Source organism: Sphingobium phenoxybenzoativorans (genome assembly GCF_001757355.1).
Lineage (GTDB): Bacteria > Pseudomonadota > Alphaproteobacteria > Sphingomonadales > Sphingomonadaceae > Sphingobium > Sphingobium phenoxybenzoativorans.
In genome coordinates, this window is record NZ_MINO01000007.1 from 1 (window position 1) to 113,340 (window position 113,340).

Annotated in this window: 111 protein-coding genes and 1 tRNA gene (1 of these 112 only partly in view); 41 read left to right on the forward strand and 71 right to left on the reverse strand. The window is 61.8% G+C overall.

Annotated features, from left to right (window positions below):
- The 4 genes from BHQ40_RS05470 to BHQ40_RS05485 all read right to left on the reverse strand — a co-directional run.
- The coding region (locus BHQ40_RS05470) for an aldolase/citrate lyase family protein (protein WP_253183271.1) at positions 1-182 on the reverse strand (182 nt) is incomplete at its 3' end.
- Positions 179-1,021, reverse strand: coding sequence for an HTD2 family dehydratase (locus BHQ40_RS05475; RefSeq protein WP_070153602.1), 843 nt, complete (start codon positions 1,019-1,021; stop codon positions 179-181). The genes BHQ40_RS05475 and BHQ40_RS05470, both read right to left, overlap by 4 nt.
- Positions 1,021-2,136: a CaiB/BaiF CoA transferase family protein gene (locus tag BHQ40_RS05480; RefSeq protein WP_070153605.1), complete on the reverse strand. Its 1,116-nt coding sequence runs from the start codon at positions 2,134-2,136 to the stop codon at positions 1,021-1,023. The genes BHQ40_RS05475 and BHQ40_RS05480 overlap by 1 nt, the downstream gene beginning before the upstream one ends.
- Positions 2,136-3,299, reverse strand: coding sequence for an acyl-CoA dehydrogenase family protein (locus BHQ40_RS05485; RefSeq protein ID WP_070153608.1), 1,164 nt, complete (start codon positions 3,297-3,299; stop codon positions 2,136-2,138). Before BHQ40_RS05485 ends, BHQ40_RS05480 begins: the two co-directional genes overlap by 1 nt.
- A gap of 102 nt (positions 3,300-3,401) precedes the next feature.
- Here BHQ40_RS05485 and BHQ40_RS05490 point away from each other — a divergent pair, with 102 nt between their 5' ends.
- Positions 3,402-4,352 (forward strand): LysR family transcriptional regulator, encoded by a 951-nt coding sequence (locus BHQ40_RS05490; RefSeq protein WP_083276716.1) that lies wholly within the window; start codon positions 3,402-3,404, stop codon positions 4,350-4,352.
- Between the two features lie 11 nt (positions 4,353-4,363).
- On the opposite strand, the gene BHQ40_RS05495 is transcribed toward BHQ40_RS05490, so the two are convergent.
- Complete coding sequence (locus BHQ40_RS05495) at positions 4,364-4,825, reverse strand: MarR family winged helix-turn-helix transcriptional regulator (protein WP_070153611.1); 462 nt, start codon at positions 4,823-4,825, stop codon at positions 4,364-4,366.
- 139 nt (positions 4,826-4,964) lie between these two features.
- Here BHQ40_RS05495 and BHQ40_RS05500 point away from each other — a divergent pair, with 139 nt between their 5' ends.
- Positions 4,965-5,528, forward strand: coding sequence for a nuclear transport factor 2 family protein (locus tag BHQ40_RS05500; protein ID WP_070153615.1), 564 nt, complete (start codon positions 4,965-4,967; stop codon positions 5,526-5,528).
- A 5-nt stretch (positions 5,529-5,533) separates the two neighbouring features.
- Positions 5,534-6,340, forward strand: a complete 807-nt coding sequence (locus BHQ40_RS05505; protein WP_070153618.1) for an SDR family oxidoreductase — start codon at positions 5,534-5,536, stop codon at positions 6,338-6,340.
- A 6-nt stretch (positions 6,341-6,346) separates the two neighbouring features.
- On the opposite strand, the gene paaG is transcribed toward BHQ40_RS05505, so the two are convergent.
- Genes paaG through BHQ40_RS05520 form a run of 3 tightly spaced genes read right to left on the reverse strand, consistent with a single transcriptional unit; the run spans position 6,347 to position 9,588 of the window.
- Complete coding sequence (gene paaG / locus BHQ40_RS05510; RefSeq protein WP_070153621.1) at positions 6,347-7,138, reverse strand: 2-(1,2-epoxy-1,2-dihydrophenyl)acetyl-CoA isomerase PaaG; 792 nt, start codon at positions 7,136-7,138, stop codon at positions 6,347-6,349.
- A complete protein-coding gene (locus BHQ40_RS05515) occupies positions 7,135-8,706 on the reverse strand; it encodes an acyl-CoA synthetase (RefSeq protein ID WP_253183278.1) in 1,572 nt (523 codons plus the stop codon). Before BHQ40_RS05515 ends, paaG begins: the two co-directional genes overlap by 4 nt.
- 57 nt (positions 8,707-8,763) lie before the next feature.
- Positions 8,764-9,588, reverse strand: a complete 825-nt coding sequence (locus BHQ40_RS05520) for an SDR family NAD(P)-dependent oxidoreductase (RefSeq protein ID WP_216094853.1) — start codon at positions 9,586-9,588, stop codon at positions 8,764-8,766.
- Positions 9,589-9,670: 82 nt separating this feature from the next.
- Here BHQ40_RS05520 and BHQ40_RS05525 point away from each other — a divergent pair, with 82 nt between their 5' ends.
- The 3 genes from BHQ40_RS05525 to BHQ40_RS05535 are packed head-to-tail and all read left to right on the forward strand — an operon-like array spanning position 9,671 to position 12,142.
- Positions 9,671-10,564, forward strand: a complete 894-nt coding sequence (locus BHQ40_RS05525) for an alpha/beta fold hydrolase (RefSeq protein WP_070153624.1) — start codon at positions 9,671-9,673, stop codon at positions 10,562-10,564.
- Entirely contained in the window at positions 10,551-10,964 is a 414-nt protein-coding gene (locus BHQ40_RS26475) for a Zn-ribbon domain-containing OB-fold protein (protein WP_070153627.1), read from the forward strand. Before BHQ40_RS05525 ends, BHQ40_RS26475 begins: the two co-directional genes overlap by 14 nt.
- A complete protein-coding gene (locus BHQ40_RS05535) occupies positions 10,961-12,142 on the forward strand; it encodes a thiolase family protein (protein WP_070153630.1) in 1,182 nt (393 codons plus the stop codon). Before BHQ40_RS26475 ends, BHQ40_RS05535 begins: the two co-directional genes overlap by 4 nt.
- A gap of 52 nt (positions 12,143-12,194) precedes the next feature.
- Here BHQ40_RS05535 and BHQ40_RS05540 read toward each other — a convergent pair whose 3' ends face one another.
- Together BHQ40_RS05540 and BHQ40_RS05545 are read right to left on the reverse strand one after the other, a co-directional pair.
- Positions 12,195-13,367, reverse strand: a complete 1,173-nt coding sequence (locus BHQ40_RS05540) for an acetyl-CoA C-acetyltransferase (RefSeq protein ID WP_070153634.1) — start codon at positions 13,365-13,367, stop codon at positions 12,195-12,197.
- A 38-nt stretch (positions 13,368-13,405) separates the two neighbouring features.
- Positions 13,406-14,185 carry an SDR family NAD(P)-dependent oxidoreductase gene (locus BHQ40_RS05545; RefSeq protein ID WP_070153638.1) on the reverse strand — a complete coding sequence of 260 codons (780 nt, stop codon included), beginning with the start codon at positions 14,183-14,185 and terminating at the stop codon, positions 13,406-13,408.
- A 242-nt stretch (positions 14,186-14,427) separates the two neighbouring features.
- Between BHQ40_RS05545 and BHQ40_RS05550 the strand changes: the two genes are divergently transcribed.
- On the forward strand, positions 14,428-15,165 hold the full coding sequence (locus tag BHQ40_RS05550; RefSeq protein WP_070153640.1) for an SDR family NAD(P)-dependent oxidoreductase: 738 nt from the start codon (positions 14,428-14,430) through the stop codon (positions 15,163-15,165).
- Positions 15,166-15,194: 29 nt separating this feature from the next.
- Here the strand turns inward: BHQ40_RS05550 and BHQ40_RS05555 are convergent, their stop codons facing one another.
- Positions 15,195-16,052 (reverse strand): SDR family oxidoreductase, encoded by an 858-nt coding sequence (locus BHQ40_RS05555; protein ID WP_070153644.1) that lies wholly within the window; start codon positions 16,050-16,052, stop codon positions 15,195-15,197.
- A gap of 115 nt (positions 16,053-16,167) precedes the next feature.
- On the opposite strand from BHQ40_RS05555, the gene BHQ40_RS05560 reads away from it, so the two are divergent.
- Positions 16,168-17,736 (forward strand): AMP-binding protein, encoded by a 1,569-nt coding sequence (locus BHQ40_RS05560; RefSeq protein ID WP_070153647.1) that lies wholly within the window; start codon positions 16,168-16,170, stop codon positions 17,734-17,736.
- A 6-nt stretch (positions 17,737-17,742) separates the two neighbouring features.
- Here BHQ40_RS05560 and BHQ40_RS05565 read toward each other — a convergent pair whose 3' ends face one another.
- Together BHQ40_RS05565 and BHQ40_RS05570 are read right to left on the reverse strand one after the other, a co-directional pair.
- Positions 17,743-18,411, reverse strand: coding sequence for an SDR family NAD(P)-dependent oxidoreductase (locus tag BHQ40_RS05565; RefSeq protein WP_139139195.1), 669 nt, complete (start codon positions 18,409-18,411; stop codon positions 17,743-17,745).
- Positions 18,412-18,419: 8 nt separating this feature from the next.
- Positions 18,420-19,637, reverse strand: a complete 1,218-nt coding sequence (locus BHQ40_RS05570; protein WP_070153653.1) for a cytochrome P450 — start codon at positions 19,635-19,637, stop codon at positions 18,420-18,422.
- Positions 19,638-19,782: 145 nt separating this feature from the next.
- Between BHQ40_RS05570 and BHQ40_RS05575 the strand changes: the two genes are divergently transcribed.
- Positions 19,783-20,433, forward strand: coding sequence for a cysteine hydrolase family protein (locus BHQ40_RS05575; protein WP_070153656.1), 651 nt, complete (start codon positions 19,783-19,785; stop codon positions 20,431-20,433).
- A 38-nt stretch (positions 20,434-20,471) separates the two neighbouring features.
- Here BHQ40_RS05575 and BHQ40_RS05580 read toward each other — a convergent pair whose 3' ends face one another.
- The 4 genes from BHQ40_RS05580 to BHQ40_RS05595 are packed head-to-tail and all read right to left on the reverse strand — an operon-like array spanning position 20,472 to position 24,193.
- Positions 20,472-21,392 carry an SDR family NAD(P)-dependent oxidoreductase gene (locus BHQ40_RS05580; RefSeq protein ID WP_070153659.1) on the reverse strand — a complete coding sequence of 307 codons (921 nt, stop codon included), beginning with the start codon at positions 21,390-21,392 and terminating at the stop codon, positions 20,472-20,474.
- A 20-nt stretch (positions 21,393-21,412) separates the two neighbouring features.
- A complete protein-coding gene (locus BHQ40_RS05585) occupies positions 21,413-21,733 on the reverse strand; it encodes a 2Fe-2S iron-sulfur cluster-binding protein (RefSeq protein WP_070153662.1) in 321 nt (106 codons plus the stop codon).
- Between the two features lie 28 nt (positions 21,734-21,761).
- Positions 21,762-22,997 carry an acetyl-CoA hydrolase/transferase family protein gene (locus tag BHQ40_RS05590; RefSeq protein ID WP_070153665.1) on the reverse strand — a complete coding sequence of 412 codons (1,236 nt, stop codon included), beginning with the start codon at positions 22,995-22,997 and terminating at the stop codon, positions 21,762-21,764.
- Positions 22,997-24,193: an acetyl-CoA C-acetyltransferase gene (locus BHQ40_RS05595; RefSeq protein ID WP_070153668.1), complete on the reverse strand. Its 1,197-nt coding sequence runs from the start codon at positions 24,191-24,193 to the stop codon at positions 22,997-22,999. The genes BHQ40_RS05590 and BHQ40_RS05595 overlap by 1 nt, the downstream gene beginning before the upstream one ends.
- A gap of 114 nt (positions 24,194-24,307) precedes the next feature.
- Here BHQ40_RS05595 and BHQ40_RS05600 point away from each other — a divergent pair, with 114 nt between their 5' ends.
- The 4 genes from BHQ40_RS05600 to BHQ40_RS05615 are packed head-to-tail and all read left to right on the forward strand — an operon-like array spanning position 24,308 to position 26,653.
- The gene (locus BHQ40_RS05600; protein WP_070153671.1) at positions 24,308-24,811 is read left to right on the forward strand and encodes a nuclear transport factor 2 family protein; all 504 of its coding nucleotides are present in this window, start codon (positions 24,308-24,310) and stop codon (positions 24,809-24,811) included.
- Positions 24,812-24,837: 26 nt separating this feature from the next.
- Complete coding sequence (locus tag BHQ40_RS05605) at positions 24,838-25,596, forward strand: glucose 1-dehydrogenase (RefSeq protein WP_070153675.1); 759 nt, start codon at positions 24,838-24,840, stop codon at positions 25,594-25,596.
- 14 nt (positions 25,597-25,610) lie between these two features.
- Complete coding sequence (locus BHQ40_RS05610) at positions 25,611-26,138, forward strand: nuclear transport factor 2 family protein (protein ID WP_070153681.1); 528 nt, start codon at positions 25,611-25,613, stop codon at positions 26,136-26,138.
- On the forward strand, positions 26,135-26,653 hold the full coding sequence (locus BHQ40_RS05615) for a nuclear transport factor 2 family protein (RefSeq protein WP_070153684.1): 519 nt from the start codon (positions 26,135-26,137) through the stop codon (positions 26,651-26,653). Before BHQ40_RS05610 ends, BHQ40_RS05615 begins: the two co-directional genes overlap by 4 nt.
- 41 nt (positions 26,654-26,694) lie before the next feature.
- Here BHQ40_RS05615 and BHQ40_RS05620 read toward each other — a convergent pair whose 3' ends face one another.
- On the reverse strand, positions 26,695-27,543 hold the full coding sequence (locus BHQ40_RS05620; protein WP_216094854.1) for a MaoC/PaaZ C-terminal domain-containing protein: 849 nt from the start codon (positions 27,541-27,543) through the stop codon (positions 26,695-26,697).
- A gap of 51 nt (positions 27,544-27,594) precedes the next feature.
- Complete coding sequence (locus BHQ40_RS05625) at positions 27,595-28,311, reverse strand: GntR family transcriptional regulator (RefSeq protein WP_070153690.1); 717 nt, start codon at positions 28,309-28,311, stop codon at positions 27,595-27,597.
- Between the two features lie 171 nt (positions 28,312-28,482).
- On the opposite strand from BHQ40_RS05625, the gene BHQ40_RS05630 reads away from it, so the two are divergent.
- From BHQ40_RS05630 to BHQ40_RS05645, 4 genes are all read left to right on the forward strand, one after another.
- Complete coding sequence (locus tag BHQ40_RS05630) at positions 28,483-29,958, forward strand: FAD-dependent oxidoreductase (RefSeq protein ID WP_070153693.1); 1,476 nt, start codon at positions 28,483-28,485, stop codon at positions 29,956-29,958.
- A gap of 68 nt (positions 29,959-30,026) precedes the next feature.
- Positions 30,027-30,761, forward strand: coding sequence for an SDR family NAD(P)-dependent oxidoreductase (locus tag BHQ40_RS05635; RefSeq protein ID WP_070153696.1), 735 nt, complete (start codon positions 30,027-30,029; stop codon positions 30,759-30,761).
- A gap of 10 nt (positions 30,762-30,771) precedes the next feature.
- Positions 30,772-32,082 carry an MFS transporter gene (locus BHQ40_RS05640; protein WP_070153699.1) on the forward strand — a complete coding sequence of 437 codons (1,311 nt, stop codon included), beginning with the start codon at positions 30,772-30,774 and terminating at the stop codon, positions 32,080-32,082.
- A 10-nt stretch (positions 32,083-32,092) separates the two neighbouring features.
- Entirely contained in the window at positions 32,093-34,198 is a 2,106-nt protein-coding gene (locus BHQ40_RS05645) for a PQQ-dependent dehydrogenase, methanol/ethanol family (RefSeq protein WP_070154029.1), read from the forward strand.
- Positions 34,199-34,257: 59 nt separating this feature from the next.
- On the opposite strand, the gene BHQ40_RS05650 is transcribed toward BHQ40_RS05645, so the two are convergent.
- The 3 genes from BHQ40_RS05650 to BHQ40_RS05660 are packed head-to-tail and all read right to left on the reverse strand — an operon-like array spanning position 34,258 to position 37,056.
- On the reverse strand, positions 34,258-35,064 hold the full coding sequence (locus BHQ40_RS05650) for an SDR family NAD(P)-dependent oxidoreductase (protein ID WP_070153702.1): 807 nt from the start codon (positions 35,062-35,064) through the stop codon (positions 34,258-34,260).
- Positions 35,061-35,522: a nuclear transport factor 2 family protein gene (locus BHQ40_RS05655; RefSeq protein ID WP_070153705.1), complete on the reverse strand. Its 462-nt coding sequence runs from the start codon at positions 35,520-35,522 to the stop codon at positions 35,061-35,063. The genes BHQ40_RS05650 and BHQ40_RS05655 overlap by 4 nt, the downstream gene beginning before the upstream one ends.
- Positions 35,523-35,565: 43 nt before the next feature.
- Positions 35,566-37,056, reverse strand: a complete 1,491-nt coding sequence (locus tag BHQ40_RS05660; RefSeq protein ID WP_253183272.1) for an aldehyde dehydrogenase family protein — start codon at positions 37,054-37,056, stop codon at positions 35,566-35,568.
- A gap of 176 nt (positions 37,057-37,232) precedes the next feature.
- Between BHQ40_RS05660 and BHQ40_RS05665 the strand changes: the two genes are divergently transcribed.
- On the forward strand, positions 37,233-37,628 hold the full coding sequence (locus tag BHQ40_RS05665) for a nuclear transport factor 2 family protein (protein ID WP_070153711.1): 396 nt from the start codon (positions 37,233-37,235) through the stop codon (positions 37,626-37,628).
- A gap of 400 nt (positions 37,629-38,028) precedes the next feature.
- Here BHQ40_RS05665 and BHQ40_RS05670 read toward each other — a convergent pair whose 3' ends face one another.
- The 12 genes from BHQ40_RS05670 to BHQ40_RS05725 all read right to left on the reverse strand — a co-directional run bounded on the left by BHQ40_RS05670 (position 38,029) and on the right by BHQ40_RS05725 (position 52,426).
- Entirely contained in the window at positions 38,029-39,216 is a 1,188-nt protein-coding gene (locus BHQ40_RS05670) for a cytochrome P450 (protein ID WP_070153714.1), read from the reverse strand.
- 70 nt (positions 39,217-39,286) lie between these two features.
- Positions 39,287-41,665, reverse strand: a complete 2,379-nt coding sequence (locus BHQ40_RS05675) for a TonB-dependent receptor (RefSeq protein ID WP_070153717.1) — start codon at positions 41,663-41,665, stop codon at positions 39,287-39,289.
- Between the two features lie 157 nt (positions 41,666-41,822).
- Positions 41,823-44,234 carry a TonB-dependent receptor gene (locus tag BHQ40_RS05680; protein WP_070153720.1) on the reverse strand — a complete coding sequence of 804 codons (2,412 nt, stop codon included), beginning with the start codon at positions 44,232-44,234 and terminating at the stop codon, positions 41,823-41,825.
- Positions 44,235-44,408: 174 nt separating this feature from the next.
- Positions 44,409-45,179, reverse strand: coding sequence for an SDR family NAD(P)-dependent oxidoreductase (locus BHQ40_RS05685; RefSeq protein WP_070153723.1), 771 nt, complete (start codon positions 45,177-45,179; stop codon positions 44,409-44,411).
- Positions 45,180-45,211: 32 nt separating this feature from the next.
- Entirely contained in the window at positions 45,212-45,982 is a 771-nt protein-coding gene (locus BHQ40_RS05690) for an SDR family NAD(P)-dependent oxidoreductase (protein ID WP_070153726.1), read from the reverse strand.
- A gap of 42 nt (positions 45,983-46,024) precedes the next feature.
- A complete protein-coding gene (locus BHQ40_RS05695) occupies positions 46,025-46,513 on the reverse strand; it encodes a PaaI family thioesterase (RefSeq protein ID WP_083276722.1) in 489 nt (162 codons plus the stop codon).
- Positions 46,510-47,403 (reverse strand): isocitrate lyase/PEP mutase family protein, encoded by an 894-nt coding sequence (locus BHQ40_RS05700; protein ID WP_216094855.1) that lies wholly within the window; start codon positions 47,401-47,403, stop codon positions 46,510-46,512. Before BHQ40_RS05700 ends, BHQ40_RS05695 begins: the two co-directional genes overlap by 4 nt.
- 18 nt (positions 47,404-47,421) lie before the next feature.
- Positions 47,422-47,877, reverse strand: a complete 456-nt coding sequence (locus tag BHQ40_RS05705; RefSeq protein ID WP_070153728.1) for a nuclear transport factor 2 family protein — start codon at positions 47,875-47,877, stop codon at positions 47,422-47,424.
- Position 47,878: 1 nt separating this feature from the next.
- The gene (locus BHQ40_RS05710; RefSeq protein ID WP_139139198.1) at positions 47,879-49,504 is read right to left on the reverse strand and encodes an AMP-binding protein; all 1,626 of its coding nucleotides are present in this window, start codon (positions 49,502-49,504) and stop codon (positions 47,879-47,881) included.
- Between the two features lie 62 nt (positions 49,505-49,566).
- The gene (locus BHQ40_RS05715) at positions 49,567-50,352 is read right to left on the reverse strand and encodes an enoyl-CoA hydratase/isomerase family protein (RefSeq protein WP_070153731.1); all 786 of its coding nucleotides are present in this window, start codon (positions 50,350-50,352) and stop codon (positions 49,567-49,569) included.
- Positions 50,349-51,005, reverse strand: a complete 657-nt coding sequence (gene leuD, locus BHQ40_RS05720) for a 3-isopropylmalate dehydratase small subunit (protein WP_070153734.1) — start codon at positions 51,003-51,005, stop codon at positions 50,349-50,351. Before leuD ends, BHQ40_RS05715 begins: the two co-directional genes overlap by 4 nt.
- Complete coding sequence (locus BHQ40_RS05725; RefSeq protein WP_070153737.1) at positions 51,005-52,426, reverse strand: 3-isopropylmalate dehydratase large subunit; 1,422 nt, start codon at positions 52,424-52,426, stop codon at positions 51,005-51,007. The genes leuD and BHQ40_RS05725 overlap by 1 nt, the downstream gene beginning before the upstream one ends.
- 385 nt (positions 52,427-52,811) lie before the next feature.
- Here BHQ40_RS05725 and BHQ40_RS05730 point away from each other — a divergent pair, with 385 nt between their 5' ends.
- Genes BHQ40_RS05730 through BHQ40_RS05750 form a run of 5 tightly spaced genes read left to right on the forward strand, consistent with a single transcriptional unit; the run spans position 52,812 to position 57,325 of the window.
- Positions 52,812-54,146 carry a sugar MFS transporter gene (locus tag BHQ40_RS05730; RefSeq protein ID WP_070153740.1) on the forward strand — a complete coding sequence of 445 codons (1,335 nt, stop codon included), beginning with the start codon at positions 52,812-52,814 and terminating at the stop codon, positions 54,144-54,146.
- A complete protein-coding gene (locus tag BHQ40_RS05735; RefSeq protein WP_070153742.1) occupies positions 54,143-54,889 on the forward strand; it encodes an SDR family NAD(P)-dependent oxidoreductase in 747 nt (248 codons plus the stop codon). The genes BHQ40_RS05730 and BHQ40_RS05735 overlap by 4 nt, the downstream gene beginning before the upstream one ends.
- An 11-nt stretch (positions 54,890-54,900) precedes the next feature.
- Positions 54,901-55,653: an SDR family oxidoreductase gene (locus tag BHQ40_RS05740; RefSeq protein ID WP_070153745.1), complete on the forward strand. Its 753-nt coding sequence runs from the start codon at positions 54,901-54,903 to the stop codon at positions 55,651-55,653.
- Between the two features lie 17 nt (positions 55,654-55,670).
- Entirely contained in the window at positions 55,671-56,066 is a 396-nt protein-coding gene (locus tag BHQ40_RS05745; RefSeq protein WP_070153748.1) for a nuclear transport factor 2 family protein, read from the forward strand.
- Between the two features lie 26 nt (positions 56,067-56,092).
- On the forward strand, positions 56,093-57,325 hold the full coding sequence (locus BHQ40_RS05750; RefSeq protein WP_083276723.1) for a cytochrome P450: 1,233 nt from the start codon (positions 56,093-56,095) through the stop codon (positions 57,323-57,325).
- 43 nt (positions 57,326-57,368) lie between these two features.
- On the opposite strand, the gene BHQ40_RS05755 is transcribed toward BHQ40_RS05750, so the two are convergent.
- The 6 genes from BHQ40_RS05755 to BHQ40_RS05780 all read right to left on the reverse strand — a co-directional run bounded on the left by BHQ40_RS05755 (position 57,369) and on the right by BHQ40_RS05780 (position 64,206).
- Positions 57,369-57,839, reverse strand: coding sequence for a nuclear transport factor 2 family protein (locus BHQ40_RS05755; RefSeq protein ID WP_070153751.1), 471 nt, complete (start codon positions 57,837-57,839; stop codon positions 57,369-57,371).
- A gap of 22 nt (positions 57,840-57,861) precedes the next feature.
- A complete protein-coding gene (locus BHQ40_RS05760) occupies positions 57,862-58,635 on the reverse strand; it encodes an SDR family NAD(P)-dependent oxidoreductase (RefSeq protein ID WP_070153754.1) in 774 nt (257 codons plus the stop codon).
- 26 nt (positions 58,636-58,661) lie between these two features.
- Positions 58,662-59,741 (reverse strand): phosphotransferase family protein, encoded by a 1,080-nt coding sequence (locus BHQ40_RS05765; RefSeq protein WP_070153757.1) that lies wholly within the window; start codon positions 59,739-59,741, stop codon positions 58,662-58,664.
- Positions 59,731-61,089 carry an acyl-CoA dehydrogenase family protein gene (locus BHQ40_RS05770; RefSeq protein ID WP_070153759.1) on the reverse strand — a complete coding sequence of 453 codons (1,359 nt, stop codon included), beginning with the start codon at positions 61,087-61,089 and terminating at the stop codon, positions 59,731-59,733. The genes BHQ40_RS05765 and BHQ40_RS05770 overlap by 11 nt, the downstream gene beginning before the upstream one ends.
- Positions 61,090-61,156: 67 nt before the next feature.
- Positions 61,157-63,322 (reverse strand): CoA transferase, encoded by a 2,166-nt coding sequence (locus BHQ40_RS05775; RefSeq protein WP_070153762.1) that lies wholly within the window; start codon positions 63,320-63,322, stop codon positions 61,157-61,159.
- A 131-nt stretch (positions 63,323-63,453) separates the two neighbouring features.
- Entirely contained in the window at positions 63,454-64,206 is a 753-nt protein-coding gene (locus BHQ40_RS05780; protein ID WP_070153766.1) for an SDR family oxidoreductase, read from the reverse strand.
- A 146-nt stretch (positions 64,207-64,352) separates the two neighbouring features.
- Between BHQ40_RS05780 and BHQ40_RS05785 the strand changes: the two genes are divergently transcribed.
- Both BHQ40_RS05785 and BHQ40_RS05790 read left to right on the forward strand, forming a co-directional pair.
- Positions 64,353-64,550 carry a ferredoxin gene (locus BHQ40_RS05785; RefSeq protein WP_246524880.1) on the forward strand — a complete coding sequence of 66 codons (198 nt, stop codon included), beginning with the start codon at positions 64,353-64,355 and terminating at the stop codon, positions 64,548-64,550.
- Positions 64,547-64,972 (forward strand): nuclear transport factor 2 family protein, encoded by a 426-nt coding sequence (locus BHQ40_RS05790; RefSeq protein ID WP_070153769.1) that lies wholly within the window; start codon positions 64,547-64,549, stop codon positions 64,970-64,972. The genes BHQ40_RS05785 and BHQ40_RS05790 overlap by 4 nt, the downstream gene beginning before the upstream one ends.
- A 53-nt stretch (positions 64,973-65,025) precedes the next feature.
- Here the strand turns inward: BHQ40_RS05790 and BHQ40_RS05795 are convergent, their stop codons facing one another.
- From BHQ40_RS05795 to BHQ40_RS05805, 3 genes are all read right to left on the reverse strand, one after another.
- A complete protein-coding gene (locus tag BHQ40_RS05795) occupies positions 65,026-65,805 on the reverse strand; it encodes an enoyl-CoA hydratase-related protein (RefSeq protein WP_070153772.1) in 780 nt (259 codons plus the stop codon).
- A gap of 29 nt (positions 65,806-65,834) precedes the next feature.
- Positions 65,835-66,584, reverse strand: a complete 750-nt coding sequence (locus BHQ40_RS05800) for an SDR family oxidoreductase (RefSeq protein WP_070153775.1) — start codon at positions 66,582-66,584, stop codon at positions 65,835-65,837.
- Positions 66,585-66,702: 118 nt separating this feature from the next.
- Positions 66,703-67,182 (reverse strand): MarR family winged helix-turn-helix transcriptional regulator, encoded by a 480-nt coding sequence (locus BHQ40_RS05805; protein ID WP_171905774.1) that lies wholly within the window; start codon positions 67,180-67,182, stop codon positions 66,703-66,705.
- A gap of 204 nt (positions 67,183-67,386) precedes the next feature.
- Between BHQ40_RS05805 and BHQ40_RS05810 the strand changes: the two genes are divergently transcribed.
- Both BHQ40_RS05810 and BHQ40_RS05815 read left to right on the forward strand, forming a co-directional pair.
- A complete protein-coding gene (locus BHQ40_RS05810) occupies positions 67,387-68,619 on the forward strand; it encodes a cytochrome P450 (protein WP_070153781.1) in 1,233 nt (410 codons plus the stop codon).
- Positions 68,620-68,673: 54 nt separating this feature from the next.
- The gene (locus tag BHQ40_RS05815; RefSeq protein WP_070153786.1) at positions 68,674-69,144 is read left to right on the forward strand and encodes a VOC family protein; all 471 of its coding nucleotides are present in this window, start codon (positions 68,674-68,676) and stop codon (positions 69,142-69,144) included.
- 24 nt (positions 69,145-69,168) lie between these two features.
- Here the strand turns inward: BHQ40_RS05815 and BHQ40_RS05820 are convergent, their stop codons facing one another.
- From BHQ40_RS05820 to BHQ40_RS05870, 11 genes are all read right to left on the reverse strand, one after another.
- The gene (locus BHQ40_RS05820) at positions 69,169-70,218 is read right to left on the reverse strand and encodes an NADPH:quinone oxidoreductase family protein (RefSeq protein WP_083276726.1); all 1,050 of its coding nucleotides are present in this window, start codon (positions 70,216-70,218) and stop codon (positions 69,169-69,171) included.
- The gene (locus BHQ40_RS05825) at positions 70,190-71,509 is read right to left on the reverse strand and encodes an amidohydrolase family protein (protein WP_070153791.1); all 1,320 of its coding nucleotides are present in this window, start codon (positions 71,507-71,509) and stop codon (positions 70,190-70,192) included. The genes BHQ40_RS05820 and BHQ40_RS05825 overlap by 29 nt, the downstream gene beginning before the upstream one ends.
- Positions 71,510-71,733: 224 nt before the next feature.
- Positions 71,734-72,999: a spinster family MFS transporter gene (locus tag BHQ40_RS05830; RefSeq protein ID WP_171905775.1), complete on the reverse strand. Its 1,266-nt coding sequence runs from the start codon at positions 72,997-72,999 to the stop codon at positions 71,734-71,736.
- A 44-nt stretch (positions 73,000-73,043) separates the two neighbouring features.
- Positions 73,044-75,425, reverse strand: a complete 2,382-nt coding sequence (locus tag BHQ40_RS05835) for a TonB-dependent receptor (protein ID WP_070153797.1) — start codon at positions 75,423-75,425, stop codon at positions 73,044-73,046.
- 96 nt (positions 75,426-75,521) lie between these two features.
- On the reverse strand, positions 75,522-76,523 hold the full coding sequence (locus BHQ40_RS05840; protein ID WP_070153800.1) for an acyl-CoA dehydrogenase family protein: 1,002 nt from the start codon (positions 76,521-76,523) through the stop codon (positions 75,522-75,524).
- Positions 76,524-76,530: 7 nt separating this feature from the next.
- The gene (locus BHQ40_RS05845; RefSeq protein ID WP_070153803.1) at positions 76,531-77,685 is read right to left on the reverse strand and encodes an acyl-CoA dehydrogenase family protein; all 1,155 of its coding nucleotides are present in this window, start codon (positions 77,683-77,685) and stop codon (positions 76,531-76,533) included.
- Positions 77,686-77,694: 9 nt separating this feature from the next.
- Positions 77,695-78,918 carry an acyl-CoA dehydrogenase family protein gene (locus BHQ40_RS05850; protein WP_070153805.1) on the reverse strand — a complete coding sequence of 408 codons (1,224 nt, stop codon included), beginning with the start codon at positions 78,916-78,918 and terminating at the stop codon, positions 77,695-77,697.
- A complete protein-coding gene (locus tag BHQ40_RS05855; protein WP_070153807.1) occupies positions 78,918-79,991 on the reverse strand; it encodes an acyl-CoA dehydrogenase family protein in 1,074 nt (357 codons plus the stop codon). Before BHQ40_RS05855 ends, BHQ40_RS05850 begins: the two co-directional genes overlap by 1 nt.
- A gap of 10 nt (positions 79,992-80,001) precedes the next feature.
- Positions 80,002-80,760 (reverse strand): SDR family NAD(P)-dependent oxidoreductase, encoded by a 759-nt coding sequence (locus tag BHQ40_RS05860; protein WP_070153814.1) that lies wholly within the window; start codon positions 80,758-80,760, stop codon positions 80,002-80,004.
- Positions 80,761-80,773: 13 nt separating this feature from the next.
- Entirely contained in the window at positions 80,774-81,352 is a 579-nt protein-coding gene (locus tag BHQ40_RS05865; RefSeq protein ID WP_070153818.1) for a hydrolase, read from the reverse strand.
- Between the two features lie 27 nt (positions 81,353-81,379).
- Positions 81,380-82,534, reverse strand: a complete 1,155-nt coding sequence (locus BHQ40_RS05870) for an oxidoreductase (RefSeq protein ID WP_070154045.1) — start codon at positions 82,532-82,534, stop codon at positions 81,380-81,382.
- Between the two features lie 268 nt (positions 82,535-82,802).
- Between BHQ40_RS05870 and BHQ40_RS05875 the strand changes: the two genes are divergently transcribed.
- On the forward strand, positions 82,803-83,585 hold the full coding sequence (locus BHQ40_RS05875) for an SDR family NAD(P)-dependent oxidoreductase (protein ID WP_253183273.1): 783 nt from the start codon (positions 82,803-82,805) through the stop codon (positions 83,583-83,585).
- A 92-nt stretch (positions 83,586-83,677) separates the two neighbouring features.
- On the opposite strand, the gene BHQ40_RS05880 is transcribed toward BHQ40_RS05875, so the two are convergent.
- Both BHQ40_RS05880 and BHQ40_RS05885 read right to left on the reverse strand, forming a co-directional pair.
- Positions 83,678-84,448, reverse strand: coding sequence for an SDR family NAD(P)-dependent oxidoreductase (locus BHQ40_RS05880; RefSeq protein ID WP_070153821.1), 771 nt, complete (start codon positions 84,446-84,448; stop codon positions 83,678-83,680).
- Positions 84,449-84,520: 72 nt separating this feature from the next.
- A complete protein-coding gene (locus tag BHQ40_RS05885) occupies positions 84,521-86,743 on the reverse strand; it encodes a TonB-dependent receptor (RefSeq protein ID WP_171905776.1) in 2,223 nt (740 codons plus the stop codon).
- 314 nt (positions 86,744-87,057) lie between these two features.
- On the opposite strand from BHQ40_RS05885, the gene BHQ40_RS05890 reads away from it, so the two are divergent.
- A complete protein-coding gene (locus BHQ40_RS05890; protein WP_070154049.1) occupies positions 87,058-87,876 on the forward strand; it encodes a phytanoyl-CoA dioxygenase family protein in 819 nt (272 codons plus the stop codon).
- 18 nt (positions 87,877-87,894) lie between these two features.
- On the opposite strand, the gene pldA is transcribed toward BHQ40_RS05890, so the two are convergent.
- From pldA to BHQ40_RS05905, 3 genes are read right to left on the reverse strand one after another with little or no spacing between them, the layout of a single operon-like run.
- Complete coding sequence (pldA, locus tag BHQ40_RS05895; protein ID WP_070154051.1) at positions 87,895-88,680, reverse strand: 4-pyridoxolactonase; 786 nt, start codon at positions 88,678-88,680, stop codon at positions 87,895-87,897.
- Positions 88,673-89,914, reverse strand: coding sequence for a cytochrome P450 (locus BHQ40_RS05900; RefSeq protein WP_070153833.1), 1,242 nt, complete (start codon positions 89,912-89,914; stop codon positions 88,673-88,675). Before BHQ40_RS05900 ends, pldA begins: the two co-directional genes overlap by 8 nt.
- An 18-nt stretch (positions 89,915-89,932) precedes the next feature.
- Positions 89,933-91,213 (reverse strand): MFS transporter, encoded by a 1,281-nt coding sequence (locus BHQ40_RS05905; protein ID WP_070153836.1) that lies wholly within the window; start codon positions 91,211-91,213, stop codon positions 89,933-89,935.
- A 286-nt stretch (positions 91,214-91,499) separates the two neighbouring features.
- Between BHQ40_RS05905 and BHQ40_RS24935 the strand changes: the two genes are divergently transcribed.
- From BHQ40_RS24935 to BHQ40_RS26095, 3 genes are read left to right on the forward strand one after another with little or no spacing between them, the layout of a single operon-like run.
- Positions 91,500-91,796 carry a DUF3649 domain-containing protein gene (locus BHQ40_RS24935; RefSeq protein WP_083276730.1) on the forward strand — a complete coding sequence of 99 codons (297 nt, stop codon included), beginning with the start codon at positions 91,500-91,502 and terminating at the stop codon, positions 91,794-91,796.
- 14 nt (positions 91,797-91,810) lie between these two features.
- A complete protein-coding gene (locus BHQ40_RS05915) occupies positions 91,811-93,322 on the forward strand; it encodes a PepSY-associated TM helix domain-containing protein (protein ID WP_070153842.1) in 1,512 nt (503 codons plus the stop codon).
- Entirely contained in the window at positions 93,319-93,654 is a 336-nt protein-coding gene (locus BHQ40_RS26095) for a DUF3325 domain-containing protein (protein ID WP_070153845.1), read from the forward strand. The genes BHQ40_RS05915 and BHQ40_RS26095 overlap by 4 nt, the downstream gene beginning before the upstream one ends.
- Positions 93,655-93,669: 15 nt before the next feature.
- Here BHQ40_RS26095 and BHQ40_RS05925 read toward each other — a convergent pair whose 3' ends face one another.
- Positions 93,670-94,428 (reverse strand): energy transducer TonB, encoded by a 759-nt coding sequence (locus BHQ40_RS05925; protein WP_070153847.1) that lies wholly within the window; start codon positions 94,426-94,428, stop codon positions 93,670-93,672.
- Positions 94,429-94,577: 149 nt separating this feature from the next.
- On the opposite strand from BHQ40_RS05925, the gene BHQ40_RS05930 reads away from it, so the two are divergent.
- On the forward strand, positions 94,578-94,961 hold the full coding sequence (locus BHQ40_RS05930; protein WP_070153850.1) for a glycine zipper 2TM domain-containing protein: 384 nt from the start codon (positions 94,578-94,580) through the stop codon (positions 94,959-94,961).
- A gap of 86 nt (positions 94,962-95,047) precedes the next feature.
- Here the strand turns inward: BHQ40_RS05930 and BHQ40_RS05935 are convergent, their stop codons facing one another.
- Together BHQ40_RS05935 and BHQ40_RS05940 are read right to left on the reverse strand one after the other, a co-directional pair.
- Positions 95,048-95,314 carry a DUF2312 domain-containing protein gene (locus BHQ40_RS05935; protein ID WP_070153852.1) on the reverse strand — a complete coding sequence of 89 codons (267 nt, stop codon included), beginning with the start codon at positions 95,312-95,314 and terminating at the stop codon, positions 95,048-95,050.
- Positions 95,315-95,422: 108 nt separating this feature from the next.
- Positions 95,423-95,722 (reverse strand): DUF1244 domain-containing protein, encoded by a 300-nt coding sequence (locus tag BHQ40_RS05940; RefSeq protein WP_070153855.1) that lies wholly within the window; start codon positions 95,720-95,722, stop codon positions 95,423-95,425.
- A 100-nt stretch (positions 95,723-95,822) separates the two neighbouring features.
- Here BHQ40_RS05940 and pyk point away from each other — a divergent pair, with 100 nt between their 5' ends.
- Together pyk and BHQ40_RS25595 are read left to right on the forward strand one after the other, a co-directional pair.
- Positions 95,823-97,277, forward strand: coding sequence for a pyruvate kinase (gene pyk, locus BHQ40_RS05945; RefSeq protein WP_083276731.1), 1,455 nt, complete (start codon positions 95,823-95,825; stop codon positions 97,275-97,277).
- Between the two features lie 795 nt (positions 97,278-98,072).
- A complete protein-coding gene (locus BHQ40_RS25595) occupies positions 98,073-98,675 on the forward strand; it encodes a hypothetical protein (RefSeq protein ID WP_139139201.1) in 603 nt (200 codons plus the stop codon).
- A gap of 362 nt (positions 98,676-99,037) precedes the next feature.
- Here BHQ40_RS25595 and ykgO read toward each other — a convergent pair whose 3' ends face one another.
- Positions 99,038-99,163 carry a type B 50S ribosomal protein L36 gene (gene ykgO / locus BHQ40_RS05950; RefSeq protein WP_003046794.1) on the reverse strand — a complete coding sequence of 42 codons (126 nt, stop codon included), beginning with the start codon at positions 99,161-99,163 and terminating at the stop codon, positions 99,038-99,040.
- A 190-nt stretch (positions 99,164-99,353) separates the two neighbouring features.
- On the opposite strand from ykgO, the gene BHQ40_RS05955 reads away from it, so the two are divergent.
- Positions 99,354-99,944 carry a DUF4136 domain-containing protein gene (locus tag BHQ40_RS05955; RefSeq protein ID WP_070154055.1) on the forward strand — a complete coding sequence of 197 codons (591 nt, stop codon included), beginning with the start codon at positions 99,354-99,356 and terminating at the stop codon, positions 99,942-99,944.
- On the forward strand, positions 99,941-101,059 hold the full coding sequence (locus BHQ40_RS05960) for a M14 family metallopeptidase (RefSeq protein ID WP_070153857.1): 1,119 nt from the start codon (positions 99,941-99,943) through the stop codon (positions 101,057-101,059). The genes BHQ40_RS05955 and BHQ40_RS05960 overlap by 4 nt, the downstream gene beginning before the upstream one ends.
- Positions 101,060-101,147: 88 nt before the next feature.
- On the opposite strand, the gene BHQ40_RS05965 is transcribed toward BHQ40_RS05960, so the two are convergent.
- Positions 101,148-101,834, reverse strand: coding sequence for an SDR family oxidoreductase (locus tag BHQ40_RS05965; protein ID WP_070153859.1), 687 nt, complete (start codon positions 101,832-101,834; stop codon positions 101,148-101,150).
- Between the two features lie 223 nt (positions 101,835-102,057).
- Between BHQ40_RS05965 and BHQ40_RS05970 the strand changes: the two genes are divergently transcribed.
- A complete protein-coding gene (locus BHQ40_RS05970; RefSeq protein ID WP_070153864.1) occupies positions 102,058-104,337 on the forward strand; it encodes a TonB-dependent receptor in 2,280 nt (759 codons plus the stop codon).
- A 196-nt stretch (positions 104,338-104,533) separates the two neighbouring features.
- On the opposite strand, the gene BHQ40_RS05975 is transcribed toward BHQ40_RS05970, so the two are convergent.
- The 3 genes from BHQ40_RS05975 to BHQ40_RS05985 form a co-directional block, all read right to left on the reverse strand.
- On the reverse strand, positions 104,534-104,839 hold the full coding sequence (locus BHQ40_RS05975; RefSeq protein ID WP_070153866.1) for a type II toxin-antitoxin system RelE/ParE family toxin: 306 nt from the start codon (positions 104,837-104,839) through the stop codon (positions 104,534-104,536).
- 15 nt (positions 104,840-104,854) lie between these two features.
- Positions 104,855-105,115 (reverse strand): type II toxin-antitoxin system ParD family antitoxin, encoded by a 261-nt coding sequence (locus BHQ40_RS05980; RefSeq protein ID WP_070153868.1) that lies wholly within the window; start codon positions 105,113-105,115, stop codon positions 104,855-104,857.
- A gap of 107 nt (positions 105,116-105,222) precedes the next feature.
- A tRNA-Ala gene (locus BHQ40_RS05985) sits at positions 105,223-105,298 on the reverse strand.
- A 231-nt stretch (positions 105,299-105,529) separates the two neighbouring features.
- Here BHQ40_RS05985 and BHQ40_RS05990 point away from each other — a divergent pair.
- Positions 105,530-106,384, forward strand: coding sequence for a DUF2171 domain-containing protein (locus BHQ40_RS05990; protein ID WP_070153870.1), 855 nt, complete (start codon positions 105,530-105,532; stop codon positions 106,382-106,384).
- A gap of 52 nt (positions 106,385-106,436) precedes the next feature.
- Here BHQ40_RS05990 and BHQ40_RS05995 read toward each other — a convergent pair whose 3' ends face one another.
- The 4 genes from BHQ40_RS05995 to BHQ40_RS06005 form a co-directional block, all read right to left on the reverse strand.
- Positions 106,437-107,819 carry a DEAD/DEAH box helicase gene (locus BHQ40_RS05995; RefSeq protein WP_070153872.1) on the reverse strand — a complete coding sequence of 461 codons (1,383 nt, stop codon included), beginning with the start codon at positions 107,817-107,819 and terminating at the stop codon, positions 106,437-106,439.
- A gap of 110 nt (positions 107,820-107,929) precedes the next feature.
- Positions 107,930-108,094, reverse strand: a complete 165-nt coding sequence (locus BHQ40_RS26100) for a glycine zipper domain-containing protein (protein ID WP_171905777.1) — start codon at positions 108,092-108,094, stop codon at positions 107,930-107,932.
- A gap of 55 nt (positions 108,095-108,149) precedes the next feature.
- Positions 108,150-109,238: a branched-chain amino acid aminotransferase gene (locus BHQ40_RS06000; protein WP_070153874.1), complete on the reverse strand. Its 1,089-nt coding sequence runs from the start codon at positions 109,236-109,238 to the stop codon at positions 108,150-108,152.
- Between the two features lie 116 nt (positions 109,239-109,354).
- Positions 109,355-110,824 (reverse strand): exopolysaccharide biosynthesis polyprenyl glycosylphosphotransferase, encoded by a 1,470-nt coding sequence (locus BHQ40_RS06005; RefSeq protein ID WP_171905778.1) that lies wholly within the window; start codon positions 110,822-110,824, stop codon positions 109,355-109,357.
- Positions 110,825-111,042: 218 nt separating this feature from the next.
- Here BHQ40_RS06005 and BHQ40_RS06010 point away from each other — a divergent pair, with 218 nt between their 5' ends.
- Together BHQ40_RS06010 and lnt are read left to right on the forward strand one after the other, a co-directional pair.
- Positions 111,043-111,678 (forward strand): YqaA family protein, encoded by a 636-nt coding sequence (locus tag BHQ40_RS06010; RefSeq protein ID WP_070153878.1) that lies wholly within the window; start codon positions 111,043-111,045, stop codon positions 111,676-111,678.
- A gap of 236 nt (positions 111,679-111,914) precedes the next feature.
- Positions 111,915-113,340: the 5' portion of an apolipoprotein N-acyltransferase gene (lnt, locus tag BHQ40_RS06015; protein ID WP_253183274.1), read on the forward strand. It continues 137 nt past the right edge of the window; only the first 1,426 of its 1,563 coding nucleotides appear in the window; its start codon is at positions 111,915-111,917; the stop codon falls past the right edge of the window.

The following is a 113,340-nucleotide window of genomic DNA, read 5'->3' on the forward strand; positions in this document are numbered from 1 at the left end:
CCCGCCTGCGCGATCATGGAGGTTGCCCCGATGACGGAGCGCCGCGCCGCCGCCTTGCGGTCGATGGCCACTGCATCCTCCAGATCGATGATCACAGCGTCGGCTCCGCGCGTCGCGACCTTGACCAGCCGCTGTTCGTCATCCGCTGGCACGAACAGCAGCGATCGCCAGAGCGGCCTCATGCGGCGAAGTCCGCCTGCGCCGTCATCGCCACACCAACCGGCCCGATCGCCCGCAATCTGGCCTGCCCGCTCTCACAGGCAAGGCCAAGGCGCATCTCCTCTCCGTCGAACATCGGCGACATGGCGCGAAAACTGTAGCGGGCAATTTTCCGCCCCGCCTTCTGCCGCAAAAGATGATCCATCAGCAGCGTCGCGATCAACGGCCCCTGCACCACGAGGCCGGGATAGCCCTCCTCATCACGCGCATAGTCGCGATCATAATGGATGCGGTGGCTGTTGAATGTCAGAGCGGAATAGCGAAACAGCATGACCGGATCGGGCGCAACGATCCGCACAACCTCATCGTCGCCCTCAACCGCTACCGCCGGCCGCGCCAGCGGCGCTCCGGGCGCGGCGGCCTCCCGGTATACGATGTCCTGCTCCTCGACGATGGCCGCTTCTCCATCACGCTCGCCAATCTCATGCCTCACTGTGACGAACAGCATTTCGCCGGACCGCCCGCTCTTGGGCGTAGCGGCAACAAGCGTCGAGATCCGGCGGATCGCTGCGCCCTTCACTATCTCGCGCCGGAACTCCACGCGGCTTCCCGCCCACATCCGGCGGGGAAGGTCGACATTTGGCAACAGACCGGTGTCCGACCGCATCGGGTGCCCATCCGGTCCGACATTCGAATGCCGCGCATCGGGCTGAAAGCAGAGCCAGTGGCCAAGCGGCGGCACCATGCCCTCAAGCCAGGGCGGCTGATCATGATCCAGAGTCGCCGCCAGCCGGACGAAGCGTGCTGGGTCGGCAATATCCTCATCGACCTGACTGCGCCCGATGAAAGATTGCGGGTCCATCACGCGAATTCCTTCCTGATATCTTGGCCATGGCTATCGAGAGCAGGCATGGCCATGGCCTCCCGCCCTTCATCCCGGATGACCGGACTGGACGGCAGGCTGACCGGCCCGGCCGACCCTGATGCCAGTGTCCGCCGTAGTGCGGGATGGCGCGAAAGGCCGGCAATCTCGTTGACATCGGCCCAACCGACGCCCGCCGCCTCCAGACGATTGACGGCTTCTTCCCGGGCAATCCCGGAAAGGACAGCGCCAACCTTATCCTCCAGCGCCGTACGATTTTCCACGCGCTTCGCATTGGTGGTGAAGCGGGCATCGTCAGCCAGTTCCGGCTGCTCCATCACGGTGGCGCAGAACCGGCTCCATTCCCGCTCATTCTGCACAGCGACAACAATCTGATGCCCATCCGAGCAAGCGAAGGCGCCATAGGGCGCGATGGAAGGATGATGAAGTCCCGTGCGGCGGGGCGCTTTTCCGCCATGTTCAAAATGCAGCAATGGCACAGTCATCCATTCCGCCAGCGCATCGAACAACGCGACGCTGATGCCCCGCCCCTTGCCCGTCCGCGTCCTTTCGAACAAGGCTTCCATGATTGCGGACGCCGCGTTCAGTCCCGCTGCAATATCGGCCACCGAGACGCCAGTGCGCGCCATGCTTTCTGCCGTACCCGTGGTCGCGGCCAGCCCGGCCTCGCATTGAATCAAAAGGTCATAGGCTTTCTTGTCCCGCCACGGGCTATCCGCGTCATACCCCATGATGTCGCAGGTAATGAGAGTGGGATGGCGCTCACGCATTTGCGCCGAGCCAAAACCCGCCCGCTCGGCCGCCCCCGGTGCCAGATTCTGCACGAATATGTCGGCCCGCGCCAACATCGCCTGCAACAGGGCCGCATCCGCCGGCTGCCGGAAATCCAGCACGATCGACTCCTTGCCCCGGTTCAACCAGAGGAAATAGGCGCTGTCGCCGTCCACAATATGGTCATAGGACCGGGCGAAATCTCCTTCCGCCCGCTCGATCTTTATCACGCGCGCCCCGGCGTCCCGCAACCGCTGCGTACATAATGGGGCAGCCACCGCCTGTTCGATGGCGACGACCAATATGCCGTCGAGCGCGCCCATCAGAAGGACTTGGGCAGACCCAGCGCATGGGTTGCGACGTGACTCAATATCAGGTTCGTGCTGATCGGCGCGACCTGATACAGCCGGGTCTCGCGGAATTTGCGTTCCACATCATATTCCTCGGCAAATCCGAAACCGCCATGCGTCTGAACGCACATGTCGGCCGCATACCAGCTTGCCTCAGACGCCAGCATCTTTGCCATATTGGCCTCCGTGCCGCACGGGATTCCCGCTTCGAACATGGCGGCCGCCTTGTTGACCATCTCGGCGGCGGCGGTCAGTTGCACATAGGCGCGGGCGATAGGAAACTGGATACCCTGATTTTGGCCGATCGGCCGGCCGAACACCGATCTCTCCGTCGCATAGGCCGACGCGCGATCTATGAAGAAGCGGCCATCCCCGATACATTCGCTGGCGATCAGGATGCGCTCGGCATTCATTCCGTCCAGAATATATTTGAACCCTTTGCCCTCCTCGCCGATCAGATTGGCGGCGGGAACGCGAAGATCATCAAAGAACAATTCCGTTGTCGCATGATTGAGCATTGTGCGGATCGGCCTGATCGTCAGGCCATTGCCCAAGGCTTGCTGCATATCGACGAGCAGCACCGAAATGCCATCGGATGGTTTGGCGACTTCCTCACGTGGCGTTGTACGAACGAGCAGGACCATAAGGTCGCTATGTTCCGCCCGGCTGATCCATATCTTCTGTCCATTCACGACATAATCGTCGCCGTCACGCCGCGCGAAGGTGCGGATGCGGGTCGTGTCCGTTCCGCTGGTCGGTTCGGTCACGCCGAACGCCTGAAGGCGCAACTCCCCGGTCGCAATCTTGGGAAGATAGGCAGCCTTCTGTTCTGCCGATCCATGTTTCAGCACCGTACCCATGGTATACATTTGCGCATGGCACGCGCCCCCGTTGCAGCCCGAACGATGGATTTCCTCAAGAATGGCGGTGGCCGCACCAAGCCCCAAGCCCGAACCGCCAAACTCCTCCGGGATAAGGACCGACAAAAAACCCTCGCGGGTCAGGGTATCTACAAAGGCCGTCGGATAGGTCCGGTCCCTATCCAGCTCTTGCCAGTAGGTTCCGGGGAAATCGGCGCACAGCCTGCGGACGGACTCCCGGATTTCCGGAAAGCTCTGCTGTTCGTGCGCACTCATCTCTGTCTCCTTTGTGCGCTGCATCCGCATATTGGCCACACCTGTCCAACACCCCCTCGCGCTTTCAGCTATGCCGTTCAGGCATGTCTGGCGTTACGAGCCATGCATTGCTACATTTCGGCCATGGATCTTCGTCAGCTTCGCCACTTCCGTCAGATCGCCCTCTCCGGCAGCATCTCCGCCGCCAGCGGCACATTGCGGATCGCTCAACCGGCGCTTAGCCGCCAGATGCAAATGCTTGAGCAGGAATTGGGCGTCACGCTGTTTCACCGTACAGGTCGCGGCGTGCTACTTACTGCGGCGGGCGAAGCGTTGCTGACCGACTCCCTGACCCTGATCGACGAAGCCGAGGAACTGGGACGGCGCATTCGCGCTTTTGGCGGCATTCCTGCAGGGGAAGCGACGATCGGCCTGTCCCCCACGATTGGACGCCTGCTTACGCTTCCGCTGGCAACGCGCGTGCAGCGCGATTTTCCCAACCTGAAATTGCGGATTGCCGAAGGGTTCAGCGGGACATTGCTGGAATGGTTGCAAACCGGCCGCCTCGACGCGGCCATACTCTATCATTCACCGGCCAATTCGGCCTTGCGTTGCGAGAAGGTGGGACAGGAGCCGCTATCTGTCATTGGCAGCGTAGTGCGCCCCGCTTTCCCGCCGGGCGATCATGTGCCGATCTCTGCTTTGAAAGGGCATCCCCTGGTGCTGTCTACCCCGGCGCATGGCTTACGTCAGATGGTGGAGCGCCATGCCGCCACAGCGGACGTCAAGCTTGACCTGCTCTTCGAGTTTGACTCCCTCGATGCGACGATCGCTCTGGTCAAGCAGGGCATGGCCCTCACGATCCTTCCAGAGTCAGCCGTGCGGGCTGAACTTGATGCAGGAACTCTGCTTGCATGGCCGGTCGGATCGCCCAGCCTGGTGCGTCCGTTGATCATAGCGACAGCGCCGCAACGCCCCGGCGCCATCAGCGCGCGCGAACTAAGCGCGTTACTGCGTGAAGCGATCATGTCCGCCGCGCCACCGGAGAATGGTAAATCTACGTCTGCTGGCTGAAGGCGAAGATTTCAGCGCGCGCCCAGTTTGCGCGAATGCAATTCCAACCTTTCACGAAACTCCGCCAGAACACGCGCGGCGCCATATAGCGTCTCTGGCGATATGCCCGCGCTCAGCGACGCCGCCCAATCCCGCGCCTCACGCGCCGCAAGTTCAAACAGGCGATGCCCCTGCTCTGTCGCAACCAGCAGCTTCGCACGCCGATCCTGCGGATTATCCACTAATGAAGCCAACCCCTGTTCGACCAGTTCGTTCGCCACACGCTGAACGCCCTGGCGGCTATGTCCCAGCCCTCTGGCTATATGCGCCACGGTAACATGGGTCTTGGCCCGGCAGATGGACGTAAGAATCAGCCAGTCAGCGGGCCTGAGGCCAGCGCTTTTTGTTGTCATCTTGCGGGCAATAGCAAGCCGGCCTGAGAGCCGGACGACCTGATCCACCAGCGCGATAAGCGCTATGTCCGATCGGCTCATGCCCCCTTCAACACCGACATCGCGGGGAGAAATAGACAACATAGTGCGTATTTTGCATGCAATTACGAGCCTGTCAACGCAATCGGCCTTTCAATCGCGGGGGAATATGCCAATCTCCTCGCAGGAGAGGAGCACTATAATGAGCATGCATCCCGGCACTACCAGCGCGCAGAGCAGCTTCGTCGAAGACCGGCTGGCAATCGTCAATCTATTCGCCGCCTATGCGCATTTCGCCAATGTGGGTGATATCGATGGCTGGGCCAATTGTTTCACTTCCGACGCGACTTACGCCGTTTCCGCGCCCAGAGCGCCGGGAATCCCGCTGCCAATAGCGCAAGTCGTAGCCGCTGAAACACCGCAATTCGCCGCGTATCGCCGGATGCTGGATGACCCCGATTCCGGGGAGCGGAAAATCTACTGTATCGTTAATCCTTATGTGGTCACGCAGGACGCTTCATCAGCCTCGATTGTATGCGAACTGGTGCAATTACGCGCGCAGCCCACAGGACCGGCGCCACGCATCCAACTGACCGGCACCTATAGCGGCGATCTCGTCAAACGGGATGGAGAGTGGCGTATCTTCCGCTGGGCCATTTCGACAACACGGCAACCGGAGTCCGTTTCGGAAGTGCCGGCCTTATGGTGGCTGAATGTCGCCGCCAGCAAGGATGGTGACTGGCGCGCGCCAGCCGAACAGGCTTAAGGCCGATGGATCTGGGATTGCGATCCCGCACTGCGCTAGTCTGTGGCGGGTCGAGAGGTATTGGCCTGGCAATCGTAGAGGAACTGACGAACGCGGGCTGCCGTGTCGCAATACTCGCGCGCGATCAGGCAAGACTCGATGAGCTGGTCATTGATTTGCGGCATCGCGGCCACGAGGCGGTCGGCATTGCCGGCGATCTGGCCGATCTGGAATTCTACAGGCACGCATCTGACATGGCGACAGCGACGCTCGGTCCGCCCACCATCGCCATATTCAACGGTTTGTCACCCCGATCCGGCGATTTCGATGCGATGACCATTGCTGATTTCGCTGAAGCCCATCATCAAGTGGTTGGTTGCTTCGCCGCTATGGTGAAGGCGGTTCTGCCCGGAATGAAGGCGGAGGGATGGGGACGGATCGTCACCATCGGCTCGAACGTCGCAAAACAACCTTTCCGGGGAGATAGGGATGCCGCCTATGTGCTGGCAAATACGGAACGGGTCGCCGCCGTCGGCTTGAGCAAAACCCTGTCGGCGGAATTGGCCCCCTTCGGCATTACGGTCAACACTATCCTTACCGGCGCAATCGATACCGGCAGCGCACGGGCATGGTGTGCGCAGCAAGCGGCCGAAGCGGGCATAAGCACAACCCAATTTGTGGACCGCTTCGTCAATGATCGTATCCCGATGCGGCGTATGGGGACCCCGGATGAGATGGCGGCGCTATGCGCTTTTCTGTGTTCGGCACGCGCGGGCTACACCACGGGTGAGACAATACTTTGCGACGGTGGCGTATCGATGGCGATGATCTGACGGCCTTTACCGGCCTTTGAAGGCGGGAGGGCGCTTCTCCTTGAAAGCGCTCACGCCCTCTCGATAGTCACTGGTCAATCCCAGCCGCCGCTGGGCATCGCGTTCATGATCGAGTTGATCGTCAAAAGTCGACGTCCACGACCGCCGGATAGCGCGTTTGGTCTCCATCAACCCGGCGGTCGGCGCCGCCGCAAGCGTCACCAGCAGCTTTTCAACTTCCATGTCGAAAGCCTCATCATCAACGGCTTTCCAGATCATGCCCCAATCCGCGGCCTGACTGGCATCGACAGGCTCCCCGGTCAAAGCCATCGCCATAGCGCGCGGATTGCCAACAAGATGCGGGAGAGTCCAGGTCCCGCCGCTATCGGGCAGCAAGCCGATCTTGGCGAATGCCTGGATGAAGCGCGCACTGCGTTTTGCGATCACAATGTCAGCAAGCAGGGCAATATTTGCTCCTGCCCCCGCCGCCACGCCGTTTACGGCGCAGATCACGGGAAAGGGCAAAGCGACGATCCGGCGGACCAGAGGATTATAGTAGGTTTCGATATTATGGCCCAGGTCAAGCGGCGCATCACTCTCGACATTACGCTCTGCCAAATCCTGACCGGCGCTGAATGCGCGCCCCGCGCCCGTGAGCAATATCACCCGGACCGAACCGTCCGCTTCCAGAGCATCCAGCGCCCGCATCAGCGCCTCATGCATACCCACTGTAAATGCATTAAGCCGGTCCGGCCGGTTGAGCGTTACCCGCCCCACACCCCCGTCGATAGACAGTAGAACTGGCGGATCCTCGTTCATGCCTGCACCTCGGAACGCGCTTCCCTGGCAAGCAAGTCAGCGCGCAGTTCGTTCTTCAATATCTTGTTTGCGCCACTAAGCGGCAGAGGGGTAAATCGCACTTCGACTGATCGCGGACATTTGAACCCGGCGATCATTGACTTGCAATGGTCGATCACCTGCTGCGGCTCGATTGACACACCGGACACGGGTACGACGACCGCGTGAACGGCTTCGCCCCAGCGCGCATCCGGCCGGCCGAATACTGCACATTGTTGTATGGATGGGTGCGCGGCGATGGCGTTTTCAACCTCCTGCGAATAGACATTCTCACCGCCGGAAATGATCACATCCTTCAGACGGTCGACGACATAGAGATAGCCGTCACCGTCCAGATAACCGATGTCGCCCGTATGCATCCATCCGCCGCGCAACGCCTCTGCCGTAGCATCAGCCTGCCGCCAATATCCCAGCATGACCATAGGCCCGCGTACGACAATCTCTCCCCGCTCCCCGGCCGGAACTGGAACACCAGATGGATCGACCACCGCAATGTCCGCAAGCAGCGCCGGACGGCCCGCGGATCGCAACAATCCCTTCGCCGCCATCTCCGGCATATGTTCACGCCAGCCCAGCATCGTTGCGATTGGCGACGTCTCCGTCATCCCATAGGATTGGACGAACCGGACATCCGGCAATCGCGTCATCACTTGCCGCAGCAACGCCTCCGGCATGGCCGCCGCGCCATAGGTGATGTAGCGCAGCGAGGACAGATCAGCGCTTGCTATCTCCGGCTCATCCAGCAAAGCGCGCAGCATCGTCGGCACAAAAGTCGCCAGCGTCACGCGATGCCGGGCGATCACGGACAGAACTTCGCCCGCGACGAAGCGCGGCAGAACGACATGCGTGCCCGCAGCCTGCGTCACCGAAAACAGCCTGACGCCCGCCGCAACATGGAATAGCGGGCCGCAATGGAGGTGAACCGTGCGCTCATCCATACCGATGTGCGATATAAAATTCGCCGAATTGGCGAGGATATTGGCATGGCTGAGCATCACGCCCTTGGGCGCTCCGGTCGTGCCTCCGGTGTAAAACAGACAGGCAAGGTCATCGCCTCCCCGCCCCGCGTCCGGTACGGCCTGCGCGACCGCCAACGCCGCCTCATAAGCGGTCATGCCATCTGGCGCCGGGCCATCCGCACAATGGATGATGGCGGACACCGTTCCACCCGATGCATGCTTCAGTTCGCCAGCAAATTGCGCAAAGTCGGGACCAAGAACGATAATCTTCGGCCCAGCATCAGCAATCTGCGCTGCAATCTCCTGCACAGATAGCCGGTGATTGAGCGGCGTTATCACGCCTCCCGCATGCAGCGCAGCGAAATAGCATTCCAGCGACCGGTGGCTGTTCAATGCAAGCAAGGCGACGCGATCCCCCGTCTCCAAACCGAGCGATTTGAACATGCCCGCAAGCCGCGCGGTCCGGTCCGCAAACTGCGCCCAACTGAACTGCGCGTCACCGTCGAGGATCGCCACGCCCTGCGGACGCATCAAAAGCGCGCGCCGCATTCCCTGCGTCAGTCCAATCATCACGCGCAACTCCGCTCAAAGCAGTTTTGGACGATCCGCTTCGTCACTATCTGCCTCTCAGACCTCAAGAGGAAAGCCTCCCGACACCCGCAAAGTTTCCCCGGTGATGAAACTCGCCTTGTCCGAACAAAGGAACATCGCCGCGTCTACGATATCGCCGGGCAGGCCCTGACGCTTGAGCAGTTGCAGATCATTGATGAAATGGCTGATCATATCGGATGGAAGGTCGGCCATGACCGACTCTGTCGCCATCAGCCCCGGCGCCACGGCATTGACCCGGATATTGTCACGAGCAAACTCACGGGCAAGACTGACGGTCAGCCCGCGCACGGCGAGCTTCGACAAGCCATAGGGCCCAGGTATCGTATATCCTGCAATCGACGCCAGGTTGAGAATGACGCCACCCCCGCGCCGGGCCATTGCAGACCTGACCGCCACCGAGCAATTGATGACGCCCATGACATTCACTTCCAACACAGCACGGACATCCGCTCTCGATATGATGGAAAAGTCTGTGCTGTACCGGTTGGCCAGAAGCCCCGCATTGTTGATCAGGATGTTCACACCACCCAGCGTTTCGACAATATGGGCGACCGCCGAGTCGACCGCTTGTTCGTCGCTGACGTCACAGGAAACGGCACTGCACGATGCGCCATCGGCGGAAAGGGAGTTGGCTGCGCGTCGCGCCTCATCTCCGTCCCTATCCAGAATCACAACCGTTGCGCCAGCGGCGCATAATGCCTGTGCAAAGCCAAAACCGAATCCGCGCGCGCCTCCGGTGACGATAGCTATCTTATCTTTATGCTCCATCACCTCGACATATTGCATGCAAAATTGCTTGTCCATATTTTCCGAAAGCGGCTTGCCTGAGAGAACGGTCATTAAATTAACTGAATACGCTTTTAATCAGGCTTTTCAGAAATGAGTTGCATGCAAAAGACAGTAGAAGCTAGGCAGGAACCCTATGATTGAGAAAACCCGTGTGAACGACTTTGACCAACGGCGCATCACATTTGCGGGCGCACATGGCCTGACCATCGCTGGGACAGCGGTCGGCCCTACCGATGGACTGCCGGTCATTCTTTCGCATGGCGGTGGACAAACCCGATATGCCTGGGGCCGTACGGCGCATTCTTTGGCGGAGTTGGGCTTCCTTGCAATCTCGCTGGATTTGCGTGGCCATGGGGAAAGCGGCTGGATGTCGTCCGGCCTTTACGTGATCGAAGATTATGCCGAGGATTTGCGGCTATTCTCTGCGACTCTGGCCCGCCCGCCTATACTGGTGGGCGCATCACTGGGTGGCATAGCGTCGCTTCTGGCCGCCGGTGAGCCGGCCTATGCTCCGATTTCAGGCCTATGCCTGGTCGATGTCTCACCCCATCTCAAATCCGACGGCGTGGCCGGCATATTGGGCTTTATGAGAGAGACCAGCAAAGGCTTCGACACGCCTGAACAGGCGGCGGACGCCATTGCCGCCTATGTCCCCCATCGCCCACGCCCCACAGACATTGAGGGCCTGAGAAAGAATTTGCGGGAGGGAGAAGACGGCCGATTTTACTGGCACTGGGACCCGCAGACAATTGCCAGGCCGCTTGAACCGGAACGCACAAGCAAGCGGCTGGAGCAGGCGGCGGCGCATATAGATGCGCCAGCGCTGCTGCTACGCGGCGAGTTGAGCGAACTGGTGACCGCAGATGTCGCCAAAAACTTCATGGCGCTGTTCAACAGGGGTGCGACCGTCGACATCCCCGGCGCGCGACACATGGTTGCGGGGGACAGAAACGATTTGTTCGGCAGGGAACTGATCGCCTTCGCAGAAAATATACGAAACGAGAGGACAGGGGATGTTGGCCAATAATGCGCCGTTACCGGTTCTGACGCCGGAGACGGAGGCTTTCTGGACTGGAGGCTGCGAAGGGAAGCTGATGATTATGCGGTGCGCGCAATGCATGCGCCGACATCATCCGCCCAGCCCGGTATGCCCCCATTGCTACAGCGAACGGGTAGCGCCTGAAGCCGTATCGGGCCGCGCGAAGATCGCCAGCTTCACCGTAAATCACCAGAAATGGCTACCCGACATGAAGGTGCCGTTCGTGATCGCCATCGTTGAATTGGATGAACAGCCGGACATCCGGATAACCACAAATATCGTCAACGCGCCGCCGGAGACGATACATATTGGCCAGTCCGTCCAAGTGTTATTCGAACAGCATGAGGATGTGTGGCTGCCCCTTTTCCAGCCGGAGAAAGGCGCATGACATTTGGCGAGAAACAGGTCGCCATCACCGGCATAGGCCAGTCGGAGATCGCCCGCCCCTCCTCCCGGTCGGCGCTCCTGCTGACCATCGATGCCATTCTGGCGGCCATTGAGGACGCCGGTCTTACGCCCGCCGATATAGACGGGCTGACGACTTGGCCTGGCCGGATGGATAGCGACCCAGGTTTTGGCCCGGTCGGCACTACGGACATCAAGGAAGCGTTGGGCCTGAAGCTCAATTATTTTGCCGGCGGAAAGGAAGCGCCCGCTCAATTCGGTGCAGCGATCAATGCGATCGGCGCGATAGCGGCGGGATTGGCCCGCCATGTGGTCGTGTTCCGCACAGTTTACGAAGCCACCACCCGCAAGCAGACGGGCGCTGGCACTGCATTTGGCACCGCGCGCGTTCCGGACGCCCGTTTTCAGTGGCAATTGCCGATGGGCGCGATGTCCGCATCAAACTGGACCGCTCTCTACGCCCAGCGGCATTTTCATGATTACGGCACCACGCGCGAACAGATGGCGCAGATTCCGCTCAACTGCAGGCGGAACGCGGCCCTTAATCCCAAGGCGATATATCGCACGCCGCTGACTCTCGACGATTATATGGGCGCGCGGATGATTTCGACGCCGCTCTGCCTTTATGACTGCGACGTGCCGGTGGATGGGGCGACCGCGATTATCTTCTCACGCGCTGATGCCGCCGGCGACCTTCGCCATGCACCGATCAGGCTGGAAGCCGTTGGATCGGCGCTGCACGGCCGCGACAGTTGGGACCAGCGGGCGGACCTGACCAGCATGGCGGCGTTCGACGCCGCGAAGATGATGTGGTCCCGCACCGATATGAAGCCGTCGGATATCGACACCGCGCAACTCTATGACGGTTTCACGATCCTGACGATGCTCTGGCTGGAAGCGCTGGGCTTTTGCGGAAAGGGCGAGAGCGGCGCCTTCATTGAAGAAGGCACCCGCATCGCGCTGGCAGGCGAATTGCCCCTGAATACATCCGGCGGACAATTGTCCGAGGGCCGCGTGCACGGCTACGGCTATCTCCACGAAGCATGCCTGCAACTGCGCGGCACCGCTGGAGCGCGGCAGATTGCGAAGCCTGTAAATACTGCGGTTGTGGGAACAGGAGGCGGCCCATTGGCCTCCTGCATGCTGCTACGAAACGATTAGGTTCTTCGTGCGAGGCGGCGCGGGCGACTGTAACAGCCGCCCGCCCGCGTAATCATAATGCTTCGAAGATCGTCACATTGGCCAAACCGCCGCCTTCGCACATGGTCTGAAGGCCGTAACGCCCTTTGCGCTGGCGCAGCGCATGAATGAGCGTGGTCGCGAGTTTCGCGCCCGACGCGCCCATGGGATGCCCAAGCGCCATTGCACCGCCATGCACATTCAACCGCTCCAGATCAGCGCCGATAGCTTTCGCCCAAGCAAGCGGCACTGGGGCGAAAGCCTCATTCACTTCATAGAGGTCAATGTCCTGAATTGACATTCCGGCGGCCTTGAGCGCGCGCTCGGTTGCAGGAATAGGCGTTTCGAGCATGATCACCGGGTCGCCGCCCAGTACGGTCATCTGGTGGATGCGCGCCAGTGGAGCGACATTCAACGATTTCAGCATTGCCTCGCTGACAATCAGGACGCCGGCCGAACCATCGCAAATCTGGCTGGAACTGGCGGCGGTGACCAGCCCATCGGGTAGCACCGTCTTCACCGCCCCAATCGATTCCGGCGTAGCGTCGAACCTTATGCCTTCATCGACATCGTGCGGAACTGCATTGCCTTCAGCATCGACACCCGAAACGGACAGGATTTCCTTCGCGAACAACCCGCTTTCGGTCGCGGCGATGGCGCGCTTGTGGCTGGACAAAGCCAACGCATCGCAATCGGCGCGGGAAAAGCCATATTTGGCCGCCATCATTTCCGCGCCCTTGAACTGATTGTACGCAAAGCCGGGGCGGCGCTCCAGCATCACGGGGCTCATCGGTCCGCCCCAGCCCTTTTCGTGGGCCAGCGTGTAAGCCGAACTCATTGGAACGCGCGTCATGCTCTCGACACCGGCGGCGATGACAGCCTGGGCGCTCCCGGCGATCACCGCCTGCGCAGCGAAATGGATCGCCTGCTGGGACGATCCGCATTGACGGTCGACCGTCACGCCGGGCACTGTTTCGGGCAGGTTCGACGACAATATGGCCTGACGGGCGACGTTGAACGCCTGCTCGCCGACCTGGGTGACGCATCCCATGACAACATCATCTACCTGGGCGGGGTCGATTCCGGATTGTTCGACCAGCGCGTCGATCACGCGGCCGGACAAATCAGCCGGATGCCAGTTCCTCAGACGCCCACCCCGGCGGCCTCCGGCTGTGCGGGTAGCGGCGACAATATATGCTTCAGCCATGACGATCCTCGAAAAACAGGGAAAATATTTGCCCGCGATCAGCGCGGCGGCATGCGGATTGCACCGTCAAGGCGGATGACCTCACCGTTGACATAACCGTTGCGGCAAAGCTCCAGCACCATCGACGCATACTCCTCCGGCGCGCCGAGACGGCTTGGGAATGGCACGGATTCGGCGAGACTCTTGCGCATCTCCTCCGGCGCAGCGAGCATCGGGGGAGTAGCGAAGATGCCCGGCATGATCGTGTTCACGCGGATGAATTCCGATGCAAGGTCGCGCGCGATAGGCAGAGTCATGCCCACGATCCCCGCCTTTGCCGCGGCATAGGCGACTTGTCCGATCTGGCCATCCTTGGCTGCGGCCGAGGCGGTATTGACGATGACCCCGCGTTCGCTGTCGATGGGATCCAGGGACGCCATGCCCGCGGCGGAAACGGCGGCGCACTGAAATGCGCTCATCAGATTGAGGTGGACGATCTTGGTGAAGCGATCCAATGCCATAGGCTCTATCGCGCCTGTCTCGCGATTGCGGCGGATGATCTTCGCGGACGTGCCGCCACCCGCACAACTCACCAGGATGCGCTCCTGCCCATGCGCTGCGCGCGCAGCAGTGAAGCCCGCCGCCACCGATTCCGCGGACGTCACATCGACTGAACAGAATGCGCCGCCTAGCTCCTTTGCGACCGCCTCGCCCCGCTCCGCATTGAGATCGAAGATCGCGACTTTTACGCCTTGTGCCGCGAGCGCCCGCGCCGTCGCCTCGCCCAGGCCCGAAGCCCCGCCCGTGACCACAGCCGAAATCGATCCATCCAGACGCACCCCGATTCTCCTATATCACCAATTCATTCGCATATTGCATGCACGATACCGCCGAACGGCGCAACCCGTAAGGCAGAATGAGCATCACACCGCCGTTGGAATTTGCCGAATTTCTGGCAATTTCTCTCATTGAAGGGAAATTTGCGGCTTTTTCGCCTCTCCTTTACCCATACACAAATTTGCGTGACATTCGCAGTGTCACAACTTATTTGCATGCAATATAGAATGGCGGGAGACGATTGATGTTTGAAGGCAAAACGGCCCTGATTACCGGCGCTGGCAGCGGCATGGGCGCCGCCGTTGCGCGTCACCTGGCATCCAAAGGCGCAAACGTGGCGCTTGTGGGAATTGATTCCGCGCCCGTGGAAAAAATTAGCGCAGAAATAGCTGCGGCCGGAGGTTCGGCCATCGGCATCGCAGCCAATGTGGCGAAGCCCGACGAGATGGAGCGCGCCGTTTCGAAGACGGTCGAAAGATACGGCGCACTGCATTTCGGCGTCAACTGCGCGGGTGTATCACAGACCCCCAAACCCATCGGCGAGCTTGCTCCATCCGAATGGAGCGAAACCATCTCCGTCAATCTGGACGGCATCTTCCACGCCATGCGCTACGAGATCCCCGCCATCCTCGCAGCAGGCGGCGGCGCGATCGTCAACATTTCGTCCGTGTTCGCGCATAAGGGATTTGCCGATCGTTCAGCCTATTCGGCTTCGAAGCATGCCGTAATTGGCCTCACGCGCAGCGCCACGCTGGACTATGCCTCGAAAGGGCTTCGCGTGAACACCCTCTCCCCCGGCGTCATCGATACGCCAATGTTGGACGTTGATCGCGAATCCAGCAATCAGTTTGCGCAATATATCCCAGCGCGCAGGATTGGCCGCCCGGAAGAAATCGCAACCGCCGTCGCATTCCTGCTTTCGGATGATGCATCCTATGTCAACGGCGCGGAATTGATCGTCGACGGCGGCTTTCTTGCCTAACTGCATAAGCGGCTAGGAAGCACTGGTCGTTAGGAGGCACTGGGGCGCAGCAGGTCAATCATGCCCAAATCTGCATACCAGTCCTCCATCAGGGGCGCCAAATCTTTGGACCGGGCGAGAGGGATCAACAGTTCCGCGTCACGGCCGACAATCCACTGATAAGGCGGGTTGGCCGTTGTCGCCGCCTCCAGAACAACCCTTGCGACGTCATCAGCCGTCTGACCTGCCATCATGTCTTGGATGAACGGCCCCATGCCGTTGCGGAGGCGCATTTCGAATGGCCAGTATGGCGACTGCTCGTCAAAGCCGTCGGGATATACATAGTTGGCGGCAAAGCGCGTGGGGAACGCTCCAGGCGCAACGGAAATTACATCTATTCCAAATGGTCGCAACTCGATCCACAGAGATTTGGTCAGCCCCTCCAGCGCATGTTTCGATGCGCAGTAAGCGCCCCTGTGCGCAACCGACATATGCGCTACGACCGAGGAAATGTTGATGATCCGGCCTTGTCGACGCGCGCGCATGCTCGGCAATATGCTGCGGATCAGGCGAAGAACGCCAAAGACGTTGGTATCGAACTGCGACAGCATTTGCGCGTCGCTCAAATGCTCGACGGGCGCGACAACCTCGTAGCCAGCGTTGTTGACAAGAATGTCGATCGGGTGGCGGGCGGAAGCATCCGCCAATGCCGCGTCCACATCCGCAGCACTCGTGACGTCGAGCTTTCCGATGACGATAGGCAGACCGCCATCCCGCAATTCCTCAAGCGGCCCAGCGCTCGACAGATTTCGCACGGTTGCATACACGTCATGCCCCGCGCGCGCCGCCAGTTCCGCAGTCGCAAGACCGAAGCCGCTGCTACACCCTGTGATGAAAAACCTCGCCATTCCTGCAGCTCTCCATTTTTGTCAGCTTTACTTGTTGAACATAAGGCTGGATTCAGCAAGCGTGCCGACTTCATAAAGTCTCATATTTGCATGCAATGTTGTCAAAGGGCGGGGAATGATTGAGCATTGGACCGAAGCTGGAAATGACAGCGTTCTGCTCCGCCTGCTTCAACAGCGCGCGAAGGAAATACCGCAACGGATTTATGCGGAGTTCGAGGATGGTGAGAGCTGGACATATGCGCGCTGCTGGTCGCTTGCGCAGGAGACCGCGGCGATGCTGGCGTCATATGGCCTTGGCCGTGGCGAGGTGCTTCTACTATGGGTGCCCAACGGCCCCGATTTTCTCAGGCTGTGGATGGGAGCGAATCTGCTCGGCGCAATCGTGGCGGCCCCAAATCTGGCGTATCGGGGCAATATTCTGGAACATGTCATTAATCTGACAGGAGCCAGAATAGCTGCGATCGATCCCACTTTGATGAGCCGATTGGAGGACATCGATTCAAGGATCGTGGAAACCATCATCGTCACGGGAGACGGCCGACATATCTCGTCAGATTGCCGTGCAATCGCCTTGCCCGACCCTGATCATAAGCGTTTTCCGGCAGTCGCATTGCCGATTGTGGAGCCATGGGATCCGCAATTCATCATGTTCACTTCCGGCACCACGGGTCCATCCAAGGGCGTTACAGTGCCTTACGCCCAAATGCATGCGATTGCGTCCACGCACTATGGGTCGCGCTTTGGCCCCGACGACCGTTATCTTCTCAATCTTCCGCTATTCCATGTTGGTGGACTGCTTCCGGCGGTCGGCGCGATGATCACCGGCGGAGCGGTGGTCGTTATGCCCGGCTTCAAGACCGATCGTTTTTGGGCAACCGTGCGGGATCGGAACATCACCGGCTGCACAATGATTGGGGCAGCGGCATCCTTCCTCGAAAATCTGCCGCCGACCGCCCAGGACAGCGACAATCCTCTGCGCTGGGTGTCCATGTTTCCTCTTGTCAGGGATACGCCCGCATTCGCGCGGCGCTTTGGCATAGGCATATTCACAGGTTATGGCATGTCGGAACTGTCGATCCCGATAACTTCTGATGACCACGCCCTGCCGGCGGGCAGTTGCGGTTATCTCCGGGACGATTACGAGGCCCTGCTGGTCGACGAACATGACATGCCGGTTGCCGAGGGGGACGTAGGCGAACTTATCCTGCGCCCCCAAAAGCCGTGGATCATATTCAGCGGATATTGGCGCAACCCGGAGGCTACGGCGGAAGCCTGGCGCAACGGCTGGTTCCATACGGGCGACACTTTTCGCCGCTTGGCCGACGGGGCCTATATCTTTGTCGACAGAACGAAGGACGCATTGCGTCGAAGGGGAGAAAATATCTCCTCCTATGAGGTGGAGGTAGAAATATTGGCCCATCCGTCAGTCGTCGAGGCCGCTGTCATTGGCGTCCCGTCCTTACATGGCGAACAGGATGTGATGGCGGTTGTTGTGCGCGGCGGAAGCGATGACATCACTCCCGCTGCGTTGATCGAATTTCTGAAACCCCGCCTGCCGGGCTTCATGCTACCGCGCTATATCCGCTTCACGGACACACTGCCGCGCACGCCCAGCCTTAGGGTTCAGAAACATGTGCTGCGCGAAGATGGTGTGACGCCCGATAGCTGGGACCGGCTGGGATAGACCGCCTCAACCCGGCAGCGAAAGCACGATGGACGCGCCAGTAATGCATGCGGCATCGGCGGAAATAAGCAAGGCAATGGCGCGCGCAGCGCCACTTGGCGTCACCCAGCCCGACCTGTCCGCATCGGGCATATCCCGCCGATTGGCTGGCGTATCGATGATGGTCGGCAATATCGCATTCACACGGACACCACGACCCCGCAATTCGTCCGCCAGGCTTTCGGTAAGCGCTTTGACTCCAGCCTTGGAAGCCGCATAGGGCGCCATCCCCATGCCGGCGGCGTTGGCGGCAGCCGCTCCGACATTTACGATGGACCCACCGCCGTTTGCCAGCAGATGCGGTATCGCCGCACGCGCTGATACCGCTGCGGTGCGTAGATTCATGCGATACATACGGTCCCAGCTATCGATGCTTCCGCCGTCGACCGGTTCCCATATGAAACCACCGGCAACATTGACGACCGCATCCAGTCCACCGAGATTTGCGGTGACCTCAGAATATGCCTTTGTGACCGAAGCCTCGTCGGCTAGGTCCACGCCCCCCTGGACGACAGATGCCGCTCCGGCCTCCGCGGGCGCCATATCGACAATCGCAACCTGCATGCCCCGCGCAGCGAGTTCCGCCGCAACGGCTTTTCCCAACGCGCCCAGACCGCCAGCGACCAATATTCTCATAGCGCGGCCTAATTCCTGCGCCAGCTCAGCGGGAGATACAGCATGGCGTTATTCTTCCCCGATTCAGCGATGACCTTCTCCCCCGCCTTGATCTGAAATTCGGGAATGCGGGCGAACCAATGCTCCAGGAATGTCCGAAGCTCCAGACGCGCGAGGTGCGAACCCAGGCAACGATGTGGCCCGCTTCCGAAAATCATGTGCGCCTTGTTCTCGCGATGAAAATCAATCGTCATGGGATCGGGGAACTGCCTGTCGTCAAGTCCGAACAAGGTCGTCGAAAGCAGGACTGGGTCACCCGCGCGCATCTCGATGCCCTTAAACTGCATATCGTTGCGGACCATCCTCGCAAGATTGGTGACACCGTGATAGCGCAGCAATTCTTCCACAGCTTCCGGGATCAGCGATGGGTCATCAGCCAGTTGCCGCTGATGCTCAGGATGGGTCGCCAGAAAGCGCATTGAGAAGCCGAGTTCGGCAACGACCGTATCAAGCCCGGCGAACATCAGATTAATGCACATGCTGAAAACTTCCTGCTCGGTGGCAGGACGTCCCTGTATCGTGCTGTCGATTACCTTCGTCGCCAGATCGTCCCGCGGCGTGCGGCGGCGGTCGTCCAACTTTTCACTCAGATAGGCGATCATCGCATCCATTGAGGATTGAACCTGCGCAGGATCAGGACTGCGTGTCTGGTCCTCGACCAGGGGCAGCAGCATCGCTGCATCCTCCATCGGGAAACCCATCATACCAAGGAACACGGCGATTGGGAGCCGTTGGGCCACGGCCTCCTGAAATTCGCATTCGCCGTCCGCAATGAAGCCTTCAATCAGATTGGCGGACAGATCACTGACGATCTGCTCGTAATTTCTGAGAGCCTTTGGAGAGAAGGCCGGCGCCAGGGCATTGCGATAGTCGCTAAGCTCGGGTGGATCATATTCCGCAGGCGCAAACCTGAAGCCGGTATTGACATAGGGTATGGAGACGATCTGACTGGAGAAAAGATCGTAGTTCCGATACGCTTCCTGAATATCCTCGGCACGGGTGAACACCCAATGGCCGCCATTGCGCGGCGTGTAGAAAATATCGGGGCCATCATGAAACTGGTGCCACGTCTTGTGGATATCTCCGTCGATCGCATTCATATCGAATACGTCGAAATCACGCACCAGCCCGGCGGCAACATGGGGCGGCGGTGAGCTTGGCACGGTTAGCTTCGCGTGCGTGGTCATTCCGGCCTCCTCATCTCATATCGCATTTCAGCTTATGTTGACGATATGCTATCAGCAAGATTACATGCAATCAATCAAGAACAGTGCAAAATCCGGCCATAACTAGCCATTAACCCCCTATATTGCGTACATTTATGGAGAGGGCATGAATTTAACCGAGCCGAAACGTCTCCGGGGTCTGGATCGTGGAGAGCGCTGCGCATTATTGATATCGGAATGCCAGACAGCGGTGATCGATCCAGAAGTCGCCATGTTCAAGGATTTGGCGAATGCAGCGCAAGCCCGCGCGCTCCCCACAAAGATATCCGCGTTTGCGCATCAATGCCGCAACGCGGACATTCCGGTGGTGCATTGCATCGTCCGGCTTTTGCCAGGCGGGAAAACAGCGACTGCCAACTCGCCAATCCATTCCATCATGCGCAAAAGCCCGTTCCTCCATCGCGATCATCCAGCGTCGAACATCCACCCCGGCATAGCAGTCGGTCCCAGCGACATTATTTCCGACCGCGCGCACGGCATCACCGCTTTCCATGACAGCGGCCTTGAAACCGCGCTCCGTGCGTTAAATGTGGAGACGCTGATCCTCACCGGCGTTTCCACCAACATCGCCCTGATCGGCGCAAGCATAGAGGCCGTTAATCGCGGCTTTTCGGTGGTTATCGCTGAGGATTGCACGGCCGGAGCGACACCCGAAACCCACGCACATTCCATTGAGCAGACCTTGCCTATCCTGGGCACGGTCTGCAGCACGGAAGCCATTATACCCTATCTAAGAAATCGAACCGGCGTCAGTTGAACGCTGATCAGTTCTCAGTCCAAAATAGATGCAGCCGCCTAAACGGGGTCCCATGTAAAGACGTCGCTGGACACCTGTAGCGGAAACAGGCTGGGCCGCATGGCGGGCATGAACTCCTCTGCAATAGTTGCCGGCGTCCAGCCCTGCTCACGGTGAAGCGAACGAACGGGTCGCGGAGGACTGAACAGGAAAATCTCATGCTTGCGCACGCAGAAAATCTGCCCTGAGACATCGGCCGCTGCATCCGAACAGAGATAGGCGACAAGCGGAGCAACCTTGTCCGGCGTCATCGTCTTCAATCGTTCTACCCGCTGCTTTTGCGCCTCTGTCTCCGCAGGAATGCTCTCCGTCATGCGGCTCCAGGCGAAAGGCGCAACACAATTTGAGCGCACGCCAAATCGGCGCATATCGAGTGCGATAGAATTGGACAGGCCGACAATCCCCATCTTGGCTGCGGAATAGTTGGACTGGCCAACATTGCCGATCAGGCCAGAAGTCGACGTCATATGGACGAATGCGCCGCCGCCCTGATCCTTGAAATAGGGCGCAGCCGCGCGCGACAAATGAAAGCTGCCGCCAAGATGAACATCGACGACCGATTGCCAGTCCGTCGCGCTCATCTTGTGGAACATGCCGTCCCTGGAAATCCCGGCGTTGTTGACGATGGCGTCCACGCGCCCAAATGCCTTCACGGCATCGTTCACTATGGAGGCAGCGCCTTCCGGATCCGAGACGCTCGCCAGGTTGGCGACGGCCTTTCCACCTGCCGCGATAATTTCGGCCACGACTTCGGCGGCGGGGCCGCTGTCCGCTCCGTCACCGCTAAGCGATCCGCCAAAGTCATTGACGACGATCGAGGCGCCCTCTGCTGCGCATGCCAGGGCGAGCGCACGGCCAATCCCTCGGCCAGCCCCCGTAACCGCGACAACCTTGCCCGTGAGCAATTCCGTTCCAGACATCTGCCTACCGCCTCATTCAATCACAATTGCGACGCGGGCAGATTGACCACCAGCCCATCGATATCGGCCGACAGCTTTATCTGACAGGACAGCCGGCTATTCTCATCAGGATCCACCGCCATTTCCAGCATCATTTCTTCTTCGGAATCGGGCGTACCGACCCTGTCCATCCAGTCCGGCGCGATGTGCACATGGCATGTCGCGCAGGCCAAACCACCGCCACAGTCCGCCAATATGCCGGGGACGCCATTGTTAAGCGCGACCTGCATCACGCTCTCACCCTCATTCCCGTTCACGGTGCGGCTTTCGCCGCGATGCGAAACGAATGTCACCTCAACCATCACCCAACTCCAGTCATGTCTTGTTCCGTCACAATGTCGCGCTGAGTCTTTGCCAGTCGGAGCGCAACTCCTCTCTAAACCTTTCGTCGGCGATAGCGATGAGCGCTTCCGCGCGTTCCGCCATCGAGCACCCCCGTAACCTGGCAACGCCATGCTCCGTCACCACGACATCCGCGTCGGCGCGGCCAAGGGAAATTGTCGGGCCGTCAAGCCGGGGCACGATGCGAGATATGGTTCCCCCCCGCGCTGTGCTCGGCATCAATATCATTGCCTGTCCGCCGGGAGAGGCAAGGGCCGCCCGCACAAAGTCAGGCGCACCGCCAACGCCGCTGAACATCCGTCCGCCCTGCCACTCAAGATTGACCTGACCAAAAAGATCAATCTCCAGCGCGGAATTAATCGCCGTGAAGCTTGGCAATCCCGCAAGCCTGGCCCCGTCATGCGTGGTCAGCGTATCGGCAAATTCGATCAGGTCCGTTTCGGCTAGATAGTTGTAAAGCGCGGTTGTTCCGGCGGCGATGCCCGCGCAATGATCCCGCCCGTCCGCAAGCGCCCCCTTTTCCGCAAGCAATCGGACCCCCTCGGCCGCCATGCCGGAACGCAGCCGCAAATTGCGGTGGTTCGTCAGGGCGGACCACAAGGCGCCTGGCGCACCTCCAATGCCGATCTGCACCGCCGCCCCATCCGGGACAAGCGGAGCCGCCAGTTGCGCGATCTTCTGAAGCTCGCCTGATGGCGGCGCTGACCCAACCTCGACCAAGGGGCTTTCGCAATCGACGATCAGATCGGCTTCGCCCATTTGGATGCGCGGCCCCCGCCGGATAGACGGCATGCGCGAGTTGACGATAGCTACCCGGCGACGCGCCCGCATCCAGGCGATCGGCGAGAAATCTGCCGCAATGCCAAAGGATGCGAAGCCTTGCGCATCCGGTGTCGAGACATGGGCCACGGCCAGGTCCAGAGGCGCTGCATCCCGCAAATAGCGCGCAATCCCGCTATATGATAACGGCATTATCGAGATACGACCGGCTTCATAAGATGCGCGCAAAAGCGGTTGCATCAGAAATGTCGTGACCCTGGCGTCGGAAGCCATCGCCGAATAATCGAAACGGTTCATGCCGGGCAGCAGGCAACTCAACAGGTGAACGCCGCGCAAGCGTTCGGGGTCAGCCGACAATGCTTCGGCCAACGCAACCACCTCTCCCGTTGCTCCCGGAAGATAGATGGTTTCACCCGGCCGGAACATGTCGAGCAAAGCGCGCATCAGGGCCTTTCGAACAGGGCCGCGATGCCTTGGCCGCCGCCGATGCACATGGTTTCCAGACCATAGCGCCCGCCCCTGCGATCCAGCTCATGCAGGAGCGTTGTCATTATGCGGACACCGGTTGCACCGATGGGATGCCCAAGAGAGATGCCGGAACCATTGACGTTGATCCGGGAATGATCGTCAAAATCCCACCCCTTCATGACGGCCAGGACCTGCGTCGCAAACGCCTCGTTTATTTCGATCAGGTCGATATCGTCCCAACTCTTGCCAGTGCGCGCGAACAGGCGCTCCACCGCAGGAACCGGCCCAATCCCCATCCGTGCGGGATCGCAACCGGCGGCCGCCCATCCGGCCAGATAGGCCATCGGCTCCAGCCCCAGCTCGGCAAGCTTGTCCTCCGCGACTATCAGGCATGCGGCAGCGGCGTCATTTTGCTGGCTGCTATTGCCCGCCGTTACCGTGCCGCCCTTGATGAGCGGGCGCAGCGCCGCCAGCGTCTCTGCGGTTGTCTCCGCCCTCACGCCTTCATCGCGAGCGAACAGCGCCGGATCGCCCTTTTTTTGCGGAACGGGAACAGGCACGACCTCTGCGTCAAAATATCCGCTGGCCGCCGCCGCCGCCGCCCTGCGCTGGCTCTCCGCGGCAAACGCATCGGCCGCCTCCCGGCTGATCGCATAATCGGTCGCCAGATTTTCGGCGGTCTCGATCATTCCCGATATGACACCAAAGCGCTCAACGGGCTGCGAACGCTCCCGCCCACGATCCAGCCTGTCATATAGTTGAACCGTGCCAGCCCGCGCCCCGCCGCGCATGGATGTGGTATAATATTCGATATTGCTCATGCTTTCGACGCCGCCCGCAAGCACCACATCGGCTGCGCCCGTCTGCACCATCATCGCAGCATTCACGATCGCCTGGAGGCCACCGCCACACCGGCGATCCACCTGGGAGCCAGGCACGGTGATCGGCAGGTCCGCCGCAAGCGCTGCCCAACGGCCAATACAGGGCGCCTCGCTATTGGCGTAGCTCTGCGCGAAAACGACGTCATCGATCCGCTCTGGATCGACCCCCGTGCGGGCGACCGTCGAACGAATGATGTGCGCAGCCAGCCGCTCAGCCGGAAGCGGAGACAGGGTACCCAGAAATTTCCCGACCGGCGTTCGAACCGCCCCAACGATAGCCGCCCGTCTCATATCACTCCCGCGCATCATTGCATGTAATCAACGCCAGGATGGCATTGAGCTCTGGACTGCACTATAGACTCATGCCAATATTGCATGCAATAAAAGTTTGGCACGGAGAGAGATATGGCGACCGATGCGTTGACGCTTTTCATGGACCATAAGGAAATCGAGGACAAGGTGGGGCTTTGGTGCCGCATCGTCGATACGCACGCCATGAACCGCATGGGCGAGGTGTTCGCGGACGACATATTCTGGGATTATGGCAAGGGCACCACTGAGCAGGGCCTGAAGAACATAACCCACCGGATCGAGGCGCATCTGGTGGACACGCCGAACTGCAGCGCGACGCAGCACCGCTTGGCCAATATGCGCATCGACGTAAATGGCGATGAAGCCGAAAGCGAAGCCTATTTCGTGGGCGTACATGCGGGCGCCGGCGAATATGAGGGCAAGACCCTCCTGCAATGGGGCAATTACAACGATTTCTGGAAACGGACGCCGGATGGATGGCGGATCAGCCGGCGCATCTATCGCATCGATATCTCCGACGGCCCGATGGGCATCGTCTATGGCGGCGCAACGGCCGACATGTGGCAGGCCGGCGACGATCGCCGCGTGGGCCGCTGAACAGAATATAGGAAAAGGGACAGGATATGGATTTTTCGGGCAAGGTGGCGCTGGTCACCGGTGGCAGTTCAGGCATCGGCGAGGCGACCGCCATACGCTTTGCGCAGGCGGGCGCGCGGGTCGTGATCACCGGGACGCGCGCCGATGTTGGCGAAGCGAAAGCCGCGGCTTTGCGCGACGCAGGACATGAAGTGCAATTCGTCGCAGGAGATGTGTCGCAAGAAGCCGACGTCAAAGGCTGGGTTGACGCAACGCTCGACCATTATGGGCGGCTCGATTTCGCGGTGAACAGCGCGGGCGTATACCAATATGAAGCCGGTACGATCGTCGACATTGCGTCTGACTATTGGGACCGCCTGATCGCGATCAACCTGCGCGGCATCTATCTTTCAATGAAATATGAAATTTCGGCGATGCTCCGTTCCGGCGGTGGGTCCGTGGTCAATGTGGCGTCGGGCGCGGGACTCAGGGCAGTGCCGATGGCATCGGCCTATGTGGCGGCCAAGCATGGCGTGATCGGGCTCACAAAAACGGCGGCTGTCGATTTCGGATCGCAGAATGTGCGCGTTAACGTGATTTGCCCCGGCCTAGTCAAAACAGGGATGACCACATTCCTCGACCAGATAGAGCCAGAAGTCGCCTCCCAATATTACAAGGCAAACGCCATGGAGCGCATCGGCCTGCCGGAAGAAATCGCGGACGCAGCGGCGTGGCTCTGCTCGCCGGGCGCTTCCTTCACCACCGGCCTCATCATGCCAGTCGATGGTGGCTACAGCGTCAAATAAGCAAGGATCGCACCATGGGCACTATCGATACGCAGACACTGATCGACCGCGCGATGATCTCCGATCAGGTCTATCGTTACATGAAGGGTCTGGACACGCGCGACTTTGACCTCGTCATGTCCGTACTCTCGCGGCCTTTTCACATGCAGGCCAATCAGCTCGGCATAGATCGTGAGATGATGCCGGAGGAATATGTCACCAAGCTGGGACCGAAGAAGTTCCTGCCCGGTTTCGACGTCACCGTTCACATCAGCACCAACCATCTGATCACAGTCGATGGCGATACGGCGCATGTGGAGACCAAGCTCTACGCCTGTCATTATATCCAGGAGGAGGATAGCGGCGACCGCAGGAATATCGGCGGAAACCGCACGCCTGGCGTCAATATCCACTGCAACAAGCAGATGCCATGGGAAGGGTGGCTCACGCGCCAGCCCGATGGCGGGTGGCTGTTCCACAAGGTCCGCATGGGTACCTTCGCCAGCGAGGGCGACACGACGGCCTTTGACATTTCGCTCCAGCGCTCAGGCCATCTGGTATGAATGCCCATCCGGCAGAAGTGCCATCATCGGCGCAACTGCCGGACCGGCTCGCCATCCTCAATCTGCTGGGCATTTACTCCGCCTATGCCAATGACGGCGATCTGGAAGGATGGGGAAGCCTGTTCGCGGATGACGCGATCTTCGAAATCCATTTGCCGGACGGAACCTACCCGGTCGATAAAGCCACGCTGCTGGCTGGGGAAAAGCATATTTTCCAGCTCTACCGGGACCGCAAGGCCAACCCTGCCAGCGGGGAACGGCGGCTTTTCCTCTTTTCAAACCCCTATGTCGCCCGCCAAAGTATCGGCGATGCCGATGTCGGCGTGACGATGACGCTTGTCCGCACCAGCCCGGATGGTCCCCATCCGCATATCGAAGCAACGGGAACCTATACGGGCACATTGGTAAAGCGCGAAAATATATGGCTTATCCATCGCTGGCGCGTCCAAACGGACCGGACGCCCGAACCGATGCAGGATGGCCCGGCCCATCCCGACGCAGCATGGGAGAATTGACGCGGCCGCACAATCTATCGGCCTGACCACCCCCAACCGTTTTAGCGAACCTCCGCGCATCCATTCTGGATGACCGTTGCATTCCGCGCTTTGACCCGCGCCTGGAACGACACGAGGTCGCCGTCACGCCACAGATCGACGGTCACAACATCCCCCGGATAGACAGGTGCGGAGAAACGCAGCTTGTGGCTCACCATCCGTTCCGGCTCGAATGCCGCATAATGCTGCAGGACAGCTCTGCAGCAGATGCCGAAGGTGCAAAGCCCGTGTAATATGGGCCGGTCGAACCCCGCCCGGCGCGCAGCCTCTGGATCGGCATGCAGGGGATTACGATCCCCCGCCAGACGATAGAGCAGCGCCTGATCGGCGCGCGTCACATAGTCCACGGATTTGTCGGGTGGCCGGTCCGGCACGATGTGAGGCGCAGCGCCTCCCGTTGCCGGGCCTCCAAAATGCCCGTCAGCGCGCGCGAACCATCCAACAGAAAGCGTGACATAAGGCGCGCCAGTCTCGGCATCCCGCAACGTGGTTTCGGCCATCAGTATGGCGCCCTTGTCGCCCTTATCGATGGCGGCGACGATGCCTCCATCCGCCTTCACGCGCGCAGACGCAGGTAGCGGCCTGTGCAGCCGGATTGCCTGCTCCGCATGGACGACCCGGCTGTAATCGACACCGGTCTCCGCCAGTGGCGGGTTGGAGCCCCAGGCCGCAACCGTCGCAAAGGACGGAACGACCTTCAGATCCTTCTCATAGACAAAGGCCAATTCGTCCGTGTCCAACGGATCGCCCCCCATGCCTATGCCAAGGGCGTAGAGCATCGCGTCACGATCGCTCCAGACAAATTCGCGATCGGGGGATCGGACTTTCAACAGCGCTTCATAGGGAATCACGGGCATCTCCTGACGCCCCGTTTATGCCCTCATTGCATGCAATTCAATGCGTCAGGCCGCCTGATCTTCTTCTTCCGTCTGATTGGATACAGCCTCGAAAGCACCGCGGAGCAATTCGCGGTTGGCGTATACATGCTCGCGCATCAGGGCCTCCGCCCTCGCCCCCTCGCCGCGCATCATCGCTTCCACGATATGCACATGGTCGTGGTGCGACCGGAGGCGCTGTTCGCGGGTGTGCACCTTCTGGAAGAAATCCGAATCCGGGTTCAGGCGGCTGTCGAAAATGCGGGGAAAAAAGCGGATCTGCCGCATGATCGGATCCAGATGCCTGTTATGCGACGCCTCCAGCAAAGCATAGTGAAACTGGGAGTTCAGTGCCCGCCACGCGGCCTGCTGCGCAGGACCCCATTCAGGTGAGCGGAAGATTTCCTCACCCTGCTCGATAATCTCCAAAAACGCCGCTTTACCGGCATCATCCATGCCTCGTTCGGCAATGACGCGGCAAGCCAGCCCTTCCAAAGTGCCGCGCACATCATAAGCGTCCAGCACATCGCTAAGCTCGACGCTCCGCACGATATAGCCGCGATTGGGGTAGTAAACGAGCAGGTCCTCATTCGCGAGAACGCGCAGCGCATCGCGAATCGGTGTCCTCGATACGCCAAGATCGGAAGCCAGGGTCGCCTCGTGCAGGTGCGCGCCGGGACCATATTTCCCATCCAGAATCCGCTCGCGAATCTCTGAGATCACCTGCTCGGTAACCGTTACCATTCCTGTCGTCCCCATTTCTTACAAAGCATCACGAAATTTTCTCAAAACCAAGTTTGCATGCAACCTTGGTTTTCGGTATCAACCTTAGCAGTGGTCGCCGGCAATTGCATCCAAAGAAGAATGCGCCGCGATAAGGCCGCAGTTACGGCGAGTATCAGGAGTGAAGTCGAAATGGCTTGGGACGTAGTTGTAATCGGTTGCGGAGTCGCAGGTTTGTCTGCCGCAGTGACGGCGGCGGAAGGCGGAGCGAAGGTCGCGCTGCTGGAGCGTGCGCCCTATGACGAGCGGGGCGGCAATTCGCGCTACACCGAAGCCTGGATGCGCATGAAGACCGAGGACGAGGTTGCGGACGATTTGATCGACCTGTTCCTGGAACGCGGGCATGGCGCGATCGGGCCGGAATTTCTGAAGGAAGTTTCGAACGATTATGAGAATTGGCCGCAGAATGTGCGCGCCTATCCATTCAACGATCCCGAAATCGTCGGTTCGCTCGCCGAAAATGCGCCGGGTACGATGGCGTGGCTGAAGGAACATGGCGTCAAATTCACGTTCCACAGCCCGATGCTGCTGCAGAAAGGCCCGGAACGCATGGGGCCGAGCGGCGGCGGCCTGGCCATTGTGGAAGCGCTGGCGACGTCCGCTGAAAAGCTGGGTGTCGAAATCATGTATCAGACGACCGGGCGGTCGCTGTTGCTGGATGACGCCGGGAATATCCGGGGCGTGCGCTGCTGGTCGAAAGAAAAGGGCAATTTCGCGATCGAAACGCCCAATGTTGTGATCGCGTCCGGCGGCTATCAGGGCAATCTGGAAATGATGACCCGTTATGTCGGGCATAATGCGCATCTGACCCGCCCTGTCTCCCCTGGCGGCGTGTTCAACAAGGGCGAAGGCATTGAGATGATGCTGGCCGTCGGCGCCGCTCCAGCCGGACAATATGACATGTTCCACGGTGAGCCGGTCGATCCGCGGTCGCCCAAGCATGAGGCGCTGATCGCGGTCGTGAACTATGGCATCCTCGTCAATGTGCATGGCAAGCGGTTCATGGACGAAGGGTCGAACCGCTATGAATTGATCTATGACGATGTGTCGTGGACGATCATGCGGCAGAAGCTGGGCATCGCGCATCTGCTGTTCGACTCCCGCATGTTCGACATCCCCAATATCCGCACCCGCATCAAGACGGATCAGGAACCGATCCGCGCCTCCTCCATCGCGGAGATGGCCAGCAAGATCGGCGTGCCGGAGCGCGTCCTTATCGAAACCGTGCGCAGCTATAATGCGGCTACGGTTGAAGGTGATTATGACACGACGCGGCTGGACGATCTCCATACGCAGGGTCTGGCCCTGCCGAAATCGAACTGGGCGCGCCCGATCGACGAGAGCGATCTCTACGCCTACCCCATCATGTGCGCGAACACCTTCACGTGCGGCGGCGTAAAGATCACCAAGGATGCGCAGGTCGTGAACCGCGATGGTGAACCCATCCCCGGCCTGTACGCGTCGGGAGAGACGGTCGGCCTCTATTATAATCTGTATGTCGGGGCGACGTCCGTGCTGCGCGGGCTGGTGTTCGGGCGTCAGGCGGGCCGCAAGATATGCGAAACGCTTGGAGCGAAGGGCAAGACTACACCGTCGATTGCGGCCTGACGCCGGCGGCGGACGCGTTCGGTGAGATGAAATAACAGGCATCCGCGCAACGGCGGAGGGAGAGACATATGCCGGTTCTGGAAGGGAAAGTCGCGATCATCACAGGTGCGGCGCGGGGTCAGGGCGCTGCGGAGGCGCGGTTGTTCCATGCCGAGGGCGCAAAGGTGGTGTTGACCGATGTGACGGAGGACGGCCGCGCGCTTGCGGACGAACTTGGCGACCGCGCGCTGTTCCTGCCCCTCGACGTCGCTGATGAGGCAGCATGGCAAAATGTTGCGCAGCAAAGCGCCGGGCATTTCGGCGGAATCGACATCCTGATCAACAATGCGGGCATCACCGGTTATGAACCGGTCGATGCGATCAGCACGGCGCAGTTGCAGCGTTACATGAACATCCATGTGTTCGGGGCGCTCTACGGAATACAGGCCGTAACGCCCTTCATGGAAAAGGCCGGAAGCGGCGCTATCGTCAATGTGGCGTCGACGGCGGCGCTGCGCGGATATCCCACCTATCTGGGCTATGGCGTCAGCAAATGGGCTTTGCGCGGCCTGACTCGTTATGCATCGCACGATCTGGTTGGACGGAAGATCAGGATCAACACGATCCTTCCTGGCGGCGTGGAAACGCCCATGCTCATGCGCGACGACGCAGGCACGCTCATCGATGCGGCGCGCGCCGCGGTTCCCATGAAGCGCTTTGCGACGGCAGAGGAAATCGCCAAGGTCGCACTGTTCCTCGCCAGCGACGCCTCAAGCTATATGACGGGCGCCGACATGGTTGTGGACGGCGGGCTGAACGCGTGAAACAGCCGCGATGACGGCCGAGGCTATCCTGCAGAGCGCCCATGCGCCTTTGTCGTCACGCCGCCGGCTCAAGGCTATTATTGGCGGGGCGGCGGGCAATTTCGTCGAATGGTTCGACTGGTTCATCTTCGTTTCCTTCGCGATTTATTACGCGCCGATATTCTTTCCGAAGGGCGACCTGACTGTTCAGCTCCTGCAGTCCGCAGCGGTGCTTGCCTTGGGCTTCGTAGTGCGGCCGCTCGGCGCATGGCTGTTCGGCCTCTATGCTGACAGGCGTGGGCGGCGGGCCGCGCTCAGCCTGTCGGTGGGATTGATGTGCACCGGATCCTGCCTGATCGCGCTGACGCCGGGGTATGCCATTATCGGCGCCTTCGCCCCCGCCATCCTGCTTACCGCACGTCTGTTGCAGGGCCTGAGCGTGGGCGGAGAATATGGCGCAAGCGCTACCTATATCAGTGAGATGGCGGGTAGCGGCAGGCGCGGCTTCTGGTCGAGCTTCCAATGCGTGACTTTGGTGCTTGGGCAATTGTCCGCGCTGTGCCTGCTGATGCTGCTCCAGTCGCTGCTCAGCCCGGAAGCGCTGGCCAGTTGGGGGTGGCGGCTTGCCTTCCTGCTGGGAGCCGCGCTGGCTGTCGTCGTATTCTGGATCCGGCGGGGCCTGGACGAAAGCCATTCATTCCGCGCGGCAGAGTCGGACAAGGTGCAAAATCGCGCCGCGCGGCACCTGCTGACCGAACATCGCAGGGCCACCATCCTGGTATTCGCGTTGACGGCCGCAGGCAGCACCGGCTTCTATGTCTTTATCGGCTATATGCAGAAATTCCTGGTGAACACGTCCGGGTTCACTGCGCCGCAGGCGACCGCCATCATGGCCGTCGCGTTGGTGATATTCCTGCTTGCACAACCGCTGTTCGGCCTGCTGTCCGACATCATAGGCAGGCGGCGTTCGCTCATCATGTCGTTCGGCGCGACGGCCCTGTGCACTGTCCCCGTGATGCAGGCGCTGAGCACGGCGCGCCATCCGGCGGAAGCATTCGCGCTCATCCTTGTGCCGCTCCTGCTTTTCTCCGGCTACACCGCGATCGGCGCGGTCGTGAAAGCCGAACTCTATCCAGCCCATATCCGTGCGCTGGGCGTTGGCCTTCCCTACGCGCTGGCCAATGCCGTGTTCGGCGGAACGGGCGAGTTTCTCGCTTTGTGGTTCAAGCGCGTCGGGCGTGAGGACATGTTCTTTTACTATCTGGCCGCCGTGATGCTGGCGGGTCTCATCGTGGCGCTGCTCCTGCCGGAGACGCGCGACCACGGCCTTATCGAGGATTGAGGATATGCTGATGAAAGCAGATCGGTTGGGGCGGTTCCTGCCCGGCGTGGCGGCGATGGCGATGGCCATTGCGGCTCTGGGCGGATGCAGCGGCAGCCCCGCAATCAATCCTGCCGATGATGGCGGCATTGGCCTTTCGCCGAATGACTGGCCTTCCTATGGCCGGACGGCAGGCGAACAGCATTACAGCCCACTGGAACAGATCAACACAGGCACCGTGGACAAACTCGGTCTGGCCTGGTCATTCGACCTGCCCGCCGCGCACAGCCTGTCTCAGCCCATAGAGGCTGACGGCATTGTCTACACCGCGACCGGCCACAGCTATCTCCGCGCCTTTGAGGCCACGACCGGCAAGCTGCTGTGGGAATATGACAGCAAGGCCGCAGAGAAGTCGGGCACGAAATTGCGCCAGGGTTATGGCAGCCGCGGGATCGCCTATTGGGGCGGCATGGTCTATCTGCCGACCCATGACGGCCGCCTGATAGCGCTCAATGGCAAGACCGGCGCGGTCATGTGGACGGCGATGACGACCGAACCCACCGACAACCGTTTCATCACGGGCGCGCCGCGCGTATTCGACGGCCGCGTCATCATCGGCCATGGGGGCGCGGATGGCGGCGGCGCGCGCGGTTATGTCACCTGCTACGACGCCAAGACGGGCAAACAGCTTTGGCGGTTCTTCCTGGTGCCCGGCAATCCGGCGGTGGATCACGACGAAACCACCCAGATCGCGGCCCGCACCTGGAAGGGCGAATGGTGGAAGGAAGGCGGCGGCGGCACCGCATGGAATTCCATGATCTATGACCCGGAACTCAAGCGCTTCTATATCGGATCGGGCAACGGTTATCCCTATAATCATGCGCTGCGCAGTCCCGGTGGCGGCGACAATCTTTTCCTTGCCTCAATCGTCGCGGTGGACGCGGCGACCGGCAAATATATCTGGCACTATCAGATCAATCCCGGCGAACAGTGGGATTACAAGACCACGCAGGACATCACGATGGCCACGCTGTCCATCGACGGAAAACCGCGCAAGGTGCTGATGCAGGCGCCGACCAACGGCTTCTTCTATGTTCTGGACCGGACCACCGGGAAACTGATCTCCGCCGAACCCTATACCAAGGTCACCTGGGCGTCGCGCATCGACCTGAAATCAGGTCGTCCGGTGGAGAATCCCGGCGCACGCTATCATGAATATGGCAAGCTGTTCGAAATGTGGCCAAGCATCACCGGCGGCCATAGCTGGCTGCCCCAAAGCTACAGCCCCAAGACTGGCCTTGTCTATCTGCCCGTCCTGGAACGCGGGATGATCATCGGCGACCAGGGCGTCGATCTGACGAAAGAGAAGCGCTCTACCCAGCCGGAAAATATCAGCGCGGGCATGGGCATCACGGGCGATTTTCAGCCCAAGCTGAAGGAGGGCAAGAAAGCCTTCCTGAAAGCCTGGGACCCGGTAACGCAGAAAGCGCGCTGGACGGTGGCATTGCCCGGCGACTGGCCCGGCGGCACAATGGCGACGGCTGGCGATCTGGTGTTCCAGGGGCGGATCGACAATCGTTTCGCGGCTTATGATGCTGCGAAGGGTACGCTGCTGTGGGCGTTCAATACCGAAAGTCCGGTTGTCGCTCCGCCCATCACCTATTCCGTCAATGGCAAACAATATGTCACGGTCATCACGGGGAGCGGCGGCGCGGGCGGCGGGTATTTCGGCGAGGGCACAAAGCCGTTCAACATCGATTACCGTACGACGCCACGGCGGGTCCTTACCTTTGCCATCGGGGGCAAGGAGAAGCTGCCCGCCACGCCGCCGCCAACGCCGCCCATCGCGCCGAGCGACCCGGATTTCGTGCCGAATGCCGCCGTCGCGCTGCGCGGAAACATCATGTATCACGCCGCCTGCGGCATCTGCCACGGCGGCCGGGGCCTGGCTTCCGGCACGGCCCCGGACCTGCGCGCATCGTCGGTTCCCGCCCAGAAGGAAGCGTTTGACGCGATCCTGCGTGACGGGGCGCTGGTGCCGCAGGGCATGCCGCGTTTCGAGGATATGTCCGATGCGGATCGTGAGGCGGTGCGGCAATATCTCCGCACGATCGGTCAGGAATTGCCGAAGAAATAAGGCTTTAGCGAACGGACCAGCCGGCAGGATGTGCTGGCTGGTCCGCCGCGAAGGCTAAATCAGGGAAGGACATCCGGCCGGTCGTCCAGCCAGTCCGGTTCGCCCACGATGGTTGCGCCGCCGTCGACGGGCATGGATATGCCTGTAATCAGGGACGCAGCGTCAGACGCCAGGAAAGCCACGGCTTCGGCCGTTTCATCCGGCTGTCCGACACGCAATATCGGCATGCGCCGGGCGCAGATATCGACATAGGATTGCGGAACCTGCGCAAAGGCGGCAGTGATCGTCGGGCCGGGCAGCACCGCGTTCACCCGGATATTCTCCCGCCCATAATCCATCGCCATCTGCCGGGTCAGGGCGCATACGCCGCCCTTTGCGGCCTGATAGGCGGCGAAACCCCGGAAGCCCGTTATCGCATGCATGGATGCGGTGTTGACGATCGCGCCGCCGCCCGACGCGCGGATATGCGGGATCGCATATTTGGAACCGAGATAAACGGATTTGAGCGTGACATTCTGCGTCCTGTCCCAATCTTCCTCGGCCAGTTGCTCGACCGAACCAAGCACCTGAAAGAAGGCGTTGTTGAACAGGATGTGCAGGCCGCCAAAATGATCGGCGGCCTTGTCCATCAGGGCCTGCAATTCGCTGGACTTGCCCACATCGACGGACAGGGCCAGGGCGCTGCCGCCATTGTCCCTAATCCGTTTCTCCACGGCCTGGGCCGCGGGAAGGTTGATGTCGGCGACAATGACATCGGCCCCGCGCGCCGCCATCAACACGGCGGATTCAGCACCGATGCCGTTGCCGCCGCCTGTAATGACGGCGACCTTACCGGTCAGCGAGAGGCGGTCAAAGCCGCCTGTCACTGCGCCTCGGCCAGCGCGTTGAACTGGTCGCTGATGGTCATCTTGCGGAACACCTCATTGGTGTCGAGGTCCAGCTCCACCCGGCGGCGATGATAGCGCCAGCCCTCATCGGTGCGGCGCAGTTCGTCGATGTACCAGCCGGTCGCGACGAAATCATTCTTCGCCTTGTCAGGCGCGCGGTAGCAGGAGATGAAACGCACTTTCTGAAATGCGCTATCACCCTGAATATCGAGTTCCGTCTCGGTCGTCACATGCACCGTGACACTTGTCGCGGCGGCCGCAGACGCGATCTCCGCCCGCCCCCGATAAATGCGGTTGCCGACAATATTGAATTCGGCGTCCACGGTGTAGAGGCTGGAATAAGCCTGACCATCGCCAATGTCCGCATAGCGGTTATACAGGGCGTTGAGCTGCCGGATATCGACATAGTCCGACAGATACTGGATGTCATGCGCCACAATTTCTCTCCATATCGCTGTTCTTGATCGGCAGGGCGATTGATCAGCCCGCGCGGAACACGATCGATTTCAGATCGGTATAGGCGTCCAGTCCCTCGGTTCCGCTCTCGCGGCCATAGCCGGACCGCTTGAAGCCGCCGAACGGCGCCGCCGGATGCTTGGCGCCAGGGCCTTCATTATTGACGATGAAGCCCGCATCGAGCTGCAGCGCCATTTCAAAGGCCCGGCCGCGATCCGAGGAGATGACGCCGCCGCCAAGGCCAAATTCGGAGTCATTGGCGATCGCCAGCGCCTCCTCATCGGTATCGAAGCCCATGACGATACCGACCGGGCCAAATATCTCCTTCCGCGCGATCATTGCGCTATTGTCGACATTGGTCAGAAGGGTCGGTTCGTAGAAGAAGCCCTTGTCCAGATGCGCCGGACGCTTGCCGCCGAATACGACCTTCGCGCCATCGGCAACGGCCGCATCGACCATGCCCGCGACACGATCGCGCTCCTTGGCGCGGATCAGTGGACCGACGGTGACGGCGGGATCGCTGGGATCGCCGACATTTGCGGTCGAGGCCATCGCCGTCATCTTCTCAATGAAGGCGTCCTTGATCTTGTTATGGACGATATGCCGCGTGAACAGGCAGCAGCCCTGCCCCGTTTCACAGGTGATGTTCCAGAAGGCGGAACCCGCCGCAACATCGAGATCCGCGTCCTCCCGCACGATCAGCGCCGACTTGCCGCCCAGTTCGAGCAGCAGCCGCTTCAGCGTGGGGGCGGCCTGCGCCATGATGGCGGAGCCAACGGCATCCGACCCGGTGAAGCTCACCATGTCGACGCGGGGATCGGTCGTCAGCAACTGCGCAACATCGACCCCGCCCGTCACCACGTTGAACACGCCCGGCGGGAAATCCAGCTCGCGGATGGTTTCGGCCAATATCCACGCCTGGAAGGGCGTGTAGGGGGACGGCTTCAGCACAACGCTGTTGCCAGTGATGAGCGCGGCGGAGCTTTTCACGACATTCAGGAAGAAGCCCGCATTGAAGGGCGTGATGGCGGCGACGACGCCGACAGGGACGCGCTGCTTGACGCCCGCGCCAAGCACCTTGTCCCCTCCCCAGCCCGGATTGACCATATAGGGCAAGGGCAGCACTTCCTCACGGCGATACGCCTCCTCTATGTCGGCGGCGAGTTGCTGCAGCGGAATGGCGAACAGCAGGCCGGCGGCCTCTGCGCGGGCGCATCCCGCCTCCGCGATGATCATGTCGATGATCTCATCGCTGCGCGCCATCAGCGCCGTGTGGAGCTGCTCCATCTTGCGCGCGCGATCGCGGAAGGACATGCGCCGCCAGGGACCGGTGTCGAACGCCTTGCGCGCCGCCGCGATCGCCTTGTCGCAATCCTTGACGCTGCCGACCATGGCGACGCCGTAGACGGCCTCTGTCGCCGGGTTGATGATGTCCTCAAACTGCCCGTCAACGGGTTCGGCCCAGTCATTGCCGATGAACGAGCCGGTCATCCGGCGCAGCGTTGGCATATCCATAATCATCCTATCCCAGATTGCGGGGCAGACAGCGGCCTGCCTTCTCGAAGCTCTTTCGAATCCACCATATTACATGCAATAATATGCGTCTAGAGCGAGTTACTCTTGAGGAACCGGATAAAGCAAGCTAGTTTTGCATGCAAAATAGGATCGAAACGCCAGAGAGAGGAAATATCATGAGCCATCCCAGCCCCCGTGACGTCGCAACGGGCTTTTTCGAGGATGTCAGCGCGGGCCGCGTCGCCGAGGCATGGGACCGGCTGGCGCCCGATGTCATATATGATGTCATCGCTCCCGCTCCGGTCGGCCGCCGGGTGGACCGCGACGGTCTGGGCGCCATGTATGCCGACGGCGTGATGGCGGCGCTCGCCGAACCGCTGCGGCTGGAGATCAAAGGCGTCACCGCCGAGGGCGAACGGGTCGCAGTGGAAGTGGAATCCCATTCCGTCAACAAGCGCGGCATGATCTACAATAACCGCTATCATTTCCTGTTCGTGATCCGCGAGGGCAAGATCGTCGAGGGCCGCGAATATCTCGATTCAGCGCATCTGATCGACATTCTGGACGTATAGTCCAACGGGCCAGCGCAGGCTGGCCCTCCTCCAAAACCCCACCGAAAATCCAACGAAGTTGCGGAAGTTGCGGGTTGCCATTGCATCCCGCAACTTTGCGTTTGAGAGGGTTTGCGGCCGTTGAATCCGGGCGTCCGACATCAGCCGTCATGGCGTGACGGGGATATGCGATTTTGTTGAACTGCAGCATTGTCGATGTCCCCGCGCATCTGTGTATCGAGCGGAGACTAGCGGCCGCGCAGGGGTGTAGGACAGGCCGCGCCAGAATCTCGTCACCCCGGCCCTGAGCCGGGGTCCCGCTGCCTTTTTTACTGTCTAGCCGGAAGGGGAAAGCGGGACCCCGGATCAAGTCCGGGGTGACGAAAATCAGAAGTCCGTTTCCCCCCAATACCGGCCGCCCCTACCAGGCTAGCGGCAGATGCGTGACAGCGTTGGCGCGGCCGGACTGGACTATCGTGTCCTTGCCCGGCGCAATGCCGAAATCAGGGATGCGCGCGAGCCATTCCTGCAGCAGCACCTTGATCTGCACCCGCGCGAAATTCGATCCCAGGCAGCGGTGAATACCCGCCGCGAAGGTCAGGTGGTTCTTGTCCGGCCGACGGAAATCGACGGACAGGGAATCCGGGAAACGGCGCTCGTCCAGATTGTAGAGCGCGGTCGGGATCATCACCAGGTCGCGCTCCCGGAACACCACATCGCCGAACGCCATCTCTTTCTTCACCAGCCGGGCGGTGTTGAAGATGCCGTGGCGGCGGAGCAATTCCTCCATCGCCTCGTCGATCAGTTCAGGATCGTCGACCAGTTGCTGCCGGTGGCCGGGATTGCGGGCGAGGAAGTTCATGAAGAAGCCCATCGACGCCGTGACCGTATCGAGACCGCCCAACAGCACATTGAGGGAGCAGACGCGCGCCTCATGCGGGGTGATTTTCCGGTCGCCAATATCGGCGTCGACCAGACGGCCCAGGAAATCGTCGACCGGCGTCTGCCGCCGCTCCTCCAGCCGCGCATCGAGATAAGCCTGGACAGCGCCCAGCGCCTTCGAGAAGGCTTCGAAGTCGCCGCTACGCCCGATGATCTCCACGTCCGGCAGCAGGACTTCGCTGTCCTCCTTCGGCAGGCCGAGGAAAACCAGAAAATTATAGATCGGCATGCGGTGGCCGATGGTGCTTTGAAATTCGCATTCCCGGCCGTCGACCAGACCGTCGATCAGTTCGCGGGTCAATTCCCGCGCCTGTTCTTCGAACGCCCGGATGCGGCGCGGTGAAAGCTCCGGGTTCAGATGCTTGCGGAAATCGCTATGCATCGGGGGATCAAGCTCTCCCGGGATGAAGCGCGCCTCGCCCGGCTCACGGAACAGCGCGATGCCGCTGTTCGAGAAATTCTCATAGTCGCGGAATATCTCGTAGATATGGTCCGCGCGCGTGACGACCCAATGCCCGCCGTTGCGCGGCGTGTAGAATATCTCCGGCCCGTCGAAATAGCGTTTCCACCCGGCGTGCAGGTCGCCATCAACCGGTTTCACATCGAAGAAATCGAAATCCACGATCCGGTCGGCCGATACATCCGGTAACGGCCATGCTTCTGTCATTGTGTGCGTTCCCTTCCCCGCCGCAAATTGGGTGGCCGCGCCGGAGATGATCCGGCGCGGCCACGATATTTTACATCTTGTAGGTCAGACGCAGGCCACCGTAACGGCGATAGTCGCGTCCGAAGTTACCAAACTGCTGGCCGATGAAGAAATCGGCCGTGTTGAGGTTCGAATAGTAGAATTTATCGGTCAGGTTCTTGCCGAACAGGGTGAGCGACCAACGGTCGTTCAGATCGCCTACGCCGATCGACGCATCCAATATGCCATAGGACGGATGACGGGTCAGCGGGTCCTGCTGCAACTGATACTGGATGCTGCTGCGCCAGTTATAGGCGACGCGCAGCGACACCTTCAGGCTTTCGTTGACCGGTACGTCATAGGCCGCGGACGACACGACTTTCCACTTGGGCGACCCGATGGCCTGCTTGCCATTAAGGTTCTGAACACCCGCAGCGCCATTCGGACATTCCGCCGTTATCGTCGGTCCACAGGTGAAGAAGATGTTGTCGCCGCTATAATAGGCGTCGTTGTAGACGATGCCGGCGTTCAGGCTCAGCCCGTCGACCGGACGCAGGGTCAGGTTACTCTCGAAGCCCTTGATCTTCAGCGCACCCGCATTGATCAGGTCAACCGTCACGCCGCCCGTGATCGAGCTTTGCTGGATATTCTTGATCTTCTGCTTGTAGAGCGCGATGTCGAAGGTCAGCAGGCCATCGAAAAGACGCTGTTTCGCGCCGATTTCGAACGCATCGGCGATTTCCGGATCAAGCAGGGCCGTCGCCGCATTATTGGCGGCGCGACCCTGATTGGCGGCTGGCCCCTTATAGCCGCGGTTATAGGATGCATAATAGTTGAGGCCCGGCGCCGGCTTCCACTGGACGCCGATGCGGCCCGACAGATTATTGTCGGTGCGCTTTGACCGGAAGGTGATGTTGCTGATCGGCGGCGCGCTGTTCGTCACCGTGATCGGATCGAAGAAGCCGGCCGCCGGATTGAAGAATGCGTCGTGATAATAGTCGAGCTGCAACTTTTCATTGGTGTAACGCAAGCCGCCAAAGACATTGATTGTCGGCGTGATCGCATAGGTCACGTCGCCAAAAACGGCGATGGTGTCATCCGACAGCGCCGAATGCAGCGTGTCGCTGACATAGAAAGGCACCCCGGCCAATGTGGGGTCCTGAAGAACGAACGCCCCGTCGAAGATGAAAGGCAGCAGCAACTGCCGCGTTTCATTGTAATTCTGGTAATAGGCGCCCGCGACAATATCCAGGCCGTTGCCGCTATATGCCAGGCGGACTTCCTGCGAGAAATATTTGTAGATCTCGACCTGATGCTCATCCTCGGTGGCTACATATTGAATGGGGTAGCCCAATGGATTGGGTGAGAAGCCGCGTCCGGGATTGATGCCGACCGGACCAGTATCGACGTCGATTTCGACGCGGTTGTTGGAATTGCGATAACCGGTGATCGACACAAGATGCAGCTCATCGGTCAGATCGGCATTGAGTTCGCCAACCAAGCTATAGAGCTTGTTCTTGGAATAGGACACCGTGTCCTGGTTCGCCACGTCCACGCCCCAGCCGATCGGCCCGAAAACAGCACGCTGGAAGTCAGAGAGCGGCGGGGAGTTCGGGGTAATGACGAAGTTGTTGCCGAAGGTGCTGTAGCTCTTGTTGTAGCTTCCCGACAGCAGCAGGTTGACCGTGTCGGAAAAGTCCAGAAGCAGCTTCGCCTGACCGCCATAGGACCGCTGCCCATGCAGGTCGGGACCGGCGAGATTCTGCACCATCGGGTCCAGATAATGATAATATCCGGTAACGCGCAGGGCGGCCATGTCGGAGACAGGCGCGTTGATCGTGCCTTTCGCGATCACTTCCTCGTCGGACGTGCCGGTCAACTCAACATTCACGCCAAATTCGTGCTTGGGCCGCGCGGAGATGATGTTGACGACGCCCGCCGTCGAGTTCTTGCCGAACAAGGTGCCTTGCGGACCGGACAGGACCTCGATGCGATCAATGTCGGCCAAGTCAGCGATGAATTCGCCCTGGCGCGCCACCGGCACACCGTCAATGACCACGCCGACGCTCGGCTGAATACCGCCCTCATTGGCGAGCGAGGCCGCACCGCGGATGACGAGCGATGTCGTCGTCGGGGAATAGCCGGCGGTGAAGTTCAGCGCAGGGGACACCTGCTCCAGGGCGCGGGAGTCCGTGATGCCCGCCTTGGTCAGCGCTTCTCCGGTCTGCGCCTGCACGGAAAGCGGCACGTCGCCCAGGCGCTGTTCGCGACGCTGGGCCGTAACAATGATGTCGCCGGACGTTACGTCATCCGCAGCAGCCTGCTGCGGCGCTGCGTCCTGCGCGAAAGCCGCGCCCCCCAGGGCCGTCGATGTCATGAGAGCGGCAAAGATGATATTGCCGCATTTCCACAGATTGCGATTGCTTTGCATTCAATCCTCCCCTTTAAATTCTTATTTCCGGGTATGTCTCTATATCGCGGCTAATTTTTGCATGCAATATGAATTGCGTGCAAAATGCATCTGTTTTCGCCCTAATAGGCGAATGCTGCGCCATCGCGTGTGACGATGGCGCAGCATTTCAACCGGATTACATCTTGTAGGTCAGGCGCAGGCCGCCATAGCGCTTATAGTCGCGCGTCAGGCCGCCAAACTGCCGGCCGATGAAGAAATCGGCCGTGTTCAGATAGGCATAATAGAATTTGTTGGTCAGATTCTTGCCGAAAATCGTGAGCGACCAACGGTCATCATCGTCGCCCAGCCCGATCGACGCATCCAGGATGCCATAGGCCGGCTCTTTGGTGAGCGGATCCTGATAAAGCTGGAACTGGTTCGAACTGCGCCAATTATACGCTGCATAAGTGCGAATCTTCAGCGGCCCTTCCAGGTCGATGTCATAGGTCGCGGACGTCACTACCTTGACCCGCGGCGAGGAGATGGCGCGGCGGCCGTTCAGGTTGATCAGGCCATTTGCGCCGCACTGGCCGACACCCGGCGTCGCCGAAGGTCCGCACGGGAAGAAATTGTCGCCCGAATATTGCGAGTCGTTATAGACCAGCGCCGCATTCAGAGTCAGGCCGTCTACAGGCCGCAAAGAGCTGTTCAGCTCGAAACCCTTGATCTTCAGATCACCTGCATTGACGAGTTGCGTCGTGACCGTCCCCGGAAGCACAGCCGTCTGCTGGATATTCTTGATCTTCTGGGAATAGAGCGCGATGTCGATCGACAGCGCGCCGTCGAAGAAGCGCTGCTTCGCGCCGATTTCGAACGCCTCTGCGATTTCCGGCGCGATCAGCGCGTCGGCGGCATTGCTGAGGCCAGTACCCTGATAGGCGGCCGCCCCCTTATAACTGCGATTGAAGGACGCATAATAGTTCAGGTTGCGCTGCGGCTGCCACTGGATGCCGACGCGGCCCGAAATATTATTGTCGCTGCGGGTCGCATTGTCGACGTTGAAGGTGCCGACCGGCGGCGCGCTGTTGATCTGCGTCACCGGATCGAAGAACCCGGCGACGGGGTTGAAATAGGTCTGCTTCGCATAGTCGAAATTCAGCTTTTCGTGCGTGTAACGGATACCCGCAAACACCTTCACGGTCGGCACGATTTCATAGGTGACATCCGCGAAGGCGGCGATCGTCTTATCCTTCAGCCGCGACTGGGTGCGCGTGTCGTTATAGAAAAGAACCCCGGCCAGCGACGGATCGGCAAGCGCGAACGCCCCGTCGAAAACGAACGGCAGGATCAGGTTCCGCTTTTCCTCGAAATCCTGGAAATAGCCGCCGACAACGGCGTCGATGCCATTGCCCGTGTAGTTCAAGCGGACTTCCTGCGAGAAATATTTATACTGTTCCGGCAGATGGTCGTCATCAAAGGCCACGTAGGAAATGGGGTAGCCCAGCGGATTGGGCGAGAAACCGCGACCCGGATTGACGCCGGTCGGCCCGTTATCGACCTCAATCTCCGTCCTGCTGGAGAAATTGCGATAGCCGGAGATGGCGACAAGCGACAGGGAGTCGCTCAGTTCCGAATTCAGCTCCCCGATAAAGGCATAGCTACGCGACTTGTTATAAGTTTGCGTATCCTGATTAACGACATCGACGCCGCGACCGACCAGGCCCAGCAAGGTCTGGGTCTGCAAGGTGCCGATCGGTTCGGAAATCGGCGTGATGACGAACTGGACGCCGGCCGAGCTGCGCGACTTGTTGTAATTGGCGGTCAGCAGCAGGTTGGTGGTGTCGCTGATGTCGAACAGCAGCTTGCCCTGCATGCCATAGGACCGCTGGCCCCAGAGGTCGCCGCCGGTGCCGAGATTCTCGATCAGCGGGCTGAGATAATGGTAATAGCCGTTGACGCGGGCCGAGACGCGCTCACCCACCGGCACGTTCAGCATGCCCTTGGCGATCACTTCCTCATCAGTCGTCCCGGTCGCTTCGAACGATGCGCCAAAGTCCCTCTTGGGACGGTTGGTGATGATGTTGACGACGCCGGCGGTGGAGTTCTTGCCGAACAAGGTTCCCTGCGGACCGGACAACACTTCGACCCGGTCGATGTCCGCCAGATCGACGATAAATTCCGCCTGACGGCCGACCGGCACGTTATCGATGACGACGCCGACGCTGGGCTGGATGCCGCCTTCCTGGGCGAGCGACGCCGCGCCGCGAATGACTACGGAGGTTGCGGTCGGCGTGTATCCGGCGTTGAAGTTCACGGCCGGTGAAATCTGTTCAAGGGCGCGGGAATCCGTGACGCCCGCCTGCGTCAGGGTTTCGCCGGTCTTGGCCTGCACGGAGAGAGGCACATCGTTCAAACGCTGTTCGCGACGCTGCGCGGTGACGATGATGTCTCCGGCGGCGGAACCCTGCGCGTCATCGGCCTGAGGCGCCTGCTGCGTGGCGGCCGGGCTTTCATCCTGCGCCTGCGCCATACCGCAAAAGGCGGTCGTCAGCATCAGCGCAATACCGCCACTGAGGCGCTTACGGCCGATATATGACCTAGGTTGCATTCAATAACCTCCCCATATTCTTCTGAATTGACAATTTATGTCATATTCCACCCCAGTTTTGCATGCAATAGCTATTGCATGCAAAATGCGTCATCTCGTCCCATTCCCGGAATGGCGGCCCAATAAAAAACGGGGCGGCATATACCGCCCCGTCCCCCTTTTATCTTCAGCCGCTCAGGCGAGCGTGCGCGGATGGCCCAACAGGGAATTGCCGCCGCTGTAATTCCAGATCTGGCCGGTTTCGAAAAACTCGTCCCGCACCATCATATAGACCATGCCGGCAATATCTTCCGGCCGGGACAGACGGCCGAGCGGTGTCAGGTCGATGAACGGCTTGGTGAAGGTATCGAAATCATAGCCATATTCATCCAGCCCCTTGCGGAGCATGTTGGTGTCGTTGGTCGACGGGATGATCGCATTGATGCGCAGGCGCTTTTCCCGATATTCGACGGCGGCCGCCTGCACGAAACGGTCGGCGGCGCGCTTGGCCGCGGCATAGGCGGTGATGCCCGACAGCGTGTCCCACGCGGACAGCGACGAGGTGGTGACGATCGCGCCGTAATCGACGATCCGTTCGGCCACCTGCTTGATGAACCACACCGTGCCGAAATAGTTGATCTTCGTCATCTTCAGCAGATGCTCCTCGGTGAAATCCCGGATGGAGCAGCGGTCCGAAAGACCGGCGTGATTGACCGCGATATGTAGGCCGCCATAGGTGTCGGCCGCAAAGTCGACCAGCGCCTTCACCTCCGCTTCCTTGGTGATGTCGGCCTCGAAAGCGGCGCCGCCGATTTCCTTGGCCAGCGCCTCCAGATTATCCTTGCCCAGACCCGACACGACGACAGTCGCGCCTTCCTTGGCCAGCCGCTTTGCGGTGGCCTCGCCCATGCCGCCCTTGGTCGATGCGCCCATGACGATGGCGATCTTGCCACTGAACTCACCCATGTCCTTCTCCTTTCGCGATTGGATTGATTATGTCAGGCGTAGATGCGCGGTTGCCCAAGCAGCGCATTGCCGCCCGAACAGTTGACGGTCTGGCCGGTTTCGAAAAATTCGTCGCGCAACATCATATAGGCCATCGCAGCAATATCCGTGGGTTGCGAGATACGGCCAAGCGGCGTCAGGTCGACGAAGGGCTTGATGAACTCCTCGAACTTTCCGCCAAATTCCTCAATGCCCTTGCGCAGCATATTGGTGTCGTTGGTGGATGGAATGATCGCGTTTATGCGCAGGCGCTTGTCGCGATATTCCACGGCCGCCGCCTGGACGAAGCGGTCGGCTCCACGCTTGGCAGACGCATAGGCGGTGATCCCGGAAATCGGGTCATGCGCCGACAGCGAGGAAATGGTGACGATCGCGCCATAATCCTCGATCTGCTCGGCGACCTGCTTCACGAACCAGACCGTGCCGAAATAGTTGATCTTCGTCATCTTCAGCAGATGCTCCTCGGTGATGTCCCGGATGGAGCAACGATCGCAAAGTCCCGCAAGATTGGCGGCGATATGCAGGCCGCCATAAGTGTCGACCGTGTAATCGACCAGCGCCTTTACGGCCGCTTCGGACGTGATGTCCGCCTCAAAAGCCGATCCGCCGATATCCTTGGCCAGCGCCTCCAGATGCGCCTTGCCCAGACCTGAAACGACGACCTTCGCGCCTTCCTTCGCCAGGCGGCGCGCGGTCGCGTCGCCCATGCCGCCAGCGGTCGATGCGCCCATGACAATGGCGACTTTACCCGTGAACTCTCCCATGCGTCATCTCCCGCTTGCCGCCCTTTGGCGGATATCCAAATATTATGTCTTGAAGATCAGGCAGCTTGCCGAACCATGCGCGTAGAGCCGGCCTTCCTCATCCTTGATCGTGCCGGTGGCGACGCCCGTCTGGCGGCCGCCATGCACAACCCGGCCCTCGATACGCAGCCGGGGCGCATCGGCCCGGATGCCGCGCACCGGGCTGATGTTAAGCTGGATGGTGGTGCAGCCCTGCCCCTTTTCCAGCGTCGTCATCACCGCGCCGGACATGGCGCTGTCCAACAGCGTCGCCATCACGCCGCCATGCACCAGCCCTGCGGCATGGAGCAGATAGTCCTTCGGTTCGAACAGCAGGCTGAGATAGCCCTTTTCCACCACATCGATATCCCAGCCGACCGTCTGGGTGATCGGCTGCTCCGGTATCGAACCGTCCTTCAGCCCCTTGAAAAACTCCACGCCGCTGCGATCGGCGAGCGGCGGGCGCGACATGTCGACCACCGAATACTCATAGCTGCGCGACCGGCTCGTCACGGATGACCGGCCTTGCCCGTCAGGCGGGACATGTAGCGGGATTCCAGCGCGAATATCTCATCCAGGCCCAGAAGGCGCTGCGCCACGCCGAAACCGCACAGCAATTCCTCATACCCCTCGATGCTGCCCGCTTCCTTCACCCGCGCGAATACAGTCCGCAGCGATTGAACCGCCGCCTGCATCGCCGTGGAGGGGAGGCTGACACGAGCGACCCCCAATTCCTGCAGCATTGCGAAGGTCAGGGATTTGGGCGTCTTGCCGCCCTCGACAAGGTTGATCGCGACCGGTCCGTCAATCTCCGCCACAGCCTTTCGGATCGCATCGACGGAATCCGCGCCTTCCAGGAAAACCATTGTCGCGCCAGCCTTCAGGAAGGCGTTACCGCGGCGGATGGCTTCCTCAATGCCGAACACGCCCAGCGCGTCCGTGCGGGCGTTGATGACAAAATCCTTGTCCTGGCGCGCGTCGCAGGCGGCCTCCACTTTGGCGACGGCTTCGTCGAAATCGAGCAGCACCTTGCCCTCAAGATGGCCGCACCGCTTGGGCACGACCTGATCCTCGATATTGATCCCGGCGGCGCCGGCGCGCTCGAACTGCTCGACGGTCAGATAGGCGTTGACTGCATTACCGAACCCTGTGTCGCCGTCGCCCATGACCGGGACATCCACGGCCCGCGCGATCCGGCCGGTATGCTCCGCCATTTCCCGCGCCGACACCAGGCTGTAATCCGGCACGCCGAAATGACATGCGACGATGTTCGCGCCGGACGCCTGGATCGCCTTGAATCCAGACTCCTCGACAATCCGCGCGCTCAGCGCATCATAGGCCCCCGGCATCACGAGCAATTCGCGATCCTCTATCAGGCGCCGAAGCTCCGTGGTCTTACGCACGCTTTTTCTCCCCCGCCGTCATTTTGGCTCCGCTTGGCTGATGGCGTCGTCCATCGGCCCGCAGAGCAGATCATTGGCATGAAACATGTCGCAATATTCGCGCCGGTGACGGATCAGCCCGTCGCGAACCGTGAAGATGAAAATATAGCTGTTATTATAGGGGCGGCCGTCCCGGCGGGTGCCGTGCGATTCCGCCTCGACAAAGACGCGATCGCCCTCCGCCACCGCCCCGTGAACGGTAAGCTTCAATCCGGCGGGAAAGCGGTCGCGCACCATATCGGTCAACGCGCGCATGCTGTCCTTGTCATAGGTGCCGCCGATGGGCCAGCGCCCCTCGCCCACGACCCACCATGTCGCGTCCTCGGCGATACGCGCGCGCGCGGCATCGTAGCGCGCGGCGGAGATATCCTCGAAATAGCCAAGGACTATCGCCTTGGCGTCATCGAGCGAGGCAGAGGGCGCGCTGGCCGACATCTTACCGGCGCTCCACCTTGATGCCCGCCTTTTCCATGTCCCAGGTGGCGGGCGTGCAGCCCTGATCGCGCAGCTCGAACTTCAGCACGCGGCCAACGGGGTTGCGCGGCAGTTCGGCCCGGAACTCGATATAACGCGGGATCGCGAAATAGGGGACCTTGTCGAGGCTCCAGCGGCACAGCTCCTCCTCGCCCAGGCTTGCGCCGGGGTGCAGCACGGCTGTCACCTTGATGTCGTCCTCAGACGCATCGGACAGCACGGCGTGCACCGCGACCTCGGCAATGGCCGGGTGCTGGCCGAACACGGTTTCCATCTCGAAGCTGGAGATATTCTCGCCCCGGCGGCGCAGATAATCCTTCTTCCGGTCGAGGAAGTAGAACCAGCCATCCTCGTCAAACTTGCCGATGTCGCCCATGTGCATCCACAGGTTCTTCAGCACCTTCATCGTGTCCTCAGGCCGCTTCCAATAGCCCTCGAACATCACATGCGGCTTGCGGGGGCGGCAGATGATCTCGCCAGGAGTGCCGGGCGGCACTTCATTGTCATCATCATCGACGATCAGCACCTCAAAATCGTCGTTGCGGCGGCCTGAGCTTCCCGCGGGAACCTCGACCGATGCGGAAACGCTGGTGACAAGGCATGCTTCGGTGATGCCATAGAGACGGGCGGCGATCTGCGACTTGATGCCGAAGCGGCTGCGCCAGGTTTCGGCGACTTCCGTCGGCCAGGGCGCGCCCTGCACGGCCCGCAACTGACCGAAGCACGCCTTGGACGCGGGATTGTCGTCCGCCTTGGAAATGAACACCGCCATGCTGCCGAGCACGCTCGCGATGGTGGCGCCGGACCGCTGGATTTCCGGCCAGAAATTCGTGACCGAGAATTTGGGGACGATCGCGACGCGCGCGCCGACCAGCATGGCCGACATCAGCGTCACGGAAATGGCGTTGAAGTGGAACAGCGGCAGGCATGTCCACAGCACATCCTTCGATGTGTTGTCATATATGCCGTTATTCTGGCGGGCCAGGTTGCAGGCGTAATTATGGCTGATCATGCAGCCCTTCGCCATGCCGGTGGTGCCCGACGTGTAGATGAGGCAGGCCAGGTCCGACGGCTTGACCGGCACGCCGGTCGGCGTTTCGTCACTGCCGCGATATTCGTCCAGCGGCGCGATGGGGATGTCGCAGCCGCCCATGTCGGGCTTTGCGCCGCGATAGAGGATCAGCTTCACGTCCGGGATGGCGTCGGCAATCTGGGCCAGCCGCTCAGCATAGTCGGTTTCGGCGATGACAATGGCCGCGCCGGCGTCCGTGACGAGGTGGCGCAGGAAAGCGCCGCGATAGGCGGTGTTGATCGGCACGGTGATCGCCCCGGCCTTGTTGATGCCGAACCAGCAGGTCAGCGCATCGATGCTGTTGTCCAGGAAGCTGACGACCGTATCGCCGGGCTTCACGCCCAGTCCGATCAGCGAGTTGGCGAAGCGGGTCGATACCGTATCGAATCCGCCGAAGGTGACGACATCGCCCAGAAAATCGATGAAGGGTTTTTCCGGCCAGGCGGCCACGGCGCGCTCCAGCGCGGCCACCATCGTATCCTGTTCGTCGGAAGTCCATTGCGTGTGGGCTGTCATCGTCACCATTCCATTGGGTTCCGGCCGCGACGCGGCCATTGATGGCTTTGGCCCGTGCGCATTCATCGCGCGGTCCATTTGATCTTGGGCATGTTGGCGCGGTCGATCTGCGCTTCGCCCAGGGGATTGCCGACCTGCCAGTAGCGGACGGCATGCTTGAGCGCCGGGGTCAGGCCCATGTCGAGCGACTCCCAGATGGCCCGCACCGTGCCCTGCGTCGCGGCGCTGGGCTGGCTGGCCACTATGCGCGCCAGTTCGTCGGCGCGCGCATGCAATGCGTCATTCGCGGTCACTTCGCTTACCAGGCCGATGCGCAATGCGGTCTGCGCGCTCACCCGCTCATGCGATCCGAGCAGGGCCATGCGCAGCACGTCGCCCAGCAATATCCGGCGCGAAAGACCGATAGGCTCCAGCGCCGCGACCATGCCGAAGGTGACATGCGGATCGAAGAATTGCGCATCTTCCGAACAGATGGTGATGTCGGCCTCGTTGAACCAATAGAAGGCTCCTGCCGCGACCAGCCCGTGCAGCGCGCAGATGACCGGCTTCCACACCTCATTATGCTTGGGTCCCAGCTTCTCGCCCGGATCGCCCTGCCGCCAGATATTCTTGTGGCGCAGCATTTCCATGCCTTCGCTCACGTCAATGCCGGTGCTGAAGGCGCGGCTTTCAGGCGCGCCGCGCAGGACGACGGCGTGAATATCGTCATCCTCCCGCACCCGCCGCCACACATCCACAAACTCATCCGCCATGATGTCGGTGAATGTGTTCAGCCGGTCCGGCCGGTCGATCGTGATTGTCGCGACATGGTGGTCGTCCACCGCGAACCGTAGCTGCGTATAGCTCATCTTACCTTCTCCATCGTGCGGGCGAGTTCAGGCATATCCTGATACACCCATGGCCGTCGCGCACGGTCTTGCTGACGGAAGGCTTCGATGAGATGTCTTTTTTGCAGGGTGAGGTCGATTTCGTCCGCGCCGTTGAGCAGCATCTCCCGCTCCAGCGCGCCGATCTGAAAAGGATATTCCGCGCCGTCCGGCCCGTGGATGGTCTGGGCGTCCAGATCGACCGAAATGATCGGGTCCTGCGCCTGATCCTGCAACTGGTCGAGCAGCAGTTCGACCGTCGCCAGCGGCATGATGATCGGCAGGAGGCCGTTCCGCACGCAATTGTTGCGAAAGATCGTGCCGAAGCTTTCGGCGATGACGCAGCGAATGCCGAATTGCGAAAGCGCCCAGACCGCGGCTTCCCGCGACGATCCGCACCCGAAATTCCGCGCGGCGACCAATATGCAGGCGCTGTCGAACGGCGCCTGGTTGAGCACGAAATCGGCGTTGCGATCGCGCGTACCGGGCGCATAGCGCCAGTTTGCGAACAGCTTCTCCCCATACCCCGTCCGGGCGACGGACTGGGTTTCGCGCGAGGGGATGATGGCGTCCGTATCGACATTGTCGATCGGAAGCGGCGCCGCGACGCCCTTGATGCGGACAAACGGCTCCATCACTGCACCGGATAATCGCGCGGGTCGGCAATATGCCCGGCGATAGCGGATGCAGCCACCGTCAGCGGACTGGCGAGGTGGGACCGCACGCCGACTCCCTGCCGGTTTTCGAAGTTCCTGTTGGTCGAGCTGATGACCCGCCGCGCATCCCCGAAACTGTCGCCTCCGGCATAGAAGCACAGGGAGCATCCCGCCTCCCGCCATTCGAAGCCTGACTCCACAAAGATGCGGTCCAGCCCCTCCGCTTCCGCCTGCCGCTTGACCGGAGTCGAGCCAGGCACGCAGATCGCCTTGACGCCCTTCGCGATGTGCCGCCCGCGCAATATGCCGGCGGCGGCGCGCAGATCCTCGATCCGGCTGTTGGTGCAGCTTCCAATGAACGCCGCCTCGATCGGCAGACCGGCGATCGGCTCTCCGGGGACAACGCCGGTGTAGCGCAGCGCCTTTTCCGCCGACGCCTTGGCGACCGGATCGATGATGCCGCCGGGGTCGGGTATTGTTCCGCCGATGCCCATCGACTGTTCGGAACTGGTGCCCCAGGTCACTTGCGGCGCGATGGCCGACGCATCGATCCTGATGTCATGATCGAACACCGCGCCTTCATCGCTGTGCAGCGTCAGCCACCAGGCTTCGGCCGCCTGATTATAGTCCTGCTGCGGCGAGAAGGGGCGGTCGCGCATGAATGCAATCGTCTTTTCGTCGGGCGCGACGACGCCGGTCCACGCCCCGAACTCCACCGCCATGTTGCACAGGGTCATCCGCGCTTCGCAGGACAGGTCGCGAATGGCGCTGCCGCAAAATTCGATCGCCGCGCCCTCGCCGCCCCGCGCGCCATATTGGCTGATGAGGTACAGGATCATGTCCTTGGCGGTGACGCCGGGCAGCAACGTGCCTTCGAATGCGACGCGCATCAGGCGCGGCTTCTTGACCGCCAGGCATTGAGTGCTGAGCACATGTTCGCCCTGCGTGATGCCGATGCCCCAGGCGAGCGCGCCGATCCCGCCCATCGTACAGGTATGGCTGTCGCCGCAGACCAGCGTCATGCCCGGCTGGGCAATGCCCAGTTCCGGCGCGATGACATGGACGATCCCCTGATAGGGGTGATCAATGTCGAACACGCCCACCCCGGCCGCCGCAGCGCCGTCGCGAAACTGTTTGATGAACTCCGGGCCGCCGGGAAATTTCGTGCGGTCCGTGCGCCCCGGATCAGTGTCGATGATATGGTCGACCGTCCCGATCACCATTGACGGATCGTAGACCGGCCGACCGCTGGAGGCGACGCCTTGCAGCATCCGCCCGCCGGAACGCTCATGGAGAAACAGGCGGTCGATGTGGAGCAGCGCCGTATCGTCGCCAAGGTCAGCGACCTTATGCGCATTCCATAATTTTTCGACCAGACTGATCGGCCCGCTCTGCACCATCTTCCTACCAACACTTATCGACGAGCCGACTCCCGGAGGGCGTCAAAACGTCTCTCGAACACTTGTTGAACTCATATTGCATGCAATATCATTGTTAGCAAGCCGACTTGGTTGGAAATGGTGAAGTTATTGATAGAAATGCATGGAATCCCAAAATTGTGTGCAAAATTCGGGGCTAATGCCGCCTGCGTGCCGGCCTGTGTCCGCCTATTGACGGGCCATCGTCCCGGAATTTGACCGAAATCGGGAAAAGCGCCTCGCCAATCCGTGGATTCCATGCATATTGCTGTAATGAATGCAGTTTCATGCCGAGTTTTAGCTAGACTCGCGCATTTTTGCATGCAATTTAATCCGGTCGGTCGCTAGAGGCCGATTTGGAGAGACTATGGCCTTTCTGGCTTCAGCCATTGACGACGATGGCGGATCGCCCGTGCCCGAACCGGCGGCGTCGCGCACGCGTTGGCTCATCACGTCCCTGTTCTTCACCTTCGGCATGGTCATCAGCATGAACGACGTGCTGATCCCTAAGCTCAAGAGCCTTTTCGACCTCGGCTATGGCGAGGCGATGCTGATCCAATTCTGCTTTTTCATCGGCAATCTGATCGTGGCGCTCCCGGCGATTGCGCTCATATCCCGGATCGGCGCGATGCGGATGCTGCTGGCCGGGGGACTTACGGTGGCAGCCGGCTGCCTGATGTTCGTCCCGGCGGCATGGGCGGCGAGCTATCCCATGTTTCTGGCGGCGCTGCTGATCCTGTCTGCGGGGCAGGTCCTTTTCATCATCGCCGCAGCGCCCCTGATGATCCGGTGCGGACCGCCGGAAACCGCGCATAGCCGCCTGTCCTTCGGTCAGGGCTTCAACTCGCTGGGCATGACGATCGCGCCCTATATCGGGGCGGTCGTCATATTGGGTTCGATGAGCGAGGCCGATACCGGTGGCATGAGCGCCAGCGCCCTGGCCGCGTTCCGCTCCAGCGAATCCGCCGTGGTTGCGAAAACCTATATCTCCATCGCCCTGCTGCTGGGGCTGATCGCCATCCCGATCTGGCTGAACCGGAACCTGCTGGGTGCGGTGCGGCCCATGTCCGTCAATCCGCTCCGGTCGCTCGACCTGCTGCGCGGCCGGCGCTTCGCGGGCGGGATGCTGGCGATGTTCTGCTATGTCGGCGCGCAGGTGACCGTCGGCAGCATCATGGTCAATTATCTGATGCAACCGGGCGTGCTGGCGCTGGATCACCAGACCGCGGGCAAATGCGTGGCGCTGTATTGGGCGGGGGAGATGGTGGGCCGCTTCGTGGGGGCGGGCATCCTCCGCCATGTCCGGGCGGGGCAGGCGTTGCTCGTTGCCGCCAGTGGCGGAATGGCCCTGATCTTCCTGTCGGGAACCAATGGCGGGATGCTTGCGGCGGTCACGCTGATGGCGCTCGGCCTGTGCCATTCCATCATGTACCCGACCATATTCGCGCTGGCGACGGAGGGGCTGGGCACCCGCACCAACGAAGGCTCCGGCGTGATCTGCCTGGCGATCACAGGCGGCGCGGTCGTTCCCCTGGCTGCGGGCTACCTCGCCGACATGACCAGCCTGTCCTTCGCGCTGCTGATCCCCGCCCTTTGCTATGCGGGCATCGCCGGCTTCGCCTGGTTTTCGCGTCAGACGTCACCGGCGGGGCGACCCGCGCAAAGAGAGGGCGTCGGCGCTTTGCACATGGAGACGACATGAAAAGACTGGACGGGAAAACCGCCTTCATCACTGGCGGCGCGCGCGGCATAGGCGCGGCGCTGGCAACCGGATTCGCGGCGGAAGGCGCGCGGGTCGTCATCGCCGACATTGATCTGACCAAGGCGCAGGAGACCGCCGCCAGCCTGGGCGAATCGGCGCTGGCCGTCCGGTGCGACGTCCGGGATCGCGCATCGATCGGCGCGGCGCTGGCGGAAACCGCCAGGGCGTTTGGCGGCACCGACATATTGGTGAACAACGCCGCCCGGCATCAGGTGGAGTTCAACAAGCCGCCCACCCGCCTGTCGGAAGATCAGTGGCGCACGATCCTAGACACCAACATCATGGGCGTGGTGAACTGCTCCACCCTCGCCGCGGAGGAAATGCGCAAGCGCGGCGGCGGCGTGATCCTGAACATCACATCGGTTGCGGGCTATGAGGTCGACACCGGATATGGCGTGACCAAGACGGCGGTGCGCGGCCTCACCCTCTCGCTGGCGCAGGATCTGGCGGAGGACGGCATTCGCGTCGTCAGCATCGCGCCGGGCCTGATCGATTCGGAAACCGTGATGGCGGAGCTGCCGCGAGAGGTCACGGACATGTTCATCAACGAACGGCAACTGATCAAACGGCAGGGGCGGACGGCCGATATTGTCGGCCCCGCCCTGATGCTCTGTTCGGACGAAGGCGCATTCATCACGGGCGAAACACTGCTCGTGGGCGGCGGCTATGGCAAGCGCGTGTGAAGGGGAGAGAGATGCAGTTCAAAAATAAGGTCGCGGTGGTCACGGGCGCAGGCGGCGGCATCGGCGAAGGTTACGCCATGCGCCTCGCCAGCGAGGGCGCGGCGGTCGCCATCGCCGACATTGACGAGGAAGGCGGCGAGCGCGTCGCGAAGGCGATCAACGCCGCGGGTGGCAACGCGATCTTCTATCATTGCGACGTATCCTCCCCCTCCGATGCAACGGCATTGGCGCAGGCGGTCGAGGCCCATCTGGGTGGGGCCGACTTCCTGGTGAACAACGCCTCTATCTTCGGCAAGATCGAATATATCCCGCTGATGGATGTCGACCTGGACTATTATCTGAAGGTCCAGTCCGTGAACATGAACGGCGCGCTGATCATGACGCGGGCCATTGCTCCGCTGATCGAGCGGCGCGGCGGCGGCGCCATCGTCAATCAGACGTCGACTGCCGCATGGGTCAAGAATGGCGGATATTATGGCGTGTTCAAACTCGCCATGAACGGCCTGACCACGAATCTGGCGATGGAGCTGGGACCGCGCAACATCCGCGTCAACGCCATCGCTCCCGGCCCGGTGGGTACGCCCGCCATGCTGGCGACGGTCGATCCGGACATGATAGAAGGGATCATACAAGGCGGCGCGGTGAAGCGCATCGGCAGGGTGGAGGATATGGCGGACGCCTGCGTCTTTTTGCTCTCCGATCAGTCGAGCTGGATCAGCGGCCAGATATTGGCCGTCGATGGCGGCTTCATCATGCGCGCGTGAAGGAGAGAGGAGAGATCATGAGTGCAGAAGACAACAAGGCATTGCTCCGCGCCTATTTTCAGGATGTGTCGGACGGCAGAACCGCCGACGCCTGGGACAAGCTGGCCGAGGATGCGCTGTGGACCGTGCCGGGCCATTCGCCCCTCGCGGGCACCTACACCAAGGACGAGCTGGCCGCGCTGACCGAGCGCACCATCCTTGCCCGGCTGAAGGACGGCATGACCATCACCGTCAAGGGCATGGTGGCCGAGGGCGACAAGGTTGCCGTCGAATTTGAAAGCCGTGGCGAGCGCGAGGACGGCAAGGTCTACGCCATGCCCTATCACTTCCTGTTCACCGTGAAGGACGGGAAGCTGTGGCGCTGCGTCGAGTATCTCGACACCCATCACTATGTCGACGTCATCCTGAACTGACGCGGCGGAACTGCAAGGAAACCGCAATGACCGATACCGCACTGGCTATGGAAATCCCCGGCGACGTCCCGGCGCATGTACCGCCGGAGCTCGTCATCCCCTTCGATTTCTACAGCGACCCGAAGTTCAAGACCGATCCGTTCGGCGCGATCCGCTGGCAACAGACGGAGGCGCCCCGCATCTTCTACTCGCCGACGCATTATATGATGCCGGGGTGCTGGGTGATCACCAAGGTCGACGACATCCGCCATGTGCAGCAGCGGGCGGACCTGTTCTCCAGCCGCGGGCAGCTCAGCTTCGCGGCTCTGATCGGGGAGAGCTGGGACCTGATCCCGGTCGAACTCGATCCCCCGGAGCATGGCGCATACCGGGCTATCCTCAACCCGCTATTTTCGCCCAAGGAGGTCGCGAAGATGGAGGCCGGCGTGCTGGACGCCGCATCCTCGCTGCTGAACAATCTGGATGGCAAGACAGGCTGCGAGTTCATCGAGGGGTTTGCCCAGCCCTTCCCTGTTTCCGTTTTCCTCCAGCTTCTCGGCCTGCCGGTCGAGGAAATGCCGATGTTCCTTTCCTGGGAACATGGCCTGCTAAAAAGTTTCAGCCTGGACAAGCGCAAGGAGTCCGCGCGCAACATCGTCGGTTATCTGCGCAACGCCATCAAGGAACGGCGCGCCAATCGGGGCACGGACCTGATCAGCTATGCGACCCATGCGGAAGTCGATGGCCGCAAGATGACCGATGATGAGATTATCGGCATCTGCTTCCTGCTGTTCATCGCCGGGCTGGATACTGTCGCTTCCTCGCTCGGTTTCCATTTCAACCATCTGGCGACCGATCAGGAACTGCAGGCGAAGCTGCGCGCAGACCGCAGCCTGATCCCCAACGCCATTGAGGAGTTTCTCCGCCTCTATTCCGTCATCATCAGCCATCGCCGCGTCGCGCAGGATACCGAGATTGGCGGCGTGCTGATGAAAGCGGGCGACTGGGTCAGCGTGCCGACCGGCAACGGCAGCCGCGACGCGAGCGAATTTGCCGATCCCGACACGTTCGACCTCAACCGCAATGCGAACCGCCATGTCGCCTTTTCCTATGGCATGCATCGCTGCATCGGATCGCATCTCGCCCGGCGCGAATTCGTCGTCGCGATGAACGCCTGGTTCGACCGGGTGCCGCAGTTCCGCAAGGATGAGGATGCGCCCTACCGCACCAATGGCGGCGCGGTGTTCGGCGTCGAGGAACTGCATCTGCGCTGGGATTGAGCCGACTATAAAAGAGGCAGGCGGCGCCAATGACGCCGCCTGCCTACCGGCCGGGGAAGTCCGTCCCCGCACTTTCAATCTCGGCGATACGCAGGCTGAATCGCCAGATGCCGTCCGCACACCGCTCCAGCCGGTCGAGATAGCGCCCGAAAGCGAATATCCGCCTGTCCGCATCATCCGCCAGCAGCAGTTCGAAATAGCTGCTTGCATCGGCCCTGTCGCCTGACAGGTCGATCAGCGGAACGGCGATCACATGCTTGTGTTTCGTTTTCGGCGCGCGCGGGTGCTGCGCAATGAAGGATGCGAGTTCGCCACACCCGCTATACCGGGCGCTTTCCATCCCCTGCCCGGCCGCATATCGCGTGTCGAAAACACCTTCCGAAGTGAAGCAATCGACCCATTCGCTCTCAAGACCATAATCAATCGCATGGCAGTAGCGGTACAGCGTTCTCAGGACGGCGCGTTCATCCTCCAACCTGCCCAGCCGCGCCAGCACATCGTCCCGATCCGTCATGGAAGCCGCCTCCACAAGGGCTTCAGGACAGCATCATCAGCCCGCCATCGATCTTGATCGTCTGCCCGGTGATGAAGCGCGCGCCATCCCCCGCCAGGAAAATCATGTAGGGCAGGAAATCGCGGTCCGGGTCGCCCAGCTTGCCGCCCAAGGGGATGATCCGCGCCATTTCCGCATCATGCTGCGCCAGCCGTTCGGGCGTCATGTTGGCGCGCGTCTTTTCATACATCGGCGTCCAGATGCCGGGTGCGATCGCGTTGACGGTGATGCCATATTCGCCCCACTCCATCGCGATGCTGCGGGTCCAGGCCAGCACCGCGCCCTTAGACGCGGAATAATGCGCCTTGCGCGCCTGACCGTTGACGCCCGCCGCCGATGCGAAATTGATGATCGCCCCGCCCGCATCGCGCAGCAGGGGGAAGGCCGCCTGATTGCTGAGGAAGGTGCCGCGCGCATTGATGGCGAACACATCGTCCCAGTCCTGAACCGTGATTTCATGGGATGGCGCACCGGGGGCGATACCCGCCGCATTCACCATCACGTCGAGTCCGCCCAGCCAGGCGGCGGCCTCGGCAAAGGCTTGGTCGACCTCCGCCTTTTGCGACACGTCGCACCGGAAGAATTGCACCAGCGGCGCGGCCTCCGCGCTCAGCGCCTGCAACACCCGCTCTCCGGTTTCATTGCGGTGGAAGGCGGCAACCTTAGCGCCCTCCTCCGCAAATCCGCGAACCATGGCCGCGCCCATCCCGCTTGCGCCGCCGGTCACGATGATCCGCTTGCCCGTCAGACTTCCCATCCTATCTCTCCTGCCAGCCAGACGGCCTATTTTTCAGATCGCGCGATACGGTCATGGGCGTCCGCGATCAGGTTCACGACCATGGGCGCAAACCGGTCGCCGGCCGCCTTGGGCAGCGCGCCGGTCATGGACGCCGCCACCTTATATTCCAGGATGCACGCAAGCCGGAACTGCGCCAGCGTCAGATAATAGTCCGCGCGCGATACGTCCCGGCCGCTCTTGCGCCCATAATAATCGATCACCTCGCCGCGCGTCGGATAATGGGTGGAATCGAAATAGGCCGCGCGCGGGATGACATCCGGCCGGGCATCGTCCCGCAAATTGATGGCCAGCAACGCGACGTCCATCATCGGATCGCCGATGGTCGCCAGTTCCCAGTCGATAAGGGCGGCGACGCGCACCGGTGGATCATTGGCGAAAAGCACATTGGGCGGACCAAAATCGCCATGCACGATGCCCGGCGCGCCCATTGCGGGGATGTCCTGCCCCAGCCAGGCGGCGACGGCATCGAATCCCGGAATGTCCCGCCGCCTGTAACCGGGATAGCGCGCCTCATACCCCTCAAACTGTTTCCGCCAGCGCGAAACCTGCCGGTCCAGAAAGCCGTCGGGATGACCGAAATCGCCCAGCCCCGCCGCGCGATAATCCACCGCCTGCAACGCGACCAGCGCGTCGATCAGGGCAAAGGCCAGAGGGCGCTTTTGATCCGCCCGGTCAAAGGGCGGCGGATAGAGACAATCGCCCTCCCCCAGTTCGGCGGCCCAGCCATCCACATGCTCCATGATGTAGAATGGCGCGCCGATGATCGACGGGTCCTCACTAAACCCGAACAGTTCGGGATGCGGCACGCCTGTCCCGCCAAGCGCCTTGAGCGCCTGCGCCTCCCGCATCATCGCCTTCTCGCTGTTGGGCGGGGGATTGAGCGGCGGGCGGCGCAGCACCGCGCGGCGGCCGTTCCGTTCCAGCGCGATGATGGTGTTGCTTGTGCCGCCGTGCAGAAAGCGCGCCTGCAATGGCCCCGTTCCCAATGCGGGCGCATTGCTGTCGAGCCAGGGGACCAGCCGATCGGGCCGGAGCAATTCTTCTACTGCCGGATCAAAGGGCATTGGCGTGCCCTTCCGCGCGGAGTTGCTTCACATAGTCGATCCACGGACTCTTGTCGCCCGGCAGCGCGAGTTCGGCGGCATAGCGGTCCATCGCCGCGCCCACGCCCTTCACCAGATGCTCGGTCGGGAACAGGTCGTTGGACGGCTGATATTTCCGCAATATCTGCTTGGCGATCACCACCTTGTGCACGGCGTCCGGCCCATCGGCGGTGCCCATCACGAAGCCGCGGAACAGCATGTCCCCGAACGGCATCTCGTTGGAAATGCCGAGCGCGCCGTGGATCTTCATCGCCTTCGTCACGGTGTTGACGACAACGCGCGAGGCCAGCGTCTTGGCGGCAGAGATATCCTCCTTCACCCTTTTATAGTCGTTATATTTGTCGATCTTCCACGCGGTGCGCAGCACGAACAGCCGGAACTGCTCGATCTCCATCCAGGCGTCGGCGATCATCTCCTGCACCATCTGCTTTTCGGAGAGCTGGCTTCCCTGGGTGAAGCGGCTGAGCGCCCGCTCGCACATCATGTCGAACGCCTTGCCCGCCTGCGCGACGCTGCGCATGGCGTGATGCACGCGGCCGCCGCCCAGCCGGAATTGGGCTATGCGAAACGCCTCGCCCTCCTTGCCCAGCAGATCGGCATCGGTCAGCGGAACGCCGTCAAATTCGATATAGCCCTCGCTGCCGGTGCCGGGCAGGTCGAAGGTCGTGCCAACATTGCGCAGGATGCGTACCCCGGCGCGTTCCGCCGGGATCACGAACAAAGATGCGCCCTGATAGACCGGCACATCGGGATCGGTGATTGCGAATACGATCAGGAATTTCGCCCATCGCGCATTGGATGCATACCATTTGCGGCCGGTCAGGCGCCAGCTTCCGTCCGGCTGGCGAACGGCGCGGGTGGTGAACTGCTTGGGGTCGCCGCCGCCCTGCGGCTCCGTCATGGCGTAGCAGGACACGATGTCGCCATCGAGCAGCGGCTGTAGATACTCCCGTTTCTGCGCCTCGGTGCCGAAATGCGCCAGAATTTCGGAATTGCCCGTATCGGGCGCGGCGGTGCCGAAGATGGTCGGCGCGAACCAGGACCGGCCCAATATCTCATTCAGCAGGGCCAGCGGCACCTGGCCATAGCCGCTGCCGCCAAGCGCCTTCGGCAAATGGCATGCCCACAGCCCCTGCTCGCGAACCTCCGCCATCAACGGCTTCATGATCGCCCGCAGGCTTTGATTGTCGACCACATAGGTCTGGTCCTGATGAAACAGGCAATCGATCGGCTCGATCTTCTCGCGCACGAACGCGCGCACCCAGTCCAGCTTCTGCTGATACTCCGGCTCCGTTTCAAAAGACCACATGACGCCACTCCCGAAAGTTATGGAGCTTATTTGTCAAAATGACAACAATACGTCAATATGGAATAAATCAGGCAACCACTCCCGCATCCCGCAGATTACCGATTTCAGAGGGCGAAAAGTCGAGCATCGCCAGAATCTCGTCCGAATGCTGGCCCAGCACGGGCGGCGCGCGATCCATCACGCTGGGTTGATCCCCGAAATGCCAGAAGGAACCGGCCTGCTCCAGCAGGCCGAAGCGAGGATGCTCATAGGCGGCGACGAGCCCGCATGCGCGATTCGCCGGATCGTCGAAGAAACCGGCCGCGCCCCGCTCCCGCACGATGTCCGCCAGGCAGCCATTGTGGCGCAGGAAGGCGATGGCCTCCGGGGCGGAAAGGCGGCCCAGCGCCGCCTCCAGAGGTTGGCCGTCGAGCGCGGCGGTCATCCGGTCCCACGCCGCGTCATCCTCGGCCATGACCGCAACCCAGCCATCGGCGCAGGCGTAGAGCCGGTCCCGTTCCGATATGCCGGTCTGCGCACCGTTCAGCCGGGCGAAGGGGGTAAGGCCGCCATCCGCGAGCGCGATTGTCTCCGCGGTGAAGGCGGCCGCGCCCAGCAGGGATGCGCTGACAAAGGCTCCCTCGCCGGTCCTGTCGCGATTCCGCAGGGCGTTGAGCGTCGCCTGCAGGGACGACATGGCGCAGAGATGATCCATCATGCCGAACCGCAGCCAACTGGGGCGATTGCCCGCACCGCCGCTTTCGACCTCCCATCCCGACATGGCCTGGAATAGCTGGTCATAGCCCGGCCAGTCCTTGCGCGGCCCCGTCGCGCCGTAGGAATTGACATGGCAGTAAATGAGCGCCGGGTTGATCGCCCGCAATGCATCATAGGACAGGCCAAGCTTGGTCGCGGCCGGCATGCGCAGATTGTGGTGCGCGACGTCGGCCCAGGCGATGAGCCGCTCCATCACCGGCTTCGCGCGCGGGTCCTTCAATTGCAGCGCCAGCGCGCGCTTGCCCCGCTGACAGGCGTTGAAGCCCCAGTCGATCCAGCGCATCTGGTCGCCGGTCGTCGCCTCCACCTTTATGACATCCGCGCCAAGGTCCGCAGCCAGCAGCATGGCGAAGGGACCGGCCAGGAAATTACCGAGATCGATGATCTTCACGCCCTCCAGCGGCCGGTTGCCGCCCGCTCCGCGCGGGGGAAGTGCGGGCGGAAGCTCCGCCCTAGCCGAAGTCCGCACGATAAAGGGGGCCGCCGGTTGCCGGGTCGTCCCAAGAACGGGATCGTCCTTGTCGACAATCATACCCTGCTCCAGCAATTGCGGATCGCTGTAGAGCGCACCCATTGGCAGAACCGGCTGCGCCGCAATGTCCGCCGCCCAGAAGGCATCGAGCCATTCCTGCGCGGGGCGGGTCATGAACGCCTTGCGGTTCGCGGGCAGCAACGGGAACAGCCGCCGGATCGTGGTCGTTGGCGGCACCGGCTGCCGCTCCGCTTCGGGCAGCGCATCCAGCGCCGCCTTCATCAGCGGCACATGGTCGGCATTGGTCAGGATGTGAATCCACCGGCCATCGCCACATTCGAACAGCGACGCCTCGCTGGTCTTGGGCAAACCATCGATCAGCGATTGCGACGGCGTTTCCGCGCGATACCAATACATGGCCAGCGACGTCAGCGCGCCCTGCACTAGACTTGTCGAAATGGCATGCGCGCCAGCGCCCCGGTCCCGCGCCAGCAGGCGCGCCGATGCGCCGACAGCGGCCAGATAGGCCGCGGCCCAGCTCCCAAGCGGGAAGCGCAGATAGATGGGACCATCCCGGCCAATCGGGGCCTGTTCATACAAGACCCCGGCGTCGCCCAGGGCGAGGGAATCGCGAACGGCCATTTCCGCCTTCGCATGCGGCGCGGGATAGGCGCCGATCGCCACCGCGATCAGTTGCGGAAAGCGCGCCTCCAGCGTGGCGGCATCGATTCCGATCGCGCGGGCCTGCTCCGGCGTATAATCATGGATCAGGATGTCGGCGCGCGCCAAAAGGCTGGCCACCTTGTCGCGCCCCTCCGGCGTGGCCGGATCGGCGGCAAGGATATGCTTCCCGCGATTGCGCAGCGCCAGCAGGGGTTCAGCGTCGGCGGTGCACGGCACCGCTTCGACACGGGTGACGTCCGCCCCGGCCTCACCCAGCAGCAGCGCGGCGATCATGGCCGCCGTGCCGCCCGCCAGTTCGACCACCCGGACGTCGGAGAGCATGGTCACGCCCGCCGCCTTTCTCCTATGGGAAAGGGGGGCGGCGCATTCTACCGGCGCCGCCTGCCCCGGACAGGGCGCAGCACCATGCCGCGCCCCAATAGCTTCAGGCCAATGACTTCAGGCCAACGACCTTAGGGGCGCATGATGAAGCCGCCATCGACGCAGAGAATCTGCCCCGTGATCCAGCTTGCTTCATCGGACAGCAGGAAATTGCAGGCGTCGGCCATGTCCTTGACTTCGCCCATGCGCGCCAGCGCCAGCGAAGCGACGATGCTGTCCACCAGCCCCTCGCTCGTCGATGTCCGCGTCGCTTCGGTATCGGTCGGTCCCGGAGCGATGCCGTTGACCCGGATCTTCTTGGGGCCAAGCTCCATCGCCAGATTCTGCGTGATGCCGTTCAGGGCCAGCTTTGCGATGCCATAATAGCCCGCGCGCGGCAGCCAGGCGGCGCTGGACGACTGGTTGACGATGGAGCCGCCGCCGCGCTTTTCCATATGCGGCGCAACCGCCCTGGTCACCAGCAGGCAGCCGTCCATGTTGACCGACATGAATTTCTGCCAATAGGCATAGGGCACGTCCATCAGCGAATGCATTTCCATGCCGCCATAAATGGCCGCGTTGTTCACCAGGAAATCGATGCCGCCAAATTCCGCGACGACGGCATCGGCCATCGCCTTGCAGGATTCCTCTTTCGACACGTCGACCTTGACCGCGAAAGCCTTGCCGCCCGATGCCTTGATTTCACCCGCCACGCGCTGCGCGCCCGCTTCGTTGATATCGGCAATGGCGACGGCAGCGCCCAGCGCGGCTATCGATTTCGCATAGGCTTCGCCGATGCCGCCGCCGGCTCCGGTCACGATTGCTACCTTATTGGAAAAATCCACTCGTCCCTCCTGGTTCAGACATTATGGAAATCGCTATATTACATGCAATCATGCCCGTCCAGATCATTTCCGGTTGAGAAATCTCCAATATTTTTCTAGAAATGCATGCAAGTTAGAGCATTCGCAGAATCGCGAGGGAGGATTACGTGCTGAAAATCAAAGTCGACACAAGCCTATGTTCTGGTCATGCGCGCTGCGCCGCCATTGCAGGGGACATATATCGTCTGGATGACAATGGCTATTGCATCGCCGATGGCGATTCCGTGCCGGAGGGTCAGGAAGCTCTGGCGCAGCGGGGCGCGCGCGCCTGCCCGGAACGGGCCATCACGCTGGTCGAAGAATGAGCGCGGTTGCGGAGGACAGGCAGGTGTCACAGGAAGCGGAAAACAAGGCGCTCGTCACGGCATTCTTTGCCGATGTCGATGCCGGGCGCGCCGATGCCGCCTTCGCACGCCTTGCCCCTGACGTCGCATTCGAGCTGATCGCGCCCGCGCCGCATGGCGGCCTGTATGACCGGGACGGACTCAGCCGTTTCTTCGCCGAGGTCATGGCCCCGGCCATGGCTGGCCCCTTCAGCGTCAAGGTGACGGGCATGACGGCCGAGGGCGATCGGGTCGCGGTGGAGACCGTTTCCAACTGCGTGAACGGCAGCGGCATGCTCTATAACAACCGCTATCACAGCCTGTTCGTGATCCGGGACGGGCAGATCGTCGCCCTGCGCGAATATCTGGACTCCGCGCATCTGCTGGCGTTCATCGCCGGATAGCGCAAATCCTCATGACGGGAGGCTCCATGCGGAGCCTCCCGGACTCCTTAATGTCAAACGCCCGCCCAGCGCGGCTCCCGCTTCTCCGCAAAGGCGCGCGGCCCCTCCAGAGCATCCTGCGACGTCCGCATCGCGATGATTTCGGGATAGTCGAGATGGCTCAGCATCGCGGAGGAAATATCCTGCTCCAGCGCACGCTTCATCACCGCCTTTGACGCGCGAGTCGACAGGGGCGCCGCCTTCGCGATTTCATCGGCCAGCGCCAATGCCCCCTCCAATGCGCCACCGGCGGGCGTGACGCGGTTCACCAGGCCAAGCGAGAGAGCCTCCTGCGCCGAAATGCGCTTGGCCGTAAGCACCAGTTCCATCGCGCGCTTCGGGCCGATATGCCGCGGCAGGTGCAGCAGGCCGCCGCCCATCGCCGCCAGCCCAACCCGTACTTCGGGCAAGCCAAAGGACGCATTTTCCGCAGCGACAATCAGGTCGCACGCCAGCGCCAGTTCAAATCCGCCGCCAAGCGCCAGGCCATTGACCGCCGCGATGACCGGCTTGGTCAGGTCGAAACGGTTGGTCAGGCCGCCGAAGCCGGTGTGCGGAACGATCGGCTCGCCTTCCGCCAGTTCCTGTTTCAGGTCGTTGCCCGCGCAGAACGCCTTTTCCCCCTGGCCGGTGATAATCGCGATCCACTGGTCAGGATCTTCAGCGAATGCATCGAAACCGGCGGCGAGTTCGAAATTGGCCTTTGCATGCAAAGCATTCATCGCCTGGGGGCGTGCGATCGTGAAAATCGTCACCCTGCCCCGCCGTTCCATCTCGTAGAATTCAGGCATCATCTTTCCCCGGCATCAATATATGGTCTGAATTATTGCGTGCTGCGCACGGTAATATGCTCGACATTCGCGCGGTGCGGCAATGCGAGCACTGCGACGACCGCATCCGCCTGCATGTCGGAAGGCACCCCCTCGCCGGCATAATGGCCAAGGCCGGTCGTCTGCAGCACCTTGTAGAATTGCGCGCGGCGCTCCTCGCTCCACAACGCCTGTGAGGAGGTTTCCTCCATATAGCCGGAGCGGAAGGTGATGACGCGGATATTGTCCGGCTTCAGTTCCGTCCGCAGGCCAAGCGAGAGCGTTTCCAACGCCCCCTTGGTCGCGGCGTAGATCGTCAGCATCGGGAAGGGCGTCCCCACCGAATCCGAGGTTATGTTCATGATTTCGCCGCCACCCTGCGCCCGCATGAACGGGACCACGGCCCTGATGCAGAAGATCGGCGCCATGAAATTGGTTTCCACCTCGCACCGCACATCCTCATCCGACACATCGTCGATCGGGTTGAGCAGGCACATCACGGCATTGTTCACTAGGGTATCGATGCGGCCATAATGCGCGGCGATCTCGGCGAATACGGCGCGGATGCTGTCGGGCGATCTCAGGTCGCAGGGAAAGGCGCGTGCGCCATTGCCGATTTCAGCGGCCAAAGCCTCAAGCGCGTCGCGCGACCGCGCGACCAGCGCCACCTTCGCGCCCGCCTGCGCCAGCTTGACCGCAATGCTGCGGCCAAGGCCCTTGGAGGCGCCGGTGACAACCGCGATGCGTCCGTTCAGAGATTCCATGCCTCACCTTTTTCTCGCTATCGGACGGGCACGCTCCGGCGCGCCTCGTCAACATTGCATGCAAAATAGCAAAGTCATGTCGGTTGCAACAGAAAAAGCGCGAACAAGCCCTCGGCGGCTATTGCGATCGGGCGTCCTGCTCCAGATTGCGCCGCAGGGACTGCAGCAATTGCCGCGCCTCGCGGATCGCTCCGGCGTCAAGGCCCGCGCTGACCCGCCTCATCCAGATCGCGCCCTCCTCATCGGCCATTTCGAACACCTTCCGCCCCTCCCCGGTCAGGATCAGCCGCTTGGCGCGCTTATGGTCCGGATTGTCGATCCATTCGACCAGCGCATTGCCGACCAGATCGTCCGCAACGCGCTGAATCCCCTGACGGGACTGGCCCAGCGCCCGGCCGATGCGCGGCACGGTTGGCGGCTCCACCGCGCGGGCGATGGCCGTAAAGACGATCCAGTGGGTGGGGCGCAGGCCAGCCACGCGAGTCGTCATCTTGTTTGCGGCGACCAGCCGGCCATTGAGCCGGTAAATCTCGTCGATCAGACCGGCGAAATCATCGACAGCGGAATCATTGGCGGGGTCAGGGGCTGTGTCAGGCATATGTAGACGGCTGTCAAAATGACGCATTATTGTCAATATCGATCCCGCAATGGGACTGGCGCGACATATCGCAACCGGCCTTTCACCTATCTATTGCATGCATAATCCCAATGACATAAGATTGCGAGGTCGTCGACAGTCGGATTTCCGGGCGAGACTTCGACATTTGCATGCAATATGAGAGCGAGTTTAGAGGAGCGTTTGATGGGTGACCCTGTTTTGGCGATGAATGACGGGAACAGCGCGCCTGCACATGTTCCGGCCGAACTGGTCATCCCGTTCGATTTTCACAGCGACCCTCTTTTCAAGACGGACCCGTTTGAGGCGGTGCGCTGGCAGCATGAAAATGCGCCGCGCATTTTCTATTCGCCGACCCATTATCTGCTGCCGGGCTGCTGGATCGTCACCAAGGCGGAGGACATCCGCTACGTCCTGCAATCGCCGGAGATATTTTCCAGCCGCGGCCAGGTCGGCTTTTCCTCGCTGATCGGCGAAAATTGGGATCTTGTCCCGCTGGAACTCGATCCGCCGCACCATGCGCCGCTGCGCGGCCTGCTCAATCCGCTATTCTCCCCCAAGGAAGTGGCGAAGATGGACGCGGGCGTGCGGGAGGCCGCATCCCGCCTGATCGCGAAGATAGAGGGCGGGAAGGAATGCGAATTCGTATCCACCTTCGCTCAGCCTTTCCCGGTCTCCGTATTCCTGCAACTGCTCGGCCTCCCGCTGGAGGAGATGCCGATGTTCCTGGAGTGGGAAGCGGGCCTGCTCAAAAGCTTCAGCGCCGAAACGCGGGTAAAATCCATCCGCTCCATCGTCGATTATCTGCGCGGCGCAATTCAGCAGCGCCGCGAAAATCCCGGCACTGATCTCATCAGTTTCTCCGTCCAGGCCGAAATCGACGGACGCAAGCTGACCGAGGATGAAATCATCGGCATCTGCTTCCTGCTCTTTATCGGCGGTCTCGACACCGTGGCTTCCTCGCTGGGCTTCCATTTCCATTATCTTGCCACCCATCCCGAACTGCAGGCGAAGCTGCGCGCCGACCGCAGCCTGATCCCCGCAGCGGTCGAGGAATTTCTCCGCCTCTATTCCATCGTGATCTCACACCGCCGGGTGACGCAGGATACGGAGATTGGCGGCGTGCTGTTGAAGGCAGGCGACTGGGTGTCCGTCCCGACATTCAACGCCAGCCGCGATCCGGCGGAGTTTTCCAACCCCAACGATTTCGATCTCGACCGGGCAGCCAACCGGCATGTGGCCTTTTCCTACGGTCCGCACCGGTGCATCGGGTCGCACCTTGCCCGCCGCGAATTTGTCGTCGCCTATAATGAGATACTCGACCGCATCCCGCCTTTCCGCATCAAGGAAGGGACAGAGGTGCGCACGAATGGCGGCGCGGTGTTCGGCATCGACGAAATGCACCTCGCCTGGGATTGAGGCCGCCGCCAGCATAAAGGCTCCCATAAGGAGCGGGTGGGAAGGAGAAACGCCGTGGCGGGTCCGCTCTATGGCCGCGCATTTCAGACAGCTTATGTCACGCGCGATCTGGATGGCGCGATCGCGCGCTATGCGGCCGCCTTCGGGGTGCGCAACTTCATGGTCTTTGACACGGCGAACGGCCCCTATGCGTTGCGGGTTGGGCTGGCCTGGGCCGGCGACCGGATGGTCGAGATACTCGATCCGCAGGGGGAGCCTTCGCCGCTCTACGCCGGGACCTTGCCTGACCAGCCCGATGGCCTGCGCTTCCACCATATCGGGCATCTGATCGAGGATGCGGACCAGTGGCGCCAAGTGGAACAAGCCATAGCGCTTACGGCCACTCCGGTCGCGTCGACCATTTCCGTGCCCGGCCAGTTTGAGATCATCTATACGGACAGCCGCAGCGTCGACGGCCATTATCACGAATATGTCTATGCGATGCCGGACGGGATGCGCTTTTTCAGCGAAGTGCCGCGCAATTGACGGTTCTGGACTGACGCCGGGCGGTCAGTCCTTGGCGTCCATCATCAGCGCGATCCGGCCAATCGCCTTTCCGCTGGAGGCCAGGTCGAGCGCCTCCTGATACGCCTCCATCGTGAAGCAGGCCCCGACCCTGGGCCTTATCTCCCCGGCGGCATACAGGCTCATTATCTTCGCCAGATTGGCGGCCGCCTGCACTGGCGCAATTTTATTGAAGCGCCCGACATTCACCCCCACCAGCGATGCCCCTTTCAGCAGCGCGATATTCGCCTTGATCGCCGGGATCGCCCCGCCCGCAAATCCCACCACCAGATGCCGTCCGCCCCAGCCGAGCAGGCGGAAGGCCGCATCGCTCACATCGCCGCCCACGGGGTCGAGAACCACATCCACGGGCGACAGTCCGGCCTGTTCCCATGCCTCGCGCAGCCCGCACCCGGAAATGTCGATCACTGTGTCGGCGCCTGCCGCCAGGGCAGCGGCCCGCTTGGCCTCGCCACGCACAGCGGCGATCACGGTGGCGCCAAGGATTTTCCCCAGCTCGATGGCCGCCTGCCCCACCGATCCCGCGGCGCCAAGCACCAGAAGGCGCTCCCCCGCCGCCAGCGCGCCGCGATCCTTCAGGGCATGCCAGGCCGTCGTATAGGCGACGCGCAGCACCGCCGCCTCAGCCCACTCAACGCCGGGCGGAAGCAGCGCGACTGCATCCTGATCGACGCACAGATATTCAGCGAAGGGACCGCCCCAGGCGAGCGCGCATACCGCGTCGCCAACCCGGAAACCGGCAACGTCCGGACCGATGGCGTCGATGATCCCGGCGCATTCGCTGCCCGGCACATAGGGCAGGTCAGGCGTCACCTGATATTCGCCGCGCGCGGTCAGCGCATCGACGAAGCTGACGCCACACGCCCGGACCCGGATGCGAATCTCTGTCGCACCCGGATCCGGGACGGATGCCTCCTCCAATGCCATGCGGAGGGGCGCGAAAGACCGCACCACCACCGCACGCATGGTCCGCTCGCTCTGCACTGCGACCGGGCCGGAGAGAAGCTCAGGCGGGTTCTTTTTCCTCGATCGCATGCGGGAACATCTTCACCACATCGCCAGAGGTGACGACGCGCTTCACGCCCTGCTCCAGCGGGCTTGCGCCGCCATGCGCGCCATAGGCCTTCAGGCTGATGTCCACGTCGCGGGCCTGCTCGCGCAGCGCGCCGACCGTGCAGTTCTCGCGGCCCAGAATGGCGAAGGGATCGTAGTGGAACGCCTTCATCGCATTCTTGTGAGTCATCAGGTCGATCTCGTCATCGGGAATGCCGGCGAAGCTTTCGATCAGCCATTCCGCAGACTTCGGCCACAGCGAGTCCGAATGCGGATAGTCGCATTCATAGGTGATCGTCTCGATGCCGATCTCATGCCGGTTCGCGATGCCGAACTTGTCGTCGATGAAGCAGGTGATGAAATGCTCGCGGAAGATTTCACTCGGCTTCTTGCCGCCGAAATCGGCATGCGTCCACGCGCCATGCTGTTGATGCGTGAAGTCGGCGCGCTCCAGCAGATAGGGAATCCAGCCGATGCCGCCTTCCGAAAGCGCGATCTTCAGATTGGGATAGCGCTGCAGCGCCTTCAGGTGAATCCAGTCGGCGGCGCTCAGGGACACCGAGATCGGCATGCCGATGATCCAGGCGTCGATCGGCGATTCCATCGACGGATGCTGCGGCACATTGCCGGTGCCGATATGGTTGCAGATCACCACGTCCAGATCGGCGCAGACCTTCCACATCGGCTCCCAATAATCGGTGTGCAGGCCCGGCAGCCCCTTCTTCGACGGATTGTCGGTGAAGCTGATCGAATGGCATCCCTTCTTGGAGACGCGCTTGATCTCCTCGACGATCAGGTTGACATCCCACATCGGCGTGATCGCGGTGGGGATGAAACGGCCGGGATAGGCGCCGCACCATTCGTCGATATGCCAGTCATTATAGGCCTGCACAGCGACCAGCGCGCCATTCTTGTCCTTGGCGCTCAGGAACAGGTCGCCCGAAAATCCGGGGAAGGTCGGAAAGTTCAGCGAACCGAGCAGGCCGTTGGCGTTCATGTCCTGCACGCGCGCATGCACATTATAGGCGCCAAGGCGCATATGCTCGTAGCAGGCGGGTTCGCAGCCAAATTCTTCCGGCACGCGGCCGGCGACAGCGTTCAGACCGGGATTGGGGAGCTTGCGCCCCTCATAGACCCAGTGGTCCGCGCCATCGGTATGAACGACATGCGGCACCAGCGACTTCTGCGCAGCCGTCACATGCTGGTCGAACATGTCTGCAGGCTCAACGATATGATCATCGACGCTCACCAGAATCATGTCTTCAAGCTTCATGCCACCTCTCCTTGCAAGGCTTGCGCGCGGTGCTGCGCAGCCGCATTCACATTACGGGCGCCGCCCGTTTTCTGCGACCATAATTGCCCCAACTCGCCCTGGATGGCAACAGGATTCGCATACAATTACATGAAATCTGGAGCGGTATTTTTTTCAATATCCCCAATTTAGGTGCATTTTTCATCTAATATTGGAAATTTTGCATGCAAAATAGCAATGCCTGGTCAATGCGACACGGCGGCTCCCCTTGCGCCCGACTCCGCGCCGCCCTCCGTGGGACCATGCCGGAACGCCTGCCAGAAATGGAACGCCGCCCAGATGTTGAACAGCATCGTCAGCGCCAGCGCGGGCCGGAGCGAATATTCGCCGCCTATCGCGTCGCTGAACAGGCCCACCACCACCGGCCCAAGTCCTGACCCCAGCAGGTTGATGACCAGTTGCACCGCAGCCGCGACGATCCCGCGCATGCCCGGACTGACCAGGCCCATCGCCATGCTGTAACCGGGCGCCAGATATCCGCCCATCGCGACGCCGGTGCAGAACAGGCAGGCCAGCGCAACCGGCAGCGTCGGGGCATAGGCGAAACCGATGCCGAAGGGCACGCAAAGCAAACTCGTCACCAGCGGCACCAGCGCCAACCGGCGGCGCGATCGCGTCACCAGCCGGTCGGCGATCCGGCCGCACAGGACCGAGCCGATGGCCGAACATGCCGCCCCCGCCGCAACGACGACGCCGGCCTGGCCAAGCGGAAGCCCGTGCACGCGGATCAGCAGCGACGTCGCCCAGACCCAAAGGGCCGTGACCGTCAGCGAGGTCAGCGCCATCGCGATGCCCAGATGAATCAGCGCAGGCGTATGGCGGACATGCCGCAGAACCTCCCGCACGGTGGATGCGCCATGATGCGCCTGCTCGTCGAACCGGCCGCGCGGCGGTTCCCGCAGGGTCAGAATGATCAGCAAGGCGACCGCAATGCCCGGCAGGCCCGCGACGAAGAACGCCGCCCGCCAGCCGAAATGGGCGGCGACCACGCCCCCGATCAGGAAGCTCGACGCCACGCCGACCGCGGCGCTCAGGTAGAAAAGGCCGATCGCGGTGCTTCTTTCGCGGACCGGGAAGCTGTCCGAAATCAGGGACAGGCATAGGGGCTGCGCGCCCGCCTCCGCCGCGCCGACCCCCATCCGCATCAGCAGCAGGGTCATATAATGGCCGGCGAAACCGCACAGGACGGTCAGCCCGCTCCATATGGTGAGGATGATGCTGAACAGGGTCCGCCGCCGCACCCGGTCGATCAGCCAACCCATCGGCAGGCAGGCCAGCGCGAACGCGGTGGTGTAGGCAAGACCGCCCAACACCCCCATGCCGCTGTCGCTGACCTGAAATTCCCGCTTAATGGGTTCGATGACGACGGCGATGACCTGACGATCTATCGAATGGCAGACATAGGCGGTGGCCAGCAGCGCCAGCGCGTACCAGCGATGCGCGTCCGGCACAGGACCCGCCGGAGGAGTTTCGCTGGCCCGCGCCTGGCTTGCCACTACATCGCGACCTTCACAGAAATCCCCCCATAGCGCTTGGAATCGCGGGATACGCGCGCCCAGGACCGTGCAATGAATCCATCGGTCTGGCCCAGATTACCGTAATAAAACTCGTTCGTCAGGTTTTTGCCGAACAGCATGACCCGCCATTTGCGATCCGGGCTTTCGTAACCGATCGACGCATCAACCAGCCAGTGGCTCGGCTCCAGCGTCAGCGGATCGTTGAGGAGCTGATACTGGATCTTGTCGATCCAGCTTGCCCCGACATGGGTGAACAGGCGGCCGCCATTGTCGATGCGATGCTCATAATCGGCGGACATGTTCAGCGAGACCTTCGGCGTCTCCTTTGCCGGATGGCCGGTAAGCGACTGAGTTTCGGCGATTCCGTCATTGTTGAGGTCAAGGGTGCAGCCGCCCTGCAGCCCGGCGCGCTGGGACACATTACAGGTGACCAGACCACCGCGATATTCGGCATCGGTATAGGCAATGCCGCCCGCCAGGGTCAGGCCGCGCGTCGCCCGCCAGTTGAACTGCATCTCCACGCCGCGCGACTTGATGTCGCCGGCATTCTGCAACTGCGTGGCCAGGGTCGTGGAGTCCGGCACGGTGGTCGCCTGCTGCACATCCTTCACCTTCTGCGCGTAGAGCGCCAGGCTGAAGTAGAGCTTATTGTCCAATATGGTCTGGCGCGTGCCGACCTCAAACGCGGTGGCGATTTCCGGCGCGGCAAAGACGCGGGCGGCGGGGGTCCAGCCCGACGACAGGTCGAGCGCGGCGCCCTTGAAGCCGCGATTGAACGAGACATAATAATTCTGGTCGCGGGTCGGCACATATTGGATGCCCGCGCGGCCGGACAGATTCTTGTCGCTGCGATCCTGATCATAGGCGAAGCGCGCGACGGGCGCGGCGTTGTTGACGCCCGTTACCGGATCGAATGCGGCAACCGGGTTGTTGTAGGGCGTGCGGACATAGGTGCCGCCAACACTTTCCCATGTGTAGCGCAGGCCGCCGAACAGCTTGAAGCTGTCGATAAATTCCCAGGTCGCATCGGCGAACAGGGCCTTGCTGTCATTGCGGTAATCCGCCGTCAGCGCCGCGCCGTCGATATAGAAGCCGTTGCGGATGAAGGGGCTGGAACCGGCCAGCTCCTCCCGGTAGCGCTGGTAGAAACCGCCCGCCACCACGTCGAAACTGTCGCCGGAATAGGCGAAGCGCAGTTCCTGGGAGAAGTAATGCGAGTCGGACGGCTGGCGCGGAAAGCCCCGGTCGATGTAGGAGATGGGGTAATTATTGGGGTTCGGCGCAAAGCCCCGTCCCTTTAGCCAGCCGGTCGGCCCCGCATCGATATCAGTCGAATTATCGAAGCTATATTCGCGATAGGCGGTAATCGACGTGGCGGTCCACTTGTCAGCGAAGCGCCAGTTGACCGTTCCCGCGACGCTCCAGCCCTCCGATTCCGTCAGACTGTTGCCGTCGACATTGGTGACGTCGACACCCCGGCCGATCGGCACGCCCATCGTCACCCGCTGCAAATCGCCAAGCGCCCCGGAATTGGGCACCAGGATCATGGCGACGCCATAGGTATTCTCACGATGGCGGTAATCGCCCGCGATCAGCAGGTCGAGATCGGGCGACAGGTCCACCGCCAGCTTGCCGGAAAAGGCGTAGGTCTTGCTCCCGCCGACTTCACCGCCGATGCCGACATTGCGAATGATGGGCGACTGGTCGTCATACAGGCCGTTGAGCCGCAGGCGGACCGCATCGCTCAGCGGCAGGTTGACTGTGCCGCGCAGGACGATCTCGTCATCGGTGGTATAGTCGGCCTGCCCGGTCACCTCCAGATCGCGGCTCGGATTGCGGGTGCGGATATTGATAACGCCCGCGGTCGCATTCTTGCCGAACAGCGTGCCCTGCGGTCCTGCGAGAACCTCGATCTGCTCAATATCCATGAAGTTGGACAGGAACTCGCCCTGCCGTGCAATGGGCACGCCGTCGATCACCAGCGCCAGGCTCGGCTGAATGCCGCCCTCCTGCGCCGTCGAGGAAATGCCGCGCATGTTGAAGCTGGCGCCGCGATCCGCGCTGCCTTCGGAGAAGGTCAGGGATGGAGAAATCTGGACAAGCTGGCGGCTCTCCACGATTGCCTGCCGCTCCATCGTGACGGGCGAAAGCACCGACACGGAAACCGGAACCTCGGTAAGCGTCTGCACACGCTTTTGCGCGGTAACGATGATGTCGCCATTGGCGGCGCCGTCATCGGCCTGCGGCTGAACTTGCGCCCCTGCCTGCGCCTCGGCCTGGGTTTGGGCCAGAGCCGCCGGGGCCATCGCCGCAGCCACTGTCCATGCGGCCGCGCAGGCCATCCAACGATTTGCCTTCATTCACTCTCTCCCCAATGATTCTTTTTATTGGGGAGAGAGTAGATCACACCCATATTGCATGCAATCTAAAATGACATTGGCCGAAAATTCAAATAATCAGGCATTAAGGGCGAACAAATCGTCCAGTTGCAATGCAATTCGTCCGCCAACCTGATCCAGAAGGTGCGCCCGCTTCAGATAGAAGTGGACGGGATATTCGGCGGCGAACCCCATCCCTCCATGCAATTGGATCGCCGCCGCCGCGTTGGAAAGCGCGGCATCGAGCGCGACGATGCGCGCTGCAGTCACCTGAAACTCCGCATCGTCGCCGGCGTCCCGCACGACCACGGCGGCCAGCTTCGCCTGCGACAAGGCGGCTTCGCATCGCACGGCCATATCGGCGCAGGGATGGCTCACCGCCTGGAAAGTCCCGATCTTCTGGCCGAATTGCGTGCGCTCGCTCGCGTGCGCCACGGACAGGTCGCGGACCGCCTCCGCCGCGCCAACCAGCATCGCCGCGATCAGCAGGGATATGTGCCGGAACAAAGGTTCGGCGTCGCGGCCGCCCACCTGCAGGCCCGCCGCGCCGGAATCCAGCACTGCGCTTTCCAGCGTCACGGTGGGATCAAGGCTCCGTATCGCGCTGCGGTTGGAAAATGCGGAAGGGTCGAGCAACGTCACGCTGTCATGATCAACCAGCAAAATACGGTCGCTGCCTTCCGCATCGATCAGGAAATAGCCGCTGCCGCCAGCATCCGGCACAGCCAGCGACACCGTCGCATTCCCCGTCGCAATCGCCGCCGTCAGATCGCTCTCCCCCAGCGTCGCGGCGAGGCGCGCGGCGATGACCGATGCGAACAGAACAGGCGTCACCAGCGCCCGCCCCACTTCCCGGAACAGCAGCATTTCCTCCGTCGCGCCAAATCCGAAGCCGCCATGCTCCTCGGAAAGGCCGAGCGCTATCCAGCCCAGTTCCGCGCATTGCGGCAACAGGGCGCGATCGGCCGCCTTGGCCGGTCCTTCCTCCCATCGCAGATAATCGACCGGCAGCTCCTTCGACAGCAGCCCGCGCGCCATGTCGATGATCTGTTCTTCTTCCGGCGAAGGCATCAGGTCCATAAATATCCTATCGGCTGCGCGGCAGGCCCAGGACCCGCTCGGCGATGATGTTGCGCTGGATTTCGGCGGTGCCCCCGCCGATCGTCCGGGAGAAGGAGTAGAGATAGGGGCCGGTCCAGCCTTCTTCGGGGTCGGTCAGCTCAAGGCTTCCCGCGCCCAATATCTCCATCGACATGCGGCCCAGGCGCTGCGTCAGCAAACCGTGATAAAGCCGCAGGATGGAGGCTTCCGCGCCAGGCGCGCCGCGCCGCTCGTTCAGGGAGATGCTGGAATAGGTCATCGCCTGCAGCGCGGCGACCTCTGCGCGCAGGCGCGCCAGACGGCGCTGAATGTCCGTATCGCGGGCCAGATCCACCCTCGCTTTCACCGTCGCAATCAGGGCCTCCAGATCGGTCGCGAGCCGCACCTGCTCCGCCATGAATCCGGTGCCGCGCTCAAACCCCAGCGTCGACATCGCCACGCGCCAGCCATTGTTCAGGCCGCCCACGACATTGGCCAGCGGGATGCGGACGTCATCGTAAAACACTTCGCAATATTCGGGGTGCCCCGCGATCGTCTTGATCGGGCGGACGCGGATGCCGGGGCTGCGCATGTCGCATATGACCCAGCTTATGCCCTTATGCTTGGGCGCGTCCGGATCGGTGCGCACCAGCAATTCCTGAAAGTCCGCAAACTGGCCGAAGCTGGTCCATATCTTCTGGCCGTTCACCACCAGATGATCGCCATCAATCTCGCCGCGCGTGCGGAGCGACGCCAGGTCGGAGCCTGATCCGGGTTCGGAAAAGCCCTGACACCACACTTCCTCGCCCTTCAGGATGCGCGGCAGATGCGATGTTTTCTGTTCTTCCGATCCATTGGCGATCAGGGTCGGCCCGCCATGCAGCAGGCCGACGAAATTGACGCCGACATAGGGCGCCCCGGCCCGTGCATATTCCTGATACCAGATCAGTTGCTGGATCGTGCTGAAGCCCCTGCCGCCATATTCCTGTGGCCAGGCGATGCCAGCCCAGCCGCCGTCATATTGCCGCTTCTGCCAGGCGAGATCGAACGCCTTCATGTCCGGCCCGTCCGCAGGGCGCACCTCGCGCGGAACATTGTCCGCAAGCCATGCGCGCACCTCCTGCCGGAACAGATCATCCTCTGGCGTGAAATCAAGGTTCATGGCGTATACTCAGTTCGACAATTGGTTGAATGGAATGCCGCGGTCGAGCCGCGTTTCCTGCGGCAGTCCCAGAACACGCTCGGCGATGGTGTTCCGCAAAATCTCGTCCGTGCCCCCGGCGATGCGCAGCCCGGCGGCATAGAGCCACGCCTCCTGCATCTCGGTCAGTTCGGGATCGCCCTGACGATCGACGATGATCCCGGCTGGCCCGCGCATCTCCATCGCGAAACGGGCCATGTCCTGAATATTCCGGCCAAGGACGAGCTTGCCCATGGCGGCCTCCGGCCCCGGTTCCTCGCCCTGCGCCAGACGGGTCAGCATACGATAACGGCTGTACCGGACGCCAAGGCTGCGGACATAGAGGCTGGCCAGACGGGCGCGCGACGCCGCATCATCGATCGGCCGCCTGCCATCGGGCGCGACCTTCCGCGCCATCGCGACAACATCGTCGATGGTGATATTCGCAATGTCCGCCTCGTTCACGGACATGCGCTCGTTCAGCAGTGTCGAGATCGCGACCTTCCACCCGCCGCCGACTTCGCCCAGACGCTGACTGTCGGGAATACGGACGTCGGTCAGGAACACCTCGTTGAACGCGGCATGGCCGGATGCCTGGCGGATCGGCCGCACCTCGACGCCGGGCGAGCGCATATCGAACCAGAAATAGCTAAGGCCCGCATATTTCTCAGCACCCGGATCGGTGCGCACCAATATCGTACCCCAGTCCGACACATGCGCCCCGGTGGTCCAAACCTTCTGCCCGGTGACGATCCAGTCATCCCCGTCACGCACCGCGCGGGTGCGGACGTTGCCAAGGTCCGAACCGGCCGAGGGTTCGGAAAAGAGCTGGCACCATATTTCCTCGCCGCGCAGGGCCGGCGCGACGAAGCGCTCAAGGACTTCTGGCGCGGCCCAATTCAGCAAGGTGGTTATGCACATGCCAAGGCTGATGCCGAAGGCGTCCGGAGGCAGAGGGAAGCGACGCTGCTCCTCGTCGAAAATAACCTCCTGAATAACGCTCCCGCCACGGCCGCCATAGGCGACCGGCCAGCCGATCCGGGCATATCCGGCTTCCGCCTTTGCCGTCTGCCATTGCCGGGCAAGCGGCAGCAGGGCAAAGCCCTCCGCATCGGCCTCCCCCGGCGGGGGCGCATGACGCGGCGCATGTTTTGCCAGCCAGGCGCGAACCTCTGCGCGAAAGACGGCGTCCTCTGGCGTATCGTCGAAATCCATCAGGCCGCCTCCCGCCTGTCCAGCGCATCGGCGAGCCGGTCATGCCACTGCGCCATCGGGCCAAGCGCCTGCGCCAGCAGCCGGGACCTGCGATAATGCAGGTGGCAGTCCGCTTCCCAGGTGAACCCGATACCACCGTGAATCTGAATGCATTCGGCCGATGCGAACTCATAGGCTTCGGTCGCAGCAATGCGCGCCGCCGCCGCCGCAAGCGGCAGTTCCGGCGCGCCAGTGGCGAGCGCCCATGCCGCATAATAGGCGTTGGATCGCGCGACCTCTGTCGCGACATAAATATCGGCGAGCCGGTGCTTGATCGCCTGATAGCTGCCGATGACGCGCGCGAACGTCTTGCGCTCACGAACATAGGCGAGCGCCATTTGCAGGCAGGCTTCAGCGCCGCCCAATTGCTCGAACGCCACCAGGACCGCCGCGCGCGACACGATATGATCGCCAAGCGCGCTGCCGTTGCGCGCACCCAAAGGCTCCGCCTCCACCGCATCAAATGTGATCGCCGCATGCGGAACGCTGTCGTCGATCGTGTTCAGCGCCGAACGGGTCACGCCCGGCCGCGTCAGGTCGACAAGATGCAGGCCATCCGCCGCCGAAATAATCGCGACCCCCGCCTCCGCGCCATAGGGCACTGGCGAGACGGAGCCGGTCAGCCTGCCGTCCCGCACCGTTATCGCACCCGGCGTCAGAAACGCCGTACCGATAATCTCTCCACTCGCGAGCGCGGGCAGCCACCGCTGCATCTGCGGTTGAGTGCCAGCGGCGGCGATGGCTTCGGCCGCAAGGTAGATGGATGGGAGCATGGGCAGGGGCGCGACCGCCCGGCCAATCTCCTCCGCCAGCGCACATAGCGCGACGTGGCCGAACTCTATCCCACCCTGGCTTTCGGGAATGGCGACCGCTGGCCAGCCGAGCGCGGAAATTTCCGTCCACAGCGCCTCGCGGCGATCCGCCCCCTCTCCCTCCAGCAGAGATCGGATGAGTGCGGGCGGGGATTTATCAGCCAGCAGTCTGCGCGCTTGCTCGGCCAGCGCGCGTTCTTCCTCTGTATAATCGAAATTCACGTCCGCGCGCTCAATAGAAAATCCTGCCGCCGTCGATCGACAGGGTGGTGCCGGTGACGAAGGAGGATTCAAAGCTGGTGAGGAACAGGATCGCCTCGACGATCTCGTCCGGCTGGCCCATGCGGCGGACGGCGTAGAGATTTTCGATGCGCTTGATCTGCGCCGGATCGGTGAAGGTTTCCCGCACCATCGGCGTATCAACCGCGCCCGGCGACACGATGTTGCAGCGGATGCGCGGCGCCAGCTCCATCGCCAATACCTTGGAGAAGGCATGCACTGCCGCCTTGGAAGCGGAATAGGCGGCCCGGCCGGAAAGCGGGCTTAACGCCACGGCGGACCCGACATTGACGATCGTCGCCGCATCGTTGCGCCGCAGATAGGGCAACGCCGCGTGGCAGGTGAGGTAGATGCTGGTCGCATTGCCGTCCATCGCCCAGTGCCAGTCCTCCAGACTGGTGTCGGCGAAGGGGCGGGACAGGCTGACGCCCGCGTTGCACACCAGCCCATTCATTCCGTTCATCAGACGGAATGCCTCATCAACCGCTTCGGTGGCCGCCACCGGATCGAACAGGTCGGCGGCAACCGCATAGGCACCGGTTTCCTCCGCCACTTCCGCAAGCGTCTTGGGATCGCGGCCAAGGATCGTGACCAGCGCCCCTTCCTTGACGAAGCGGCGCGCCGCGGCGGCGCCGATGCCGGAATTGCCCCCGGTGATCAGGATTTTCCGGCCTGCGAGGCGGCCGGTCGAGACTTTCTTGCGGGCCTTCATGGCCTTTGTCCCTTCACCCTGCCAGAACGTCGAGGACCTGCTCGGTCGAACGGACACGCCCCATCCGGCCGAACAGCGTGAAGCTATGCTTATGCGCTTCGGCGTTAAGGGCCGATGTCGCATCCTCCACGAAAATCTGGTCGAAGCCCCGCTCATAGGCATCGCGCGCCGTCGACTCCACGCCGATATTGGTCGCTATGCCAGTCAGGATAATCGTCTTTATGCCACGGCGGCGCAGGTGCATCTCCAGGTCGGTGCCGTAGAAAGCGCCCCACTGCCGCTTGGTGACGATGATGTCGCCATCCTTGATGTTGAGCTTGGGAACCAACTCAGCCCAATAGCTGGGGCGCGGCGGCGCGACGGGGGGAACGATGTCCGTGGTCGGCGACAAGGCGTCCGCGCCATCCTCGCTGTTGGTGACCCGCACAAAAATGGCGACGCCGCCTTTGTCGCGCAAAGCCTTTGCTATCTTGGCTGTATTGGCGACGACGTCGCCAGACTTATGGGGAACCGCCTCCAGATTGACGATGCCATGCTGCAGGTCGATCGCAACCAGCGCCGTGGTTGCGGGATCGAAAACGGTGTCCACCATATAACCCTCCGGAAAATTCTTGCTTTGTCAGACGATAGCGGACTGCGCCGCACATTCCAGACGCTCCGCCACGGCGGCCGCGTCATAGGGGCGAATGGCATCGAAACGGCCGGCCCGCACCAGACTGGGCCAGTCCGGGTTGGTCAGCACGATCCGGCCAAGAGCCACCAGATCGAAATCGCCGCGATCGAACATCTCAACCAGCCGCCGCAGATTGGCGGTGGACACGTCCGCGCCATTCATCTCGCCGATCTTGGAAACCTCCAGCGGGCTTTCCAGGCCGACGGAGCCGACCGTCATTGACGCCTTGCCCGTGACCTTCTTCGCCCAGCCAGCGAGGTTCATGTCGCTCCCCTCAAATTCGGGAAGCCAGAACCGCCGGGTCGAAGCGTCGAATATATCGACGCCCGCATCAGCCAGCGGCGTCAGCCATGCCTCGAGTTCCTGCGGCGTGCGCGCGACCTGCGCGTCATATTTTGCGCCCTTCCACTGCGAAAAACGCAGCATGATCGGGAAGTCCGGGGCGGTCCGCCGCCGCATCTCCGCAATCACCTCAACCGCGAAGCGCACGCGATTTTCTATCGAGCCGCCATAATTATCCGTGCGCTTGTTCATTGGCGGCCAGAAAAACTGGTCGGGCAGATAGCCATGCGCCCCATGGATCTCCACGCCGTCAAAACCGATTTCATAAGCATGCGCAGCGGATGCAGCATAGGCGTCCACAACATCTTCAATGTCGCGCGTGGTCATCGCACGGACCGAACCGTCATCCTCGCCAAGAACGGATGCAGCGATCGACGGCTCCTGCGGATTGAGCGTATCTTCACGCCCACGGTACAGACCCGTGTGCCAGAGCTGCGCAAAGATCGCGCCGCCCTTGGCATGCACTTCTTCCGCAACGCCTTTCCAGCGTGGCAGGCTATCCCCGTAGAAATTGGGTACCCGGCTACTGGCATGAGATACGGGGTGGGCGATGGCCGAACCCTCGGTCACCACCATCGCGCACCCGCCAGCAATGCGGCGCGCATAATAAGCGGCAGCGCCATCGCCCAGCAAATTTCCGGGCGACATTTCCCGAGTCATCGGCGACATTACGAACCGGTTGGAAAGACGCAGCGAACCACATTCAAACGGCGTGAACAGAGGCTCGATCGAGACTTCCCCTTCAGCGACTGACGACATGTCCGGCATCTCTTCCTAAAAATTCGCTCGAATCAATTTCGTAATTCGGCTGCGCATAAGGCTTGCGATCTTTTGCATGCAATTTCAAGCTTGGCAAGATTGGAAAGCCTTCCAGACTTTTCAAAACCCCCACTCGCTTCCGTCAATTCCCCAGCAAATGTCGCCATTTCTTCCAAAATTTGGCGCTGAAGGCGCAAGTTGTGGGAGAAATATCGTTGCGCCGCCGCCGCAGGACATCTATGCATTTTGCATGCAATTAGCGCCGATCTTGGACCTTAAGCAGCGCCCTGCGCTTGTTACCGGTGCGGGCCAGGGAATCGGCCGGTCGATTGCGCTGCAACTCGCCGCGCACAATGCGGGCGGCGTGATCGTCAATGATTTCCATCCGCAGCGCGCAGAGGAAGTCGCAGACGAGATACGGAGCATGGGATTTGACGCAATCGCCGCTCCGGCCGATGTCTCTAATGCAGAACAGGTTCGCGCCATGCTGTCCCTTGCGCGCGAGCGGTTTGGCGAAATCGGCATATTGGTCAACAACGCCGGAAATGCAGGACCATCGCAGCGCCCGGATATATCCGCTGCGCCCTTCTGGGATGTTCCGGCTGCCGACTGGGATCGATGGTTCTCGGTCAATCTTTACGGCGTGATGCACTGCTGCCATGCCGCCCTCCCCTCAATGGTGGCGCGCGGTGGAGGCGGCCGCATCATCACCATCCTGTCGGATGCTGGACGGGTTGGAGAAGCGGGACTGGAAACCTATTCGGCGGCGAAGGCCGGGGCCGCAGGATTTCTGCGCGCGCTTGCCAAATCCACCGGCCGTCACAGCATAACGGTCAATATGATCTCGATGGGCGCAACCGTCACGCCAACGTCGGAGGATGCGCTTTCCAATGAAGACCTGCAGAGAAAAATGCTGCAGCATTATGTCATCCGCCGCCTCGGCACGCCCGAAGATGCGGCAGCGATGGCGACGTTTCTGGCATCCGAGGCGGCAGGATGGATCACCGGGCAAACGATACCGGTGAACGGCGGCTATTCTTTCGCCCTTTAGTCCGATTTCAGGAAAAAGCGCGGCAGAAACGCAACCTCAAGATGACCAGATGAAAAGGCGCCGGATCATAACCGATCCAGCGCCTCTCCCAATCAGAAGGGCGTCGCCGCGCCGATACTCTGGCCACCATCCACGACGATCGTCTGTCCAGTTATGTGCGCAGATTCCGGCGAAGCCAGGAACAGCAGCGCCTGGGCGACATCCTCGGACGATCCGGCCTGTCCGCGCGGAATGATGGCGGCGAACGCAGCGCGTTGTTCTTCCGACAATGTGGCGAGGGCGCCCTCGGTAAAGGTCACGCCCGGTTCGACCCCGTTGACCGTCACGCCCATGGATGCAAACTCGAAGCCCGCCTGCCGGATGAAGCCGTTGAGACCCGCCTTTGACGTGCCATAGGCGGCATAGCCGGGATATGCCTGCCTGTTGCCTGTAATGGAGGAGGTCAACAAAAGGCGGCCGGCGTCACTCTTGCGCAGGTGGGGCAGACCCTCGGCGGCAAACCAGAATGCCGCCTTCAGGTTTACGGCCAATATCTCCTCCAGCTCCGAATCCTTCAGATCGGCGATGGACGACGCGCCAAATGCGGCGGCGTTGTGGAGAATGACGTCGATCTTGCCGAACCGGGCGATGGTTTGCGCAATAAGGTCTGAGACCGCCTGCCGCGTACCGACATCCGTCGCGATCAAAGTCGCCGTTCCGCCTGCCGCAGTGATTGCGTCCACAGCTTCCTGCCCCGGCGCGGCAGTCCGCGTCGCGACAACGACCGACGCCCCTTCCCGCGCAAAAAGTTCTGCAGTGGCCCGGCCTATGCCGCGACCTCCGCCAGTGACGATGACAACACGACCCTTCAACCGATCCGCCATATCCGCTCCTGATGTTGCTTATTTTCGCAGGGTTAGCATGCATGTTTCCATGCGGCAAATTATTGCATGCAATTATTTCTCTGCGCCGAAACGCTTGCGGATGGCGATGCCATAAGTCCTTGGCTCACCCAGGAATGCGACATTGAAGCCGAAGGAAGAATCATAATCCGCGACCATGGCGTAATAATGCTTGTTGGTCAGATTCTTGCCGAACAGCGCGACCTCAATTCCGTGATCCTTGATTTCCAGTGCAGCGCGCGCACCGAGCAGGCCATAGGCTTTTTGCGTGACGCTCGCCTGATTGCGCGCCGTGGGGCGGAAATTCACGTCATCGATCCACGCATAGTCCGCATTGAAACGAAGGTCGCCCATCGACACCGGCACGACATAAGAGGCGTTGAGGCCGAAGGTGAATTCAGGAATGGAAAATGGCTCGCCGCTCCTGTCACCCAGAATGGCGTCGGGAAAACGGGTGTAGCGGGCGTGCGTCCACCCGCCGCTGGCGCTGAGGGTCAGTCCGGCTACAGGCACCGCGGTCACTTCAATTTCACCGCCATATATTTCCGCAGCCGCCGCATTGATCAGGAAACTGGTGATCCCGTTCGCTGTGTTCACATTGGTCGACTTCTGAATGTTGGCGTAGTCTGTGTAAAAGAATGCGCCATTCACCCGCAGGGCGCGGTCGAGCATGTCCAGCTTGTAGCCGACCTCATAATTGGTCGCCTTTTCTGGACTGAACGGCGCGAAGGTTGCAGGGTTGGACGTGCCGCGCAGATTGAACCCGCCTGCCTTGTAGCCCCGGCTGGTGTTTGCATAGAGCAGCACATTGTCCGACGGACGCCAATCGACACTGGCCAGATAGGACCAGTTCTCGAATGTCTGGCGGAAGCTGCGTTCGCATGGCGCGCCGGGCGCAACGAGAGGTACGGTACATACGCCGGCGCTTGTCCGGTTGCGGGTCGTGAGAGCGCGAAATTCGTTGGTATAACGAATACCGCCAGTCAGGCGCACCGTGTCGCTGAGAGCGTAGATGACCTGCGCAAAGGCCGACTTATTCTTGTTGAGGACATCGCCGTCGGTGATGATCGGGTTGCCTGCGAAGAAGGTGGGGGCTTGCAGCAGGCGATTGCCCTCATGTCCGGTCTCGCGATTATAATAGAGGCCGGCAACCCAATCGAAGCCAATGCCGTCCTGCGAAGAGAGTTGTAATTCCTGCGAGAAGTTCCGTGCTTCGGTCGCGAGGTTCGGCTCAATCAACGTGTAGGGTGTTGCATCATAGTCGGAAAGGCTGTCGCGCTCAAAACCGCGATACGCCGTTATCGACTTGAGCGCCGCCCAATCAAAATCGATGTTCAACGTGCCGGAAACGCCCCACACATTAACATTGTCATAGATGCGCTTGTCGGAGGGCATATCGTAAAAGGAGCCATTCTGCGTCGCCTCCAGCAACGCCTGGGCGCGGGAGATCGCATCAGGCGCTGCGGGATTTATCCCCTCCTCCGCCATGATCTGGCCAAGGACCGCCCGGTTCTGGATCGATCCGGCCGTCGCCTGCGGCTGGACATAAACGACCTTCAGGGCGGAGCCGGTATTGCGCATGCGTACATAGTCGCCCGACACAAGCAGGCTGATCCTGTCCGTTGGCGTGGCAAGGACATGCAGGCGGTAGCTGTCGGTATGATCGTCGTTCAGCTCCTGCCCAAGCAGGTTGCGTCCATACCCATCCTGCCGCCGCAACTGGACCACGCCGCGCACCGCCAGTTTATCCGCGACGAGAGCGGCATTCAGCGCGCCCGTCAGGATCTTGCTGTCATAATTGCCGTAGGAAAAATCTAGATAGCCGCCCCAATCGTCATAGGGCTTTTTCGTCTCGATCTGGAATGCGCCGCCCGTCGTGTTCTTGCCGAACAAAGTGCCCTGCGGACCGCGCAGCACGTCGATCCGTTCGATATCGACGAAGCTGGAGCGCAGGCCAATCACGCGGGGGATATTCACGCCATCGACATAGACGCCGACGGGCGCGTCGCTGGTCAGAGTGCCTTCAATGTCGCGCTGCCCGCGGATGGCGATTTCAGCGCGGCCGCCATTGGTGACTGACGAGATAAACAGGTTGGGAGCCAGCCGCTGGATTTCGGCGATGTCCTTGATCGATGCATCCTGCAGTTTCTGGGAGCCGATCGGGGTCACGGCGATGGGCACGTCCTGGACATTTTCGGCCTGCTTGCGCGCGGTGACGACAATATCCTCAATCCGGGCGGACCCGGCATCCTGCGCGGACGCGGCGGATGGGGCCATGCCAGCCCCGGCCAAAAAGGCAAAAACGCTCATTCCCTGAATACAGGTTCTCATTGCACCTCTCCCAATCGCCGGCGTCATTTTACCCCGCTGCGAGTGCGGGCTGCCTGGCTGATGAGGAAGGCTAACAACAGGCGCGCGCCATTGCATGCAAATTACGGGCGATGTTTGGGAGATGGGCAACTTGTTGTCAAAACCCATAATTTTCCCAGTCCACGAAGCCGCCGCCGGATAGACGATGAATTTCATTGCATGCATTCGGTGCGCATCTGGTCAGCAAAAATGCCCGCCAGCGCATAATCCGGGAGAATGATATGCCGCCGCTTTCCGCAGACGATGTCCGCCATTTTCAGGAGGATGGGCATTTGTCGCCCATCGACGCCCTATCCCCTGCCGAAGCCCTTCGGTTGCGGGAGCAGCTTGAAGATTTCGAAGAACGCCATGGGCCGATCGTCAAGAATTACAGCGTGAAGGCGCATATGGTCCTTCCCTGGCTCAACGATCTGGTGCGGGACCCGCGCATATTGGATGCGGTAGAAAGCATCATCGGACCGAACATCTTCGTGTGGGGCGCAAGTTTCTTCATCAAGGAAGCGCGCGATCCCGGATTCGTCACCTGGCATCAGGATGCGAAATATGTGGGGCTGGAGCCGCCGCATACGGTGACCGCGTGGATCGCCTTCACGCCCAGCAATGAAACCAACGGCGCGCTTCGGGTCATACCGGGCACCCATCGCGAATTGCTGCCCCATGCGGACAGCTTTCATGAACACAATCTGCTAAGCCGGGGTCAGGAAATCACGGTTGAGGTCGACGCGGACAGGGCGGTGATGATGCCCCTGGAACCAGGCCAATTCTCTGTCCACGATGCCAGGCTGGTGCATGGATCGGACCCCAACATGTCCGGCGACCGTCGCATCGGCTATGTCGTGCGGTACATCCCGACCTATATGAAGCAGACGCTGGGGGAACGCGACACGGCGTTGCTGGTGCGCGGTGTCGACGAATATGGCCATTTCGAGCATGAGCCCAGCCCGGCCACGGAGCTTGATCCCGAAACCGTCGCCTACCGGGCAGCATTGATGGGCGACCTCAACAAGATGCTTTTCAAGGACGCAAACAAGCCATCCTAGGAACCACCCGGTATCGCGTCAGCTATAATAGGCTGGCGCGATCCGGTAGGCGCCGAACTGTTCGATATCATGACCGTAGAACAGTTCAGCGTCATGGTCCTGCGCCAATATGTTCAGCCGCTCCAGCGAGCGGCAGGCGGCCACAGGGTCGACATGTGCGCTGGATATCGTCCTGGTTTCCATGCTGCGCGCGGTATAGGCCGCATCCGCCGTGAACATCATCGGCCGCCGGTCCGACAGTTTGATCATCAGGCTGTAATGCCCATTCGTGTGCCCCGGCGTTTCAAACAAAAATACGCCCCGCGCGATTTCCTGATCGCCGGTCAGCGTTTCGAACCGGGGCGTGTAGATGTCGATCTCTGGTTCCGACGCCCGCAGGCCGGGCGCGAAGCTCTGGTCGGAATAAGCCAACTCCTCGAACGGCTCAGGCGTACGCGCCGCCTCCAGTTCGCATGCATGGCAAATGGTCGTCGCGTGAAGGCAGTGCTTGTTCCCGCCACAATGATCGATGTGGTAATGGGAATTGATGACATGGGTGATGTCCGCTGGCGACAGGCCCAGATTGGCGAGTTGTCCGGGTATCGTCTGGTCCAGGCTTTGCTGCGCAATGCCCGGCATCACAAACTGATCAAAATGATGAAGGTCAAAACCCGTGTCGAACAGGAAACGGCCATCGTCATGCTCGATAAGCACGCTGTAGCAAGGCAGCGTCACCATCGCCTCGCCACCCGCGTTCCAATACATATGATATTCCTTCATCGCCAGCCGCCCGCCGTCGAGAATATAGACCTTCGTGTCAGCCATGCGCGCCGCCTTCCGCGCCCTGCGCATCCCAGCGGAGCGGGACATATTCGATCGAATTGTTGCGGCCGGAGACGCCCTTGACATCCTCGCCGGGGACCAGCGTGAATTCCGGTATCCGGGCGAACCATTCTTCCAGCAGCACGCGCATTTCCGTACGGGCCAGATGCGAACCGAGGCAGCGGTGCACGCCGCTGCCAAAAATCAGATGCGCCTTGTCCGCCCGGCGGAAATCAACCTTCTCCGGTTCGGGAAAGCGCCGCTCGTCCAGGCCATAGAGGGTGGTCGCAAGCACGATCAGATCACCCCGGCCCAAGGTGACATCGCCAACCTCCACCTCATGCCGGGCGACGCGCGCGAGATTGGTTATGCCGTGATACCGTAGCAGTTCCTCCACGGCGTCGGGAATGATTTCCGGGTGATCGCGCAGCTCCTGCCGATGCTCAGGGTGTGTGGCCAGAAACCGCATCGCAAAACCCATAGCCGCGACCACAGTATCCAGCCCGGCGAACATCAGATTGGCGCTCATCGAAAGCACCTGTTCCCGGCTGGCCTTCTGTCCGTCGATATCGCTGTTGATGATCTGGGTAATAAGGTCGCTGCCCGGATTGCGCCGCCTGTCCTCAATCCTGCTGTCGAGATAGTCGAGCATCGCCTGAAAGGAATCGGCAAGCGCTGTCGGATCCGGGTTGCGGATCTGATCCTCCACCGTGGGCATCAGGTGCGGCGCGTCCTCCGCCGGCAGGTCCATCATGCCCAGAAACACCCTGATCGGGAGATGGCGGGCGACATCGGCCTGAAACTCGCACTGTCCCTTCGCCCGGAACGCCTCAATCAACTCGATGGCCAGGTCACGCGCAATCTGTTCATACCGGGCAAGCGATTTGGGCATGAAGGCGGGCGCAAGGGCGCGGCGGTACTGGTCCAACTCCGGCGGATCGACCTCCGCGGGGGCGAAGCGCATGCTTTTGACCACGGGCGGCACCGCGACGATCTCGTTCGAGAAGTCTTTGTGGTTGCGGTAGATGGCGTGAATGTCCTCCGCCCGCGTGAAGATCCAGTGGCCGCCGTTGCGCGGCGTATAGATGGCGTCCGGCCCGTCATGCAGCGCGTGCCAGCCCAGATGAATGTCGCCATCGACCGCAGCGATTGAAAAGATATCGACATCCCGCACCAAGTCCTTGGGGATGTGGGGCGGGATCGTGCCGGACATGGCCGGGGCCGTTTGGGTGGTCATGCTAAATCTCCGTCGAAGTCAGATATGCAAAGGCGCGGATGGGGATGCGCCGGTTTTGGGCGCGGGCTGATGCGCGTACCGGCCAAGCGTCAGCATCAGGAAGGATGCAAACAGCATCACTGGCGTCAGCATGGACAATATCGGCGCGTACGACCCGGCATGGTCGAACACTGCCCCGGCCAGAAGGGGGGCAAGGCCGGAGCCGAAAGCGAATACGCCGCCGAAAAGCCCATAAATGGCGCCGTAGCTGCGCATCCCGAAATAGCGGCTGGCGATATAGGCGATGAGGTCGACTTCCGCGCCTGCAGTGAAGCCCGCCAGGCCAGCGACCAGAAACCCGTGCCATCCCTCGCCATCAAATCCCAGCAGCAGCCGGCAGGCGGCGGCGGGAGCAAGGAGGAAGGCCGCCGCCACAACCGATCCGGGAAACCTGTCGAGCAGCACGCCGGAGAGCAACCGGCCGGCGAACATGCTCGGCCCGATCATCGCAGCCATTGCGGCCGCGCGTGCGGGCGTAGCGCCGCGATCACTCAGCATCGGAACAAGGTGAACGATGAGCGCCGACACGCCACAGGACATAATCGCGACCGAGACAATGATCTGCCAGAATTGCCGGGTCTTGCAGGCCTGGGGAAATGTCAGGCCGGAAAGCTGCGGACGGGACGTGGGCGCGGCATGCGGCCGCCCCTTCTGCAATCGTGGGTCATGAAAATAGCGCCATGCGAGGGGAAAGGCGACAAGGAAGCCGCCGGCCGCGAGCGACCACAGGGCCACGCGCCAACCGAAACCGGCGATGATCGCGTGGGCCAGCGGTGGCGCGATCGTGCTTGCCATGGCTGTTCCGGCCATGGTGAGGGCAAGAGCAAGACCGCGGTGCCGGTTGAACGCGCTCGCGACCACCAGCGTCCACACCACAAAGCCCGCGACACCCTGCGCCAGAGCGAGAAAGGCCCATGCGCAATACCAGCTCCACAATGACGAACCGACGGTCCCCAAAAGGCCGAGCGCGACGCAGTATAGCGCAAGCCCGCTCAAGGCGAGTTTGCGTGCGCTCCAGCGATCCGCAAGCGTGCCGAACAGCGGCCCGGCAATCAGCATTCCGAAACTGGTCATCAAAAGGCCGGACGAGATTTCCGCGCGCGACCAGCCAAATTCTTCCTGCAGGGGGAGCATGAACGCCCCAAGAGCGTAGTAGTGCAGCGAACACACGCCCACACCCGCCGCAGCGGCAAGCACGATCCGCCAATGGGCGCGCCACTCGCCCCAGGCGCTATTTTCTGTCGGCTCAGCCTGCGCCATCCCATCCTACTCGCCTACGGCCCGCTTCGGTTGCTGCATGACGCAGCGCGGGACTCTTGCATGCAGGATAAGCGGGGAAAGCAGCGGCTCAACCGGATTGCGGCAGGTTCGACAATCTACTGTCAATTCAGGCGCGTTTCTCCGTCCTCGGGACCACTGCCAATCCAGCCAAGACTGATGCCTCGCTGCTGACAAAGAGGCTGGCCGCCGCAGCCCTGTCCTCCATCCCGGCCTTTAATGATATTGACTCGCAATATGTGAGAGCCTAGCCCAGCGGCCAAGACGCATGAAGAACCTCAACCCACACGCCCTCCGCTATCGCCTGTCCGTCGCTTCCAGGGTGGTTGCGGCGGCATTGGGCGGATACGCCTTGGCTGCCGCGATCTCCATGGCCTTGGCCCGCGCTCTGCCGATGTCGCGAGCGGAGGCAGTGACGACCGCAACAATATTGGCCGTACTGGCCATGCCCGCCGCCGCAATATGGGTATTCGCGGCTCGCACCGCCTGGCTGGCGTGGGCAGGAGTCAGCGCCGTCACGATGTGCGCTGCCGCCATCGCCTGGCTGCTTGGCGTTCCGGCCTAGGGAATGACCGCGGCATGAAGCAGGGATTTCGCCAGTCGATGGCATGGCTCCACGGGTGGGCCGGGCTGGTCATGGGATGGCTGCTGTTCGCGATTGCCATCACCGGCACCGCGAGCGTTTTCAGACCTGAGATCAGCAACTGGATGCGGCCAGAGATAAGCGCCGCACCGGACCCGCAAAAGGCGCTGGCAGCGGCGGTTGAATATCTGAAGAAAGCAGCGCCCGATGCACCGGGCTGGTATCTGACGGCTCCAGACGACCGCGCCTATCCGGTCATGGTCGCCTATGCGACCAAGAATGAGAAGGGCGAGGGCGATTATGTCCAGAAGGCGCTCGACCCGCTTACCGGCCGGCCGGACGGTATAAGAGACACGCTGGGCGGGGAGTTTTTCTACCGCTTCCACTTTGAATTGCAGATGCCCTATCCATGGGGCCGCTACCTCGCCTCTGCGGCGGCGATGCTGATGCTGGTGGCGCTGATCTCAGGCATCATCACCCATCGCCGCATCTTTGCCGACTTCTTCACGCTGCGGCCCGGCAAGGGCAAGAGATCCTGGCTGGATGCGCATAATGTCATGGGCGTATTGGCCATGCCATTCCACCTGATGATTACGTTCACAGGGATATTGACGCTGGTCACGCTGACCATGCCCTGGGGGGGAGTGGCGAATTATGGCGACGATATAGCCGCCTTCTACAAGGATATCTCACCCGGCTTCTATTCCCGCCCCCGCGCCGAACGGCCAGCGCCGCTGGGCGATATAGAGGCCATGCTGAACGATGCGCGGCGGCGGATGCACGGCGGCAGGATCGGATATGCCAATATCGATAACCCCGGCGATGCGAACGCCGTGCTGGAAGTGACGCGGCATGACGGAGACCAGATCGCCTATGCGGCGGAGATTCTCGCCTATGACGGGGTGACCGGCCAACTGCTTTCCCAATATCAGGAGACCCGGCCGGCGAGAAAGACATATGATGTGCTCTATGGCCTTCACATCGGCCGTTTTGCGCCAGAGTTCAGCCGCTGGCTCTACTTTCTCTGCGGCCTTGCGCTGGCGGCGACCATCGGCACGGGCATGGTGCTCTGGTCGATCAGCCGCACGCGGAACAGGGGCGCTGGGCATGTCCTCGTGGAGCGGCTGACGACTGGCGCCATCGGCGGAATGCCCCTTGCGGTCGCCGCTACATTCTGGGCGAACCGGCTGCTGCCGGACGGCATGCCCGGACGGCAGGGACTGGAAGTCGATACATTCTTTGCCGTATGGGGAAGCGCGATCCTGTTCGGGCTGCTGCGCACCGGCAGAAGGGGGTGGATAGAGTTGATGGCGGTCACGGCGGCCGCCTGGCTGCTCCTCCCCGCCGCTTCGGCGCTGACTGCGGGGCGTGGCCTTCTGTCTTTCCCCTGGCGCGGAAACGGACTGTTTGTCTGCTTCGACCTTGTGGCTCTCGCGCTTGGCGCGATCGCCGCCCTTATCTGCGTCAAGGTGATGCGCGCGCCGGTCATGAAAGCCGGAAGGGCGTGACAGCCTCCCTCATTTCCCTGTTGCTGGCGCTTGGCGGGTTTGCCGCGCTCAGCCTGTCGATGCAACGGCACGCGCGGCAGGCGCAGGCGCCGGGCTGGCTGCCGCGCAGGCCAGTGCTTCGCTGGATCGGATGGGGCTTTCTCGCATCTTCGTTCATAAGGTGCATCGCCAGACCCGACTGGAGGCTCGCCCTTGTCGAATGGGTGGGCGCCTTGGGCCTTGCGGCGGGCATCATCGTCCTGATCCTGATCTATCGCCCCCGGATTCTGCCTTTCATACCGAAGGCGGCGATGCTGCTTGCACTGCTGGCGATGGCGGCGGGGCGACTCTAGGAGGCGTCGCGCGCCTTATTCTTCGGGTGCGGACGCCTGTTCCCGATCGATCACCCAATGATGATTTTCGACAATGATAGACCGCACCGCGCGGCCCTGCGGCGTCATGGACGGGCGATACCGGAACCGGTCCTCGACAAGACGGCAGGTCACTGCGTCCAGATCGGCGCTGCCGCTGGATTGCGTCACGGTGCAGCCGGTCGCCCGCCCGGTCGTTTCCACTGTGTAGCGGACGGACACGGTTCCGCCCACGCCTGCCTCAGCCTCCGCCTTGGGATAGTCGGAATCCTTGATCCGGCCCCGGATCCAGCGCGGCGGGCTATTGCCGCCATCCCCATCGCCAAATCCATCGTCGCCGCTGCCCGTGCCGGTTCCGGTTCCGCCGCTGCCGGTTCCCGGCCCCCGAACGGCGGCATTGCCGGCCGATGCATCATTGCCCACGCCGGGGACGGGCGCCGCGATCACGAGCGGCGGCACAAGGACGGGAAGAACCGGCGGAGGCGCTGCTATCTGGGTGGGCCGGGCCTTCAGGTTCGGCGGAGACGCAGCGCCTTCAGGACGGAGACTTTCATGCCGCGATGCTGGTTTGCGCGGTTCTTTTGGCGGCGGCGCAGGTTCGGGCGGGACGCCGAATATCTTCAATTCCTCACTGATCCGCAGCGGTGCATCGACCCGAAGGCCAAAAAGCAGGGCAAAGCCGAGCGCGGCGTGGAGGACCGCCACGGCCAGGGCAGCGGCAATACGGTCGCGAGTAGCAGGTTGAACATCGATCATTGTCGTCACGCAAGGCTGCGCCGCAGCCCGCTCCACGCCTTGTTCAACAAAATGCGGACCGCCTCGTTCCCTTTCCACCGCGAGAAAAGATCGGGAGTGAAACATTCTGCCTCGCCATCTGTTTGAACGGCATATCGAAGGAGACTGTCATGAACAAAGCAGCAATCGTCACCGTGATGCTGGCATTGGCCGCACCGGTCGCGCTTCCCGATGCGGCATTGGCCCAGAGACACGACGATCGGCGCTGGGACGGCGACAGGGACAGCGACTGGGATCCCGCCCGCCATTATGAGGATGGCCGCTACCGCGAACGCAGATTGCGGGACGATGACCGCGTTTATCGCGGCAGCGACGGCCGCTATTATTGCAAGCGCAATGACGGCACGACCGGCCTTGTCATTGGCGGCGTGGCCGGCGGCGTGCTGGGCAATGTCATCGGCGGCGGCACGCTCGGCACATTGCTGGGCGCGGGCGGCGGCGCCTTGCTAGGCCGCAGCATCGACCGCGACAAGAAGAAGGTGAAGTGCCGCTGACGCACCTCCCGGTGAGAAGCGAACTCCCGCCATGCTCTTTCGAGCAGGCGGGAGCATGACCCGGCCATCCGGGAAAATATCGCGGCTCAGCGCATGCCCAGCGCGGCGAGATATGTGTCGAGGATCGCTTCCTCGACCTGATATTCTTCCTTGTTCTTCTTGCGGATCGAGATGATCTTGCGGATCGCCTTCACGTCGAAACCGCGCGATTTCGCCTCATTCATGACATCCTTGATGTCGTCCGCGATGCCCTTCTTTTCTTCCTCAAGACGCTCGGCGCGTTCGATAAGGAGGCGGAGTTCATCGGCTGCGACTGCGCCGTCGCGGATGCCTTCGGGCGTGCTGGTGTCCATGTCTGTTCCTGTTTCTGCTTCGGTTTGCGGGCGCGACAGTCCCGCAACGATGGTTGCCGGGCGTGAATCGCGTCCGTTGCCGGATATGGTGAATCGGAGGGGGTGCCTCTAATGGTTCGGCGCGTTCTTCGCTACGCTTTCCTTCATCCGGTCGAGCTGTTCCTGGGTCGCCTCGCCCTGATGCTTCGCCTTCCATTCGGCAAAGGGCATGCCGTAGATTATTTCCCGCGCCTCATCCCGGCTCAAACCCCCGTCAGCTTCGGCAACCCAGTCGGCCAGACAGTTGCGGCAGAATCCCGCCAAGCCCATCAGGTCGACATTCTGCGCGTCCGTCCGGTGCCGCAAATGTTCCAGCAGGCGGCGGAAGGCGGTTGCGGCGACCGCGTCATTGAGTATTGTGCCCGCCACTTCAAACCTCCATCAAGCAATATCCCTGTCGTGCAGCTCGGATAACGGAAATCAGGCCACCCGGAAATGGGCGGCGAGCAGACTGTCAGGAGTATCCCCAGTGAAGAAATTCCGCCCCCGTTCGCGCAAGGTCCGGATTCTGGCCACGCTTGGCCCGTCCAGCAACAGCGCGGAGATGATCCGCAAGCTCTACTTGGCCGGGGCCGACGCCTTCCGCATCAATATGAGCCATGGCAGCCATGAGGATCATGCCGAGCGGATCGCGATCATCCGCGGGCTGGAAAAAGAATTTGGCCGCCCGACGACGATCCTTGCCGACCTGCAGGGGCCGAAGCTGCGTGTGGGCACCTTTGCGACCGGCATCGCGGTTCTGAAGAATGGGGCGAAATTCATCCTCGACCGGAACGAGGAGCCGGGCGACGAAACGCGCGTCAACCTGCCCCATCCCGAAATCTACCGCGCGCTGGTGCCCGACACCCGCCTGCTCCTTGACGATGGCAAGCTGGTGCTGCGGGTCAAGGCGGTCGACGCCGACCGGATCGAGGCGATCGTCGAGGTCGGCGGCACCCTGTCCAACCGCAAGGGCGTGAACGTCCCCGATGTCGTCGTGCCGATGGCGGCGATGACGGAGAAGGACCGGCGCGACCTGTCCTTCGCTGTCCAGCAGCATTGCGACTGGATCGCGCTGAGCTTCGTCCAGCGGCCGGAGGATCTGGCCGAGGCGCGCAAGCTGATGGGCGGTTATGGCGCGCTGATGGCGAAGATCGAGAAGCCCGCCGCCGTGCAGCGGCTCGACGAGCTGCTGGAGCTGGCCGATGCAGTGATGGTGGCGCGCGGCGACCTGGGCGTCGAATTGCCGCCCTATGCCGTCCCGCCCCTGCAGAAGCAGATCGTGGAAAGCGCGCGGCGGCTGGGCAAGCCGGTGGTCGTCGCCACCCAGATGCTGGAATCGATGATCAAGGCGCCCACCCCCACCCGCGCCGAAGTGTCGGACGTCGCGACCGCCATCTATGACGGCGCGGACGCGGTGATGCTGTCGGCGGAGAGCGCGGCGGGCGACTGGCCCGAAGAATCGGTCGCGATGATGAACGCCATCGCCCACAGCGCGGAAAACGACCCCGGCTATTTCCGCCGCCTGCACTTCACCGAGACCAAGCCCGACGCCACCACGTCCGACGCATTGGCGGAGGCGGCGAACAGCATTACCCAGACCGTCACCGCAAGGGCCATCATCTGCTTCACATCGTCGGGCAACAGCATCCGGCGCGTGGCGCGCGAACGGCCCTCCGCGCCGATCATGGCGCTGACCCCCCGGCTGGACACGGCGCGCAAGCTGGGGCTGTTCTGGGGCGTGCACGCCATCCGCACCAAGGACATCGGCAGTTTCGAGGAAATGATCGCCAAGGCCCGGCGCATGGCCCTGCGCCATGAGATGGGCAAGGCGGGGGACAAGGTGATCGTGCTGGCGGGCGTCCCGTTCGGCACGCCGGGATCGACCAATGTGATCCATGTGGCAACGATACGCGGCGACGAGTTGAAAGATCGCGAGGACTGAGGCGGGATTGGCCGCATTGCCCCTCCTCCCCTGACCGAAGTTGCGGAAGTTGCGGGTTGCGAGCGGTTTTGGCTGGAACGTCGCATGTTGGTCGCACAAAAGTCGCATGTTGGTCTCATCTGCGTCGCACCTGCGTCTCATGTAGGTCTCACCTACGTCGCACTTGGGTCGCATGTGCGTCTCATCCACGTCGCATCTACGTCTCACTTGCGTCGCATGTAGGTCGCAGATGCGTCGCACCTGAGTCTCACCCGCGTCGCACCTCCGTCTCATGTGCGTCCCATATGCGTCGCAGTCGGGGCGCATCTGAAGGGTGTGCGGGGCTATTGCGGCAGCGCAGTTCTCGGCATATGCGGGATGCTGTTCCATGGGCGGAAGCAGAGCATGATTGCCGGGATGTAGGACAGGAATTTGGCTTTGGCCGCTTGTCTCGGAACAACCAGAAGCAGCCCCAATCCTCCGTTCGGGCTGAGCCTGTCGAGACGCAGTCGACCGTAGGTCAACCCCTGCGCTTTCTTCGGAAGTGAAGTGCAGCCCTTCGACAAGCTCAGGGCGAACGGGTTGTTACGACCAAAAGTGCAAAGTCCCACTCTGCTATTGGCCGTCATCCAGGGGAAAGCCGGGACCCATATCTCCCCTTTGCCAGCCGTCTGCCCAAGGCGAGATGGGTCCGGCTTTCGCCGGGATGACGAATAACAGTGCCATTGTTCGACCAATTTTCGCCTTTTAGAGAGCAGTTGCTTGCCCCCGGCAGCGGCCATAGAAGACGGGAAAATCCAAAGGATTGGGGATGAAATGTGGACGCTCTGGTTCTTTCCTCTACTAATTGGTCTCGTTGTTGTTGGCATTTTTGGAGGCGCGGCTTGGTATGCGTTAGCCCCTGCCCACCGTAGACCGAGTATCGCCAAGGCTGTTACAGTTCCTTTTGGCTGCATTGGAATTTTGGTCGTTTCGCTAGTTATTCTAGTCAGTATTGCTGGCTGGTTTCGAAAGAATGACACGCAACTTTTCGCGGAACTGTTTGGATTTAAACCCACCGCTACCGAAGACCGCATGCTTTTTGATGAATTTGGAAAAGGTTCAGACCGCCAAATCTTCATGCGAGCTGAACCAAGCAGTGAGGATAGAACCAAAATTATGAAGGTTACACGTGCAAGACTCTTTGAGAACGATGCTATGCCATTCGAGGTGGCGGGCGCACAGCATGGTTTTTCTTGGTGGGTATCAAGCAATGAGAACGATTTAAACTATTGTAAAACCACTAGAATTTTGAACGCCGATGGATTTCATGGTTGGAAAGATTTTCGCATTCTTGAATGTTTAGATGCGGGCAACGCTTTTCCTGCGTCCGCAAATGCTGGACTGATTTACGTCGCCGCTTCTGGCCGAAATGAATAAGGCAAACGCGCACCTACGAAAGCGACGCTAAATATGTTGCTATCGCTTGCCAGAACCAGACAGTCCGCTCCCCACCCCTTTTTTTCATCCCCGCGAAGGCGGGGACCCAACGCGCCTTGGGCATGCAAGGCGTAGGAGGGGAGATGGGTTCCCGCTTTCGCGGGAATGACGGGTCATAGGAGAGCTAAGGCAAGTATCCACCCTTCTCGTCATTCCCGCCATCAGACACACACCCCTTGCAGGAGGGGAGCAGGAATATCCGACAATGATCCAGCCCATCGCCCGATAAACCACGCACAAACGCATCGAGCGCCCGGTCGGTGCCGACCGGGCGCTCGATGACATAAACCGGCAATCGGTGTTTAGCCCTGGCGGGCCTTGAACCGGCGGTTGGTCTTGTTGATGACGTAGGTGCGGCCGCGGCGACGGATCACGCGGTTATCGCGGTGACGGTCCTTGAGCGACTTCAGCGAGTTGCGGATCTTCATGACGCAGCTTTCAGATGATTCTGTGGTTCGGAAATTTCGAAGTGCCGCCCCTATGGGTGACGGCCGCGAAAGTCAAGGCGGGCATGCGCCTTTCATCCCGCTTTTCGTTCAGGCCCGGTGCAGCAAAATACTGTCTCTAGCGTTTGGAGACGTTATAGCCTGTGAACAGGGCCGCGCGGAGACACGCATGATGATGAAGCCAGTATTTGCCACCGTTCCCCTGATGATCGCCCTGTCGGCATGCCAGACCGCGGTCGCGCCGGTCGAGGTGACGCGGTTCCATGCCGCGACCCCGGTTTCCAGCGGCACCGTGGCGATCGAGGAAATGGACGGCAATCCCGATGTCGGGCTGGAATTCGGCACCTATGCGGCGGCGGTCGGCCAGGAACTGCAGCGCGTCGGCTTCAACGAGGTGAAAGGCGCGGACAGCCAGTATCGCGCGCTCATTTCCTTCCGCCGCAGCTTCCGCCCCACGGGGCCGGACCAGCGGCGATCCCCGGTCAGCGTCGGCGTGGGCGGCGCGACCGGCAGTTATGGCGGCGGCCTGGGCGTCGGCATCGGCATCAACCTGTCCGGCAAGCCCAAGGATGTGGTGACCACGGAGATGTTCGTGCAGATTCGCAGGCGGTCCGATTCGACGGCCGTATGGGAAGGCCGGGCGATGACGCAGGCGCGCGAGGGCACCCCGGCCGCCCAGCCGGGCCTGGCCGCCGGTAAGCTCGCAAACGCGCTTTTCAAGGACTATCCGGGCCAGTCGGGGCAGACTATATCGGTCAAATGACCCTATCGATCACGAGCGCCTTCGACAGCGGGAACATCCGCGTTCTTTCCATCACCGACGACCGGGCCGAGCTGGAGATCGTCAAGGATCACCAGAGCGACTTCTATCAATGGTTCCATTTTCGCGTCGCTGGCGCGGCCGGGCGGGAGGTGGAGTTGGTCCTCACCAACTGCACCGGCTCCGCCTATCCGGACGGCTGGCCGAACTATAAGGCGCGCTATAGCGAGGATCGCGAGAACTGGCTGCAGGCAGACACCAGCTATGCCGACGGCCGGCTGACGATCCGCATCGAGCCGGACACCAACGCCGTCTGGGTCGCCTATTTCGCGCCCTATTCGATGGAGCGGCATCATGACCTGATCGCCTGGGCGGCGAGCCAGCCGGGCGTGACGCAGAAGGAACTGGGCAGGACGCTGGACGGCCAGCCGCTCGACCTGCTGAGCTTTGGCGAGGGCAAGAAGCAGGTGTGGCTCTACGCGCGCCAGCATCCCGGCGAGAGCATGGCGGAGTGGTGGATGGAAGGCGCGCTGGAGCGGCTATGCGACCTGGAAGATTCCGTCGCGCGCCTGCTGCGGCAGGAGGCGACTTTCCATGTGGTGCCGAACATGAACCCGGATGGCAGCAGGCGCGGGCACCTGCGCACCAATGCCGCGGGCGTGAACCTGAACCGCGAATGGCATGCGCCGAGCATGGAGAAAAGTCCGGAGGTTTTCCTGGTCCGGGCGGAGATGGACCGCACCGGCGTCGACTTCGCCATGGATGTGCATGGGGACGAAGCGATCCCCGCCGTGTTCGTCGCGGGCTTTGAGGGGATTCCGTCGCTGAAGCAGGACCGGGTCGCGCTCTATAACCGCTATCGCGACACGCTGGCCGCGCGGACGCCGGATTTCCAGACGCGGCTGGGCTATCCGCTGGGCGCGCCGGGCAAGGCGAACCTGTCCATGTCCACGGCGCAGCTCGCCGAACGCTATGGCGCGGTGTCGATGACGCTGGAAATGCCGTTCAAGGACAATGACGACCTGCCCGATCCCGATTTCGGCTGGTCCCCCGCCCGGTCGATGCAACTGGGCAAGGATTGCCTGGCCGTGCTGGCGGAGATCATCGCCGATATCTGAAGGCCCCGTTCCCCGGTCCTGTCAGGCGCAATCTCCGCGCAGCCGTTGGGGCAGGCGCAGTTGGGGGCAGGCGCAGCGCGGCGCTACGTCACCAGGGGTGGGGATCGCCGTCCCATTTGAAGAAGCCGCCGCTGTTTTCCAGCGTCATGGCGTTCACGACGTCGCGAATGCCGGTGGCCGATTCTTCGGCGGTGATCGCTGCATTGGGACCGCCCATGTCCGTCTGCACATGGCCCGGATGCACCACCGCGACAGCGACGCCCCTGTCGCGCAGGTCGACGGCCAGCGACTTCATGACGCGGTTCACGCCCGCCTTCGCCGCGCCGTAGGAATACATGCCGCCCGTCGCCCAGACGGAGGAGCCGATCTGGCTGGTGACGGTCAGTATCTTGCCCTTCGCCTTTTCGATATTGGGCAGCAGCGCCTGCGCGACGCGGAAGGGGCCGATGACCATGACCTCAAAGGATTGACGCCATCCGTCAAAGTCCCGGTCGTCCACACCCTTTTCCATATGAAAAATGCCGGCGACATTCAGCAAGACATCCACCGGCGCGCCGTTCAGCGCCGCCGCCGCGCGATCAACGGACGCGGCGTCGGCGACATCGGCCTCCACAACCTGCACAGTGCCGGCGGACCCAGCGGCCAGATGCTGAAGCTTTTCCGCGCGCGCCGGATCCCGGCACCAGGCCACGACATGGTTTCCCGCGCTGGCGTAGACCTGAACCAGCGCAAGGCCGATGCCCCTGTTCGCTCCAGTAATCACTATAGTCGCCATAATCCTCTCCCCATCAACCGGTCGTCGATAGCTGGTCCTCACGCGCCCGGAATGCAAGGCCCGGCCAGACCGTTGCATTGTTGCACCACTGTCAAACTTCATCGACGGGCTGTTGCGCCGCACCATTGCGGCGGCGGGTTCTTCTGATAAGCATTGCGTCGATCGCGCGGCACAGCGCGGCACAAGCAGGGGGACCTGAGAGAGCCATAATCAGGGGGAACTCATGTCCAGATCATCTTCTCGCGGCGCGCTGCGCCATGCATTGCTCGGCGCGATTTCGCTGGGCGCCGCCGTTGCGGGCCTGTCCGGCGCCGCCCACGCCCAGGAAGCGGCCGCAGAGGCCGATGCGGGCGACGCCATCATCGTCACCGCCACCCGGCGCGAGGAACTGGCCAAGGACGTGCCCATCGCGGTCACGGCAATCGGCGGAGAGAAGCTGGACGTCCTCAATTCCAGCGGCCTGGACATCCGGTTCCTGTCCGCCCGCACGCCCAGCCTGCAGATCGAATCCTCTTTCGGCCGCACCTTCCCCCGTTTCTACATCCGGGGCCTGGGCAATACCGATTTCGACCCCAACTCGGCCCAGCCCGTTTCCGTCGTCTATGACGATGTCGCGCTGGAAAGCCCGATGCTCAAATCCTTCCCGGTGTTCGACCTGGCCAGCGTCGAGGTTCTGCGCGGGCCGCAGGGCACGCTGTTCGGCCGCAACACCCCCGCGGGCGTGGTGAAGCTCAATTCCAAGCGCCCGGATTTCGACAGCTATAGCGGATACGCCAAGGCAAGCTGGGCGACCTATAACAGCGTCAATGCGGAAGCCGCCGTGGGCGGTCCCATCGGCGAGGGTCTGGCGTTCCGCCTGTCCGGCCTGTTGCAGCGCCGCGACGACTGGGTGACCAACGACAATGCCGGGAACGGCTTCGCCGACGCGAAGCTGGAGGGCTATCGCGATATGGCGGGCCGGTTCCAGCTCGGCTTCGAATCGGGCGACTTCAAGGCGTTCTTCAATGTGCATGGCCGCGACCTCAACGGGTCGCCCCGCGTGTTCCGCGCGGGCATCTTCCAGGTCGGCAGCAACAAGTTTGTTCCCGGCTTCGACAAGGATCATGTTTCGCTCGACGGCTTCACCAGCCAGTCGCTGACCCAGTGGGGCACCAACCTGCGCATGGAGGTCGCCCTGCCCGGCGTCGGCACCTTCTTCTCCACCACCGGCTATGAGCGGGCGAAGGTGGAGAGCACCGGCGATATCGATGGCGGCGGATGCTATCCCTATACCGGCTGCACCTTCGGCGCGCTGGGCGTCGGCACGTTCGACGTCAATACCGGCGGCATCACCAAGCCTCGCGAGTTCAGCCAGGAGCTGCGCTTCGCGACCGAGGATATGAACGGCGTGCGGCTGCAGGCGGGCGGATATTTCTTCCACCAGGACCTGAGCTACACCGAACTGTCCTATACGCTGGCGGGCACGCTCAACGGCTTCATCATCCACCAGAACAAGAATGACAATTTCGGCCTGTTCGGTTCCGGCGAGATCGATGTCAGCGACGCGCTGACCCTGCGCGGCGGCGTGCGGCTGAGCCGCGACGAGAAGCGCGACCTGATCAGCCTGGACCCGTCCGTCGACAGCGTGAGCGGACAGTTGATCGCCGTCGACCTGCCGATGATCAACAAGGCGACCGCCAGCAACGTGTCCTGGGACGCCAGCGCCACATATAAGCTGACCGATCAGGTGAACGTCTATGCCCGCGTCGCCACCGGCTATCTCGGCCCGGCAATCCAGGACCGCGTGACATTCTTCAGCGTGCCGTCGGTCGCGAAGAAGCAGACCACCATCTCCTATGAGGCGGGCATCAAGGGCGCGTTCACCGACATGCTGAGCTTCGACCTGGCCGGCTATTATTCGCGGACCAAGGACCTGCAGCTCACCGCCGTCGGCGGCGTCGGCAACTCCGCGCGGCTGATCAATGTTGATCATGCGATCGGCTATGGCGTCGAGGCGTCTCTGGAGGCCAAGCCGATCCCGCAACTCGCCCTGACCGCCGGTTTCAGCTATAACTTCACCGAAATCCGCGACCCCAACGCCTTCGTCGCGGTCTGCGGTTCGGGCCTGTGCACGCCGACCGGCAACACCTTCGTCGACAGCGGGACGACCTTCGCCCTGCTCGACGGCAATGACCTGCCGCAAGCGCCGCGCTATGTCGCCAACGTCACCGCCCGCTTCGGCGTGCCGGTGGGCGACAGCGGGGAAATCTATATCTTCACCGACTGGGCCTATCGCAGCGCGGTGAACTATTTCCTCTACACCGCCGCCGAGTTCCGGGGACGGTCGTTGCTGGAAGGCGGCCTGCGCGCCGGATACCGGATGGACAATGGGCTGGAGGTCGCGGCCTTCGCCCGCAACATCACCAACACGATCCGCGCAGCAAGCGCGATCGACTTCAACAACCTGACCGGCATGATCAACGAACCGCGGATCATCGGCGGGGAGATCAGCGCGAAGTTCTGATGATGGCATGGCGGGGGCGGCGGATGCTATCTGCCGCCCCCATCACATAGCGCTAGGATGGATCGACATTCAGCCCTGACGGCCTGCAAATGGCGCTTTTCCGTGCTTCCAGTGCTCACGTACGTTTAGTACGCTCCGCGCCGGGTCACGGAAAACCACCATTTTCGGCACGTCATCATCTGAATGTCGATCCATCCTAGTCCTCGCGCAGCAGACTTTCGAAGTCTCTCCCACCATAGAAGATGCCGATCACAACGACGTCGCTTTCCTCGATCATGAAGGCGATTGTGACCCGGCGGCGCCATGCCAAAGTGCGAAGTCCGGGCCGAACGTCATTGCGTGGCGTCCCGCGCTGGGGAAACTCGCTCAATGTGGCGATATGATCGATGAGGCCGTTCGCAAACCGTGCGGCGATGGCTGAATCAGCCGCCGCCGCGATGTAAGCATATAGGTTATCAAGCTGGTCCCGCGCTTCGAGGGTGAAAACGATGCGATGCGGCATCGGTTCTCTCTGAACTCAGACTTCCCGCTTGCCGATCGACGCGCGGACATCCTCCAAGGATATCCCTTGTGAGGGATCAGCGCGATATGCGTCATAGGCGGGCAGCGCCTGATCCCTTAGCCAATCATCCATAGCCCGCTCACGCGCAGACAGAGCGCGAAGACCTTCGCGAATGACTTCGCTCTCGCTGGCATATTCGCCCGAAGCAACCTTTGCCCGGACAAGCGAAGCCATCTCATTGGGCAATGTCACGCTGAATTGCTGTGTTGAACGCATGGCTCGATCTCCGGCAATAGGATTTAATCCTACTGGCATGGAAATTCAACGGATGACCGAACGGGATGCAAAAAACATCCGGACATAGCAGATGAGAAATGGAACCCTGGTGGAGCCGAGCGGGATCGAACCGCTGACCTCGTCATTGCGAACGACGCGCTCTCCCAACTGAGCTACGGCCCCAGGGGAGGGATGCCTATAGTAGAGGGTTTTGCGCCTTGCAACGGTCTTTTACGCGGGCGCTTTCCCGGCAAGTTTAACCCATGTAAATCTTTCGGGCCCGTCTTCGTTCAGTCGTGGGCAACGCAGGACATTACCCCTGCGTAACGCCCGGAACAAAGGGTCTGGCCTCTCATTCTTTGGCTGTCGGCGCATGACCGCGCCGCCCCAATCAAAGCGAGAGAGGAACACATCATGGGATATCAGGATGGACGCCGTTACGGCCGCAGCGATTATGGTGACCGCTACCGCTCCGAGAGCGGTTATCGCAATGACAGGGGTAGATATGGGACAGGCTATGAAGGCCGGCGCCCGCCAAATTATGACTATGAGGATCGCGGCTTTTTCGACCGTGCGGGCGATGAGGTCCGTAGCTGGTTCGGCGATGAGGAGGCCGAACGCCGCCGGGAATATGACGACTATCTAAACCGCCGCTACGGCGACCCGCGCGACCAGAGCAGCCGGACCGGTTTCGCATCCAGCGCACGCGGCGGCTATGCGCCGTTCACCGGGCAGGACAGCGGCTTTGCCGATTCCCAATATGGCCGCCGGGAGAGTTATGGGCCGCAGCATGATTTCGGCCAGCATCATGACTCCAACTATCAGGCTTGGCGTCAGGAAAGGCTTTCGGAGCTGGACCGCGACTATGCCGAATATCAGCAGGAGAACCGCAGCCGGTTCGACAATGAGTTCGGCACATGGCGCAACCGCCGTACAGAGCAGCGGACCTCGCTCGGTCAGGTTCGCGAGCATATGGAAGTCGTCGGCAGCGATGGGTCGCATGTCGGCACGGTCGACAAGATTGCGGGTGACCGCATCATCCTGACCAAGAGCGACAGCGATGCGGGCGGCCGGCATCACAGCATTCCGTCACGCTGGATCGCGTCGGTCGACGCCAAGACGGTGACGCTGGAAAAGACGGCCGACCAGGCCAAGGATCACTGGCGCACCGAGCAGGAAAAGCAGGCGCTGTTCGGTGACGATCAGAACCGGCGCGATACTTATGGATCGCAGAGCTGGGCCAGCCGCGCCTATAATCGCAATTCCTGACCCCTTACGGCCAACACGGAAAAGCCCGGCCTTTCAGCCGGGCTTTTCTGCGTCAGTTTGCGGAGGTGTTGAAACCGAAGGACAGGAAGTCGGGCGTCGGGCCGTTCCATCCCTCATCCGGGCCATCATCGGCTTCCTCGCGGCGATGCTGCCTGCGCGGTTCCGGCGGACGGGAGCGTTCCGGCCGTGGGGCGGGCTTCGGCGCGGCTTCGGCTTTCGGCTCCTCCCGGCGCGCCTTGTCAGGCTTACGGTTGCGTGACGGACGGTCGCGCCGCCGGCCGTCATCTTCGCCTTCGTCCGCGACGGGCGGGGCCGAGGCAGGAGCGCTCTCCACCCTGTTGATCTTGGTGCCGATCAGCTTCTGGATATTGTCGATCGCCTCGGCATCCTCCGCCGTGACGAAGGTGAAGGCCACGCCCTTCGCGCCCGCGCGGCCGGTGCGGCCGATGCGGTGGACATAATCGTCGGGGTGCCAGGGCGCGTCGAAGTTGAACACATGGCTGACGCCCTTGATATCCAGCCCACGCGCCGCAACGTCGGACGCGACCAGGATATTGACCGCGCCGGTCTTGAAGCGATCCAGTTCGGCAAGCCGGGTGGACTGGTCAATGTCACCGTGGATTTCGCCGGACTTGAACCCCTGCCGCTGCAGGCTCTTGTTCAGTTCCCGCACGGTCGTCTTGCGGTTGCAGAAGATGATCGCCGTCTGCACATCCTCCGCCTCCAGCAGATCGCGCAGCGTGTCGCGCTTCTTGCGGGAATCGACAGGCACCAGCCATTGGGTGATGTTGGTGGAGGCGGTCGCCGGGCGGGCCACCTCGATCGACTTGGGGTTGGACAGGAAGCGGTCCGCCAGCTTCTTGATCGGCGGCGGCATCGTCGCGGAGAAAAGCAGGGTCTGGCGATTGGCGGGCAGCTTCGTGCAGATATTCTCGATATCGGGGATGAAGCCCATGTCGAGCATCCGGTCGGCTTCATCGATGACCAGCAGGTTGCAGCCGTTGAGCATGATGTTGCCGCGCTCGAACAGGTCCATCAGGCGGCCGGGGGTGGCGATGAGGACGTCGACGCCCTTTTCCAGCGCCTTCACCTGATCACCCATCGACACGCCGCCGATCAGCAGGGCCATAGAGAGTTTGTGATATTTGCCGTATTTCTCAAAATTCTCGGCGACCTGCGCAGCGAGTTCGCGGGTCGGCTCCAGAATGAGGGAGCGGGGCATGCGCGCGCGGCTGCGGCCGTGGGCGAGGATGTCGATCATCGGCAGGACAAAGCTGGCGGTCTTGCCCGTGCCGGTCTGGGCGATGCCGATAATGTCCTTCATCATCAGCACCGGCGGGATCGCCTGCGCCTGAATGGGAGTCGGCGTGTCGTAGCCGGCCTCTGTGACCGCCCTTAACAATTCATCGGATAGGCCGAGATCGGCAAAGCTCATTCAAATGTCCGGAACAGGAGGCCGTCGCACAGCGCATGGCCACGTAAAGTCGCGCGCCCATTGCGAAACTCTCGCAGGATTGTCAAGCAAATCCGGGCGAAATGTATGTTTCAGTCCGCCTTTTGCGGCGGCGCATCGCGCCGGATTTTGACGGCGCTCATCACAGAGCCGAAAACCAGCCCCAGCGCGACCCCGATAGCGACGTTACCGGTCGCCGCGCCGATGGCCGCGCCCAGCGCCAGACCAAGACCGACAAAGCGCGTCGATTTTTTCATGCCATCCCCCAGCGCCGTGCGTCACACAGAGCATGGACGCTCTGACAGCGCCCGATCAAGCAACCGCGTGCAGCCACTTCCTGTCGTCGGCGATATTGCCGCGCTGGATGCCGACGAGCTGGTCGCGCAGCGCCGTCGTCACCGGGCCGTCGCCGCTGTTGCCGATCGCGAAGCTGCCGCCTGCGTGCCGGACCTCGCCAATGCCGGCGACGACGGCGGCGGTGCCGCACGCGAACGCCTCGCGCAGCTTTCCGCTGCGGGCGTCGGCCTGCCACTGGTCGAAGGAATAGGGTTCCTCGCGCACGTCATGTCCGGCGGCGCGCGCCAGCTCCATGATAGAATTGCGGGTGATGCCCGGCAGGATCGTGCCCAGCGGCGGGGTGATGAGGCTGCCGTCATCCATCACGAAGAAGATGTTCATGCCGCCCAGCTCCTCGACCCAGCGATGCTCGGCAGCGTCAAGGAACACGACCTGATCGCAGCCATTCTTGATCGCTTCGGCCTGCGCGACCAGGCTGCCCGCATAATTGCCGCCGCATTTCGCAGCGCCCGTGCCGCCAGCGGCCGCACGGGAATAATGTTCCGACACCCACAGGGTGATCGCCTTGCTGCCGCCCTTGAAATAAGCGCCGACCGGTGACGCGATGACGCAGAAGATATATTCCGATGCGGGCTTCACACCCAGGAACACTTCGGATGCGAACATGAAGGGGCGGATGTAAAGGCTGCCGCCCTCCCCCGCCGGAATCCAGTCGGCATCGATGCGGACCAGTTCCTCGATCGCCGCGAGGAACAGTTCCTCCGGGATCACCGGCATGGCCATACGCTCTGCGGACTCATTGAACCGCCGGGCATTCTCCTCCGGCCGGAACAGGGTGATCGCGCCGTCCGCCGTGCGATACGCCTTCATCCCTTCAAAGATCTCCTGGGCATAGTGCAGGACAGCGCAGGCCGGATCGAGCTGAAACGGACCGCGCGCAAGCACCGTCGCGTCATGCCACCCCTTGTCCACCGACCATTTGATCGTGACCATATGATCGGTCGGCACGCGCCCGAAGTCAGGCTTCTCGATCAGCGCAGCCCGTGTTCCGGCAGGCGTGGGAGAGGCGTGCGGGATGGCCGCAAAGGTAAGCGATTCTGTCATAATGATGCTTCTCTTTCAGAGAAATGCGGATATTTCAATTCCGGCATATGCAGAAATTTTTTGCATTCCTCCAGAATCAGTTTGCTGCGCCGGATGCTGCGGGAGGTTCGGAAAATCTAGTAGGCGTTGCGCTGCCAGATCAGGATGATGGCGGTCCGGAAAAGAATGGCCAGGTCCAGCGAAAGCGACCAGCGGTCCATATATTCCAGGTCGCTGGCGACGCGGTTGCGGATGTCGCTTTCATTTTCCGTATTGCCCCGGAAACCCCGCACCTGCGCGAGACCGGTAAGGCCGGGGCGCATGCGGTGCCGCGCGGCATAGCGATCCACCACCTCCTCATACAGACGGTCGGCGGCCTTTGCGCCATAGGCGTGGGGGCGCGGACCGACCAGCGACATGGTGCCGTTGAGGACGTTCAGCAATTGCGGCAGTTCGTCGATGCTGAGCTTGCGGATAACCGCGCCGACCTTCGTCACCCGGCTGTCGCCGCGCACGACCAGCCTGTCGGCGTTCCGGTCCTCTGCCGCCTGCCGCATGCTGCGGAACTTCCACATGGTAAAGGGGGTGTTGTTGAGACCGCAGCGAAGCTGGCGGAAGAAGATCGGGCCGGGCGATTCCAGCCGGATCAGGAGCGCCACAACCAGCATCAGCGGCGAGAGCAGGATCAGCGCGATCAGCGCGAAGGCGCGATCCATACAGGTCTTGATGAGCGCGGCGATGCCGTCCGACGGGCGGGTATAGAGCGCGAGAGCGTTGAGCTGGCCAAGGCGCGCGGACCGGAATGCGCCATGTTCAGCCAGAGCCTCCGGCGGGACCAGAAGCACGTCGACATTCACTGCCTCAAGCTGTTCGACGATCTTCTTGATCTGCCCCTCGGCGCTCCACGGCAGGTTTATCACCACCGCATCGATCCGCCCCTCCCGCGCCTTGACGAGAAGCTGGTCGAGGCCCGAAGCGGCGGTCCGCCCGCGCCCGGTGCGGCCGTCATCATACAGCCCCTCTATGCTGCCCAGCGGATTGGCGATCAGGCGGGCGCGCAGTTCCTGAAGATTGTCCCCGGCACCGTAAATGGCGATGTGGGTCCGCGCCGCGCCGAAGCGATTGGAGGAGAGCAGCGCCCAGGAGATGGTGCGCGACACGCCGATGGCGGCCAGCCCCAGGCCGGCCGAGGTCGCGAACCACAGGCGCGACAGATCCTCGCTGGTCTTGGTCGTGAAGGCCAGAATCACCAGCAGCAGCGCGGATTTGATCCAGTTCCCCATGCGGTCGGCGAGCAGGTCGCGCGCAAGCAGCGAATCCGACGCCTGATTGAATCGGTAGGTGAGCAGCACATAGAGGCCGAGCCAGAAGATGCTGAACATGACGAGCGTCGGCAGGGTGCTGGGATGCCACCGGTCGATCGTGAGCGTCGCCGCCGCCAATGTGGCGGCAAGGGCGAGCAGCTCCACAAGCGCCGCAATCTCCCGCGCGGCGCGCGCGCCCATGCGCCGTCCCCGCGGCGCTGTCCGCCGCTCCGGCCCGTCATAGATCATACCGACGCCAGCGGACAGCGGCTCCGGGCCTTCACCCTGGCCCCGCACTTTCATTTCACTCTGCAGCGGCATTGACGGATTACACCATATCGAGTCCGGCGCGCCTGTTCCGCCCGGCCTTCCACAACAAGGCGTTCGCCTTACAGGAAAGGCGAACGGCGGTCGAGAAGGGTCCGCATCGCGGCGTTGCGGGCTTTGCTGTTCAATTTGACACAGGGCATACACAATATCCCGCTGGCCAGCGTTCGCCAGTTAAGCTACCCGCGTTGCCGATGATTTCGCGCCTGTATCAATGGACACTCGCCAAGGCGGCGCATCGCCATGCGGAACGCTGGCTGGCGGTCATTTCCTTCATGGAATCGAGCTTCTTCCCGATCCCGCCGCATCCGCTGCTGGGCCTGATGTGCCTCGCCCGGCCGGAAAACGCGCTGCGGTTCGGATTCATCTGCACGCTGGCGTCGGTGCTGGGCGGCCTTTTGGGCTATGCGATCGGTCATTTCTTCTTCGCGCTGTTCGGCGAATCCCTGCTGCATGCGCTGGGCCTCGCCAAGAGCTTCCCCGCCGCGCAATGCTATCTGCGCGAATATGGCGCGGAGATCATCCTGATCAAAGGCGCGACGCCGATCCCGTTCAAGCTGATCACCATTACGGCGGGCTTCATCGGCCTGTCGCTGTTCACCTTCATCTGGGCGAGCATCCTGTCCCGCGCGTTCCAGTTCATGCTGGTCGGGTTCCTGTTCTGGAAGTTCGGACGGCCGATCAAGGCGTTCATCGAGAAATATCTGGGCCTGCTGTCGGCGCTGTTCCTGGTGCTGGTCGTCGGCGGTTTCATCGCCGCGTCGATGCTGACCAGCGGCCCGGCCAAGAGCGACAAGTGCAGCCAGGTCACGGTCAGCACGCCCGCCTGAGAGCGCCCCGCTGGCGTTGATCCTGCACCGTTCGTTCGCGCGAAGTTGATGACACGGCGTGCTCCTGCGAAAGCAGGAGCCCAGGCCCACCGTCTGAACTGGGCTCCTGCTTTCGCAGGAGCACGTTGCGGCTATAGTTGATCAGGACAATCTCCAGCATCGCCGATCCGCTTCTTCATATGGCGTCCCCAAAGCATAGGTTGAAACTGTAACCGTCTGCGGCGATAGCGGCTGCCGTGATCGTCAAGCATCCCCGAAAATTAGCGCTGGCCGCTGGGCTTGCCTCCGCCACCGGTTTCGCGCCGCTGCAGCTATGGCCCGTGACGCTGGCCTGCGTCGCCCTGCTGATGACGCTGCTGGCGAGGGCGGCGACGCGCAAGGACGCCTTTCTGCTGGGCTGGTTCTTCGGCCTTGGGCATTTCACCGTCGGCCTCAACTGGATCGCCCACGCCTTCAGCTTCCAGGACGCGATGCCGCACTGGTTCGGCTATGGCGCGGTCGTGCTGCTGTCGCTCTACCTGGCGGTATTTCCCGCGCTGGCCACGCTCGCGACCCATTGGACGGTAAAATTATCCCACAAAGGCGATGAGGAATGCGAGGGTGTCAGCGCTTTTTTCATCCTGATTTTCGCGGCCGCCTGGATCGTGACGGAATGGCTGCGCGCGACGCTTTTCACGGGGTTTGCGTGGAATCCGATGGGGGTCATCTGGCTGCCCGCAGGTGTCACCATCGTGGCGCAGTGGATCGGCACCTATGGCCTTTCGGCGCTGGTCATGCTGGTCGCCGGTGGAGTCGTGCTGGCGGCGCAGAGGCAGAGGCGCGGCGCGCTGGCGTTCATCCTGCCGGTCGTGGCGATGGGCGTGGCCGGGCTTCTCAACCCCGTCGATGCGCCGCCGCCGTCCGCGCCGCATATCCGCATCGTCCAGCCCAATATCGCGCAGCAGGACAAATATGACGCCGCGTTCGAGGCGGAGAATTTCAGCAAGCTGTCCACCCTGTCGGGCAAGCCCGGTCCGCATGCGCGCCTGCTGTTCTGGCCGGAGGCGGCGATCCCCGCCTATCTGGATATGGAGCCGGAGTGGCGGCAGAAACTCGCCCTGCTGATGGGACCCGACGACCTGCTGATGACGGGCGGCGACAAGATATATTTCAAGGAGGAGAAGAAGGACGGCATCTATGTCGGCCGCACCCTGACCGGCGCGAATAACAGCCTGTGGGTGATGACGGCGAATGGGCGGCTGATAGGCCGGTACGACAAGGCGCATCTGGTCCCCTATGGCGAATATCTGCCGATGCGGACGATCCTCTCGGCGATCGGCCTGTCGCGGCTGGTGCCGGGCGATGTCGATTTCTGGCCCGGTCCCGGTCCGCGTACCCTGCCCCTGCCCGCCGCGCCGGACCGCCCGGCGCTGAAGATGGGCGTGCAAATCTGCTATGAGATCATCTTTTCCGGGCAGGTCGTGGACGGGAAGGACCGTCCCGATTTCCTGTTCAATCCATCCAATGACGCATGGTTCGGAAGCTGGGGACCGCCGCAGCATCTGGCGCAGGCGCGGCTGCGCGCGATCGAGGAAGGCATTCCCGTGATTCGATCCACGCCGACGGGCATCTCTGCCGTGGTGGACGCCCACGGGCATATCCTGCGCAGCCTGCCCTTCCAGC

Coding starts and splice junctions, on each gene's coding strand:
- BHQ40_RS05750 (WP_083276723.1), top strand. CDS start 56,093: ATGACCGATACCGCACTGGCTATGGAAATCCCCGGCGACGTCCCGGCG.
- BHQ40_RS06000 (WP_070153874.1), bottom strand. CDS start 109,238: ATGACAGAATCGCTTACCTTTGCGGCCATCCCGCACGCCTCTCCCACG.
- BHQ40_RS26100 (WP_171905777.1), bottom strand. CDS start 108,094: ATGAAAAAATCGACGCGCTTTGTCGGTCTTGGTCTGGCGCTGGGCGCG.
- BHQ40_RS05745 (WP_070153748.1), top strand. CDS start 55,671: ATGAGTGCAGAAGACAACAAGGCATTGCTCCGCGCCTATTTTCAGGAT.
- BHQ40_RS05560 (WP_070153647.1), top strand. CDS start 16,168: ATGATTGAGCATTGGACCGAAGCTGGAAATGACAGCGTTCTGCTCCGC.
- BHQ40_RS05870 (WP_070154045.1), bottom strand. CDS start 82,534: ATGTCGTCAGTCGCTGAAGGGGAAGTCTCGATCGAGCCTCTGTTCACG.
- BHQ40_RS05500 (WP_070153615.1), top strand. CDS start 4,965: ATGAGCATGCATCCCGGCACTACCAGCGCGCAGAGCAGCTTCGTCGAA.
- BHQ40_RS05965 (WP_070153859.1), bottom strand. CDS start 101,834: ATGGCGACTATAGTGATTACTGGAGCGAACAGGGGCATCGGCCTTGCG.
- BHQ40_RS05490 (WP_083276716.1), top strand. CDS start 3,402: ATGCATTGCTACATTTCGGCCATGGATCTTCGTCAGCTTCGCCACTTC.
- BHQ40_RS05675 (WP_070153717.1), bottom strand. CDS start 41,665: ATGCAAAGCAATCGCAATCTGTGGAAATGCGGCAATATCATCTTTGCC.
- BHQ40_RS05670 (WP_070153714.1), bottom strand. CDS start 39,216: ATGACAGAAGCATGGCCGTTACCGGATGTATCGGCCGACCGGATCGTG.
- BHQ40_RS05900 (WP_070153833.1), bottom strand. CDS start 89,914: ATGACCACCCAAACGGCCCCGGCCATGTCCGGCACGATCCCGCCCCAC.
- BHQ40_RS05805 (WP_171905774.1), bottom strand. CDS start 67,182: ATGCCTGACACAGCCCCTGACCCCGCCAATGATTCCGCTGTCGATGAT.
- BHQ40_RS05865 (WP_070153818.1), bottom strand. CDS start 81,352: ATGGTGGACACCGTTTTCGATCCCGCAACCACGGCGCTGGTTGCGATC.
- BHQ40_RS05625 (WP_070153690.1), bottom strand. CDS start 28,311: ATGGTAACGGTTACCGAGCAGGTGATCTCAGAGATTCGCGAGCGGATT.
- BHQ40_RS05890 (WP_070154049.1), top strand. CDS start 87,058: ATGCCGCCGCTTTCCGCAGACGATGTCCGCCATTTTCAGGAGGATGGG.
- BHQ40_RS05535 (WP_070153630.1), top strand. CDS start 10,961: ATGACATTTGGCGAGAAACAGGTCGCCATCACCGGCATAGGCCAGTCG.
- BHQ40_RS05590 (WP_070153665.1), bottom strand. CDS start 22,997: ATGCGCGCTTTGCTCGACATGTTCCGGCCGGGTGAAACCATCTATCTT.
- BHQ40_RS05980 (WP_070153868.1), bottom strand. CDS start 105,115: ATGCGTTCAACACAGCAATTCAGCGTGACATTGCCCAATGAGATGGCT.
- BHQ40_RS06005 (WP_171905778.1), bottom strand. CDS start 110,824: ATGAAAGTGCGGGGCCAGGGTGAAGGCCCGGAGCCGCTGTCCGCTGGC.
- BHQ40_RS05660 (WP_253183272.1), bottom strand. CDS start 37,056: ATGGATATGCCAACGCTGCGCCGGATGACCGGCTCGTTCATCGGCAAT.
- BHQ40_RS05680 (WP_070153720.1), bottom strand. CDS start 44,234: ATGCAACCTAGGTCATATATCGGCCGTAAGCGCCTCAGTGGCGGTATT.
- BHQ40_RS05860 (WP_070153814.1), bottom strand. CDS start 80,760: ATGAAGGCCCGCAAGAAAGTCTCGACCGGCCGCCTCGCAGGCCGGAAA.
- BHQ40_RS05570 (WP_070153653.1), bottom strand. CDS start 19,637: ATGACCACGCACGCGAAGCTAACCGTGCCAAGCTCACCGCCGCCCCAT.
- BHQ40_RS05790 (WP_070153769.1), top strand. CDS start 64,547: ATGAGCGCGGTTGCGGAGGACAGGCAGGTGTCACAGGAAGCGGAAAAC.
- BHQ40_RS05495 (WP_070153611.1), bottom strand. CDS start 4,825: ATGAGCCGATCGGACATAGCGCTTATCGCGCTGGTGGATCAGGTCGTC.
- BHQ40_RS05930 (WP_070153850.1), top strand. CDS start 94,578: ATGAACAAAGCAGCAATCGTCACCGTGATGCTGGCATTGGCCGCACCG.
- BHQ40_RS05505 (WP_070153618.1), top strand. CDS start 5,534: ATGGATCTGGGATTGCGATCCCGCACTGCGCTAGTCTGTGGCGGGTCG.
- BHQ40_RS05635 (WP_070153696.1), top strand. CDS start 30,027: ATGCCGGTTCTGGAAGGGAAAGTCGCGATCATCACAGGTGCGGCGCGG.
- BHQ40_RS05565 (WP_139139195.1), bottom strand. CDS start 18,411: ATGAGAATATTGGTCGCTGGCGGTCTGGGCGCGTTGGGAAAAGCCGTT.
- BHQ40_RS05970 (WP_070153864.1), top strand. CDS start 102,058: ATGTCCAGATCATCTTCTCGCGGCGCGCTGCGCCATGCATTGCTCGGC.
- BHQ40_RS05665 (WP_070153711.1), top strand. CDS start 37,233: ATGAGCCATCCCAGCCCCCGTGACGTCGCAACGGGCTTTTTCGAGGAT.
- BHQ40_RS05580 (WP_070153659.1), bottom strand. CDS start 21,392: ATGTCTGGAACGGAATTGCTCACGGGCAAGGTTGTCGCGGTTACGGGG.
- BHQ40_RS05915 (WP_070153842.1), top strand. CDS start 91,811: ATGAAGCAGGGATTTCGCCAGTCGATGGCATGGCTCCACGGGTGGGCC.
- BHQ40_RS05575 (WP_070153656.1), top strand. CDS start 19,783: ATGAATTTAACCGAGCCGAAACGTCTCCGGGGTCTGGATCGTGGAGAG.
- BHQ40_RS05850 (WP_070153805.1), bottom strand. CDS start 78,918: ATGGATTTCGACGATACGCCAGAGGACGCCGTCTTTCGCGCAGAGGTT.
- BHQ40_RS05610 (WP_070153681.1), top strand. CDS start 25,611: ATGGGCACTATCGATACGCAGACACTGATCGACCGCGCGATGATCTCC.
- BHQ40_RS05520 (WP_216094853.1), bottom strand. CDS start 9,588: ATGACCGTTCTCTCAGGCAAGCCGCTTTCGGAAAATATGGACAAGCAA.
- BHQ40_RS05820 (WP_083276726.1), bottom strand. CDS start 70,218: ATGCGATCGAGGAAAAAGAACCCGCCTGAGCTTCTCTCCGGCCCGGTC.
- BHQ40_RS05990 (WP_070153870.1), top strand. CDS start 105,530: ATGGGATATCAGGATGGACGCCGTTACGGCCGCAGCGATTATGGTGAC.
- BHQ40_RS05840 (WP_070153800.1), bottom strand. CDS start 76,523: ATGGACCTGATGCCTTCGCCGGAAGAAGAACAGATCATCGACATGGCG.
- BHQ40_RS05725 (WP_070153737.1), bottom strand. CDS start 52,426: ATGGTGCAGAGCGGGCCGATCAGTCTGGTCGAAAAATTATGGAATGCG.
- BHQ40_RS05715 (WP_070153731.1), bottom strand. CDS start 50,352: ATGAGCTATACGCAGCTACGGTTCGCGGTGGACGACCACCATGTCGCG.
- BHQ40_RS05740 (WP_070153745.1), top strand. CDS start 54,901: ATGCAGTTCAAAAATAAGGTCGCGGTGGTCACGGGCGCAGGCGGCGGC.
- BHQ40_RS05795 (WP_070153772.1), bottom strand. CDS start 65,805: ATGATGCCTGAATTCTACGAGATGGAACGGCGGGGCAGGGTGACGATT.
- BHQ40_RS06010 (WP_070153878.1), top strand. CDS start 111,043: ATGATTTCGCGCCTGTATCAATGGACACTCGCCAAGGCGGCGCATCGC.
- BHQ40_RS05540 (WP_070153634.1), bottom strand. CDS start 13,367: ATGGCTGAAGCATATATTGTCGCCGCTACCCGCACAGCCGGAGGCCGC.
- BHQ40_RS05955 (WP_070154055.1), top strand. CDS start 99,354: ATGATGAAGCCAGTATTTGCCACCGTTCCCCTGATGATCGCCCTGTCG.
- BHQ40_RS05515 (WP_253183278.1), bottom strand. CDS start 8,706: ATGATTGGACTGACGCAGGGAATGCGGCGCGCGCTTTTGATGCGTCCG.
- BHQ40_RS05685 (WP_070153723.1), bottom strand. CDS start 45,179: ATGGGTGAGTTCAGTGGCAAGATCGCCATCGTCATGGGCGCATCGACC.
- BHQ40_RS24935 (WP_083276730.1), top strand. CDS start 91,500: ATGAAGAACCTCAACCCACACGCCCTCCGCTATCGCCTGTCCGTCGCT.
- BHQ40_RS05705 (WP_070153728.1), bottom strand. CDS start 47,877: ATGTCGGCCAGCGCGCCCTCTGCCTCGCTCGATGACGCCAAGGCGATA.
- BHQ40_RS05645 (WP_070154029.1), top strand. CDS start 32,093: ATGAAAGCAGATCGGTTGGGGCGGTTCCTGCCCGGCGTGGCGGCGATG.
- BHQ40_RS05485 (WP_070153608.1), bottom strand. CDS start 3,299: ATGAGTGCGCACGAACAGCAGAGCTTTCCGGAAATCCGGGAGTCCGTC.
- leuD (WP_070153734.1), bottom strand. CDS start 51,005: ATGGAGCCGTTTGTCCGCATCAAGGGCGTCGCGGCGCCGCTTCCGATC.
- BHQ40_RS05880 (WP_070153821.1), bottom strand. CDS start 84,448: ATGGCGGATCGGTTGAAGGGTCGTGTTGTCATCGTCACTGGCGGAGGT.
- BHQ40_RS05555 (WP_070153644.1), bottom strand. CDS start 16,052: ATGGCGAGGTTTTTCATCACAGGGTGTAGCAGCGGCTTCGGTCTTGCG.
- BHQ40_RS05935 (WP_070153852.1), bottom strand. CDS start 95,314: ATGGACACCAGCACGCCCGAAGGCATCCGCGACGGCGCAGTCGCAGCC.
- BHQ40_RS05825 (WP_070153791.1), bottom strand. CDS start 71,509: ATGAAGCTTGAAGACATGATTCTGGTGAGCGTCGATGATCATATCGTT.
- BHQ40_RS05615 (WP_070153684.1), top strand. CDS start 26,135: ATGAATGCCCATCCGGCAGAAGTGCCATCATCGGCGCAACTGCCGGAC.
- BHQ40_RS05605 (WP_070153675.1), top strand. CDS start 24,838: ATGGATTTTTCGGGCAAGGTGGCGCTGGTCACCGGTGGCAGTTCAGGC.
- BHQ40_RS05810 (WP_070153781.1), top strand. CDS start 67,387: ATGGGTGACCCTGTTTTGGCGATGAATGACGGGAACAGCGCGCCTGCA.
- BHQ40_RS05730 (WP_070153740.1), top strand. CDS start 52,812: ATGGCCTTTCTGGCTTCAGCCATTGACGACGATGGCGGATCGCCCGTG.
- BHQ40_RS05585 (WP_070153662.1), bottom strand. CDS start 21,733: ATGGTTGAGGTGACATTCGTTTCGCATCGCGGCGAAAGCCGCACCGTG.
- BHQ40_RS05995 (WP_070153872.1), bottom strand. CDS start 107,819: ATGAGCTTTGCCGATCTCGGCCTATCCGATGAATTGTTAAGGGCGGTC.
- BHQ40_RS05885 (WP_171905776.1), bottom strand. CDS start 86,743: ATGGCCCCATCCGCCGCGTCCGCGCAGGATGCCGGGTCCGCCCGGATT.
- BHQ40_RS05690 (WP_070153726.1), bottom strand. CDS start 45,982: ATGGGAGAGTTCACGGGTAAAGTCGCCATTGTCATGGGCGCATCGACC.
- pldA (WP_070154051.1), bottom strand. CDS start 88,680: ATGGCTGACACGAAGGTCTATATTCTCGACGGCGGGCGGCTGGCGATG.
- BHQ40_RS05960 (WP_070153857.1), top strand. CDS start 99,941: ATGACCCTATCGATCACGAGCGCCTTCGACAGCGGGAACATCCGCGTT.
- BHQ40_RS05760 (WP_070153754.1), bottom strand. CDS start 58,635: ATGGGAAGTCTGACGGGCAAGCGGATCATCGTGACCGGCGGCGCAAGC.
- BHQ40_RS25595 (WP_139139201.1), top strand. CDS start 98,073: ATGTGGACGCTCTGGTTCTTTCCTCTACTAATTGGTCTCGTTGTTGTT.
- BHQ40_RS05925 (WP_070153847.1), bottom strand. CDS start 94,428: ATGATCGATGTTCAACCTGCTACTCGCGACCGTATTGCCGCTGCCCTG.
- BHQ40_RS05480 (WP_070153605.1), bottom strand. CDS start 2,136: ATGGGCGCGCTCGACGGCATATTGGTCGTCGCCATCGAACAGGCGGTG.
- BHQ40_RS05835 (WP_070153797.1), bottom strand. CDS start 75,425: ATGAAGGCAAATCGTTGGATGGCCTGCGCGGCCGCATGGACAGTGGCT.
- BHQ40_RS05800 (WP_070153775.1), bottom strand. CDS start 66,584: ATGGAATCTCTGAACGGACGCATCGCGGTTGTCACCGGCGCCTCCAAG.
- BHQ40_RS05770 (WP_070153759.1), bottom strand. CDS start 61,089: ATGTGGTCTTTTGAAACGGAGCCGGAGTATCAGCAGAAGCTGGACTGG.
- paaG (WP_070153621.1), bottom strand. CDS start 7,138: ATGAACGAGGATCCGCCAGTTCTACTGTCTATCGACGGGGGTGTGGGG.
- BHQ40_RS05595 (WP_070153668.1), bottom strand. CDS start 24,193: ATGAGACGGGCGGCTATCGTTGGGGCGGTTCGAACGCCGGTCGGGAAA.
- BHQ40_RS05845 (WP_070153803.1), bottom strand. CDS start 77,685: ATGAACCTTGATTTCACGCCAGAGGATGATCTGTTCCGGCAGGAGGTG.
- BHQ40_RS05600 (WP_070153671.1), top strand. CDS start 24,308: ATGGCGACCGATGCGTTGACGCTTTTCATGGACCATAAGGAAATCGAG.
- BHQ40_RS05475 (WP_070153602.1), bottom strand. CDS start 1,021: ATGGACCCGCAATCTTTCATCGGGCGCAGTCAGGTCGATGAGGATATT.
- BHQ40_RS05550 (WP_070153640.1), top strand. CDS start 14,428: ATGTTTGAAGGCAAAACGGCCCTGATTACCGGCGCTGGCAGCGGCATG.
- BHQ40_RS26475 (WP_070153627.1), top strand. CDS start 10,551: ATGTTGGCCAATAATGCGCCGTTACCGGTTCTGACGCCGGAGACGGAG.
- BHQ40_RS05755 (WP_070153751.1), bottom strand. CDS start 57,839: ATGACGGATCGGGACGATGTGCTGGCGCGGCTGGGCAGGTTGGAGGAT.
- BHQ40_RS05905 (WP_070153836.1), bottom strand. CDS start 91,213: ATGGCGCAGGCTGAGCCGACAGAAAATAGCGCCTGGGGCGAGTGGCGC.
- BHQ40_RS05765 (WP_070153757.1), bottom strand. CDS start 59,741: ATGCCCTTTGATCCGGCAGTAGAAGAATTGCTCCGGCCCGATCGGCTG.
- BHQ40_RS05525 (WP_070153624.1), top strand. CDS start 9,671: ATGATTGAGAAAACCCGTGTGAACGACTTTGACCAACGGCGCATCACA.
- BHQ40_RS05640 (WP_070153699.1), top strand. CDS start 30,772: ATGACGGCCGAGGCTATCCTGCAGAGCGCCCATGCGCCTTTGTCGTCA.
- BHQ40_RS05630 (WP_070153693.1), top strand. CDS start 28,483: ATGGCTTGGGACGTAGTTGTAATCGGTTGCGGAGTCGCAGGTTTGTCT.
- BHQ40_RS05735 (WP_070153742.1), top strand. CDS start 54,143: ATGAAAAGACTGGACGGGAAAACCGCCTTCATCACTGGCGGCGCGCGC.
- ykgO (WP_003046794.1), bottom strand. CDS start 99,163: ATGAAGATCCGCAACTCGCTGAAGTCGCTCAAGGACCGTCACCGCGAT.
- BHQ40_RS05710 (WP_139139198.1), bottom strand. CDS start 49,504: ATGACAGCCCACACGCAATGGACTTCCGACGAACAGGATACGATGGTG.
- BHQ40_RS05775 (WP_070153762.1), bottom strand. CDS start 63,322: ATGCTCTCCGACGTCCGGGTGGTCGAACTGGCGGGCGGCACGGCGGCC.
- BHQ40_RS05975 (WP_070153866.1), bottom strand. CDS start 104,839: ATGCCGCATCGCATCGTTTTCACCCTCGAAGCGCGGGACCAGCTTGAT.